The organism is Ramlibacter algicola, assembly GCF_016641735.1.
Lineage (GTDB): Bacteria > Pseudomonadota > Gammaproteobacteria > Burkholderiales > Burkholderiaceae_C > Ramlibacter > Ramlibacter algicola.
Genome location: NZ_JAEDAO010000001.1, coordinates 56,549 through 165,374, shown reverse-complemented (window position 1 = coordinate 165,374; position 108,826 = coordinate 56,549). Strand labels below are relative to the sequence as shown.

The window sequence follows — 108,826 nt, the reverse complement described above, 5'->3', positions numbered from 1 at the left end:
TGGCCGCCAGCCACATCTGGCCGCGCACGCCCAGGCCGCGGTTGATCTCGCCGGCCTTGACCAGGCGCTGCGCCAGCGCGGTCGGGATTGGCTGGCCGGTCTGGTAGTGGGTCGCGAAGGTCTGCAGCACCTTGGGATCGCGGATCCACTCCTCCAGCATCTGCGAGGGCGCCTCGACGAAGTCGCGCTCCGTCGCCACGCCCGAGGTGCCGGCCCAGCGCCCCTGCCCGGAGACGATGGCGTGCACCAGGTGGCCGAACTCGTGGAAGAAAGTGCGCACGGCGCCGTACTCGAGCAGGCCAGGGTCGGTCGCCGTCGGCTGGCGGAAGTTGCACATCAGGACGCTCTCGGGCAGCGCAACGCCGTCCTTGCCGTGCAGAAGCGTGCCGTGCGCGAAGTGCTTGTACTTGTTCGCGCGCGGGAACATGTCCAGGTAGATGCGGCCCAGCAGGCGGTTGCCGGTGTCGTACACGTCGTAGGTCTCGACTTCGGGGTGCCACACCTTGGCGTCCGCGATGCGCTCGAAGCGGATGCCGAACAGGCGCGAGCTGGTCTCGAGCACGCCCTTCTTGACCTTGTCGTACTGGAAGTACGGGCGCACCTCCTGCGAGTCGACATTGAATTGCTCGACGCGGATGCGCTCGGCCAGGTAGCCGCTCTCCCACGGCTTGACGTCGGCGGCGGCGGGATCGTCCTTGCGCTTGCGCGCCAGCATCTCGGCGTAGTCACGCTGCGCGCGCGGTTCGGCCGCCTTGGAGATCTTCTCGATGAACTCGGCCGCGTGGCGGCTGTCGCCGATCATCTTGTTGGCCATCACGTAGTCGGCCCAGTTCGCGTAGCCGAGCAACCTGGCCAACTCCTGCCGCTTGGCGAGCATCTTCGACAGCGTCGCGAGGTTCTGCGGATACGCGCGGTTGCCGTAGGCCTTGTAGAACCGCTCGCGCAGCGCGGTGCTGCGCGAATAGCTCATCACCGGGCCGTAGTCCGGGCTGTCCGTCTTGAGCACGATCTTGCCGTCGGCACGCGGCGGATGCGCGCGGATGTAGTCGGCGGGCAGGCCTTCCAGCTCGGCCGGCGTGGCTTCCACGGTCAGGACGCTTTCGCGGATGTGCTTGCCGAACTCCTGGCTGAGCGCGGTGAGTTCGTCGTTCAGCGCCTTCACGCGGGCGCGGGTGGCGTCGTCGCGGTCGACGCCGGCCAGGCGGAAGTCGCGCAGCGTGCGCTCGAGGTAGTGGCGCGTGCCGGCGTCCAGCGGCTTGGCATCGATGCGCGACAGCGCGTCGTAGATGCCGCGGTCGAGCGAGAACTCGGTGCCGACGGTGTCGGCTTCGCGGCCGCAGGCTTCGCCGGCGCTGCGGATGTCCTTGTCCGGGTGCAGTTCGGCGGCCAGGCCGCCGCGGCTGTCTGCGTCGCGCAGGAGGCGCCGGGCCTCGTCATAGGCGTCCAGCACGGGCAGGCCCGTGGCGGAGGCGGCTTTCAGGCGCGCCATGGCGGCGCGGGACGCGGCCAGGTCGGCCCGGCAGCGGGCCAGGAAGGCGTCGGGGGTGGCGACCATCGAGGCGGAAGCGCCGACGATCGAGAGCTGGGGGGCACGCCGGGTCGGCGACTGGGCGCAGGCGGCGAGAAGCGCCGCGAGGGCGACCGCGCCCAGGCGGGGCAGGAAGTAAGGCGTCATGGGGCCGGGAGGCTGTGGCAAAGCCCGGCATTGTCGAGGCAGCGCCCCCAGCCGCCCCCGCTCGCATCGCCCCTTGGCAGGAGATGCGCAGGCGGGCTATAATCCCCGGCTTGCCCGAATCGGGCATGTGCTGTCATGGCCGCAAGGCCTGCAGCGATCATCAACCTTCCCTCGACCTTCGGCCTGCCGGCGGTCAAACGCAGAAGCCAATTGCAGCGGCTGCGGCGGGGGCAACGGAGCGAACAACATGAGTCAGAGCAACTCCCTCGGGTTGCTGGGCCGCAAGGTGGGCATGATGCGCCTGTTCACCGATGACGGGGACGCAGTCCCGGTCACGGTGGTGGACGTGTCGGGCAACCGAGTCACCCAGGTCAAGACCCAGGACAACGACGGCTACGTGGCCCTGCAGGTCACGTTCGGCAAGCGCAAGACCTCGCGCGTGTCCAAGCCCGTCGCCGGCCACCTCGCCAAGGCGGGCGCCGAAGCCGGTGAAATCATCCAGGAATTCCGCGTGACGGCCGAAACCGCCGGCAAGTACGCCGCGGGCGCCACCCTGCCGGTGGCCGAGCTGTTCGCCGTGGGCCAGAAGGTCGACGTGCAGGGCACCTCGATCGGCAAGGGCTTTGCCGGCACCATCAAGCGCCACAACTTCAGCTCGCAGCGCGCGTCGCACGGCAACAGCCGTTCGCACAACGTGCCGGGCTCGATCTCGATGGCGCAGGACCCGGGCCGCGTGTTCCCGGGCAAGCGCATGTCCGGCCACCTGGGCGACGTGACCACCACCACCCAGAACCTGGACGTCATCCGTGTGGACGAGTCCCGCGGCCTGCTCCTGATCAAGGGTGCGGTCCCCGGCTCCAAGGGTGGCTTCGTCACCGTGCGCCCGGCCGTCAAGGCCAAGCCCGCCGCCGCTGCCAAGGGAGGGAAGTGATGCAGCTCGAACTCCTGAACGAGCAGGGCCAGGCCGCGTCGAAGGTCGACGCGCCCGAGACCGTGTTCGGTCGTGAATACAACGAAGACCTGGTGCACCAGATCGTCGTCGCCTTCCAGGCCAATGCCCGCCAGGGCACGCGCGCCCAGAAGGACCGCGAGATGGTCAAGCACTCGACCAAGAAGCCGTTCAAGCAGAAGGGCACGGGCCGCGCCCGCGCCGGCATGACGTCCTCGCCGCTGTGGCGTGGCGGTGGCCGCATCTTCCCGAACAGCCCGGACGAGAACTTCACCCAGAAGATCAACAAGAAGATGTACCGCGCCGGCATGGCGTCCATCTTCTCCCAGCTGGCCCGCGAAGGCCGCATCGCCGTGGTGGACTCCATCAAGGTCGATTCGCCCAAGACCAAGCAGCTGGCCGCCAAGTTCAAGGCGATGAACCTTGAATCGGTGCTGGTGATCGCCGACGAAGTCGACGAGAACCTGTACCTGGCTTCGCGCAACCTGGCCAACGTGCTCGTCGTCGAGCCGCGTTACGCCGATCCGCTGTCCCTGGTGCACTACAAGAAGGTGCTGGTCACGAAGGCCGCCATGGACAAGCTCAAGGAGATGTTCGCATGAGCCGTGTGAACCCCACCCCCGCCGAACGCAAGTTCGACGAAGGCCGCCTGATGCAGGTGCTGGTCGCCCCGATCGTCTCGGAGAAGGCCACCCACGTCGCGGACAAGAGCAATGCCGTCACCTTCAAGGTGCTGCAGGATGCCACCAAGCCCGAGATCAAGGCCGCCGTCGAACTGATGTTCAAGGTCGAAGTCAAGGGCGTCTCCGTGGTCAACACCAAGGGCAAGACCAAGCGCTTCGGGCGCTCGGTGGGCCGCCGCGACAACGTTCGCAAGGCCTACGTGACGCTCAAGGAAGGCCAGGAACTGAACCTCTCCGGGGAGGCCGCGTAATGGCAGTCGTCAAGATGAAACCGACCTCGCCCGGCCAGCGTGCCGTGGTCAAGGTCACGCGCGATCACCTGTACAAGGGTGAGGCGTATGCGCCCCTGCTGGAGCCGCAGTTCCAGAAGGCCGGCCGCAACAACAACGGCCACATCACCACCCGCCACAAGGGCGGTGGCCACAAGCACCACTACCGCGTGGTCGATTTCCGTCGCAACAAGGACGGCATCCCGGCCAAGGTGGAGCGCGTCGAGTACGACCCGAACCGCACGGCGCACATCGCGCTGGTGTGCTACGCCGACGGCGAGCGCCGCTACATCATCGCCCCGCGCGGGCTGGATGTCGGCGCGCAGCTGGTGAGCGGCTCGGAAGCACCGATCCGCGTCGGCAACACGCTGCCGATCCGCAACATCCCGGTGGGCTCGACCATCCACTGCATCGAACTGCAGCCCGGCAAGGGCGCGCAGATCGCGCGGTCGGCGGGCACCTCGGCGACGCTGCTGGCCCGCGAAGGCACCTACGCCCAGGTCCGCATGCGCTCCGGTGAGGTCCGCAAGGTCCACATCGAGTGCCGCGCCACCATCGGCGAAGTGGCCAACGAGGAACACAGCCTGCGCCAGCTCGGCAAGGCCGGCGTCAAGCGCCACATGGGCATCCGCCCGACGGTGCGCGGCGTCGCGATGAACCCGATCGACCACCCGCACGGCGGCGGCGAAGGCCGCACCGGCACGGGCAAGCCGCCGGTGGATCCGTGGGGCAACCTGACCAAGGGTTACCGCACGCGTAACAACAAGCGCACGCAGACGTTCATCGTCTCGCGTCGCAAGAAATAACCAGGGGTCGCACAGATGACGCGTTCTCTCAAGAAGGGTCCGTTTGTGGACCACCACCTGGTGGCCAAGGTCGACAAGGCCGTGTCCGCCAAGGACAAGAAGCCGATCAAGACCTGGTCGCGCCGCTCGATGATCCTGCCCGATTTCATCGGGCTGACCATCGCCGTGCACAACGGCAAGCAGCACGTGCCGGTCTACATCACCGACCAGATGGTGGGCCACAAGCTGGGCGAATTCGCCCTGACGCGCACCTTCAAGGGTCACCCCGCGGACAAGAAAGTCCAGAAGAAATAAGGAGCAGACATGGAAACCCGTGCAGTCCTCCGTGGCGTCCGCCTGTCCGTCGACAAGGGCCGGCTGGTGGCCGACCTGATCCGCGGCAAGAAGGTGGACCAGGCGCTGAACATCCTGGAATTCACCGAGAAGAAGGCCGCCGGCATCGTCAAGAAGGTGCTGGAGTCCGCGATCGCGAACGCCGAGCACAACGACGGCGCCGACATCGACGAGCTGAAGGTCAAGACCATCTACGTGGAGCAGGGCGCGACGCTCAAGCGCTTCACGGCGCGCGCCAAGGGCCGCGGCAACCGCATCAGCAAGCCCACGTGCCACGTGTACGTGACCGTCGGCAACTGAAGGCAGGAAGAATATGGGACAGAAAATCCACCCCACCGGCTTCCGCCTGGCGGTCAGCCGCAACTGGGCGAGCCGCTGGTACGCGAACAACCGTGACTTCGCCGGCATGCTGGCCGAGGACATCAAGGTCCGCGAGTACCTCAAGAGCAAGCTGAAGAACGCCGCGGTCTCGCGCGTGCTGATCGAGCGTCCTGCGAAGAACGCCCGCATCACGATCTACTCGGCGCGTCCCGGCGTCGTGATCGGCAAGAAGGGCGAGGACATCGAGAACCTGAAGAAGGAACTCGCCACCCGCCTGGGCGTGCCGGTCGCGGTGAACATCGAGGAAGTGCGCAAGCCCGAAGTCGATGCCCAGCTGATCTCCGACTCGATCACCCAGCAGCTCGAGAAGCGCATCATGTTCCGCCGCGCGATGAAGCGCGCCATGCAGAACGCCATGCGCCTCGGTGCCCAGGGCATCAAGATCATGTCGTCGGGCCGCCTGAACGGCATCGAGATCGCGCGCACCGAGTGGTACCGCGAAGGCCGCGTGCCGCTGCACACGCTGCGCGCCGACATCGACTACGGCTTCAGCGAAGCCAAGACCACCTACGGCGTCATCGGCGTCAAGGTGTGGGTCTACAAGGGCGACACGCTGGGCCGCAGCGACGCGCCGTCGCTGGACAGCACGCCGCGCCCCGAGGGCGAGGAGCGTCGCGGTCCGCGCGGTCCGCGCCGTGACGGCGACCGCCGTGGCGGCCCCGGCGGCGATCGCCGCGGCCCGCCCTCGCGCGGTCCCCGTGGTGGCGCCGGTGCCGGCACCACCAACGCCGCGCCTGCCGACGGCAGCGACAAGCCCGCAGAGGCCACTGGAGGCGCCGACGCGCCGAAACCCGCCGTTAAGCGCGTGGCCCGCAAGGTCGCCGCCGCGCCGGCCGCTCCCGCGGCCGACGGCAAAGGAGAGTAAACATGCTGCAACCCGCTCGCCGCAAATACCGCAAAGAGCAAAAAGGCCGCAACACCGGCATCGCCACCACTGGCAACAGCGTGGCGTTCGGCGACTTCGGCCTGAAGTGCACCGACCGCGGCCGCCTCACGGCGCGCCAGATCGAGGCCGCGCGTCGCGCGATCTCCCGTCACGTCAAGCGTGGCGGCCGCATCTGGATCCGCGTGTTCCCCGACAAGCCGATCTCCCAGAAGCCTGCTGAAGTGCGCATGGGCAACGGCAAGGGCAACCCGGAGTACTACGTGGCCGAGATCCAGCCGGGCAAGGTCGTGTTCGAGATCGTCGGCGTGCCCGAGGAACTCGCGCGCGAAGCGTTCAAGCTGGCTGCCGCCAAGCTGCCGCTGCGCACCACGTTCGTGACCCGCATGATCGGCGCCTGAGGAGAGACAGATGACCAAAGCCGCCGATTTGCGCCAGAAGGACGCCGCCGCCCTCGAAGAGGAAGTGAAGTCCCTGCAGCGCGCCCACTTCGGGCTGCGCATGCAGAAGGCCACGCAACAGTTGAACAACACCGGCTCGCTGCGCGTCACGCGCCGCGACATCGCACGCGCCAAGACGATCCTGGCGCAAAAGCGTGCCGCCACCGAAGGTGGCTCCGACAAACCCGCCAAGTAACCCCAGGAGCTGAACATGACGGAAGCAAAAACCTCCCTCAAGCGCACCCTGGTCGGCAAGGTCGTGAGCGACAAGCGCGCCAAGACCGTGACCGTTCTGGTGGAACGCCGCGTCAAGCACGAGCTGTACGGGAAGATCGTCGCCAAGTCGAGCAAGTACCACGCGCACGACGAGAAGGGCGAGTTCCATGTGGGCGACGTGATCGAGATCACCGAGTCCCGCCCGATCTCCAGGACCAAGAACTGGGTCGCGACCCGCCTGGTCGAGAAGGCCTCGACGGTCTAATCCCCGTCCCGGCGAACGCCTGCGAAACCGGCCCACAATGTGGGTCGGTTTTTTTTCGTCCACACGAGGAGCGCACCATGATCAAGGTTGGAGACAGCCTGCCCGACGTCACCCTGCAGGAGTATTCGGAAGTCGAAGGCAACGGCTGCAGCATCGGCCCGAACCCGGTCAAGGTCGGCGAGGCCGCCAAGGGCAAGACCGTCGCGGTGTTCGGCCTGCCGGGCGCGTTCACGCCCACCTGCTCGGCCAAGCATGTGCCGGGCTACGTGCAGAAATACGACGAGCTGAAGAAGGCCGGCGTCGACGAGATCTGGTGCGTGAGCGTCAACGACGCGTTCGTGATGGGCGCATGGGCGCGCGACCAGAAGACCGGCACCAAGGTGCGCATGCTCGCCGACGGCAGCGCCGACTTCGCCAAGGCCACCGGCTTGACGCTCGACCTCACCGGCCGCGGCATGGGCGTGCGCAGCACGCGCTACTCGATGCTGGTCAAGGACGGCAAGGTGCAGACCCTCAACCTGGAAGCGCCGGGCAAGTTCGAGGTCAGCGACGCCGACACGCTGCTGGCGCAGGCCAAGGGCTGACGCGCCGCGGGGCGCGCGCACTCAGAGAGCGACCTTGAGGTAGTGCGCCCCGGCGATGGGGTTGTGGTAGTAGGGATCGATGGGCTCGAAGCCCAGGTCCTCGTACAACGCGCGCGCCGATTCCATGTCGTCCAGCGTGTCCAGCAGCACGCACGCATACCCGGCGCGCCGCGCCGCATCCAGCGCCGCTTCCGCCAGCTGGCGCCCCAGGCCCAGGCCGCGGTACGCCGGCCGCACGTACAGCCGCTTCATCTCCGCCGCGTTCGCGTAGTCACTGGTGTCCAGCGGCCGCAGGGCGACGCAGCCGGCCACCTGCCCTTCGACGCGCGCGAGGACCAGCGCCCCGCGCGGCTCCGCGTACTCGCCGGGCAAGCCGTCGAGTTCGGCATCGATGTCCTGGAAGTCGAGGTCCACGCCGAGCCCGTCGGCGTATTCCTGGATGATCTGGCGGGCGGCCTGGATGTCCTCGTGCGTGGTGGGTGTGACGAGGTCCAAGACGGGTAACTCTGCCGTTGGCAAGGCGATCGTGGGGAGTGGGGGAAGGGCCAGTTTAGCGACTGGGCCGAGGCTCGCAACCTCAGCTTTTCACCAACCACCAGACCAGCCCGCCGCACGCGGCGAGCACGACGGAAGCGAGCGCTCGCGACGTGGCATCGTCGCGCGACGGCGCGGCCTGTCCGTGGACCTGCTTGTCGCCGAGCACCATCGGCCGCACCAGGTCGTCCTTCTTGCGCACCAGGTAGAACAGGACTGCCACCAGGTGCAGCACCACCAGCGCGAGCAGCAGCCATTGCCCGATTCGCTTGTGGTACCAGGTGGCTGCCAGTCCCTTGGCGCTGCTCACGTACCGGTTCAAGGGACCCTGGAACGCGCTGTCGTCATCGCTCACCAGCCCGGTGCCGACCTGCGCCAGCAGCACCAGCAGCATGGCGAAGACGGAGGCCGCGCCGAGCGGGTTGTGCCCGACCAGGTGGTCCGGGTGCGGGCGGCCGCGCAGGTACGCGACGACGCTGGCAGGCGCATACAGGAACGAAGCGAAGCGGGACCAGCGACCGCCGACGAAGCCCCAGACGATGCGAAACAGCAGCAGCGCGAGGACGGCGTAGCCGAGACGCGAATGCCACTCCAGCGCGTTGTCCGCGTAGCCCGTGATCGCCAGCGCGATCACGCAGGCGACCAGCGCCCAGTGGAACAAGCGCGTCGGAAGGTCCCAGACACGGATGAAAGCGGCCATCGGGTTCGTTGATCTCCTTGCCTGCGATTGTGCTGGCAATCCCCGACTCGCCCGGTCCCGGGTACATACCCTGAGGCCGCGCGAACGAGGAGACTGCTGCTACAAACGCGGGCGGCAACCGCCCGAGACCCCAAACCTGGAGACAACGAATGAGAACGCTCGCATCGCTCGCCCTCGCCCTGGCTATCGCCGCACCCGCCGCGGCGCAGAATTTCCAGAAGCCCGAGGACGCGATCAAGTACCGCCGCTCCGCGCTCACCGTGCTGGCCGCGCACTTCGGCACCCTCGGCGCGATGGCCAACGGCCGCGCGCCCTACGACGCGGCGCAGGCTGCCAAGAGCGGCGACGTGGTGGCGCTCGCGTCCACGCTGCCCTGGGCCGGCTTCATCGCCGGCACCGACAAGGGCGAGACGCGCGCGAAGCCGGAGATCTGGACCGAGCAGGCCAAATTCAAGGAGCACCAGGATCGCCTGGTCGACAACATGCAGAAGCTGTCCGCCGCCGCCAAGTCGGGCAGCCTCGACCAGCTCAAGGCCGCGTGGGGCCCCAACTCGGGCAGCTGCAAGGCCTGCCACGACAACTTCCGCAAGGACTGAACCCCGCGCCGCAGGCGCTCCTGAAGAACAAAGCCCCGCGACGCGGGGCTTTGTTTCGTGTTGGAACGAAGCGGATGCTCGGGGCTTTGTTTCCTGTTGGAGCGAAGCGGTTTATGCCGATTCGGCCAGCAGCTTCTCGATCAGCGCGTGCAACTCACCGAAGTCCGGCTCGCCGACATAGCGCTTGACGATCTCGCCCTTCTTGTTCACCAGGTAGGTCGTGGGCGTCAGCTGCACCTCGCCCCAGGCCTTGGCGACATCGCCGGTGTTGTCGATCGCCACCTTGAACGGCAGCTTGCGCGTCTCGGTGTAGTTCACGACATAGGCGGGCGGGTCGTAGCTCATCGCCACGGCCAGCGTGTCGAAGCCGCGCGCCTTGTACTTGTCGTAGGTGGCGACGATCCTGGGCATCTCCGCCACGCAGGTGGTGCAGCTGGTCGCCCAGAAGTTCACCAGCGTGACGCGGCCCTTGAGGTCCGCCGTGCTCTGCTTGCTGCCGTCGAGCAGGACGAAGGTCGAAGGCGGCGCCGTGTTGGCGCTGCAGCCGACGAGGGTGAACGCCGCCGCCGCCACCAGGGCTGCCGCCACGACGCCGATCCGGACCTTCTTCATGCCCGCATTTTAGGCGCCGTGCACCCGCCGCGCCGCAGGCGGCCGGCAAAGCCCTTGAGGCGCATCAAGCGCAGCGCAGCAGCAGGTCGGTCAGGTCCGCGGGCAGGCTCACCATCGGGTCGTGGCCGGTGGGCAGCTCGACCACTTGGGCGCCGCCGCCGGAGCGCCACGCCCCGCCCCAGAAGCCGGGGTCGGCCATGCGCGGCCGGATCGCGTCGATGGTCGGCAGCGCCGGCCTGGTGCAGCTGACGAAGGTGCGCGGCACGGCGGCGACGCGGGCCGGGTCGAAGTCCAGCGGCGCTTCGTACGTGTGGCCCGGGTGCGGGGTGAGGCGGCGCTTGACCCACGCGTAGTCGTCCGCGCCGAGGCCGTAGTTGTCCGGGTCCGGCACCGCGATCGCGTAGTCCGCCGACGCGGCCGCGGCCGCCATGCGGGCTGCACGCACGGTGCGCGCGTGCGTGCTGCTCCAGCTCTCGCCGGGGCGCGGCACGACCGCATCGACGTACACCAGGTGCCGCAGCCGCGAGCCCATGCGGTCGGCGATGGCGGTGCCCAGCATCCCCGCATACGAGTGCACCGCAAGCACCACGTCCTGCAACTCCTCGGCTTCGATCACGCCGCCGACGTCCGCGATGTGCGTCTCCAGCGTGATCGTCGAGGCGAGCAGGTGCGCGCGTTCGCCAACGCCGGTGAGCGTCACGGCATGCACGCGATGGCCGTCAGCGGCCAGCCGCTGCACCACGCGTTGCCAGCACCAGGCGCCGTGCCAGGCGCCATGCACCAGGACGAAGGCCGCCATCAGATCACCTCCTTCTGCCGCAGTTCGCCGATGCGCGCGGCGTCCCACCCGAGCACGCCGCGCAGCACGTCGTCGGTGTGCTGGCCCAGGAGCGGAGGCGGCAAGTCCTGGCGCACCGGCGTCGCGCTCAGCTTCAGCGGGCTCGACACGAGGTCGACCTCGCCGCCGAGCGGGTGCTCCCAGCGCGTCACCATGCCGCGCTCGCGCACGTGCGGGTCGGCGAACACTTCCGCGAGGCTGTTGATCGCGCCGCACGGCACCTTGGCGGCCTCGAGCGCCGGCAGCCACTGGGCCTTGGCGCGCGTCTTCATGATCTCCTCCAGCATCGGCACCAGCACGGCGCGATTGCGCACGCGGTCCTGGTTGCGCGCGAAGCGGGGGTCCTGCGCGAGTTCCGGATGGCCGGCCACCTCGCAATACTTCGCGAACTGGCCGTCGTTGCCGACCGCGATGATCACGAAGTCCTTGGCGTCGTCGGCGGCCGGTGCGACCTCGAACACCTGGTACGGCACGATGTTCTGGTGTGCGTTGCCGGCGCGGCCCGGCACCTTGCCGCTCACCAGGTAGTTGGCGCCCAGGTTGGCCAGCATCGCGACCTGGGTGTCCAGCAGCGCCATGTCGACGGCCTGGCCTTCGCCGGTGCGCTCCGCGTGACGCAGAGCCGCCAGGATGGCGGTCGACGCGTACAAGCCGGTGAACAGGTCGGCCACCGCCACGCCCACCTTCTGCGGCCCGCCGCCCAGGTCGTCGCGTTCGCCGGTCACGCTCATGAGACCGCCCATGCCCTGCACCGCGTAGTCGTAGCCGGCGCGCTCACGGTAGGGGCCGGTCTGGCCGAAGCCGGTCACGCTGCAGTAGACGATGGCGGGATTCACGGCGCGGATCGACGCGTAGTCGAGGCCGTAGCGCGCCATGTCGCCGACCTTGAAGTTCTCGACGAACACGTGGCAGTGCCGTGCGAGCTCGCGCACGAGCGCCTGGCCTTCGGGGCGGGCGATGTCGCAGGTGACCGAGCGCTTGTTGCGGTTGGTGCCCAGGTAGTAGGCGGCCTCGCGCGTGTCGCGGCCCTCGGTGTCCTGCAGGAAGGGCGGCCCCCACGTCCGCGTGTCGTCGCCGGTGCCGGGCCGCTCGATCTTGATCACGTCGGCGCCGAGGTCCGCGAGCGTCTGCGTGCACCAGGGCCCGGCGAGCACGCGGGAGAGGTCCAGGACACGAATGCCGTCGAGTGCGTTCATGCAGCCATTGTGGCGCGGACCCGTATCATCCGGCGATGCGCCGCACCCCAGCGGCGGCCGCGCTGCTTGCCCTCGCCGCGTCCGCCTGCAGCCCCACCTTCAACTGGCGCGAAGTCCGCGCCGAACCCGCTCCGCTCAAGGTCCTGCTGCCCTGCAAGCCCGACAAGGGCAGCCGCCGCGTGCCGTTGGGCGGGCACGACGTCGACCTCGCCGTCATCGGCTGCGACGCCGGCGGCGCCACCTTCGCCGTGCTGCAGGTCGATGCCGAAGATCCGTCGCGCGTGCCGGTGGTCCTGGAGCAGTGGCAGCGGGCGACCCTGCTGAACCTGCATGGCACCGCCGGCGACGCGCGGCCCTTCGCGCCGGCGGGCTCGACCCCGGTGCCCGGCGCGCAGCGCGTCTCGGTCCAAGGGCAGCGCGCGGACGGTTCGCCGGTGCGCGGCGAGATCGCCTACTTCACGCGCGGCACGCACGTGTTCCAGGCGGTGGTCTATGCACCGCAGCCCAGGCCCGAGTGGGTGCAACCCTTCTTCGACGGATTGAAGTTCGAATGAACGTGCTCTCGCGGCGTACCGCCGTCGTCGTCTTCCTCGCCTTCGCGTTCTGCTACTTCTTCTCGGCCATCCTGCGGGCAGTCACGGCGACGCTGGCGCCGACGCTCACCGCCGAATTCGCGTTGTCGGCGCAGGACCTCGGCCTGCTGGCGGGCGGCTTCTTCTTCGGCTTCGCGGCCACGCAACTGCCGCTGGGCACCTGGCTGGACCACCATGGGCCGAAGAAGGTCGTGCTGGCCTTCGTCGCCATCGCCGTCGGCGGCTGCCTGGCGTTCGCGGCCGCGGACGGGTTCTGGTCGCTGCTCGCCGCGCGCGTGCTGTGCGGCGTCGGCGTCAGTGCGTGCCTGATGGCGCCGCTGACCGGGTACCGCCGTTGGCTCGACGGGCCGGGGCAGCTGCGCGCCAACTCATGGATGCTGATGACGGGATCGCTCGGCATGGTCGCCTCGACGCTGCCCGTGCAGTGGCTGCTGCCGGTGATGGGCTGGAGGCCGATCTTCGTCGGCCTGGCGGTGCTGCTGGGCGTCGCCTCGCTGGTGCTCGCGTGGCGCGTGCCCGGCTGGGAGGTCGGCGAGCACCACGGCGAGCCGCCCAGCTACGCGCAGGTCTGGCGCCATCCGTACTTCCGCCGCATGGCGCCGATCGGCTTCTTCCACTACGGCGGGATGATCGCCGTGCAGTCGCTCTGGGCGGGGCCGTGGATGGTCCGCGTCTCGGGCTGGGAGCCGCTGCAGGCGGCGACCGGCCTGTTCGCGATCAACATCAGCATGCTGGTGACGTTCTGGACCTGGGGGATGCTCAACCCGCTGCTGGCGCGCCGCGGCCTGGGCACCGACCGGATGATCGCCTGGGGCCTGCCCCTGAGCCTGGCCACGATGGCCGGCATCGTCGTCGCCGGGCCGGCCGCCGCGGCGGCGTCGTGGGCGCTGTTCTGCGTCACCTCGACCTTCGTCTCGCTCGCGCAACCGGCGGTCGGCATGGCCTTCCCGTCCGCGCTGGCCGGCCGCGCCCTGTCGGCCTACAACCTCGTGATCTTCGCCGGCGTGTTCACGGTGCAGTGGGGCGTCGGCCTGCTGGTCGACGGCTTCCAGGCCCTGGGCGTGGCGGAAGTGGATGCGTTCCGTGGCGCTTTTGCCGTCTTCCTCGTGTGCATCGTCGCCTCCTATGCGTGGTTTCTCAGGGGGTCGCGGGATAATCCGGCAGAGCCCGCCGCCCGATGAACGCCATCCTGATCATCGCCCACGCCCCGCTGGCGCACGCGTTGCGCGAGTGCGCGCTGCACGTGTTCCCGGACTGCGCACCGATGGTGGCTGCGATCGACGTCCAGCCCAATCTCTCGCCCGAGGAAACGCTCGCCACCGCGCGCATCGCGATGGAGCAACTCTCGCGCGGCCCCCAGGTGAAGGGCGTCCTGGTGCTCACCGACATCTTCGGGGCGACGCCGGGCAATGTCGCCCAGAAGCTGGTCGACGGCGTCACCTCCCGCCTGATCACGGGCGTGAACCTGCCGATGCTCCTGCGCAGCGTCAGCTACCGCCACGAACCGCTCGATGCCCTGGTGGCGCGCGCCGTCATCGGCGGCACGCAGGGCGTGATGCAGGTGGCCGTCACCGCGCCGCAGAACCAGCCCCGCCGCAAGCATGATCAAGACGACCACGACCATCAGCAATAAGCTGGGCCTGCATGCCCGCGCCTCGGCCAAGCTCACCAAGCTGGCCGCCGCCTATCCCTGCGACGTGTGGCTCTCGCGCGGCGAACGCCGCGTGAACGCCAAGAGCATCATGGGCGTGATGATGCTCGCCGCCGGCCTCGGGGCCGAGGTGGTGGTCGAGACCGACGGAAAGAGCGAGCAGGAAGCGATGGACGCGATCCTCGCCCTGATCAACGACAGGTTCGGGGAAGGCGAATGACAGCCCCCACGCTCCCCCACTTCGTGTGGCTCGCTGGCCTTGCAGGCCGCGCCTCTTCGGGCCGTCCAAGCCTGCGCAGGCAGGTTTGGAGCCGCGGCCCTCAGCCCCTCGGGGGCCGTGTTCCGCCTTCGGGCGGCCGTGCGGCGGAACAATGACCTTCTCCATCCACGGCCTCCCCGTCGCGCGCGGCATCGCCATCGGGCGGGCCGTGCTCATGGCGGGGCGAGTGGACGTCGCGCACTACTTCATCGAGCACGGCCAGGTCGTCGCCGAGATCTCGCGCGTGCGCGATGCGCGCGACGCCGTGGTGGAGGAAGTGCAGCGCCTGCAGCAGACCATCGCCGGCATGGGCCCGAAGGAGGCGCCGCACGAGCTGTCGGCGCTGCTGGACGTGCACCTGATGCTGCTGCAGGACAAGGAGCTGGAAACCGGCGTCAAGCACTGGATCAGCGACCGCCTCTACAACGCCGAATGGGCGCTGACCACGCAGCTGGAGCAGCTCTCGCGCCAGTTCGACGAGATGGAGGACGAGTACCTGCGCGAGCGCAAGGCCGACCTCGAGCAGGTGGTCGAGCGCATCCTGCGCCACATGAAGGGCGTGTCCTCGCCAGTGCCGTCCAGGCGTCCCGCGCAGCCGCGGTCGCAGGACAAGCTGCTCGCCGACGACTCGGTCGACGTGCCGCTGGTGCTTATCGCGCACGACCTGTCGCCCGCGGACATGCTGCAGTTCAAGCAGAGCGTGTTCGCCGGCTTCGTCACCGACGTCGGCGGCCGCACCTCGCACACGGCGATCGTGGCGCGCAGCATGGACATCCCCGCCGTGGTCGGCGCCCGCAGCGCGAGCCACCTGGTGCGCCAGGACGACTGGGTGATCGTCGACGGCGACGAAGGCGTGATGATCGTCGACCCGTCGCCGATCATCCTGGCCGAATACGGCTTCAAGCAGCGGCAGGCCGAGCTGGAGCGCGGACGCCTCGCGCGCCTGCTGCACACGCCGGCCGTCACGCTCGATGGGCAGAAGATCGAGCTGCTCGCCAACATCGAGCTGCCGGAAGACGCGCCCGCGGCCGTCGCGGCCGGCGCGGTCGGCGTCGGCCTGTTTCGCAGCGAGTTCCTCTTCATGAACCGCAAGGGCGACCTGCCCGGCGAGGACGAGCAGTACGAGGCTTACCGGCGCGCGGTGGACGGCATGCAGGGGCTGCCCGTCACCATCCGCACCATCGACGTCGGCGCCGACAAGCCGCTGGACGAGACCGAGCGCGACGAGGCGCACCTGAATCCCGCGCTGGGCCTGCGCGCCATCCGCTGGAGCCTCGCCGATCCCGCGATGTTCCTCACGCAACTGCGCGCCATCCTGCGCGCGGCCGCGCACGGCAAGGTGAACCTGCTGGTGCCGATGCTGGCGCACGTCAGCGAGATCCGCCAGACGCTGTCGCTGCTCGACTTCGCGCGCGCCGAGCTGGACAACCGCGGCACCACGTACGGGCCGGTGCAACTGGGCGCGATGATCGAGATCCCCGCCGCGGCCCTGACGCTGCGCACCTTCCTCAAGTACTTCGACTTCCTGTCGATCGGCACCAACGACCTGATCCAGTACACGCTGGCGATCGACCGCGACGACGAATCGGTCGCGCACCTGTACGACCCGCTGCATCCCGCGGTGCTGCAACTGGTCGCCAACACCATCGCCGAGTGCAATGCGCAGGGCAAGGGCGTCAGCGTGTGCGGCGAGATGGCGGGCGACACGCAGATGACGCGCCTGCTGCTCGGCCTGGGGCTGCGCAGCTTCTCCATGCACCCGGCCCAGGTGCTGGCGGTCAAGCAGGAGGTGCTGCGCGCCGACACCAGCCGCCTTCGCGCGTGGGCGAGCGACGTGCTCGCAGCCGAGGAACCGGTCAAGTTACTCGGCTAGCGGGCTACCAGCCGATTTCGCGTGTGCGGTTCGGATCGAACTGCACGGCGGGCGGCGGTGCCGGGCCGGCGCCACTGGCTTCGCGCACGAGGGCACGTTCCGCCGGGCGGGCCGCCGGGGCAGGCGGCACCACGATCGCGGCCACGGGTGGCGCGGCTTCGCGCACCGAGGGCGCCACCAGGGCGCGCGGTGCTCGCCAGCTCGGGTCCGGCGTTCCGGGCGCCCAGAACTCCGACGACGTCGGCGGCGACACGATCACCGGCTCGACCACCGTCGGCGAGCCCAGCGCCGGCAGCGCGGCCACTTCCTGCAGCGGCTCCTGCGGCGTCACCGTTCCCCACCACGCCGCGATCTCGGCGGCGATCTCCGGGTCCGTCAGCCGCGGGAACTTCGCCTTGGCGTCGAGCAGCTTGGCCTTGAACGCGTCGCGGTAGAACTCGGCCACCATGGGCAGCGCACTACGTGCCCCCTGTCCCCACGCGTCCTGCATCGTGAGGCGGCTGTCGTTGAAGCCGACCCAGCTGCCCGCGATCAGTTGCGGCTGCATCAGCACGAACCAGCCGTCGGTGTTGTCCTGCGTGGTGCCGGTCTTGCCGGCCAGGTCGCCTTGCAGGCCGTAGCGCGTGCGGACGGCGGTGGCCGTGCCGCGGTCGATCACGCCACGCATCGCGTCCAGCAAGACGGCGTTCGGCGCAGTCGGCAGGACGGGTTCCGCGACGGCGGGATCGAACGCCTGCAGCAGGCGCCCCTTCTTGTCCTCGACCCGCGCGATGAACATGGGCGGCACGTAGCGGCCGCTGTTCGCGATGGTGCCGTAGGCGCTGACGATTTCGCGCAGCGTCACCGGGCTCGTGCCCAGGCCCAGCGACATCACCGGCGTGAGCCTGCTGTCGCGAACGCCCATGGCGCGCGCGACGTCGGCGACGTTGGCAGGGCCGACCTGCTGCGTGACCTGCGCCGTGATCGTGTTCTTCGACAGCGCGAGCGCGTCGCGCAGCGTCATGGGCTGGCCGGTGGGCTCGCCGATGTCGGTGGGCCGCCAGACCTCGCCCGGGCCCACCTGGTACTCGGTGACCTCGTCGAACAGCACGTCGCCGGGCCGCGAGCCTTGCAGGAACGCGGTGGCGTACACGAAGGGCTTGAACGTCGAGCCGGGCTGGCGGCGCGCCTGCGCGACGTGGTCGAACTGGTCCAGCGCGAAGTCGCGGCTGCCCACCCAGGCGCGCACGAAACCGGTGCCCGGCTCGATGGCGACGAAGCCGGCCTGGATGCGCGTCTTGTCTTCGCGCAGGGCGTGCATGAACTCCGGGTCGGCACGCAGCCGGGCCAGCGCCTCTGCTTCGCCCTCGCCCTTCGCGCGGGCCGCGCGGAACGCCTCGCTCTCGCGGATGAAGGTGTCGACCAGCGTCCGCTGCGCGGCCCAGCCGCGCTTGCCGGACCACATCGCGTCGACCTGCTTCTGCAGCCGCTCGGATTGCGCCTGCACGGCCCGGGTCGCCATCTGCTGCGCGCGCATGTCCAGCGTCGTGCGCACGACCAGCCCGTCGGAGTAGACGTCGTAACCATTGCGGTCGGCCCACTCGAGCAGCCAGCGCCGCACCTGCGCGACGAAGTGCGGCGCGGGACCCAGGTCTTCCTGCTGCTGCTCGAAGTCCAGGTGCAGCGGCGACTGGCGCAGGCTCGCCAGCTGCTCGGCATCCAGGCGCCCGGTGCGCGCGAGCTGGCCCAGCACCGTGTTGCGCCGGGCGCGGGCGCGCTCCGGGTTGAGCACGGGGTTGTAGTAGGTGGTGCCCTTGAGCATGCCGACCAGCGTGGCGCTCTGCAGCACGTCGAGCTCGCGGGCCGAGCGGCCGTAGTAGGTGCGCGCCGCGGCCTCGATGCCGTACGCGTTGTAGAGGAACGGCACCGTGTTGAGGTAGGTCTCGAGGATCTCGTCCTTCGAGTACGCCTTCTCGATCTTCACCGCCGTGATGGCTTCCTTCACCTTGCGCTCGACGGTCGGCGCGCGGCCGATGTCCTCGGGGTAGAGGTTGCGCGCCAGCTGCTGCGTGATGGTCGAGCCGCCCTGCAGGCGACCGCGCAGCGTGGCCCACGCGGCGCCGATCGTGCGGCGCACGTCGAGCCCGTGGTGGTCGTAGAAGCGCTGGTCCTCGGTGGCCAGCAGCGCTTGCACGACGGAAGGCGAGATCGAGGCCAGCGGCACCCACTCGCGGTTGGCGCGCCGCAGCACGGCGAGCGTCTGGCCATCGGCGGACAGCACGACGCTCGCGCGCTGCTCGCGCACCTTGCGCATGTCCGACACGTCGGGGGTCTGCGGCACCAGGGCGAGCACGTACGCGACCGCCAGCACCAGCGCTGCGATGGGCAGCAGCGACAGCAGCAGGACGGGGTGGGCGCGGACGCCGTGCCAGGCCGCCACCGCGACGCGTCTCGCTCGTTCGCCTGCGGTTGGGTGGTCTCCGTCGGGGGTACTGCGCATTCGGGGTCGGGGGTGCCGGCCCACTCTAGGTCGGGGGTGCGGACCCCCCTGTAGGACGGCTGCGCGTGGCCTCGGCAGTGCATAGGTCACGCGGCGCCGGATGAAATCCGGTTCGCATGCCCGCTGAGCCACACGGCTCCTGTCGGCCGCGGAAGAATGCGCCGATGCACGAGACGATCGAAGTGGCGCGCGCGTTGCGCGAAGGCACGCACCCGTTGCTGCAGTTGCAGGCGGGCGAATTGCGCGCGGCCATCACGCCGGAAGTCGGCGGCTCGCTCGCCAGCTTTTCGCGCGAGTGGAAGGACGGCGGCCGCACGCGCGAACTGCACTGGCTGCGCCCCGCGAGCGACGAGGGCCTGGCCAACCGCAACCCGCTCGCGATGGCGAGCTTCCCGCTGGTGCCCTACTGCAACCGCATCCGTGGCGGTCGTGCGCACTTCGGCGACCGCGACGTGCACGCGCCGCCCAACCATCCGGCCGAGGACTCCCCGCATCCCTTGCACGGCATCGGGTGGCAACGGGCCTGGGTCGTCGAGGTCGAGGCCGCGGCAGAAGTGATCCTGCGGCTGGAAGTGCCCGCGGGACCTGCGTGGCCGTGGGCGTTCTCGGCGCGCCAGGCTTACGTGTTGTCACCCGACCGGCTGGAGATCGCGATCGCCGTGCGCAACGAGGACACGGTGCCGATGCCGGTGGGCATCGGCCACCACCCGTACTTCCCGCATGAGCCAGGGACGCGGCTGGCCACGCAGACGCGCGCGATCTGGGAAGCGGACGACGAGGTGATGCCGACGCGCCTCGACGGGAGCAGCGCCGTCGTTCGCCAGTTGCGCGAAGGCGCCGACCTGTCGCAGCTGCACACCGACAACAACTTCACCGGCTGGTCGCGCGAGGCGCGCATCGACTGGCCCGCCAGCGACCACGGCCCCGAGCGCAGCCTGGTGATGACGGCGGAGGCGCCGCTGGACTTCTTCGTGCTGTACCGCCAGCGCGGCTACGACTACTTCTGCGCCGAACCGGTGAGCCAGTGCACCGACTGGCTGAATTTGCAGGACCGCTACGCGACTGTCGATCTCGGCGGCGCCGTGCTCGCGCCGGGCCAGGGCATCGCGGCGCGCTTCTGGCTCAAGCCGCAGTGGTGACCGGCTCGCGCTGCCGCGTGCCGAGCACCGCGCCGCCGACGATGAGCGCCGTGGCTAGCCCGATCGACGCGCTCACGCCGCGCCCGGTGACGGCCAGCAGCAGCGCGGTCGACGCCAGCGGCGTGATGTAGCTCAGCACGCCGAGCTGGCGCGGGTCGCCGCGCTTGAGCGCCGCGTCCCACAGGAAGAACGCCGCGCCGAGCGGGCCCAGGCCCATCACGGTCAGCAGCAGCCAGTCGCGTGTGCCGAGTTGCGCCGCCGGCTCGAGCGCGACGTGGCATGCCAGCGAGAGCAGGCCCGACACCAGGCCGAACAGGCCGATCGCCGCTGTCGGGAACGCCGCCACGCGGCGCGTGAGCAGCGAGTACGTCGACCACATGACGGCGGCACCCAACGCGGGCAGGTAGCCCCATGACCAGCCCGCCGCGCTGTTCGCATCGCGCGCTCCCAGGATCGCCACGGCAGCCCCCGCGAAGCCGAGCAAGGCGCCGACGACGTGCGTGCCGCGCAGGTGCATGCCCGGCAGCAGCACGGGCGCGAGCACCACGATCAGCAGCGGCCACAGGTAGTTCACCAGGTTCGCTTCGACGGCGGGCGCCGAGCGCAACGCGATGAACAGCAGGAAGTGGTAGCCGAACAAGCCGCAGACGCCCAGCGCGAGCGTCGAGGCCGGCACGCGCCAGTGGCGAACCAGCGGCCACGCGGGCACGCTGCCGATCACGAGCGCGAGCCCTGTCAGCAGGAACGGGGGGATGTGGGCGAGTTGCGTGCCCAGCGCCGCCAACCCGGCCCACAGCGCGATCGCGCCCAGGGCGAGCAGGTTGGCCTGCATCGGCCGCTCAGGCGGTGCCGACGCCGGCCGCGTGGGCTTGCTGGTCCGCGTGGTAGCTGGAACGCACCATGGCGCCGACGGCCGCGTGCGTGAAGCCCATCTCGTAGGCCTTGGCCTCGAACATCTTGAACGTCTCCGGGTGCACGTAGCGTTTGACGGGAAGGTGCGACGTCGACGGCGCGAGGTACTGGCCGATGGTGAGCATGTCGATGCCGTGCGCGCGCATGTCGCGCATGACCTCGAGGATCTCGTCGTCCTCTTCGCCCAGGCCGACCATCAGGCCGCTCTTGGTCGGGATGTGCGGAAACAGCGCCTTGAACTTCTTCAGCAGGTTCAGGCTGAACTGGTAGTCCGAGCCGGGCCGGGCCTGCTTGTACAGGCGCGGGATCGTCTCCAGGTTGTGGTTCATCACGTCCGGCGGCGCGGCCTTCAGGATCTCCAGCGCGCGGTCGTCGCGGCCGCGGAAGTCCGGCACCAGTACTTCGATGGTGGTCTGCGGCGACAGCTCGCGCGTCTTGCGGATGCACTCGACGAAGTGGCCGGCACCGCCGTCGCGCAGGTCATCGCGGTCGACGCTGGTGATCACGACGTACTTCAGCTTCAGCGCCGCGATGGTCTTGGCCAGGTTCTCGGGCTCGCTCACGTCCAGCGGGTTGGGGCGGCCGTGGCCCACGTCGCAGAACGGGCAGCGGCGCGTGCACTTGTCGCCCATGATCATGAACGTGGCCGTGCCCTTGCCGAAGCACTCGCCGATGTTGGGGCAGGACGCTTCCTCGCACACCGTGTGCAGGTTGTGCTCGCGCAGGATCTGCTTGATCTCGTAGAAGCGCGTGGTCGGCGAGCCGGCGCGCACGCGGATCCAGTCGGGCTTGCGCAGGATCTCGTGCTGTTCCACCTTGACCGGGATGCGCGAGAGCTTCGCGGCCGCCTTCTGCTTGGCGGTGGCGTCGTAGGTCGCGGTGTCCTGCGCCTCGCGGACGACGGGGCTGGTGCTCATGGTGCTGTCAGGTGAGCAACGCGTGCAGGTGGTGTCCCAGCCGCTGCGCTGCTTCGTCCCAGGTGGTGGAGACGCCGATTGTAGAAAGGTCCACCGTCGCGAGCCCGGCATAGCCGCAGGGGTGGATGCGCGAGAAGGGTTGCAGGTCCATCGCCACGTTCAGCGCCAGCCCGTGGTAGGTGCAGTGGCGGCTCACCTTCACGCCCAGCGCCGCGATCTTGCCCAAGCCCTCGAACGCATTGCTCCCTCTCCCATCGGGGGAGGGCTGGGGTGGGGGCGCATCGAGGCGCCGGTGCGAGAACGGATCGTCCAGCCGCACGTAGATGCCCGGCGCGCCGGTGACGCGATGGCCGGTGACGCCGCACTCGGCGAGCGTGCGCAGCACCGCTTCCTCGAGACGGAACACGTATTCCTTGACGAAGTAGCCGCGGCGGTGCAAGTCCAGGAGCGGGTAGGCGACCACCTGGCCAGGCCCGTGGTACGTGACCTGGCCGCCGCGGTTGGTGGCGACCACGGGGATGTCGCCCGGCGCCAGCACGTGTTCCGCCTTGCCGGCCAGGCCCTGCGTGAACACGGGCGGGTGCTCGCACAGCCAGAGCTCGTCGTCGGTGCCAGGGCTGCGCGCGTCCGTGAACGCGCGCATCGCCTCGTAGGTGGGCAGGTAGTCGACCCGCCCGAGCACCTGCGTGCGCATGCGCGCTACAGGACGACCTTCACCATCGGGTGGGAGGTCAGGGTGCGGTACAGCTCGTCGAGCTGCTCACGGCTGGTGGCCGTCACCGTGATGGTGATGCCCAGGTAGTTGCCGGCCTTGCTGTCGCGCAGCTCGACCGTCGATGCATCGAAGCCGGGATCGAAGCGCTTGGCGATGCTGGTGACGGCGTGCACGAAGCCGTCGACCTTCGCGCCCATCACCTTGATCGGGAATTGCGACGGGTATTCGATGAGCGAGTCCTTGCGCGGATCGTCGCCCGGGGTGGGGGTGGGAGTCGGGGCTTGGGTCATCAGGAGCGCTGCTTGGCTTGCTGGTAGCCGGCATACAGCTTCTCGTAGATGGGGCCAGGCCGGCCGTTTCCAACCGGCTGGCCGTCGAGCGTGACGACCGGCAGGATTTCCTTGGTGGCCGACGACAGCAGCAGTTCATCGGCGGCCAGCACCTCGTCGCGCGGGATGCGTCGCAGCTCGAACGGCACGCCAGCTTCGCGGCACAGCTGCTCGATCAGTCCGTAGCGGATGCCTTCCAGCACCAGGTTGTCGCGCGGCGAGCCGGACACCTTGCCGTCCTTGACCACCCACACGTTGGACGCCGCCGCTTCGGACAGCATGCCGTCGCGGAACATCACGGTCTCGATCGCGCCCTGGTCGGCGCTCATCTGGCGCGCGAGCACCGACCCCACGAGGCTGGTGCTCTTGACGTGCGCCTTCTTCCAGCGGAAGTCGTCGGCCGTCACGCACGCGAAGCCGCGGGCGCGCTCCTCGGGCGAGTACAGGGCCATGCGGTTGGCGAGCGCGAACACGGTGGGCTCGACGTCGACGGGGATGACGTGGTCGCGCATCGCGACGCCGCGCGTGATCTGGATGTAGACCAGCTGGTTGGTGTCGGCCACCGCGGTGCCCGCGTGCCGGGAATAGGCGCCGACCAGGCGCTCGACCAGAGCGCGCCAGTCGCCCTTGGCCATCGGGTTGGACATGCGCAGCTCCGCCAGGCTGCGGTCCAGGCGCGCCAGGTGCTCGTCGAAGCGGAACGGCTTGCCGTTGTAGACGGGCACGACTTCGTACACGCCGTCGCCGAAGATGAAGCCGCGGTCCATCACGCTCACCTTCGCTTCGCGCAGGTTGGTGAATTCGCCGTTCAGGTAGCAAGGAAGCGGCTGGAGCTTGTCGGTGGTGGCGGTCATGGCAGCGATTGTCGCGCGTTGCGCGCCGGCAGCCAGCGCGTCTGGCCGATGGCCATGACACCGAAGTCCTGCGCCGCGACACCGGCGGCGTCGCGGGCGCGCGCCAGGTCGCGCGGGGGCTGGTCCAGCGCCTCGTCGGTCAGCTCGAATGTGCCCCAGTGGATGCCGATGCTTTGCCGCGCGCCGAGGTCCTTGTGCGCCTGCACGGCTTCCGCCGGATCCATGTGCTGCTCCTTCATGAACCAGCGCGGCTCGTACGCACCGATCGCCAGCAGCGCCAGGTCCACCGGGCCGCTGCGCTCCCGCGTCTGCCTGAAGTGCCCGGCATACCCGGTGTCGCCCGAGAAATACCAGTGCAGGTCCGGCGCGCGCACGAGCCAGCCGCCCCACAGCGTCCTGTTGCGATCGCCCAGCGTGCGCGCCGACCAGTGCTGCACCGGCACCAGCTGCACCGGCACGCCGCGCACGGTGTGCACGTCCCACCAGTCCAGTTCGACCACGTTGGTGATGCCCTGCCGCGCCATCCAGGCCTTCAGCCCCAGCGGCACCACGAAGAGCGTGCGCTCGCCGCCGCGCCGCGCGAGTTCGACGACGCTCTCGCGGTCCAGGTGGTCGTAGTGGTTGTGCGAGACCAGCACCAGGTCGATCGGCGGCAGGTCGGCCAGCGCGATGCCCGGCGGCTGCGCCCGTTTCGGGCCGGCGAACTGCACCGGCGAGGCGCGCTCGCTGAAGACGGGGTCGGTGAGGATGTTGAGGCCCCCGGACTGCACCAGCGTGCTCGCGTGGCCGATCCACGTGACCGAGGGCTTGCCCGGCGACGTGTTCGCGCGCAGCGCGGCCAGGTCCGGTGCGATGCGGGGCGTCGGAGCCTCCGGCGGCGGCGGCAGCCCGTCGCGCAGTGCGGCGTATCGCCAACGCAGCAATGCGGACAGCGGCTTGTCGATCGGGCCGGTGGCGTCCGGGTTGCGGAAGCCGGCCCGGGTGTGGTGCGGCTTGCCCGAGTCCGGGGCATCTGGCGCAGGGGCGGCACAGCCGGCGAGCAGTGCCGCGGGCAGCACGAGGGTCGAGAGCGTGCGGGGCGTCATGGCGGCCGGTCCAGGTGCGGCCGATTGTTCGGCCGTGGTGCGAAACGCGCATGCGCGGCGCGCTGAAGTCGAGCTTTGGTGCGCGACGTGGCTGGAACGAGGGGGTTTCTACTTATAATGAGAGGCTTTGTGACTTTTCAGGGCCAGAGGCCGGGGCACCGTGGACAGAAGAACAACCGCCCCCCCACCTGACTGGTCCGAGGACGAGCAGCCCCCGGTCGTGAAGCTGGACGCCGAACAGGCGCGCCGGCTGCGCGAACAGCATCCGCCAGTGTCCCCCTGGTGGGTGGTGGCGGGGCAGGCGGTGGTGGGCCTGGTCGCGGCACTCGTGGCCTGGATCGCCACCGGAAGGCCAAGCGCTGGATGGTCCGCCGGTTACGGCGCGCTGTCCGTGATGATCCCCGCCGCGGTGTTCGCGCGGGGGCTCACGGGCCGATTCTCCTCGCTCAACGCCGGCACGGCGGCCTTCGGGTTCCTCGTGTGGGAGATGGTCAAGATCGCCTTGACGGTGGCCATGTTGGTGGCCGCGCCAGGGCTGGTGCGTGAGCTCAGCTGGCCCGCCTTGCTGGTGGGGCTGGTGCTCGCGATGAAGGTGTACTGGGTGGCGCTCGCGTTCGCACCGCGCAAGCGTCCCCCGACGAAGAACTGAAGAGACGAACCAGAACATGGCCGCCGCAGACAACGCCGCTCAGCACGCTCCCACCGCTGGCGAGTACATCGTCCACCACCTCACCTTCCTGCAGAACAAGAAGCCGGCCAACGTCGTCGACTTCACCGTCTTCAACTGGGACTCGCTGTTCTGGGCGATCCTGCTGGGGGTGGTGACCTGCTTCTTCCTGTGGAAGGCGGCGCGCAAGTCCACCGCCGGCGTGCCGGGCCGCTTCCAGGCCGCCGTGGAAATCCTGGTGGAGATGGTCGACTCGCAGGCCAAGGGCATCGTGCACAACGCCACCAGCCGCAAGTTCGTCTGCCCGCTGGCGCTGACGGTGTTCATCTGGATCGTCCTGATGAACACGATGGACCTGCTGCCGGTGGACTTGGTGCCCGCCATCTGGGCCCAGATCTACGGCGCCGCCGGCCACGACCCGGAGCACGCGTTCATGCGCGTGGTGCCCACCGCCGACCTGTCGATCTCGATGGGCCTGTCGGTCTCGGTGCTGCTGGTCTGCCTGTTCTACAACCTGAAGGTCAAGGGCGTGGGCGGCTGGGTGCACGAGCTGTTCACCGCGCCGTTCGGCAACCACTGGGCGCTGTACCCGTTCAACTTCGCGATGCAGATCATCGAGTTCATCGCGAAGACCGTCTCGCACGGCATGCGGCTGTTCGGCAACATGTACGCCGGCGAACTGATCTTCCTGCTGATCGCCCTCATGGGCGGCGCGTTCGGCTCGCTGGGCATCGGCGGTTCGCTGGCGCTGGCCATCGGCCACATCATCGCCGGCTCGGCCTGGGCGATCTTCCACATCCTGATCATCGTGCTGCAGGCCTTCGTCTTCATGATGCTGACGCTGGTCTACGTCGGCCAGGCCCACGACGCGCACTGACCGCTTTCCCTTTTCCCTTCACCAACCCAACCAAGTCCTTAGGAGCATTTCAATGGAACAAGTCATCAGCTTCGTCGCGCTCGCCGCCGGCCTGATCATCGGCCTGGGTGCCATCGGCGCCTGCATCGGCATCGGCGTGATGGGCAGCAAGTACCTCGAGTCCGCCGCCCGTCAGCCCGAGCTGATGAACGAGCTGCAGACCAAGATGTTCCTGCTGGCCGGCCTGATCGACGCCGCGTTCATCATCGGCACGGGTATCGCGCTGTGGTTCGCCACCGCCAACCCGTTCCTGGGCCAGCTGGCGAAGTAAGCATCCTTCCTGCAACCACTCTCCCGGGACGCCGTGTGCGCGGCCGGGAGCAAGGATGACCAAGTGAGCATCACCGGTACCCTCATCATTCAGATCATCGTGTTCCTGATCCTGGTCGGGTTCACGATGAAGTACGTGTGGCCGCCGATCGCCGCCGCGCTGGACGAGCGGGCCGCGAAGATCGCCGAAGGCCTGGCCGCGGCCGACCGCGCCAAGACCGAGCTGGCCGCCGCGAACGCGAAGGTCGACGAGGAGCTGGCCAAGTCGCGCAACCAGATCGCGCAGCTGCTGGCCGACGCCGAGCGCCGCGCGCAGGCGATCGTCGACGAGGCCAAGCACCGCGCCGGCGACGAGGCCGCCAAGATCGTCGCCGCCGCGAAGGCCGAGGCCGACCAGCAGGCGATCCATGCCCGCGAGCAGCTGCGCGACCAGGTCGCCGTGCTGGCGGTCAAGGGCGCCGAGCAGATCCTGCGCAAGGAAGTCAACGCCGGCGTGCACGCCGACCTGCTTGGCCGCCTGAAGGCCGAGCTGTAAGGGACGCACCGATGGCCGAACTCGCCACCATTGCGCGCCCGTACGCCGAGGCGCTGTTCAAGTCCACCCGGTCGGACCTGGACGGCACTTCGGAATGGCTCGATTCGCTCGCCGCCGTCGCCGGCAACGAGCAGCTGCAGCAGTACGCGGACAACCCCAAGGTCACCGACCAGCAGGTCTACGACCTTGTCGTGTCGATCCAGCGCGGCGCTCTGCCGCCCGTGGGCCAGAACTTCCTGCGCACGGTGATCGAGAACAACCGCCTCGTCGCGCTGCCCGAAGTGGCCGCGCAGTACCGCGCGATGAAGAACGCGCTGGGCGGTGCGTCCGATGCGATCGTCTACAGCGCGTTCCCGATCGCCGCCGACCAGCTGGGCGACGTGGCACAGGCGCTGGAGAAGCGCTTCGGCCGCAAGCTCAATGTCACGGTGCAGCAGGACGAGTCGCTGATCGGCGGCATCCGCGTGGTGGTCGGCGACGAGGTGCTGGACACCTCGGTGAAGGCCCGCCTCGAGCAAATGAAGTTGGCGCTGACGGCCTGAGGCCGCCCCGCTCCCACAAGGACACAAGGAACGAGTCATGCAGCTCAATCCCGCAGAAATTAGCGAACTGATCAAGAGCCGGATCGAGGGCCTCGCGGCCAGCGCCGACATCCGCAACCAGGGCACGGTGATCTCGGTCACCGACGGCATCGTCCGCATCCACGGCCTGTCCGAAGCGATGGCCGGCGAGATGCTGGAGTTCCCGCCGACCCCCAGCGGCCAGCCGACGTTCGGCCTGGCCCTGAACCTCGAGCGCGACTCCGTCGGCGCCGTGATCCTGGGCGAGTACGAGCACATCTCGGAAGGCGACACCGTCAAGTGCACGGGCCGCATCCTGGAAGTGCCCGTCGGCCCCGAACTGATTGGCCGCGTGGTCAACGCGCTGGGCCAGCCGATCGACGGCAAGGGTCCCATCAACGCCAAGCTGACCGACGTGATCGAGAAGGTCGCGCCCGGCGTGATCGCGCGCAAGTCGGTGGACCAGCCGGTGCAGACCGGCCTGAAGTCGATCGACGCGATGGTGCCGATCGGCCGTGGCCAGCGCGAGCTGATCATCGGCGACCGCCAGACCGGCAAGTCGGCGGTGGCGGTCGACGCGATCATCAACCAGAAGGGCCAGAACATGGTCTGCGTCTACGTGGCCATCGGCCAGAAGGCGTCGACCATCAAGAACATCGTGCGCGCCCTCGAGGCCAACGGCGCGATGGAGTACACGATCGTGGTGGCCGCGTCGGCCTCCGAATCGGCTGCCATGCAGTACGTCTCGGCGTACTCCGGCTGCACGATGGGCGAGTACTTCCGCGACCGCGGCCAGGACGCCCTGATCATCTATGACGACCTGTCCAAGCAGGCCGTCGCGTACCGCCAGGTCTCGCTGCTGCTGCGCCGTCCGCCGGGCCGCGAAGCCTATCCCGGCGACGTGTTCTATCTCCACAGCCGCCTGCTGGAGCGCGCCGCGCGCGTGAACGCCGACTACGTGGAAGCCTTCACCAAGGGTGAAGTCAAGGGCAAGACCGGCTCGCTGACCGCGCTGCCGATCATCGAGACGCAGGCCGGCGACGTGTCCGCGTTCGTGCCGACCAACGTGATCTCGATCACCGACGGCCAGATCTTCCTGGAAACGTCGCTGTTCAACGCCGGCATCCGTCCCGCCATCAACGCGGGTATCTCGGTGTCGCGCGTCGGTGGTGCCGCCCAGACCAAGCTGATCAAGGGCCTGTCCGGCGGTATCCGGACCGACCTGGCGCAGTACCGTGAGCTGGCCGCGTTCGCGCAGTTCGCTTCCGACCTCGATGCAGCCACGCGCAAGCAGCTGGATCGCGGCGCCCGCGTGACGGAACTGCTCAAGCAGCCGCAGTACAGCCCGCTGTCCATCTCGATGATGGCCGCCTCGCTGTTCGCGGTGAACAAGGGCTACTTCGACGACCTCGACGTCAAGAAGGTGCTGTCGTTCGAATCCGGGCTGCACGCCTGGCTGAAGGACAAGCACGCCGCCCTGGTCCAGAAGCTGGAAACCAACAAGGCCATGGACAAGGAGTCCGAGGCCGAGCTGGCCAGCGCGATCGAAGCGTTCAAGAAGACCTTCGCCTAAACACCGGCCCCATGCCGGCGCCCTGCGCGCCGGCGTGACGGTCCCTAAGGAACAGCAATGGCTGCAGGCAAAGAGATTCGCGGCAAGATCAAGTCGGTGGAGAACACCAAGAAGATCACCAAGGCCATGGAAATGGTCGCCGCCTCCAAGATGCGCAAGGCGCAGGAGCGCATGCGCTCCGCGCGCCCGTACAGCGAGAAGGTCCGCAACATCGCCTCCAACCTCGGAAAGGCCAACCCCGAGTACACGCACGCCTTCATGAAGCACAACGACATGAAGGCGGCCGGGTTCATCGTGGTGTCCACCGACAAGGGGCTGTGCGGCGGCCTGAACACCAACGTGCTGCGCGCCGTCACCGGCAAGCTGCGCGAGCTGCAGGACCAGGGCGTGCAGTCGCAGGTCGTTGCCATCGGCAACAAGGGCCTGGGCTTCATGAACCGCATCGGCGCGCGCGTCGTCTCGCACGTCACGCAGCTGGGCGACACGCCGCACCTCGAGCGCCTGATCGGCCCCGTCAAGGTGCTGCTGGACCAGTACGCCGAGGGCAAGCTGTCGGCCGTGTACCTGTGCTACACGAAGTTCATCAACACGATGAAGCAGGAACCGGTCGTCGAGCAGCTGCTGCCGCTGTCGGCCGAGAAGATGCGCGCCGAGACGCACGCGTCGGGCGACCACGGCTGGGACTACATCTACGAGCCGGACGCGCAGACCGTCATCGACGAGCTGCTGGTGCGCTACGTCGAGGCGCTGGTCTACCAGGCGGTGGCGGAGAACATGGCTTCCGAGCAGTCGGCGCGCATGGTCGCCATGAAGGCGGCGACCGACAACGCCGGCAACCTGATCGGCGAGCTCAAGCTGGTCTACAACAAGACGCGCCAGGCCGCGATCACGAAAGAGCTTTCGGAGATCGTGTCGGGCGCCGCAGCGGTTTAATTTCGGAGAGCAAGAACATGGCTCAGAACCAAGGAAAGATCGTCCAGTGCATCGGCGCCGTCGTCGACGTCGAATTCGCCCGGGACCAGATGCCCCGCGTGTACGACGCGCTGAAGATGGAAGGCTCCGCGCTGACGCTGGAAGTGCAGCAGCAGCTGGGTGACGGCGTGGTGCGAACCATCGCGCTGGGCTCCACCGACGGCCTGCGCCGCGGGCTGGTGGTCTACAACACCGGCGCGGCCATCACCGTCCCGGTGGGCAAGGCCACGCTGGGCCGCATCATGGACGTGCTGGGCAACCCGATCGACGAGCGCGGTCCGGTGGACCAGTCGCTCACCGCCTCGATCCACCGCAAGGCCCCGGCGTACGACGAGCTGTCGCCGTCGCAGGAGCTGCTGGAAACCGGCATCAAGGTGATCGACCTGATCTGCCCGTTCGCCAAGGGCGGCAAGGTGGGCCTGTTCGGTGGCGCCGGCGTCGGCAAGACCGTGAACATGATGGAGTTGATCAACAACATCGCCAAGGCGCACTCGGGCCTGTCGGTGTTCGCCGGCGTGGGTGAGCGCACCCGCGAGGGCAACGACTTCTATCACGAGATGGCCGACTCGGGCGTCGTGAACCTGGACAACCTGGGCGAGTCGAAAGTGGCCATGGTGTACGGCCAGATGAACGAGCCCCCGGGCAACCGCCTGCGCGTGGCGCTGACCGGCCTGACGATCGCCGAGTCGTTCCGCGACGAAGGCCGCGACGTGCTGTTCTTCGTGGACAACATCTACCGCTACACGCTGGCCGGCACGGAAGTGTCCGCGCTGCTGGGCCGCATGCCGTCCGCCGTGGGCTACCAGCCGACGCTGGCCGAGGAAATGGGCCGCCTGCAGGAGCGCATCACGTCGACCAAGGTCGGCTCGATCACCTCCATCCAGGCCGTCTACGTCCCCGCGGACGACCTCACCGACCCGTCGCCCGCCACGACCTTCGCCCACCTGGACGCCACCGTGGTGCTGTCGCGCGACATCGCCTCGCTGGGCATCTACCCCGCGGTGGACCCGCTGGACTCCACGTCCCGCCAGGTCGACCCGAACGTCGTGGGCCAGGACCACTACGAGACCACGCGTGCCGTGCAGTCGACGCTGCAGCGCTACAAGGAACTGCGCGACATCATCGCGATCCTGGGCATGGACGAACTCGCGCCGGAAGACAAGCTGGCCGTGGCCCGCGCCCGCAAGATCCAGCGCTTCCTGTCGCAGCCGTTCCACGTGGCCGAGGTGTTCACCGGCTCGCCGGGCAAGTACGTGCCGCTGTCCGAGACCATCCGCGGCTTCAAGATGATCGTCGCCGGCGAGTGCGACCACCTGCCGGAGCAGGCGTTCTACATGGTCGGCACCATCGACGAGGCCTTCGAGAAGGCCAAGAAGATGGCGGCCTGAAGGCCCCGGCATGGCTGATCCCACCCACACCATCCAAGTCGACGTGGTGAGTGCCGAGGAGTCGATCTTCTCGGGCGAGGCGCGCTTCGTCGCCCTGCCCGGCGAAGCCGGCGAACTGGGCATCTACCCGCGCCACACGCCGCTGATCACGCGCGTGCGGCCCGGCTCGGTGCGCATCGAGAAGGCCGACGGCGGCGAGGAGTTCGTGTTCGTCGCGGGCGGCATCCTCGAGGTGCAGCCGAACCGCGTGACCGTGCTGTCCGACACCGCCATCCGCGGCAAGGACCTCGACGAGCAGAAGGCCGAGGACGCGCGCCGCGCGGCCGAGGAAGCGCTGAAGAACGCGAAGAGCGAAGTGGACATCGCGAAGGCGCAGTCCGAGCTCGCCGTCATGGCCGCGCAGCTCGCGGCCCTGCGCAAGTACCGCCAGAAGAAGTGACCTGCGTCGCAGGTCCGTTGCGAAAGCCCCGCGCCGCCCGGCCCGGGGCTTTTTTCATTGCGCGGCCGCTGGCTCAGCCGTATCCTTCCGCAGTCGACCCGCGCCTTCGAGCCGGGCATCCCAGGAGAACCATCCCCATGCGCAAGCTGCTCTGCACCGTGCTGTTCGCGGCGGCAACGCCATTCGCCAGCGCCGACATCGTGGTCGGCCAGTCCGCACCGCTGACCGGCGGCAACGCCGAACTCGGCAACGACATCCGCAACGGCGCGCTGGCCTACTTCAAGAAGGTCAACGACAACGGCGGTGTCGCGGGCCACAAGATCAAGCTGGTCACGTTCGACGACCGCAACGACACCAAGCTGTCGGCCGAGAACACGGCCAAGCTGGTCGAGGACGAGAACGCGGTCGCGCTGTTCGGCTACGCGTCCTCCACGCTGAGCATTCCCGCCATGCCCAAGGTGAAGGAGGGCAAGGTGCCGTTCTTCGCTCCGTTCACCGGCGCCGACACCATCCGCAAGCAGAACGATTTCGTCTACACGATCCGCGCGACCTACGCCGACGAGATCGAGAAGATCATCAACTTCTGGGGCAACCTGGACAGCACCAGCGTGACGGTGCTGCACTACGACGACCCGGTGGGCAAGCAGAACTTCGAGACCGTCGCCACGGTGCTGAAGAAGTTCAACCGCACGCCGGTGTCGGTGGCGATCAGGCGCAATGCCGAAGTCACCGACGCGAACGTGAAGGCGGTGATGGACTCGAAGCCGAACGTGCTGGTCATCACCACGCTGTACGCACCGGCGGCGCAGCTGGTCAAGAAGATGAAGGCCGCGGGCGGGGCGTCGATGATCACGAGCCTGTCGTTCGCCGGCGCGTCGCAGCTGGCGAAGGCGCTCGGCCCGGACGCCACGAAGGTGTCGGTGTCGCTCACGGTGCCCAACCCGCGCTCGAACAGCGTGACCGTCGTGCGCGAGTGCGGCGAAGCGTGGACGTCGTCCGGGCAGAAGGAGACGATGTCCGTCACGGCGCTCGAGTCGTGCATCGCCGCCAAGGTGCTCGTCGAAGGCATGCGCCGCTCGGGCAAGGAAGTCACGCGTGCTTCGCTGCACAAGGCGCTGAGCAGCCTAGGCCGCTACGACGCCGGCGGCTACGTGGTCGACTTCAAGCCGAACTTCCGCCATGGCGGCAGCTACGTGTCCATCGCCCTGCTGCAGCCCAATGGCGACGTGAAGAACTGACGCGCTACCTCGCTAGCGTCGGGACAGGGCACCTTCGGGTGCCCTTTTCGCATTCGGGGGCACATGCGTCGCCGTCCGACAAACTGCCGCGCAGGCGCATCGCTAGCCTGACGGGTTCCTCGCCCTGGCACGTCCGTGCCGGGCATCCCGCCCCCCAACCACAAAAGGAGCCCCATGCACACGAAGCACCTGACTTTCGCCCTGGCACTGGCCGTCGCCGGCGCCTGCGGCCCCGCGATGGCGCAGTCCAAGGAGGATCCTTCCGGCACCAAGGCCGCCGGCAAGGCGGGCGCCACCGGCACGAAGAGCGAGCGGCAGGCGGCGCGGCGCGAACGCCGGGCCGAACTCTCGCGCGAGAACAGGGCCGGTGAATTGCGCAGCGTGCCCGAAGCCAGCGGCGCAGGGCCGGACACCGGCAGCACGCAGAAGTACTCGCGCGAGGAAAAGCGCGAGGCGCGCAAGCAGCGATTGAAGGATTCCGCGGACGCGAACCGCAAGGGCGAGATCCGCTCCGGCGATCGCTGAAGTCAGTCGGCCAGGGCGAGCGCCGCGGCGCCCAGCAGCGCGCCGAAGCCGGCCGCGCGCCGCAGCATGCGGCGCGTGGAGGTCGGGCGTTGCCGGAAGTGCAACGCCAGGCCCGCAGCCACCGCGATGCTGGCGCCGACCAAGGCGAGGAGTTCTTCGCTGTCCATGCGCCAGTCTAGGCCGAATGCCTTCAGCCGAGCACGGGTTCGTCTGGCAATTCGTTCGGCCGCACGCTGCCTGGCTCGGCCGGGAAGTGCTGCACGAGCAGCGCCGACACTTCGGCCAGCGCATCCGTGAGGCCCTCCTCGTAGCGGCCTTCGCGGAACGCCGCGCCCATGCGGCGCACGAGCGCGTCCCAGATGCGCGCATCGACGCGGCGCGCGAGCCCGCGGTCGGCCACGATCTCGATCGCATGCTCGGCCAGCAGCAGGTAGATGAGGACGCCGTTGTTGTGCTCGGTGTCCCACACGCGCAGCTTGCCGAACATCGTGATCGCTCGTTGCCGCGCCGTTGCGCCGCGCCACAGGTAGCTGGTCGGCAGGGATGACTCCACGCAGATGCGCACTTCGCCCGTGTGGCGGCGCTCGCTCGCGGCCACGCGGTCCGCGAGCCGCCGCACCAGGTCCTGCGGGATCGCGCCTTGCACGCGATCGTCGAGCCAGCGGTGGCGAACGAGGCGTCGCAGCCGTTGCAGCATCACCAGTCTCCCGAGGCGCCGCCGCCCCCGAAATCGCCGCCACCGCCGGAGCTGAAGCCACCGCCGCCGCCCGACCATCCACCACCGCCACCCAAGCCACCTCCGCCCCAGCCGCCGCCGATGTAGGGTCCGCTGGACCAGCCCCCACGGCGGCCGCCGCCGAGGCCGGAGAACAGCGCGACGAACAAGGCGATGACGCCGGCGACCCCGGCGACCAGCAGGCTGGACGTGAAGAGCCAGGCGAGCGCACCGACGCCGCCGCCGGTGAGCAGCGTGCCGAGCGGCCGGCCGAACATGCGGCGCAGCACCGCGCTGCCGATCGGCACCGCGAAGAACAGGAAGATGGCCGAGTCCCACCAGTCGACGCCGTCCGCATTCCCGCGTGCATCGCCGTCGTGCCAGGTGCGCTGCGGCGGCACGGGCAGTTGCTCGCCGCTGATGCGCGCGAACAGCTGGTCGAGCGCGGCCTGCAGGCCACCGGCGAAGTCGCCCTGGCGGAAGCGCGGCGTCATCGCGTCGTCGATGATCTGCCGCGCCGCGAGGTCCGGCACCGCGCCTTCGAGCGACTTGGCCACCTCGATGCGCACCTTGCGGTCGTCCTTGGCGACGATCACGACCACGCCGTCGCCGACCTGCTTGCGGCCGATCTTCCACTCGTTGGCCACGCGGTTGGCGTAGCTGGAGATGTCCTCGGGCTGCGTGGTGCGCACCAGCAGCACCACGACCTGCGTGCCCTTGGTGCGCTCGAAGTCCGCGAGCTTCTGCTCGAGGCCGGTGCGCTGGATGTCGTCGAGCGTGCCGGTCTGGTCGACCACCCGCGCCGTGAGCGCCGGCACGGGCTGCACGCCCTGGGCGAAGACGCTGCCTGCGAGCAGCGCCCACGCGAGCGCGAGCAGCCGCAGCAGCGTCACTTCTTCGGCTGGCTGGCGCTGCCGGCGCCGAAGTCGACGGTCGGCGGCGTGGAGATCTGGGCCTCGTTCTGCACCGTGAAGTTGGGCTTGGGCTCGTAGCCGAACACCATGGCGGTGAGGTTGCTCGGGAAGCTGCGCGCGAGCACGTTGTACTCCTGCACCGACTGGATGTAGCGGTTGCGCGCGACGGTGATGCGGTTCTCGGTGCCTTCGAGCTGCACGCGCAGGTCGCGGAAGCCCTGGTTGGCCTTCAGGTCCGGGTAGCGTTCGCTGACCACGAGCAGGCGGCTGAGCGCGCTGGACAGCTCGCCCTGTGCCTGCTGGAACTTCTGGAACGCGGCCGGGTTGTCGATCGTCTGGGGCGTCACCTGCACCGACGTCGCCTTCGCGCGTGCCTCGACGACCCGGGTGAGCGTTTCCTGCTCGAAGTTGGCTTCGCCCTTCACGGTGGCGACGAGGTTGGGCACGAGGTCGGCCCGCCGCTGGTACTGGTTCAGCACCTCGGCCCAGGCCGAACGCGTCTGCTCGTCCAGGCGCTGGAAGTCGTTGTAGCCGCAGCCCGACAGCGTCGACAGCGCGAGGGCGGCGGCGAGGAGGGCGAACCAGCGTCGGATCATCTCGAAGGCTCCTTGGGCAAGGGTGGGCGACGGTAGCATAGATGGGATGCGTGACGGGCCGATTCAAGCCCTGCACGCCGCGGCGCGCGGCCCGCGCGACGAGCGGCCCGCGCGGCCGCGGCTGCTGGTGGCGGGCGCGACGGGCGTGCTCGGCACGGAGGTGCTGCGGCGCCTCGTCGGCCTGCAGCACTACGCGACCACGCAGGTGCTGGCGCGCGAGCCGATCACCACCGGCGTGCGCGCGGTCGGGGCGACGCTGGTTCCGTCCGACGATCCCGACGCGTGGCCCGCCGGTTCGGCCGATGTCGGCGTCGTGCTGTTCGAACCGCCGCGCCTGTTCTACGAACGCGAGCGTGCCTTGTGGACACCGGCGCCGCAGCAACTGCCCGCGCTGGCGCGCTGGATGCGGCGCAGTGGCGTCACCACGCTGGCGATCGTCCTGCCCCATGCGCAAGGGCGCCTGCCCGAGTCGCTCAAGCGCGGGCTGGCCAGCCTCGACGAGCATGCGGTCGCGGCGTGTGGCTTCGACCGCCTGCTCATCGTGCGCTCGGCGCAGAAGCCCAAGTCCGACGGCGTCCCGGGCCTGCTGCCGGGCCTGGCCCGGTGGATGCTGTCGATCACGCGCTTCATGGTGCCGGACCGCGAGCAGCCGGTGCGCTCGCCGCGCATCGCGGAGTTCGTGTCGCATGCGCTGCAGCTCGCGCCGGCGGGCATCCACGTGGCGGCCTCGGAGTTCGTCTGGTCGGCCGCGCAGGGCGACGTGCGCGACGCCGTCCGGAAGTGGCTGCAGGCGGGATCGGGTTAAATCACGGCCATGCGCAAGTCCAAGCTCCAGGCGGCCAATCTCGAGGGCCACGCCGACGAGGTGGAAGCGGCCTTCTACGAAGCGCTGCAGAACGCCGACATCGACAAGCTGATGGCCTGCTGGGCCGACGAGGACGACATCGTCTGCATCCATCCGGGCGGGCCGCGCGTCGTCGGCCCGACGGCGATCCGCGCGACCTTCGAGGCGATGTTCGCCAACGGCAGCATCCGCGCCTGGCCCGAGCGCGTGCGCAAGGTCGAGTCGCTTGGCTGCTGCGTGCACAGCCTGCTGGAGAAGGTCGAGGTGCTGACGCCGCAGGGCCCGCGTGTCGCGTGGGTCATCGCGACCAACGTGTGGCACAAGACCGCGCAGGGCTGGCGCCTCGTCGCGCACCACGCGAGCCCGGGGACGGCCAGCGAGATCCAGGAGGTCTCGGACACGCCGTCGGTGCTGCACTGATGCGTGGGGCCGCGCCCGCGTACGCGGCGCCGTGGTGGCTGCCCGGTGGCAACCTGCAGACGATCTGGCCGGCGCTGTACGCGCGCCGCACCGAAGGCTTGGCACCCAGCTACCGCCGCGAGCGCTGGACGACGCCGGACGGCGACTTCATCGACCTCGACTGGAGCGAGCACGTCGTGCCGCCCGGGGCGCCGCTGCTCGTCCTCTTCCACGGCCTCGAAGGGTCCTCGCGCAGCCACTATGCGGAAGCGTTCGCGGACGTCGCGCGCGAACACGGCCTGCGCTACGTCGTGCCGCACTTCCGCGGCTGCAGCGGCGAGCTCAACCACGGCCCGCGCGCGTACCACTCGGGCGACCACGAGGAGATCGGCTGGATCCTGGCGCGCCTGCGCGAGCAGCACGCAGGCCGGTTGCTTGCCGTCGGCATCTCGCTGGGCGGCAACGCGCTGATGCGCTGGGCGGGCGAGCACGGCGAGGTGGCCGCGCGCCACGCCGACGCCGTCGCGTCCGTGTGCTCGCCGATCGACTTGCGCGCCGGCGGCCACGCGATCGGCCGCGGCTTCAACCGGCTGGTCTACACGACGATGTTCCTGCGCACGATGCGGCCCAAGGCGCTGCGCAAGCTCGCGCAGCATCCGGGCCTGTTCGACCGCGAGGCGCTGCTGGCCGCGCGCGACCTCTACGAGTTCGACAACGTGTTCACCGCGCCGCTGCACGGCTTTCGCGACACCGAGGACTACTGGGTCCGCGCCTCGGCCAAGCCGCACCTCGCCCGCATCCGCATTCCCGCGCTCGTGCTCAACGCGCGCAACGATCCATTCGTGCCGGCCTCGAGCCTGCCCCGCGAGGACGAGGTCGGCCCGCAAGTGCATTTGTGGCAACCCATCCAGGGCGGGCACGTGGGATTTCCCTCGGGTCCCTGGCCCACGCACGTGCGCTGGATGCCCGCTGCGGTGGCGTCCTGGCTGCTCGCGGCGGTCGGCTGAGTCGTCGCGCGTGCGACCCCCCGCCGGGTAAGTCCCAAGTTCGCGCGACGCGCCGCGCGGCGATAAAGCGCCATCCACGCGATGGCCGTCCAAGATCCTTCCCTGCCCCTGCTCGACGTGCGCGGCGTGACCGTCCGCTTCGGCGGCATCACCGCGCTGGACGGCGTGTCGTTCGCCATCGCGCGCGGCGCCATCACCGGCCTCATCGGTCCCAACGGCGCGGGCAAGACCACGCTGTTCAATTGCCTGTCGCGCCTGTACGTGCCCACCGAAGGCAGCATCCTGTTCGAAGGCACGCCGCTGGAGCAGTCGCCGGCGCACCGCATCGCCGCGTTGGGCATCGGGCGCACGTTCCAGAACCTGGCGCTGTTCCGCACGATGAGCGTGCGCGACAACGTGATGGTGGGCGGCCATTGCCGCACCGGCAGCGGCTTCCTGGCCAACGCGCTGCGCCTGCCCGCCGTGCGGCGCGAGGAGCACCGGCTGTCCGACCAGGCCGAGCGCCTGATGGCCCTGCTGGACCTGCAGGACGTCGCGCAGCGCCCCGTGTCCGACCTGCCGTTCGGCACCGCCAAGCGCGTCGAGTTCGCGCGGGCCCTGATGAGCGAGCCCAAGCTGCTGCTGCTCGACGAACCCGCCGGCGGCCTGAACCACGAAGAGGTCGACGGCCTGCGGCAGCTGCTGCGCCGCATCCAGTCCGAACTGCGCCTGACCATCCTGCTGGTCGAGCACCACATGAATCTCGTGATGCGCGTCTCCGACCAGGTCGTCGCCCTCGACTTCGGCCGCAAGATCGCCGACGGCACGCCCGCGGAGGTGCAGGCGCACCCGGACGTCGTGCGCGCCTATCTGGGGGCCGAAGCATGAGCACTCCCTTGCTGCAAGTGAAGGGGCTGCATGCGCAGTACGGGCCGACGCGCGTGCTGCACGGCATCGACTTCGAGGTGCGCGAAGGCGGCATCACCACCATCCTGGGCGCCAACGGCGCCGGCAAGACCACCACGCTGCGCGCGGTGTGCGCGATGGTGCGCACGCAAGGCGAGGTGTGGCTGGGCGGCGAGCGAATCGACGGCAAGGCCACCGAGGCCATCGTGCGCGCCGGCGTCGCGCACGTGCCCGATGGCCGCGGCACGTTCATGAACCTCACGGTGGACGAGAACCTGCGGCTGGGCGCGTACACGCGCAAGGACAAGGAGCAGGTGGGCGAGGACCGCGAGCGGCTGCTGCAGTGGTTCCCGCGCTTGCGAGAGCGGCTCAAGCAGCAGGCCGGCACGCTCTCGGGCGGCGAGCAGCAGATGCTGGCGGTGTCGCGCGCGCTGATGCTGCGCCCCAGGCTGCTCTTGCTGGACGAGCCGTCGTTCGGCCTGGCGCCCCGCATCGTGCAGGAGCTGTTCGAGATCTTCGGCGAGATCAACAAGTCGCAGCGCACCAGCATGCTGCTGGTGGAGCAGAACGCCGCGCTCGCGCTCAAGCTGGCCGACCACGCCTACCTGCTGGAGACCGGCCGGGTGGTCATCTCCGGCAGCGCCGAGTCCATCCGCAACGACGAGTCGATCCGCCGCTCGTACCTGGGTTACTGAAGGAGCCGCGCCCTTGGACCTGTTGCTGCACCAGGTGCTCTCCGGCCTCGCGACCGGCGGCATCTACGCGAGCGTCGCGCTCGCGCTGGTCATGATCTACCAGGCCACGCACCTGGTGAACTTCGCGCAGGGCGAGCTCGCGATGTTCGCGACCTACCTGTCGTGGACCCTGATGCAGTCCGGCCTGCCGTACTGGGTTGCGTTCGCGCTCACGGTGCTGATCGCGTTCGCCGCCGGCGTCGTGATCGAGCGCGTGGTCGTGCGGCCGGTGGAAAACGGCTCGGTGCTGTCGGTGGTGATCGTCTTCATCGGCCTGCTGGTGATCTTCAACAGCCTGGCCGGCTGGATCTACTCGTACACCATCAAGCCGTTCCCGAGCCCGTTCCCGTCCGATCTGGTCGCCGGCGGCCTGCTGTCGGGGCATGAGCTGGGCTCGATGCTGGTGACGCTGGGCGTGCTGGTGCTGGTGTTCGTGTTCTTCCGCTTCACGCCGCTGGGCCTCGCGATGCGCGCCGCGGCGCAGAACCCGGTGTCGTCGCGGCTGGTCGGCGTGCGCGTGGGCTGGATGCTCGCGCTCGGCTGGGGGCTGGCGTCGGCCATCGGCGCCGTCGCCGGGATGATGGTGGCGCCGATCGTGTTCCTGGAGCCGAACATGATGGGCGGCATCCTGCTCTATGCGTTTGCGGGAGCGCTGCTGGGCGGCATCGACAGCCCCGGCGGCGCGGTGCTCGGCGGCTTCCTGGTCGGCGTGCTGGAGAACCTGGTGGGCATGGTGCTCGGCACCGAGCTGAAGCTGTCCGTCGCGCTGGTGATCATCGTGGCGGTGCTGGTCGTGCGGCCTTCGGGACTGTTCGGCCAAGTCCACGTGGCGAGGGTCTGACGCATGGCTGCCGTCCTCGACCAACCTGCCTCCAAGCCGCGCCAGGCGCTGGGCCGCAAGCAGTGGATCGGCCTGGCCGTGCTGCTGGTGGTGGCGTGCGTGCTGCCCTTCGTGCTGGGCAACTACCGCGTGTTCCAGCTCACGCTGGCGCTCGCGTATGCGATCGCCATCCTCGGGCTGAACATGCTCACCGGCTACAACGGCCAGATCTCGCTGGGCCACGGCGCGTTCTTCGCCATCGGCGCCTACGCCGCGGCGATCCTGATGGACAAGGCCGGGTGGCCGTACTGGGCGACCATTCCCGTCGCGGGGCTCGTGTGCTTCGTCGCGGGTTTCCTGTTCGGGCTGCCGGCGTTGCGGCTCGAAGGGCTGTACCTCGCGCTCGCGACGTTCGCGCTCGGCGTCGCCATGCCGCAGATCCTCAAGTACAAGGCCTTCGAGCACTGGACCGGCGGCGCGATGGGCGTGGTGATCGTCAAGCCCGATGCGCCGGAAGGCGTCCCGTTGTCGCAGGACCAGTGGCTGTACTTCTTCACGCTGTTCTGGGTCGTCGTGCTCTTCGTGGCCGGCTGGAACCTGCTGCGCGGCCGCGTCGGCCGCGCGCTGGTCGCCATCCGTGACCAGCCGACGGCAGCCAAGGCCATGGGCATCAACACCGCGCTGTACAAGTCCACCACCTTCGGCGTGTCGGCGCTGTACACCGGCATCGCCGGCGCGCTGTCGGCCATCGCGGTGCAGTTCGCGTCGCCCGATTCGTTCGCCATCTTCCTGTCCATCACGCTGCTGGTCGGCGTGGTCGTGGGCGGGCTGGCCTCGATTTCCGGCGCGTTCTACGGCGCGCTGTTCATCCAGTTCATTCCCAACATCGCCGACCAGATCTCCAAGGCCGCGCCGTGGGCCCTCTACGGCGTGTTCCTGATCGGCCTCATGTACCTCATGCCCACCGGCGTCGCGGGCCTCGTCCGCCTGCTGCGCCACCGGTGGGACACCCGCCGCCGTTCCCACTGAAGGAGAGATCGATGACACGCAACCGCATTTCCCGCCGCTCGGTCCTGATCGGCGCCGCCGCCAGCAGCGCCCTGCCGTCGCTCGTGTTCGCGCAGTCCAAGGGCGAGATCAAGCTGGGCCAGACCATGCCGTACAGCGGCCCGGCCAGCGCCTACGGCACCATCGGCAAGGTGCAGCAGGCCTACTTCAAGATGGTCAACGACAACGGCGGGATCAACGGCCGCATGGTCAACCTGCTGTCCGTCGACGACGGCTACTCGCCGCCGAAAGCCGTCGAGCAGGTGCGCAAGCTGGTCGAGCAGGACGAGGTGCTGGCGCTGTTCCAGACGCTGGGCACGCCCAGCAACTCGGCGATCCACAAGTACGTCAACGCCAAGAAGGTGCCGCACCTGTTCGTCGCCACTGGCGCCACCAAGTGGAACGACCCGAAAGGCTTCCCCTGGACCTTCGGCTTCAACCTGAGCTACCAGACCGAGGGCGAGATCTACGCGCGCTACATCCTCAAGGAAAAGCCGAACGCGAAGATCGCGATCCTTTACCAGAACGACGACTACGGCAAGGACGTGCTGGCCGGCGTCAAGCGCGTGCTCACGGGCGACAAGGCCAAGATGATCGTCGCCGAGCAGACCTACGAGGTGACCGATCCCACGGTCGACTCGCAGATCCTGTCGCTCAAGGCGTCCGGTGCCGACACCTTCATCAACATCACGACGCCCAAGTTCGCCGCGCAGTCGATCCGCAAGGTGGCCGACGTGGGCTGGAAGCCGCTGCAGTTCATCAACAACGTCGGCGCCTCGGTCGGCTCGGTGCTCACGCCCGCGGGCCTGGACAAGTCGGTCGGCCTGATCACGGTGCAGTACTACAAGGACGCCAACGACCCGCAGTGGAAGGACGACCCGGCCATGCTGCAGTGGCGCGGCTTCATGGGCAAGTACTACCGCGACGGCAACCCGGCCGACGCCAGCAACATCTACGGCGTGCTCGCCGCCGAACTGATGGTGCAGGTGCTCAAGCAGTGCGGCAACGACATCTCGCGCGAGAACATCAAGAAACAGGCCGAGAGCATCAAGAACTTCAAGTCCGGCCTGCTGCTGCCGGGCATCGCGATGAACACCAGCCCGTCCGACCACGCGCCGGTCGACCAGGCGCAGCTGTCCAAGTTCGACGGCAAGCAGTGGCAGCTGTTCGGCAGCGTGCTGGGCGGCCAGGGCTGATGCGCGGCGACCCCGCGCGCGGCTCGCGCTAGCGCGCTGCGGCCCGCACCGGCACCGCGCTCGCGGCGGGCAGCGACGTGGTTGCCTGCACGGGCGCGCTGGCGGCCGATGACGCCGCGGCCGCCGGCGCCTGCGCGACGGGCACGTTGCCGGTTCCCGGCGGCCAACCGACCTCCGACGCCGGCCGCGGCTTGCCCACCGGCGCCTGCGCCTGGCCCTTCTGCACCAGGGCGATGTCCTCGTCGTTCGGGTACAGGCCCTGCAGCCAGTAGTCGAACACCCGGCGCGCGATCGGCGCCGAGTTGGCGCCGCCGAAGCCGGCGTTCTCCACCACCAGCGCCAGCGCGATCTGCGGGTTGTCCGCCGGCGCGTACGCCATGTACAGCGCGTGGTCGCGGTGGCGCTCGTCCAGCTGCGAGGCGTTGTACTTCGCGCCCTGCGCGATCGTGATCACCTGCGCCGTGCCGGTCTTGCCGCCGCTGGTGTAGGCCGCGCCGCGGAACGCCGACGCGCCGGTGCCCTCGATGTTCACGCCCACCAGCGCCTTGCGGATCACCGCCAGGTTCTCCGGCTTGACGCGCAGCGGGTCCGCTTCGACCGGCGCGACGGCCTCCGCCTGCTTGGTGCCGACGTCGACGATCTCGCGCACCAGGTGCGGCTTCATGCGCACGCCGTTGTTCGCGATGGTGGCCGTCGCGTTGGCGATCTGCAGCACGGTGAAGTTGTTGTAGCCCTGGCCGATGCCCAGCGAGATCGTCTCGCCCGCGTACCAGCGCTGCTGCTCGGGCTTCTTGTAGGCCTTGCGCTTCCACGCCGTGGACGGCAGCAGGCCGCGCGCCTCGCCGGCGATGTCGATGCCGGTGTATTCGCCGAAGCCGTAGTGGCTGAGCGTGTCGTGCATCAGGTCCACGCCCATGTCGTTGGCCAGCAGGTAGTAGTAGGTGTCGCAGGACTGGACGATCGACTTGTACATGTCCACCGTGCCGTGGCCTTCCGGCTTGTCGTCGCGGAACTTGTGGCCGCCGAACCAGAAGTGACCCGGGTCGCTGATCGCCTGCTCGGGGCGGCGCTTGCCGGTCTCGAGCGCCGCGAGCGCCATGAACGGCTTGAAGGTGGAGCCGGGCGGGTAGGTGCCGCGCAGCGCGCGATTGAGCAGCGGCTTGTCGATGGACTCGTTGAGCGCCTGCCAGTTGTCGGTGTCGATGCCGTCGACGAACAGGTTGGGATCGAAGGTCGGCTTGGAGACGAAGGCCAGCACCTCGCCCGTGCGCGGGTCCAACGCCACCAGCGCGCCGCGCCGGTTGCCGTACAGGTCTTCCACCAGCTTCTGCAGGCGGATGTCGATCGACAGCTTCAGCGTGTTGCCCGGCGTCGCCGAGCTGCTGGCGAGCTTGCGCACCGCGCGCCCGCCGGCCGAGGTCTCGACCTGCTCGACGCCGGTCACCCCGTGCAGCTGCCGTTCGTAGCTGTGCTCGACGCCCAGCTTGCCGATGTACTCGGTGCCGCGGTAGTTGGCCTGGTCCTCCTCGGGCCAGTCCTCCTGCTGCTGCTTCTCGGCCTGGTTGATGCGGCCGATGTAGCCGATCACGTGGCTGGCGAGCTCGCCGTACGGGTAGCTGCGGAACAGGCGCGCCTTGATGTCCACGCCGGGGAAGCGATAGCGCTGCGCGGCGAACTTCGCCACTTCCTCGTCGGTGAGCTTGGTGCGGATCGGCAACGACTCGAAGCCCTTGGTCTCCTCCAGCAGCTTCTTGAAGCGGCGGCGGTCGCGCGGCTGGATGTCGACGACCTCGGCGAGCTGGTCGATCGTGCGGTCCAGGCTTTGCGACAGCCGCGTCGGCATGATCTCGAGCGTGTAGGCCGAGTAGTTGGTGGCCAGCACGATGCCGTTGCGATCCGTGATCAGGCCGCGGTTGGGCACGATCGGGACGATGGACGTGCGGTTGTTCTCCGCCTGCTCGCTCAGGTCCTCGTGGCGGAACACCTGCAGCCACACCAGCCGCGCCGCCAGCAGCAGGAAGCACACCAGCACCACGAGGCTGGCCGCGAGCACCCGTGCGCGGAAGCGCGAGAGATCGGCTTCGACGTTGCGCAGTTCGGTCATGGGCGGGGCTCGCTAGAGCGGCCGATTTTCGTCCGGATCGGGCGCGCGGCGCTGCGGCGCCAGCAGCGCGACCGTCACGACCGGCCAAAGCGCGGCTTCGATCACGGGCGCGAGCAGCAGCGACGTGCCGGGGAAGATGCCGCCGGCAATCATGCGGATGGCCAGCTCGATGGCATGCGCGGCCAGGAACAGCGGCAGCACCTGAACCGCCTGCGACGGCACCGTGAACCACAGGAGCCGCCGGTGGATGGTGATGGCGAAGAAGGTCAGGGCGGTGTACGCCAGCGCATGCTGCCCGAGCAGCGACGCCTGGTGCACGTCCATGCAGATGCCGAACAGGAACGCGGCGCCGATGCCCACGCGCAGCGGCTGGTGCACGCTCCAGAACACCAGCGTGATCGCCAGGATGTCCGGCATCCACGCGACGCGGCCGAACGGCAGCATGTTCAGCAGCAGCGCGCACAGCAGGCTGAACCAGATGAAGAACGGGTTCGCCGGCAGCAGCAACTGCTGCCCAGGACGCATGATCATAGGACCCCCACGCTTGTCACTGCGTGTACTGCGCTGCCCCCGGAGGGGGCCTTCGAGTCTAGGGGCGGCCCGTCGACTCTCATGGCGCCGGCCCTCCCACGCCCTTCTTCACGCGCGGCTGCGGCGTGGGCGCCTCGACCGGCGGCCGCGGCGGGATCTGGGCCTGCACCGGCTTGAGCACCATCACGTGCCGCGCGCCGTCGACCAGCGCCTGCGGCTGGCACCAGATGCGCGCGAAGGCGGAATCCGCGCGGCGCTCGACCTTGGCGACCTTGGCGACCGGCAGGCCCGCGGGATAGACGCCGTCCACGCCGCTGGTGGTGAGCACGTCGCCGGGCTGCACGTCGGCGTTGTCGGCCATGAAGCGCAGTTCGAGCGCGCCCGCATGCGCGCCGCTGGGCTCGCCGTAGGCGACGCTGCGCGCACCGGTGCGCGTGTTCAGCACGGGGATGGCCTGGTCGCGGTCGGTGATCAGCGTCACCTCGCTCACCAGCGGGTGCACGCGCGTGACCTGGCCCAGCACGCCGGATTCATCGATGACCGGCGAGCCTTCCAGCACGCTCTCGGCCATGCCCTTGTCGATGACGACCTTGCGCGTGTACGGGTCCTGCGCGTCGTAGAGCACCTGGGCGGCCGTCGCTTCGGTGGCGAGCCGCCCGCGCAGGTCCAGCAGCTTGCGAAGGCGGGAGTTCTCCAGCTCCAGCTGCTCGACCTGGTTGGCGCGCAGCGACTGCTGCGCGAGCTTCACGCGCGCCGCGGCCTCGGTTTGCTGGGTGTTGCGCAGGTCGACGAGGTACTCGCCGGCGTTGCGCAGTGCCAGCACCGGTTGCAGGGCGACCCACTGCACGGGATAGAGCACCGTCGCGACGCTCGCGCGCAGCGGCTGCGTGAGCTTGAAACGCGTGTCCGCCACCATCAGGAACAGCGCCAGCGCGCTGAAGACCATCAGCTTGGACAGCGCGGAGGGGCCCTGCTTGAAGAAGGGCGGAGGGGTGCGGTCGAGGGTGCCTAACGGCACGGCGCGCTCACTCGCTGGTGAAGATCGAGCCCAGGCGCTCCATGCTCTCGAGGGCGATGCCGCAGCCGCGCACGACGCACGTCAGCGGGTCCTCGGCGACGAGCACGGGCAGCCCGGTCTCCTCGGCCAGCAGGCGGTCCAGGTCGCGCAGCAGCGCGCCGCCGCCGGTGAGCATCATCCCGCGCTCGGCGATGTCGGCGCCCAGTTCGGGCGGCGTGCTCTCCAGCGCGTTCTTCACGGCCGACACGATGTTGTTCAGGGGGTCGGTCAGCGCTTCCAGGATCTCGTTGGACGAGATGGTGAACGAGCGCGGCACGCCTTCGGAGAGGTTGCGGCCCTTGACTTCGATCTCCTTCACCTCGCTGCCGGGGAAGGCGGAGCCGATGTTCTTCTTGATCGCTTCGGCGGTGGGCTCGCCGATCAGCATGCCGTAGTTGCGGCGGATGTAGCCGATGATGGCGTCGTCGAAGCGGTCGCCGCCGACGCGGACGCTGCCCTTGTAGACCATGCCGCCCAGCGAGATGACGCCCACCTCGGTGGTGCCGCCGCCGATGTCGACGACCATCGAGCCGGACGCTTCGGACACCGGCAGGCCGGCGCCGATGGCGGCGGCCATGGGTTCTTCGATGAGGTAGACCTCGCTGGCACCGGCGCCGAGCGCCGATTCGCGGATGGCGCGGCGCTCGACCTGGGTGGAGCCGCAGGGCACGCAGATGATGATCCGGGGGCTCGGCTTGAAGATGCCCCGCGGATGGACCATCTTGATGAACTGCTTGAGCATCTGCTCGGTGATCGTGAAGTCCGCGATCACCCCGTCCTTCATCGGGCGGATGGCTTCGATGTTCCCCGGGACCTTGCCCAGCATGGCCTTGGCTTCGTGGCCGACGGCCTGGATGGTCTTCTTGCCTTGCGGACCGCCTTCGTGGCGGATGGCCACCACGGACGGTTCGTCGAGAACGATCCCCTTGTCCCGGACGAAGATCAGCGTATTGGCGGTGCCCAGGTCAATGGCCAGGTCGGTCGAGACAAACCGACGGAACGCTCCGAACATGGGGGGGATTCCTCTTCTTCTGCGAAAGCGGCCCCGGAGAGGGGCCGTCATCAAAGCGGGATAATACCTGATCCCCTGTGAATAACTCATCCGCGACCGGCCCCGCGCTGTCGCGATTACAACTGGTTTCGCCGCCTCTCCCACCATGGCCCTGACCCCCGACGACATCGGTCGCCTGCAGCACCTGGCCCGCCTGGAACTGCAGCCGGCCGAGAGCGAGCGCATGCTGACGCAGATCAACGGCTTCTTCTCGATCGTGGAAGCGATGCGGGCTGTGGATACCTCCGGCCTGGAGCCCCTCGCGCACCCCGTGGCCGCCATCGACGACGTGCAATTGCGGCTGCGCGAGGACACCGTCAGCGAGACCAACCAGCGCGAGGCCAACCAGCGCAGCGCGCCGGCCGTCGAACGCGGGCTGTTCCTGGTCCCCAAAGTGATCGAGTGACGTGATGGCGGACCTGCACGACCTCTCCCTCCCGGACCTCGCGCGCCAGCTGAAGACCAAGGACGTCTCGGCCGTCGATGTCGCGAAGCACTTCCTGGCGCGTGCCCATGCCGACACCTTGGGCGCCTACCTCGCGATCGACGACGACGTCACGCTGGCGCAGGCACGCGAAGCCGACGCCCGCATCGCGAACGGCGACGCCGCACCGCTGCTGGGCGTGCCGGTCGCGCACAAGGACATCTTCGTCACCAAGGACTTCCCCAGCACCGCCGGCTCCAAGATGCTGGCCGGCTACCGCTCGCCGTTCGACGCCACGGTGGTCGACAAGCTCGCGCAGGCCGGCATGGTCAGCCTGGGCAAGCTCAATTGCGACGAATTCGCGATGGGGTCGTCCAACGAGAACTCCGCGTTCGGCGCGGTGAAGAACCCGTGGGACACCACGCGCATCCCGGGCGGCTCCTCGGGCGGCAGCGCGGTGGCCGTCGCGGCGCGCCTGGCGCCCGCGGCCACGGGCACCGACACCGGCGGCTCGATCCGCCAGCCGGCCTCGTTCTGCGGCATCACCGGCATCAAGCCGACGTACGGGCGCGCCTCGCGCTACGGGATGATCGCGTTCGCCTCCAGCCTGGACCAGGCCGGCCCGATGGCGCGCAGCGCGGAAGACTGCGCACTGCTTCTCTCGGCGATGTGCGGCCCCGACCCCGATCGCGATTCGACGTCGCTCGATCGCCCGGCCGAGGACTTCAGCCGTTCGCTCACGACCTCGATCGAAGGCCTGCGCATCGGCGTGCCGAAGGAGTTCTTCGGCGCCGGCCTCGCGGCCGACGTGCGCGCGGCGATCGACGCCGCCCTGCAGCAGTACGTGCAGCTCGGCGCGAGGCTGGTCGAGATCTCGCTGCCGCGCACCGAACTGTCGATCCCGGTCTACTACATCATCGCGCCCGCCGAAGCATCGTCCAACCTCTCGCGCTTCGACGGCGTGAAGTTCGGCCACCGCGCCCAGCAGTACGGCGACCTCGTCGACATGTACAAGAAGACGCGCGCCGAAGGCTTCGGCGACGAGGTCAAGCGCCGCATCATGATCGGCACCTACGTGCTCTCGCACGGCTACTACGACGCCTACTACCTGCAGGCGCAGAAGATCCGCCGCATGATCGCCGACGACTTCCAGCAGGCGTTCCGGCAGTGCGACGTCATCGCCGGCCCCGCGGCGCCGACCACGGCGTGGAAGCTCGGCGCCAGGAGCGACGACCCGGTGGCCAACTACCTCGCGGACATCTTCACGCTGCCCGGCTCGCTCGCCGGCCTGCCGGGCCTGTGCCATCCCTGTGGCTTCGGCGAAGGTGGCCTGCCCGTGGGCCTGCAGCTGCTGGGCAACTACTTCGACGAAGCGCGCCTGCTCAACGCGGCGCACCGGTTCCAGCAGGCGACCGACTTCCACCTTCGCAAGCCGGAGCAGATGAGCCCCCACGCTCCGCACTTCGTGTCGTCGCTGCCCCCCGAGGGGGCTGGCCTCCCTAAGGGCGGCCTGTCGGGAGGCCGGCAATGACCGACAAGCTCGTTCGCGGCTGGGAAGTCGTCATCGGCTTCGAGACCCACACGCAACTCGCGACGCAGTCGAAGATCTTCAGCCGCGCCTCGACGGCGTTCGGCGCCGAGCCGAACACGCAGGCCAGCGCCGTGGACGTCGCGCTGCCCGGCACGCTGCCGGTGATGAACCGCGCGGCGGTCGAATGCGCCATCCAGTTCGGCCTGGCCGTGGGTGCCAACGTCGCGCCGCGCAGCGTGTTCGCGCGCAAGAACTACTTCTATCCCGACCTGCCCAAGGGCTACCAGATCTCGCAGTACGAGATCCCGGTGGTGCAGGGCGGTGGCGTCGAGTTCTATGTTGGGGACGAGAAGAAGTCCGTGCGCCTGGTGCGCGCGCACCTCGAGGAGGATGCGGGAAAGTCGCTGCACGAGGACTTCCATGGCCAGTCGGGCATCGACCTCAATCGCGCCGGCACGCCGCTGCTGGAGATCGTCACCGAGCCGGACATGCGCAGCACGGAAGAAGCCGTCGCCTACGCGAAGGAGCTGCACAAGCTCGTGACGTGGATCGGCATCTGCGACGGCAACATGCAGGAAGGCAGCTTCCGCTGCGACGCCAACGTGTCGGTGCGCCGCCCAGGCGGGCCGCTGGGCACGCGCCGCGAGATCAAGAACCTGAACAGCTTCAAGTTCATGCAGCAGGCGATCGACTTCGAGATGCGCTGGCAGATCGAGGAGCTGGAGGACGGACGCGCCATCCAGCAGGCCACCGTGCTGTTCGACCCTGACACAGGCGAGACGCGTGCGATGCGCACCAAGGAAGACGCGGCCGACTACCGCTACTTCCCTGACCCGGACCTGCCGCCGCTGGTGATCGCGTCGACGTGGGTCGACGAGGTGCGTTCGCGCATGCGGGAACTGCCGCGCGCGATGGCGCAGCGCTTCGTGGCCGACTACGCGCTGCCCGAGTACGACGCCACCACGCTCACGCAGTCGCCGGCGATGGCCGCCTACTTCGAGGCCGCCGCCAAGGCCAGCGGCCAGCCCAAGCTGGCGAGCAACTGGATCATGGGCGAGGTGTCGCGCCGGCTGAACGCGCAGGAAGTCGGCATCGAGCAGGCGCCGGTGCCGGCCGCCACGCTCGCGACGTTGATCGGACGGATCGCCGACGGCACGATCTCGAACAACGCCGCGCGGCAGGTGTTCGACGCGCTGTGGTCGGGCGAAGGCCAGGACGTCGACGCGCTGATCGAGGCCAGGGGCCTCAAGCAGATGAGCGACACCGGCGAGCTGGAGAAGATCCTCGACGGCATCCTCGCCGCCAACGCCGACAACGTCGCCCAGTTCAAGGCCGGCAAGGAGAAGGCGTTCAACGCCCTGGTCGGCCAGGCGATGAAGGCGACCAAGGGCAAGGCGAATCCGCAGCAGGTGAACGAACTGCTGCGGAAGAAACTGGCGGGCTGAAGGGCCGCAGGCCCGAGGCCCGCCATCCCGGCGAAGGCCGGGGCCTCGACACGGGGACGCGATGGATTCCGGCCGTCGCCGGAATGACAAAGGCTACGACCTCGGCGCCGCTGCCTTCGCCGGCCGCACCTGTTGCGCCCACAGGACCTTCAGGCGCTCGCGCTCCTCGTCGAAGCGGGTGGCGATGCGCTGGCGCTCGTCGCGCTGCGCTTCGAGCAGGCGGCGTGACGCCCCATCGCTCTCCTCGTTCTGGGACAGGGCGCGCTTGATGCGTTGCGCCTTGATGACGTCGGTCGCGGACGCCTGCTGCTGCGCCAGCAGGTCCTCGCGCTGGCGCTGCAGGTCCAGCAGCCGGCGTTCGCCGCTGGCGATGGCGTCATCCAGCCGCTGGAGCGACGCGGCGCGTTCGCGCTCGTGGCTGGCCTCGTCGGGGTAGCGGTTCACCAGCAGGCGGTCGCGCCGCCTGGTCTCGGCCACGCGCTGGCGATCCTCGGTGTCGCGACGGGCCTTCTCCTCCGCCGCGGCACGCTCGTCGGCCGTCATCGACGGCGGCAGCGTGCCCTGGACGGTGCCGCCGCTGCCGTACTGCTTCTGCTCGCGATCGAGGCATTCCATGATCGGGCGGTCCGACGTGATGCGGCGGCCCTTCGCGTCCACGCACACGTAGATGCTGGGCGACGACGATCTCGCGGCCTGCGCGAACGCCGGGCCGGCGGCGAAGGCGAAGCAGAAGGCGGCCAGCGCGGGCCGGATGGCGCTCATGCAGCGTTGGAGTTCAGGCGACGCCGTAACGTTCCCGGTACGCGAGCACGCGGGCGTGGTGTTCGCCCAGCGCGCCGCCGGCCTGGTGCTGCAGGTACTGGAGCAGGTCCGAGAGCTTCGCGATGGTGCACACCTGCAGGCCCAGCTGGCGCTCGACGAACTGCACGCCGCTGTAGTCCACGTCCCGCCCCTCGCTGGTCGCTTTCTCCTGGCGGTCCATGGAGATCGCCACCGCCACCGGCTGGGCGCCTGCGGCCAGGATGATGTCGCGGGCTTCGCGCTTGGCCCCGCCGTCGGTGATGACGTCGTCGACGATCACGACCCGCCCGCGGACCGGCGCGCCGACCAGCGTCCCGCCTTCGCCATGGTCCTTGGCTTCCTTGCGGTTGTAGGCGTAAGGCACGTTGCGGCCCAGGCGGGCCAGTTCGATGGCCACGGCCGCCGCCAGCGTGATGCCTTTGTAGGCAGGCCCGAACAGCATGTCGAACTCGATGCCGGACGCGAGCAGGCGGCGTGCATAGAATTGCGCGAGCCGCCCGAGTTTCACGCCGTCGTCGAACTGGCCGGTGTTGAAGAAGTACGGCGAGAGGCGTCCTGCCTTGGTTGTGAACTCGCCGAACCGCAAGGCGCCCGCTTCCAGTGCGAACTGCACGAACTCCTGCGCCAGGTCGTCCTGGCCCACCGCTGCCACCATGGGAAATTCCTTGTTCAAGCTCACGAGCCTCAACCTGAATGGCATCCGCTCGGCCGCCAGCAAGGGCGTGGAGGCGTGGCTCGCGAAGACGCAGCCCGATTGTATTTGCGTGCAGGAGGTCAAGGCCCAGGCCGACGACGTGAGCGGCCGCTTCGACGATCTCGCAGGCCTCAAGGGCTACTTCCACTTCGCGCAGAAGAAGGGCTACTCGGGCGTGGGCGTGTACAGCAAGCGCCTGCCCAGCGACGTGCGCATCGGTTTCGGCTCGACCGAGTTCGACGCCGAGGGGCGCTACCTCGAGGCGCGCTTCGACACGCCGGCGCGCAAGTTCTCGATCATCAGCGCCTACTTCCCCAGCGGCTCGTCCGGCGAGGACCGGCAGGCCGCCAAGTTCCGCTTCCTCGCCGAATTCGAGCCGCACCTGCTGCGGCTGAAGGCCGAGCGCGAGTTCATCCTGTGCGGCGACATCAACATCGCGCACAAGGAACAGGACCTGAAGAACTGGAAGTCCAACCAGAAGAACAGCGGCTTCCTGCCCGAGGAACGCGCGTGGATGACACGGTTGCTGGACCAGCACCAGGTGGTCGACGTCTACCGCCACCTGAAGCCGCACGCCACCGAGGAGAGCTACACCTGGTGGAGCAACCGCGGCCAGGCGTACGCGAAGAACGTGGGCTGGCGGCTCGATTACCACCTGGCCACGCCCGGCGTCGGTACGCTGGCGCGCGACGAGGCGATCTACAAGCAGGAGCGGTTCTCGGACCACGCACCGATCACGGTGCAGTACGACGTGAAGTTCTAGCGCAGGAGGCTGCCATGGCGACCCAGTACTTCACCGCGACGAGCCTCGACGGCTTCATCGCCACCGAGGACGACTCGCTCGACTGGTTGTTCCCGCTGGGCAATGTCGCCGACACCAGCTACCCGCAGTTCATCAAGGAGGTCGGTGCGCTCACGATGGGCGCGTCGACGTACGAGTGGATGCTGCGGCACGCGGACCGCGTGTCCGCGGAAACGGGTTCGGCGTGGCCCTACACGCAGCCGACCTGGGTGTTCACGCACCGCACGCTGCCCGCCATCGCGGGTGCCGACCTGCGCTTCGTGCAGGGCGACGTGCGCCCGGTGCACGCCGCGATGCTGCAGGCCGCGGCCGGCCGCAACCTGTGGATCGTCGGCGGCGGCGACCTCGCCGGCCAGTTCGCCGATGCGGGCCTGCTCGACGAGATCCTGGTGCAGGTCGGCTCGGTCACGCTCGGCTGCGGCAAGCCGCTGTTCCCGCGCCGCCTGACGCAACCGCCGCTGCAGTTGCAATCGGTGCGGCAGGTGGGCAGCGGCTTCGCGGAGCTGCGCTACAAGGTGCCGCGCCGCGACGCCGCGTCCTGAGGCTGCCGCGCCAGCGCGCGGGCGATCGTGCCCACGGTCTTGATCGCCCCCTCCACGCGCGGGTCGCCCGGGTGGCCGAAGTTGATCCGCACGTGGTTCGCGAACCGGTGGTCGGCCGAGAACAGGTGGCCCGGGGCGAGGCTGACGTCCTGCGACAGCGACAGCCGGTGCAGCTCCAGCGCGTCGACGCCGTCCGGCAGTTCCACCCACAGGAAGTAGCCGCCCTCGGGTTGCGTCACCCGGGTCCCTTCGGGGAAGTGCCTGGCGATCGCGCGCGCGACCAGTTGCCGCTGCGTCGCCAGCGCCTGCCGCAGCTGCCGCAGGTGGCGGTCGTAGCCGCCGTGCTGCAGGTACTCGGCCAGGCCCTCCTGCACCGGCACCGAGGTCGCCAGCGACGCCATCAGCTTGCGCCGTGCGACCGACTGCGCGTACCGCCCCGCCGCGGTCCAGCCCACGCGGTAGCCGGGCGCAAGCGTCTTGGAGAAGGAGCTGCAATGCAGCACCAGCCCCTTGCGATCCCAGGCCTTGGCCGGCCGCGGCTTCTGCGTGCCGAAGTACAGCTCGCCGTAGACGTCGTCCTCGATCAGGGGCACGTCGTGCTCCGCCAGCAGGTCGATCAGCGCGTGCTTCGCCGTGTCGGGCATCAGGCTGCCCAGCGGGTTCTGGAAGTTGGGCATCAGCCAGCAGGCCTTCACGGGATGCTGGCCGAGCACGGCGGCGAGCGAAGGAACGTCCACGCCCGTGCGCGGATGCGTCGCCACTTCGACCGCCTTCAGGCCGCGCCGCTCCAGCGCCTGCAGCGCCGCATAGAACGTCGGCGACTCCACCGCCACCAGGTCGCCGGGCCGCGTCACGGCTTCCAGGCACAGGTTCAGCGCCTCCATCGCGCCGTTGGTGACGACGATCTCCTGCGCGTCGACGTGGCAGCCCATCGCCAGGTAGCGCAGCCCGACCTGGCGCCGCAGCGCCGCGCTCCCCGGGGCGAGGTCTTCCACCGTCTTCCATGGATCGAGCTGGCGCGCCGCCTTGCCCAACGCCAGCGCGAGCTTCGGCAGCGGGAACAGCGAGGCGGCCGGGAACGCCGACCCGAGCGGCACCAGCGTGCGGTCGCGCGCGTGGCCGAGCACCTGGAAGACGAGGTCGGAGACTTCGACCTCCTGCTCGCGGGCGATCGGGTGCGACAGCGCCGGCTCCGCCTGGCTGCCTGCGCGATCGCGCACGAAGTAGCCCGAGCGCGGCCGTGCCTCGACGAAGCCGCGGGCCTCCAGGAGGTCGTACGCCTGGAACACGGTGGAAGGGCTGACGCCCCGGCTCGCGCTCGTCTCGCGCACCGAGGGCAGCCGCTCTCCCGGCCGCAGGCTGCCGCTGGCGATCCCGTGGGCGATGTCGTCGGCGAGTGCTTCGTAGCGTTTCATGGCGATGCGCGCGGTGCCACTGTTCCGTCGCGGTGGCGTGGCGGGGACCACTGTACTGTTCGCATGCCGGCCGAATGGAAAGCCCCGCTTCCAGGCCATCTGATCCGCTGTTTTTTCCTGTTTCTGCGCCGACTGCCGCATCTGGTTTGCTGGCACAGTCACGCGTGATGCGATCCGTCCTCCCACTCCGATCCTTGCTTGCCGTTGGCGCGGTGCTCCTGGGTGCGATGCATCCGTCGTGGGCGCAGGACGCGCCGGCCGCGCAGCCGAAAGTGCAGGACACGATGGCGCAACGCATGCAGGCGTGCGTCGTCTGCCACGGCAAGGAAGGGCGCGCGACCAACCAGGGCTACTTCCCGCGCATCGCGGGCAAGCCGGCGGGCTACCTGTACAACCAGCTGAAGAACTTCCAGGCCGGGCTGCGCAAGTACGACGCGATGAACCACCTGGTGCAGAACCTGTCCGACGATTACCTGCACGAGATCGCGAATTACTTCGCCGGGCTGGACGTGCCGTATCCGCCGGCGCAGGTCTCCAAGCTCACGCCGCAGGAAGAAGCCGCGGCGCGCGCGCTGGTGTTCGACGGCGCGCCGCAGCGCGGCATCCCGGCCTGCGTCGCCTGCCACGGCCAGCAGATGGCGGGCATGCTGCCGGCGATGCCGGGCCTGTTCACGCTGCCGGCGGACTACCTCAACTCGCAGCTGGGCGCGTGGCGCACCGGCCAGCGCCACGCGAAGGCGCCCGACTGCATGGCGGGCGTCGCGAAGGCGCTGGCGCCCGAGGAGATCTCGGTCGTCGCGCGCTGGCTGTCGGCGCAGACCTTGCCCGCCGGCACCAAGCCGGCGCCGCCGTCGACGCAGCCGCTGCCGACCGCGTGCGGGAGCTTCCTGCAATGAGCACCGGCATCGTGAAGCGCGCGCGCTGGCAGCGCTGGCTGCTTGGCGCGATCGTGCTGGTCGCGCTGCTGCTCGCCTTGTTCGCCGGCTGGGTCGCGTGGTCGAACGTGCGGGGCGAAGCGCCGCTGGATGGCTCCTCCGCTGCCACGACGCCGCCCGATGCGAAGCAGGTGCAGCGCGGCGCGTACCTCGCGCGAGCGGGCAATTGCATGGGCTGCCACACCACGGTCGGCGGCGCCGAGTTCGCCGGCGGCGGCGGCGTGCACACGCCGTTCGGCACCGTCTTCGCGCCCAACATCACGCCCGCTGCGAAGACCGGCATCGGCACCTGGTCGGCCGCCGAGTTCTGGCGCGCGATGCACCACGGCCGCGCGAAGGACGGGCGCCTGCTGTACCCCGCCTTCCCGTACCCGAGCTACACCAAGGTCACGCGCGAGGATTCGGACGCGCTCCATGCGTACCTGCGCACCGTCCAACCCGTCGAACAGGCGAACAAGGCGCACCAGCTGCCGTTCCCCTACGGCACGCAGGCGGCCTTGGCCGTGTGGCGCGCGCTGTTCTTCCGCGCGGGTGCGTTCGAAGCCGACCCGCAGCAGGACGTGGCGTGGAACCGCGGCAAGTACCTGGTCGATGCGCTGGCGCACTGCGCGGCCTGCCATTCCAGCCGCAACGCGCTCGGCGCCACCAGCGTGAACGCGGAATTCGCCGGCGGCCTGATGCCCGACCAGACCTGGTACGCGCCGTCGCTCGCGACGCCGAAGGAGGCGGGCGTGCAGGGCTGGCCGCGCGAGGAAGTCATCAAGCTGCTCAAGGACGGCGTGTCCGCGCACGCGACGGTGTCCGGCCCGATGGCCGAGGTCGTTTTCACGAGCACCCAGTACCTCACTGCCGACGACCTCGGCGCGATGGCGCAATACCTGGCGGCGATCCCCGTGCGCGAGGAGCCGCGGCTGCTCGCGCGGCGCGCGCCCAGCGACGTGCTGGAGCGCGGCGGCAAGGTCTATGGCCAGCAGTGCGCCACCTGCCACGGCGCGCGCGGGGAGGGCGTGCCGTCGCTCTATCCGGCGCTGGCCGGCAACCGTGCGGTGCTGCTGGAGGCGCCGAACAACCTGATCCAGCTGGTGCGCCACGGCGGCTTTTCGCCCAGCACCGCGGGCAACCCGCGGCCGTTCGGCATGCCGCCGTTCCACCAGGTGCTGGGCGACGAGGACATCGCCGCGGTGATCACCTACGTGCGACAGTCCTGGGGCAATGCGGCCCCGCCCGTGTCGGCGTTCGACGTGCAGCGGGTGCGCTAGTTCGAGGAGGAAGAGGAGTGAACGTGTTCCGCCAGGTCAAGACCGTGCTGTGGGGCTTCTTCGGCGTCGCGCCGCGCGATGCGCGCGGCCAGCACGAGAAGACCAATCCCTTCGTGCTGATCGGTGTCGCGCTGGTCGCGGTGCTGGTGTTCCTGGGCACGCTGGCATTCATCGTGCACCAGGTCGCCAAGCCGTAGGGCGCTCCTCAGCGCGCGACGCGCACCACGCTCTCGAGCTGCGGCGGGGCGGCGGCCAGCACCTTGGCCACGCGCCGCGGCCCGCCGGTGACTTCGGTGACCAGGTCCACGCGCGACCAGCGGAACGCATCCAGCAGCGCCAGCATGTCGTCGGCCACGCGCGGCTCCACGCCGCGCAGCACCGCCAGCGGCAGCGGATGCCGGTTCCACAACGCGTCGAGCAGTTCGGTGACTTCGGGCGTGCGCGCGGTGCCGCGCAGTTCGACCACCTTCAGCAGGCGGTCGAAGGCGGCGAGCCCGGCCTCGGTGGCCTGGTGCGCCGCGAGTTCCTCGTCGAGCATGCGCGCGCGTTCCAGCAGGGTGGCCTCGTGGTCCACGCGCCCGCGGCCCGCGTGGCCCGCGACCACCTGCACTTGCTCGATCCGTGCCAGCCTGGCCTGGTGGCGACGCTTGCGATCGGCTTGCGACATCGATGCCCTCCTGCGCTCCGGGAGCGTGCCTCCTTTGTAGCCGTTGGCCGCGTTCGCCGCCAGAGGGCGCGCGCGGTGTGTGGCGCGGATGCAAGTGCGATCGAGGTTCCTGCACACGCGAGTCGCGTCGCGGTAGCGGCGTGCTCGCAGGTTGTCACCGGCACAGGCCAGCGAAGCGGTCCTGCGGGCGGCACGCACTGGGGGGCGGCGGCGCCGGGTCCGCGGCCCTGCAATGGCCCAGGCGCGTCTTCACGCGCGTGGAGTACTGCCAGCCCGCATTGAGCGCGGGCAGCTCCGATCCCGGCTTCCACGTCAGCGACTTCCACTTCGGGTGGCCCTTGGCCTGCAGTTCGTCGAAGCGGTCGCAGAAGCGGTCCGCCATGACGGACACGAAGCGGTTGCGCCCCGGGTCGCTGAAGTTCGCCGTGATCAGGTACGAGTCCACCGACAGCGTCGGCTGCGCGGGATCGGCGACGTTCAGCAGCGGGTAGTTCGCCTTCTGGATGTCGGCGCGCCGGTACTCCTGCAGCAGCTTCGCCGAGGCCGGATGGTTGGGGTCGAACTTCAGCAGCTTCAGGTTGTCGGGGATGTTGGACGCCAGCAGCTTCATCGGCTGCCCCGCGACCAGGACCATCACGTCGATCTTCGGGAAGTCCTTGTAGAACTCGGGATCGCTCAGCACCATCAGCGCCGAGCGCCGCGTCTTCGTGCCTTCGTCCTCGCCCGTGACGGTGGGGTTGATGAAGGGCGCCACCGCCTGCGGGCGTTCGTTGAACAGCTTGCTGTAGATGTTCAGCGCCGTGAGGTAGGTGCCGCTCTTCTCGGCATCCATCCAGAGCCGCGCGCCCTTGATCTGGTGGATGTATTCCAGCGGGCTGTCCTTGCGGACCAGGAAGTGGATCTCCTCGCGGTACAGCGGCATGAACACGCGCAGGTTGGCCAGCAGGTGCGCGTACTGCTGCCGCGTCTCCGCCGGCACCTGCGGGTTGTCGCGCAGGTAGACGAATGCGGAGTAGACGTCGGACTGCACGATCGCCAGCCCCACGCCCTTGGTCTGGCTCAGCTCCTCCACGTTGGCCCACGAGCCCTTGGAGTCGCGCACCTCCAGGCCCGGCGACACGATGTCCTTGAGGTTGGTGCCGATCTGGTAGTAGGTGCCGGTCTTGCCGCCGGTGACGATGACCTCCGCCGGCGCGGACGCCGCCGCGGCCAGCAGCCCGGCGGCCACCAGCAGTCGTCGCACCCGCCGTGGCCAGGCGCGGTTGGTTCGCAGTGCATGCATGGTGTTCTCCCTTCGCGTGTCGTCAGTGGGGGTTGCACAGCCCGGCCGCTTCATTGGCGGCGGAGCACAGGGACCGGTTCCGTGCGGGCGGCGCGGGGGGCGGTGCCGGCACCGGCGGCGCCGGCGTCGCAACGGGCTCCACGTGCGCCGCCGCGGGTGGCGCGGCCTGCTGCGGCGCCGGCGCGGCCACCGCAGGGGCGATCGCAGGCGTCCTGGCCCTCGTCACCCGGTCGAGGACGTCCTGCAGGCCGAGCACCAGCAGCACCAGCGCGACGGCGCCGGCCAGTGTGATCGCGATGCTGCGGAGGCCGCGTGCGCGCGGTTCAGGGGCCTGCGGTTGCGCCGGCGTGGCGACGCGCAGCGCGCCTGGGTGCTGGTAGACGGTGCGCGTGGCCAGTGCCGCTGCGCCACTCTCGGTCGCGTCGAAGGGGTCGAGACGCGGCTCTTGCTTCGGTGGCAGCGTCGCGCGTCGCACCGGGGCGGAGGGCCGCCCGCAGTATGGGCAGTAGTCCACCGCACCGAACCAGGGCTCGCCGCAGCCGCGGCATCCCATGCGCTTGCGGTGGACGATGGCCGATGGTTCCGGGGCGGCCCGCGGGGCGCGGCTGGCGCGCACGGCGCCGGTCGTGCGCGGCGGGGGCATCAAGGTGTCTGGTGCCGCCATGTGTCGTCTCCTTCAGCGCCCCAGCTTCCAGCCGCGCGCGCGCGGCAGGTCGGGGTGGGCGATCCACAGGTGGCCTTCGTGCACGAAGGGCGACGCCAGCCAGGGACTCCTCACGTCGAGTGCGCCGAACGCCACCGGCGCGTGGCCGGGAGCCTCGACCTGCAGCACGGCCAGACAGGGCTCGTTCGCGGCCTGCAGCAGCGCTGGCAGCCCGCCGGGCGCGTCCATCCGCAATCCGACCACCGCCCCGTCGACCGCCGATTCGAGCAAGGGGGCGACGACTGCGGTCGCCTCGTCGCCGGTGGCCGGAGGCGCGGCGCTCCACGGGTGGCCGTCGATCCAGGCGGTGCCGCGGTAGCAGCCGCGGCCCGTGCACAGCCGCGGCCCATCGGCCGGCGTGACCTGCGGGCCGTCCTTCGCCATCTGCACGAACGCGAAGCCGCCGTCGCCGCCGGTGCGGCACAGCTGCACGAAGCTGCCCGCGGCCGTGTGGCTGGGCCAGCCCAGTGCGAACAGCGGCCTGGTGCCGGCGGGCCAGGGGATCCACGCGCACTGCGGCCGGCCGAGCGCGTCGTGGCGCAGGACCAGTTGGCCTTCGTCGCACGGCCAGTTGACATGCAGGTCGTCGAACACGGGCGCCTCGAAGCCGTCGCGCGGCGCCAGGGCCGGGGTCGGCACGAGCATCGAGCCGGCGGTCCCATGCACGGGGTGGCGCACCAGCTCGACGCCGTGTCCCTCGCGCAGGACCGGCAGCCAGATCGCATCGCCCCACGCCACCGGGCCGCCCAGCGCGGCGCCTTCGCCGGCGTGCTCGACCGAGTGGCGCAGGCCGACCGGATCCGGCGTGATCGCCGCCAGGCCGTCGGCCGACGGGGCGTAGAGCGTGCCCCGCCCACCGGCATGCACGAGTTCCATGCGCCAGCCGCGCGGGTTGCGCAGCTTCTGCCCCCAGGCGTCCCCCGCCGCGCGCCGCAGCGGCATCCACCGCTCCGACTCGGGCAGGAGCAGCAGCAGTTCACCGCGCTGCGGCTCGATCGCCATCACCAGCGGGCAGGCGAGGCCGAACTTGTCGACGACGAAGCGGTAGTGCCCCGGGGGCAGCGGGGGCAGCGTGCGATCGGGCAGGGCCTCGGCCGAGCGTTCGCCGGCGCGGGCCAGCGCCAGCGGCCGCGGCGTCTGCCGCGAGCCGCGCGCGAGCGGCTTGGCCGCGGGCAGGGCGGAGGCACCGAACGGTGGCACCCAGGGGAAGTCGACCGTCGGGATCGTCACGCGCAGCGGCGCGCCGGTGCGTTGCGAATAGCGGAACTCCGGCGGGAACCAGCCGCTGCCCGCCGGTTCGAGATGCGCACCGACCAGCCGCGCCACGTCCTGCGGCGGCAGCCGGCCATCCACGGCGGTGCCGTCGCGGGCGGCCAGCCGCCAGGTCTCCGAAGCCAGGTCGCGAAGCCACGTCCCGGAGCGCAACTCCCACGACTCGGTCTGCTCTTGCACCACTCGCCACCTCGGTCCCGGCCCCGTGCCGTTCGAGGAGCCCATTGGGAGCCGATGAACGCGAGAATGGAACGGGACGAACGTCCCGTTGTTGTCCCGGATCGCGCGGGACACCGGCCCGCGGCTGCCGCTTCAGCGGTCGAGCTTGCGCAACACGAACAGGCGCTGCGGTGCGCCCTCGCCGGCTTCGCGGGTGCCGCGGATCTCGCGCCCGCAGCTGCCGGCGACGACGTCGCCCAGCCAGGTGGCGCTGATGCGCACGCCGTCCGCCGATTCCTCCAGCGTGAGCTCGCCGTCGTCGAGGTCGGCCGCCAGCTTCGATCGCGTGCCGTCGCGGTTGATCTCGCCGGACAGCGAGCCGCGGTAGCGCGGATGCGGCTCCAGCAGCAGCATCGCGGGTGCGTCGCCCTCGACGTCCGCGCGCCACAGTCCCACGAGCTGGGCGGGCGCGACGTCCTTCCCGTCGTTGCAGGCCTGCTGCTGCGCGTGCGCGTGCGCGATGCCCGTGCACGCGACGAGCGCGATCGCGAGCAGCCGCTTCATTTGGCCGCGGCCGCGGCGGCCGCCTGCGCGTCGGCGCTCTTCTTGGCGAACTCGGCGCGCAGCGCCTTGAGCTTCTCGCGCGGGTCTTCCTTGACGGTGGCCTGGTTCAGCGCCATCTCGGCGATGAAGCGGCTGGGCTGCGCGGCGATGGTCTCGCGGCCCTTCTTGCGGCGCTTGGTCCAGCTGACGGCCAACGAGCGCTGCGCGCGCGTGATGCCCACGTACATCAGCCGGCGCTCTTCCTGCAGCCGCTGCAGCATGCCCTCGCTGGGCTTGTCCTCGTCTTCCAGCTTGAACGGCAGCAGGCCCTCGACGCAGCCGACGAGCATCACGTGCGGCCACTCCAGGCCCTTCGATGCGTGCAGCGTCGACAGCGTGACCACGTTCTGGTCCTGTTCGCGCTCGGTCAGCGTCGACAGCAGCGCGATGGTCTGCGCGACCTCCAGCAGGTTCTTCTTCTCGCTGGCGACCTGCACGCCCGCGGTGTCGTCGATGGTGCCGCCGCAGCGCTGCGCCATCCAGTCGCAAAAGTCCATCACGTTGGTCCAGCGCGAGGCGGCGAGCTTCTCGCTCTCCTCGCCGTCGTACAGGTGCTTCTCGTAGCCGATGTCCTTCAGCCATTCGGTGAGGAACGCGCGGGCATCCTCCGCGCCGCTGGTGTGGCGCGCGCGGTATTGCAGGTCGTTCACGAAGCGGCCGAACTCCTGCAGGCTGCCCACGGCGCGCGCGTTCAGCACCGAGCCGAGCGACGAGGAGAACAGCGCGCCGAACAGCGACAGCTTGTACTTGCCGGCAAACTCGCCCAGCGTGCCCAGCGTCTGGTGGCCGATGCCGCGCTTGGGCGTGGTCACCGCGCGCAGGAACGCCGGGTCGTCGTCCTCGTTGACCCACAGGCGCAGCCACGCGCACAGGTCGCGGATCTCGGCGCGGTCGAAGAAGCTCTGGCCGCCCGAGACCTTGTACGGGATCTGCGCCTTGCGCAGCGCCTGCTCGAACACGCGCGCCTGGTGGTTGGCGCGGTAGAGCACGGCGAAGTCCTTCCAGTCCTTGGCCATGCCGTTGGCGCGGATCGACTGCATGCGCGCGACGACGCGCTCGGCTTCGTGGTCCTCGTTGTCGCAGTCGACCACGCGCACCGGCTCGCCCTCGCCCAGCTCCGAGAACAGCGTCTTCGGGAACAGCTTCGGGTTGGGCTGGATGACGTTGTTGGCCGCGCGCAGGATCGCGCTGGTCGAGCGGTAGTTCTGTTCGAGCTTGACCACCTTCAGCTGTGGCCAGTCCTGCGGCAGGCGCTTGAGGTTGTCCAGCGTCGCGCCGCGCCAGCCGTAGATCGACTGGTCGTCGTCGCCCACCGCCGTGAAGCGGCCCTTGTCGCCCACCAGCAGCTTCAGCATTTCGTACTGCGTAGCGTTGGTGTCCTGGTATTCGTCCACCAGCACGTGCCCGAGCAGCTGCTGCCACTTGGCGCGCACGTCCTCGTGCTGCACGAGCAGCTTGAGCGGCATGCCGATCAGGTCGTCGAAGTCGACCGACTGGTAGGCCGTGAGCCGCTCCTCGTAGCGCTGCATCACCATCGCGGTGACGCGCTCGTTCTCGTCCTTGGCCTGCGCCAGCGCCTGCGCCGCGTTCAGGCCCATGTTCTTCCACAGGCTGATGCCCCATTGCCACTGGCGCGCGGTCGCGGCGTCGGTGGTGCCGCCGGCGTCCTTCAGGATCGAGGTGACGTCGTCGGTGTCGAGGATGGAGAACTGGGGCTTCAGGCCCAGCGGCGCGCCGTCCTGCCGCAGCAGCCGCACGCCCAGCGCGTGGAAGGTGCAGATCACCACCTCCTTCGCGTCGCGGCCGATCAGCGACTTGGCGCGCTCGCGCATTTCCGCGGCGGCCTTGTTGGTGAAGGTGATCGCCAGGATGCGGCGCGCCTCGACGCCGCTCTGGATCAGGCGGCCGATCTTGTGCGTGATGACGCGCGTCTTGCCCGAGCCGGCGCCGGCCAGCACCAGGCAGGGCCCATGCATGTAGTTGACTGCTTCCTGCTGGGCGAGGTTGAGGCCGGACATCGAGGGGAGAGGGGGACTGCTTCGGGTCGGTGCGCGAGGAAGCGACGGATCATAGCCAGCACCCGTGCCTCGCCACGGTGCAAAAGCCCGCGGCCCGTTGCACCGACAATACGCGCCGTGCTGCAGATCCTCCAGGTCACCTTCCCGTTCTTCGCGCTGGTGGCCTGCGGCTATCTCGCGGCGCGCGCGCGGATGCTGCCGCTGGACGCGATCGGCGGCCTCAACACCTTCGTGCTGTTCTTCGCGCTGCCGTGCATGCTGTACCGCTTCGGCGCGTCGACGCCGATCGCGCAGCTGCTCGATCCGTGGGCGCTGCTGGTGTACCTGCCGTGCGCGCTGGTGATGGTGGCGGGCGCCGTCGCCTTCAGCCTCAATGCGCGCATCCGCTGGAACGACGCCGCGTTCGGCGCGCTCGTCGCCGCGTTCCCCAACACCGGCTTCATGGGCGTGCCGCTGCTGGTGGCGCTGCTCGGTGCGGCGGCAGCCGGTCCCGCCATCCTCACGATCCTGATCGACCTGGTGATCACCACGTCCTTGTGCATCGCGCTGTCGCGGCTCGACACCGCCGGCCAGCATGGCGCCGCCGCGGCCGCCCGCAGGGCGCTGCGCGGCGTGGCGGCCAACCCGATGCCGTGGTCGATCGCGCTGGGCGCGCTGTCGTCGCTCACCGGCTTCAGGCCGCTGCAGCCGGTGGGCGCCACCATCGCCATGCTGGCCGACGCCGCCTCGCCGGTCGCGCTGTTCACCATCGGCGCCGTGCTGGCGCGCTCGCAGTTGCTGGGCGCCGCGCAGGAACACGGGCCGCTGCCCGCGCGCGACTTCGTGCCGATGGCCGTCGCCAAGCTGGTGGTGCATCCCTTGCTGGTGTTCGCCGCCGGCTCGCTGGCGCGCGCCGTGGGCGTGCCGCTCGATCCCTTCGCGCTCGTCGTGATGACGCTGGTCGCTGCGCTGCCGAGCGCAAGCAACGTCTCGTTGCTTGCCGAACGTTTCGCAGCAGATACCGGGCGGGTCGCGCGCATCATCCTGGTCACCACGGCTGCCGCGTTCCTGACGTTCTCGGCGGCCGTCGCGTTGTTGCGCTGACTTTCCGTCGCGCTCCCACCTGGCGTCGGCTCGGTCCTACACCCGCGCGGCGCGCCCTCTGGCATGCTCGCCGCGGACCGACGGGGGCCCCGTCTTCTTGGAAGGAATGGATTGGTCGACCCCCGTACGACGATGGCGCCCCGCGGCGCCGATGACGGCATCCTGGACGTGTTTCGACGAGCGACGGCAGGCCGCCATGCGGCCATCGAGGATCTCCTGGACCTGCGGCGCCCCTTCGGCCGCGCGCACTACACCCGTGTCCTGCAAGGCTTCGCGGCATTCCTGGCCGCCTGGGAGCCGCGCATGGCCGATGCGCTGCCCGAACGCCTGCACGCATGGTTCGGCGACGGCCGCCGCCTGCACCTGCTGCACCAGGACCTGGCCGTCCTCCACATCCAGCCCGCGCCTGCGCGCGAGGACACTCCCGCGTTGCCGACGCTGCCGCACGCGCTCGGTTCCCTGTACGTGATGGAGGGTTCCGCCCTGGGCGGCCAGTTCATCGCCGCGCACGTGCGCCGGCACCTGGGCCTCGCGCCGGAGCAGGGCGCTTCCTATTTCCATGGCTGCGGCCGCGGCACGGCCGAGCGCTGGCGCGAGGCGCGCGCGCTGTTCGCGAGTGAATTGCAGGGCGACGCGGCCGGGTCCGCCGCCGCGGTGCAGTCCGCGCAGGACACCTTCGACGCCCTGACCCGCACCTTCCAGGACGTCCTGCATGAACGCGCCGCTGCCTGACCTGTCGCAGTGCGCGCAGGAGCCCATCCGCGTCCCCGGTGCGATCCAGCCCCTGGGCTGGATGTCCGTCATCGACGGCAACGGGCAGCTGGTCGCGTGGAGCGCGAACTGGCCCGACCGGGACCGCGCGGCGCTGGCGGCGGGCCTGGCGCGCGGCGCCCTCGACCGGCTGGACTCCACCGGTGAAGGCCCGGCCGCGCTGGGGCACATCGAACTGGGCGACCAGGCGCTGGACGTGCTCGCGCACCGCAGCGGCGACCTGTACGTGCTGGAGTTCGAGCCGCACGTGCGCGAGGCCGGCATCCAGGCGCCGATCTATTCGCTCGCGCGGCATTTCCTGCCGCAGATGCAACGCGCCGAGTCGCTGCAGGACATCCTGGAGCTCGCCGCGGTCGAGATGAAGCGGCTGTCCGGCTTCGGCCGCACGCTGGTCTATCGCTTCGACGACGAGGGCCACGGCGAGGTGCTGGCGGAAGCCGCCGACCGGGGCTACGAGTCGTACGCCGACCATCGCTTCCCGGCGGCGGACGTGCCCACGCAGGCGCGCGAGCTGTACCGCGTCAACCACATCCGCCTGATCGCCGATGCGACCTACGAGCCGGTGCCGCTGCTGGGCGCGCCGGGCTGGGACCCGTCGTCACTCGACCTGACCTATTCCACCTTGCGCAGCGTGTCCCCAGTGCACCTGGAGTACATGCGCAACATGGGCACGCTGGCGTCGATGTCGGTGTCGATCGTGGTGCGCAACAAGCTGTGGGGCCTGATCTCGTGCCACAACCACGAGCCGATGCGGCTGCCCTACCAGGCGCGTGCCGCCTGCGAGCACCTGGGCCGGCTGCTGTCGCTGCAGGTGGCGGCCAAGGAGGACAACGCCGAGGTCGCCACGCGGCTGGACCTGCGCCACTTGACGCTGCAGATCGTGTCGCACCTGGCCGACAGCGACGGCACGCTGCAGCGCCTGGTCGCCGAACCCGCGCTGCTGCTGCGCATGGCGCGCGCCAGCGGCGCCGCCGTGGTGCTGAACGAGCAGTGCTGGACCTGCGGCGAGACGCCGGAGCCGTCGCAGATCGCCGCGCTGGCCAAGTGGATCGCCGGCCGCAACCAGGACGTCTGGTCGACCGACCGCCTGGTGGAGGAGTACCCGGCGGCGGCTCCGTTCGTCGCGCGCGGCGCCGGGGTGCTGGCGCTGTCGATCTCGCAGGTGCACCAGCACCTGGTGCTGTGGTTCCGGCCCGAACTGGTCGAGACGATTCGCTGGGCCGGTGATCCGCGCAAGGAAGTGGACGTCGATGTCGGCGGCCGCATCCACCCGCGCCGCAGCTTCGCCAGCTGGCAGGAGCGCGTGCGGGGCCGCTCCGCGCCGTGGACCAGCTCCGAGGTGGCCGCGACGGAGGAACTGCGCCATGCGCTGATCGGCATCGTGCTGCGCCGCGCCGAGGAACTGGCGGAGGTGGCCACCGAACTCGGGCGCGTCAACAAGGAACTCGAGGCGTTCTCGTACACCGTGTCTCACGACCTGCGCGCGCCGATGCGGCACATCGCCGGCTACGTCGACCTGGTGCAGGACATGGAGGGCAAGACCCTCTCCGAGCGCTCCAACCGCTACCTGGCGCACGTGAAGGAGGCGGCGGCGTACGCCGGCCATCTGGTCGACGCGCTGCTGGATTTCTCGCGCATGGGCCGCGCGGCGCTCAAGCGCAAGCCGGTGAACTCGCTGCTGCTGGTGCAGGAGCTGGTCGCCGAGTTCACGCGGCAGGAGCCCACGCGCAACTTCGAGTGGGACATCTCGCACGACCTGCCGATGCTGTGGGCCGATCCGTTCCTGCTGCAGGTGGCACTGCGCAACCTGCTCGCCAACGCCGTGAAGTACACCCGCACGCGCGACGTCGCCCGCATCCGCGTCACGGCCGTGACGACGGCCGACGGCGATGGGCTGAAAGTTGCAGATAATGGCGTCGGGTTTCAACAAAAGTACGTATCCAAGCTCTTCGGGGTGTTCCAGCGCCTGCACCAGGCGGAGGACTTCGAAGGCACCGGGATCGGCCTGGCCAGCGTCCGCCGCATCGTCGAGCGCCACGGTGGCGTCGTCTGGGCGCAGGGCGAACCGGACCAGGGGGCCGAGTTCGGCTTCACGCTGCCACGGGCGGACGTGGGGCCGCAGCCCCGACCAAGACAAGTGAAAGACCAGTGAGATGCTCAAGCCGATCCTGCTCGTCGAGGACGACAAACGCGACCTCGAGTTGACGCTCGTCGCGCTCGAACGCAGCCAGCTCGCCAACGAGGTCATCGTCGTGCGCGACGGCGCGCAGGCGCTCGACTACCTGCTGCGCGAGGGCGACTTCCGGGGGCGCGACGAAGGCAACCCCGCCGTGGTCCTGCTGGACCTGAAGCTGCCCAAGGTGAACGGGCTGGAGGTGCTGCAAAAGGTGCGGGCCACACCGGCGCTGCGCAGCACGCCGGTCGTGATGCTCACCTCCTCGCAGGAGGAGTCGGACGTCGTGCGCAGCTATGAGCTGGGCGTCAACGCGTACGTCGTCAAGCCGGTGGAGTTCAAGCAGTTCGTCGGCGCCATCGCCGACCTGGGCGTGTTCTGGGCCGTGCTGAACGAGCCGCCGCCGGGCTCGCTGAAGGCGAGCTCGCGCCGGTATGAATGAACACCTGCCCGAGAACGGTTCCCACGAACGCGACCTGAAGGTCCTCCTGCTGGAGGACTCGCGCTTCGACGCCGAGCTGCTGCGCGAGACGCTTCTGGGGTCCTACCCGCACGCGCAGCTGCAGGTGGTGCGCGACGAACCGGGCTTCGTCGGCGCGCTGGCCTCCGGCCGCTACGACGTGATCCTGTCCGACTACGAGATCCCGGGCTTCTCCGGCGACCAGGCGCTCATCGAGGCGCGCGCGAAGAACCCGCGGGTGCCCTTCATCTTCGTGTCCGGCGTCATCGGCGAGGACAACGCCGTCGAGATGCTCAAGCGCGGCGCGACGGACTACGTGAGCAAGGGCCGCCTGGTGCGCCTGCCGCTGGTGATCGACCGCGCGCTGCGCGAGGTGTCCCAGCGCGAGGCGCGCGAGGCCGCCCAGGTGCAGCTGCGGGAAGCCAATGCGGTGTTCGCGCGGGTGGTCGATTCGCTGCGCAACTACGCGGTGGTCCTGACCGACGTGCGCGGCACCATCAGCAGCTGGAACCAGGCCGCCAGCGAGATCTTCCTGCAGCCACGCGAGCAGATGATCGGCGCCAACTTCGAGGTGCTGTTCACGCCCGAGGACCGCGAGGCGGGCGTGCCCCGGCTGGAGATGGCGCAGGCGCTGGCGCACGGCAAGGCCGACGACAACCGCTGGATGATGCGCAGCGACGGCCTGCGCCTGTGGGCCGAGGGCGTGGTCACGCCGCTGTACAACGACGCGGGCGAGCACAGCGGCTTCTCCAAGATCGTGCGCGACGCGACGGCGGACTACCGCGACGCCGAGGCGCTGCGGACCGCGAAGGAAGAGGCCGAGCGCGCCAGCCAGGCCAAGGACCGCTTCCTCGCGGTGCTGTCGCACGAGCTGCGCACGCCGCTGTCGCCGATCGCGACCGCTGCCCACCTGCTCGAGCGCACGGCCACCGTGCCGCCCAAGTACGCCAACCTGTTGCCGATGATCCAGCGCAACGTGGCGCTGGAGGCGCGGCTGATCGAGGACCTGCTGGACCTGACGGCCATCTCGGCCGGGAAGGTGCACCTCAAGCCGAAGACCGTCGACATGCACGCGCTGGTGCACGTGGTGCTCGACATGCTGGACGCGCAGCGCCGCGACAAGGGCATCGACGTGCAGTTGGAGTTGCGCGCGCCGGTGCCGCTGGTGCAGGCCGACGAGGCGCGCATGCAGCAGGTGCTGTGGAACCTGCTGCGCAACGCGATGAAATTCAGTTCCGACGGCGGCCGCGTCGAGGTGCGTACCTGGCAGGACGACGGCCAGTTCGTGCTCGAGGTCGCGGACAACGGCATCGGCATCGAGCCCGAGGCGCTGCCTCGCATCTTCAGCGCGTTCGAGCAGGCCGACCTCGAGGTGTCGCAGCGCTTCGGCGGGCTGGGCCTGGGGCTGGCGATCGCGCGCGGCCTGGTCGCCGAGCACCGCGGCGAACTCACCGTGTCGAGCGCGGGTCGCGGGCAGGGCGCGACGTTCACGCTGCGCCTTCGCAGCCAAGCGGCCGACTCGGCGGTGCAAACCGTCGGCCACGATCGCACTGCCTCCAACGATGGCGGCTGGAAGCTGCTGCTCGTCGAGGACAACCAGGACGCCGCGGAAACCGTCGTCATGTTCCTGGAAAGCTACGGCTACCAGGTCACGCACGTCGCCACGTGTGCCGATGCGATCCGCACGGCGCAGCGCGGGACCTTCGACATCGTGCTCACCGACCTCGGCCTGCCCGATGGCAGCGGCATCGACGTCGGCCGCGCGCTCAGCAAGTCGCTGCCGGTGGTGGCGTTGTCAGGCTACGGCGCGACGCCGGACCTGCAGCGTTCCGCGATGGCGGGGTTCGCCGGCCACCTGGTCAAGCCGGCCGAGCCGCAGGCGATCCACGCGGCGCTGCAGAAGGCGCTTGCATCCCGCACGGCCGCCCGGCCGGCGGTGCCTGCCGTCAGCGCGGCAGGTTGACCATCAGCAGGTTGCGCCCGCGGCGCTCGACCTCCGGGTCGGGCAGGTCCAGCATCTCGCGGACGCTCTGCAGCGGCTCGAGGCACGCGCCCAGGGCGTTCTCCAGCGCGCACAGGCCGGCCATCTCGGTGCCGGTGCTGGCGCCGCTTTCGAGGTGGGCCTTCAGGTCGCGCACGACGCGATGCAGGAAGAGCTTGGTGGTCTCGGGCACGAGCAGGTCGCCGTTCATTTGCTCCTGCGCCTTCGGTAAATAGGTCATGGCCGGCACTCCCTTGGGTGGCCCCCAGTGTGGGAGGCAGCCGGCGCGGTGCCTGTCAGCAGGCGGCGCACGCCCCTGTGCGGGCGCCGCGCCTCACACCGACAGCCAGTGCCGGACCTGCTGCAAGACGGCGCCGTTGCGCACCAACTCCAGGTGGCCGACGCCGGCGGCGATCCAACGCTGGGCTTCACCCAGTTCGAGGTCCTGCCCCGGCGGCAGGTCGCGCCCCAGCGCGCTCGCGACCGTGACGACGCCGTCGTCGCCGCGCTCCTGCAGCGACCCCGCGATGGCGTACGCACGCGCACCGGCCGGCCACGGCCGCGGCAGCACGGCGAGCGGCACGCCCTGCTCGTGCTCCATCCAGTGGCCACCGGTGAAATCCTCCATGCCTTCGCTGCGCCGGTTCGCGGCGCGTGACAGCAGCAGGCTGGCATGCGTGCCCGAGCCCGCGGCGTCCACCAGGTCGCGCCACTGCGCGTTGCGCGCGCCCGCATGCGGCGTGCCGAGGAACACCACGTGGCGCACCAGCGCCGGCCAGGCGAGGCCGCCCCGCTGCGCCTGCTGCAGCGCGCTGCGCAGCACGAGGCCGCCGAGCCCGTGGCCGACGAGGTCCAGGCCCTGCACCTTCACCGGCCAGCCCGCCACCTGCCGTTCGAGCGACGTCGACACCTCGCGCGCCACGGCCGCCACGCGCCGGCCGGCGTTGTAGCGAAGGCTGAGCGGCGTGGCACCGATCGCGGTGGCGAGTTCGTCGCCGAAGCCCGCACCGTCCTGCGACCAGGCACGCGGGTCGAGGCCGAGGTCGTGCGCGAGCACCAGCAGGCGGCCGAGCTTGGGCGTGCCCGCCCGCCAGCTCGTGTGGATGGCCAGCGGGTTGCCGGTGCGGTGCAGGTGGTCGCCGAGCACGGCGTTGAGCGCCGCGATCGCGGCATCACGCGAACGCGCGCGTTCCTTGGGCAACGGGCCGCGGTCCGGGTCCTGGGCCCACGCCTGCACCGAGGCCAGCGCGAGGTCGGCGCCGCCGCCCAGCAGGTCGGCCGAGCCGCGCAGCCCGCGGTAGACGACGCTGGCCCAGCCTTGCGTGGGCGGGCGCGGTTGCAGGCCGCGCACCGGCGGCGACACGTCGGCCAGCCGCTCGTGCACGCGCTCGATGCGGTCGAGCGAACGGCGCACTGCGTCGAAGGCCAGCTGCACGCCGCCGCGCAGGTCGCGCACGGAGCGCGGATCGGGGCGCATCGAGCGCTGGGTGTCGGGCCGCTGCATGGTCCAGCCATGCTAGGCACGGCGCGTCCTGCACCACGTAGGAAGAGGGTGACAGCGCCATGGCCGCGCCGCGCACGGCGGGAGCGGGTGCGCGCGGCCATGAGGCTCCGCCGGGCTCCTACAGCCGAGTTGCATCGTCGCCACGACCATGCAAGGCGTGGGTGCAGTCGTGTGCCCGCCTCAATCAAGGAAAGGGAGAGATCATGAACAAGACCATCGCCATCGTCGCCGCCACGGCCGCCGCCGCCCTGGGCCTGACCGCCTGCGACGTGCGGAAGACCCAGGAAGGCAAGGTCGACGCGCCCAAGTACGAAGTGACCAAGAAGCAGGACGGCGACGTCCAGCTGCCCAAGTACGACGTCACCGGCCCCGACGTGAAGGTCGAGAGCAAGGAAACGACCGTCAAGGTCCCGACCGTGAAGACCGAAGAGAAGAAGGTCGACGTCCCGACGGTCGACGTCAAGACCGGCAAGGAAAAGGCCGCCGAGCAGGGCAAGAAGTAAGCCCGCGCGGCGCCTCACCAGGCGTCGATGCGGTGCCGCGGCACGTCCGGCGACGGGCGCGCCGCGGCGAGCCCACGTGCCAGCCAGTCGCGCGTGCGTGCCGGCTCGATCACGGCGTCGATCTCCAGCGTCTCGGCCATGCGCAGCGCCTGGCCGTTCTCGTACTGGCGCGCGAGCAGCCGCTCGTACAGCGCCTCGCGCTGCGGGCCCTCGGGCTGCGCATGCAGCTCCTTGCGGTAGCCCAGCTTCACCGCGCCCTCCAGCCCCATGCCGCCGAACTCGCCGGTGGGCCATGCGACGGTGAACGCGGGCTCGTGGAAGCCGCCGGCGGCCATCGCCATCGCGCCCAGCCCATAGCCCTTGCGCAGGACGACCGCGAACAGCGGGACCTGCAGGTGCGCGGCCGCGATGAACATGCGGCTCACGTGCCGCACCTGCGCGCGGCGCTCGATGTCGGGACCGACCATGAAGCCCGGTGTGTCGACCAGGCTGACCATCGGCAGGCCGTGCGCGTTGCACAGCTGCAGGAAGCGTGCGGCCTTGTCCGCTGCATCGGCGTCGATCGCGCCGCCCAGGTGCGCCGGGTTGTTCGCCATCCAGCCGATCGCACGCCCTTCGATCCGCGCGAAGCCGGTGTGGATGCCCTGGCCGAACCCGGTGCGCAGTTCCAGCACGGTGCCCACGTCGGCGATGCCATGGATCGCGGCGCGCGTGTCGTACGCGCGCAGCCGGTTCTCGGGCACGACGCCGGGCAAGGCATCGACGTCCGGTGTCTCCCAGTCGGGGAGCGCACCCTGGAAGATCGCAAGGCATTGCCTGGCCCAGCGCACCGCGTGCGCCTCGTCGTCGGCGAGCAGGTCGATCACGCCGTTGCGATGCAGGTCCGCCGCCGGCCCGATGTCCTCCGGCGCGAAGCGGCCCAGCCCGCCGCCTTCGACCATCGCCGGTCCGCCCATGCCGATGGTCGCGTCGCGCGTGGCGATGATGAGATCGCAGCAACCGAGCAACGCCGCGTTGCCCGCGAAGCAGCGGCCGGCCGCGATGCCGATCGTCGGCACGACGCCGTTCAGGCGCGCGAATGCCGCGAACGTCGGCACGTGCAGGCCGGCAACGATCGGCATGTCGGCGTCGCCGGGCCGGCCGCCGCCGCCTTCGGCGAACAGCACGACGGGCAGGCGATGCCGCGCCGCGACGCCGAGCAGGCGGTCGGTCTTCTGGTGGTTGCGAAAGCCCTGCGTGCCCGCGAGCACCGTGGCGTCGTAGGCGAGCACCGCCGTGCGCGCGCGCTCGGGCGCGAACAGCGCGCCGTTGACGCCGCCGATGCCGGTCACCATGCCGTCGGCGGGGGTCTGCCGCCGCAGCTCGTCGACCGGCCGGCGCGAGGTCTGCGCGGCGATGGCGAACGCACCGTACTCGTCGAAGCTGCCGGGGTCGCACAGGTCGGCGACGTTCTCGCGCGCGGTGCGCAGGCCCAGCGCGTGGCGCCTGGCGACGGCGTCGGGCCGCGCGGCATCGCGCGTGAGCGCCTCGCGCTCCTGCAGGCGCTGCAGGTCGGCGCGCGACGCGTCGGTGGGCGCGGGCGCGGCGGGGGCAGCGCCCGGCGCTTCGGCGAGCGCCGGTTCCGCCGCCCACAGCACGTCGCCTTCGGCCACCGTGTCGCCGGGCGCGTGCAGCAGCTCGCGCACGCGCACCGTCGCCGGCGCGCGGATCTCGTGCTCCATCTTCATCGCTTCGAGCACCAGCACGACGTCGCCTTCGTGCACCAGCGCGCCGGGGGCGACGAGCCATTCGACGACTTGGGCATGCAGGGGAGAACGCAGGACGGTCATGCATCCATTGTGTCTTCGGCGCAGGCGAGGCCGCACAATGCCGCCGTGCGCTTCTACTTCGACTTCGTTTCGCCCTTCGGCTACTTCGCGTCCCTGCGCATCGACGACATCGCCGCGCGCCACGGGCGCGACGTCGAGTGGCGGCCGATGCTGCTGGGCGTGTCGGTGCTGAAGGTGATGGGGCTCAAGCCGCTGCTGGAGACGCCGCTCAAGGGCGACTACCTGCGGCGGCAGATCGCGCGCCACAAGCGCAGGCACGGCCTGCAGCTGGCGCGCAGCGCGGACGATCCGATGATGGATCCGCGCGCGTGCGCGAAGGCCTACTACTGGACGCTGGCGCATGCGCCGCAGCTGGCCAAGCCGCTCGCGCAGGTGCTGTACGACCGCTACTGGCGCGAGGGCGAGGACCTCGCCGATCCCGATCGCATCGTCGCCGGCCGGTTGCCCGCCGGACTGGATCCAAGCGCCTTGCGCGCGGGCATCGACGGCGACGAAGCGCGCACGCGCCTGCGTGCCGAAGTGGAGGAGTCGATGCGCCGCGGCGTGTTCGGTTCGCCCACGGTGGAGGTGGACGGCGAGCTGTTCTGGGGCGTGGATGCGCTCGCCGAGCTCGAGGACTGGCTCGCGCGCGGCGGCTGGTAGCGCGGCTCAGGCCAGCGTGCCTTCGGCTTCGCGCGAGGAGCGGCGCGCGCCGGGCCTTCCGACCAGGCGGAAGTTGCCGCGGCTGGCCAGCTGCTCGAATTCCTGCGGCGACATGCAGAACAGCGCGCTGCGCTCCGGCTGCGAGGCGAACTCGAGCCGCACCTTCAACGTGCCGTCCTCCAGCACGTCGAGCGTCTCCCAGCAGTGGCCGTTCTTGTCGATGTACCTCATGCAGGCATGCTCCTCCGCGCGGTGCCACGTGGCATGGGAAAAGCTCCCAACTCGCCGTCGGACGGCGCGGATGGGCTCAGGTCGGCAGCGTGCGTCCCGGTGGGAACGTGAGCGCCTGCTTGATGAGGGCGGTGGTCAACCGGCCCAGGAGGTCATCGAGGCAAGCGATCGAATAGGCGACTGCGCGCCGCTCCTGCACGGGCAGCGGCCGCAGTCCCTGGATGCTCGCCAGGCCCATGACCACCATCCGGTAGGTGTCGGGCAAGCGCGCCAGCACCGCCTCGTGGCCCAGGACGTGGGCCGGGAGTTCGGAGACGAGCAGGTCGATCGCGTCGTCATAGGGGACGTGGGAACTGCCGGCGAGCACAGCGGCATGCGTGACGTGCACGCGCGCGCTCAGCGAGCAGGTCAGGTCGGCGAGGGCGGCAGGCGTCATGCGGCGGTCCGGTGCTGCAAGCTACGCGCGTTCCGATCCGCGGCCATGTAGGAGGCGGCGCGGCACGCGGGTCGGGGTTCGCGCCTTGTTCCCTTGCCGAGGTTCGGGCCTACGCCGTGGTGTCCGCGCTCCTACGCCCATGGAAGGCCTGTGGGAGGTCCTCCCATCCGCCGCGACCCAGCATCCTGCAGGTTCACGAGGCACCCCGCCTCGGACCGAAAGGAACACAACATGCTGAAGATCCTCGCTCCCATCCTCGTGTCCGCCGCCGCCCTGGCAGCTTGTGGCACCAGCGCCACCGGCTCGACGTCGGGCACCGCGTCGGGCATGGGCTCCACCGGCGGCACCGCCAGCGGCTCGATCTCGACGCCTTCGGGCAGCGCCTCGGCCTCGACCCCGAGCAGCACGTCGGGCACCTCGTCGGGCATGGGGTCCTCGGGCAGCTCCACCACCTCGCCGTCGTCCTCGTCGTCGACGGCGCCCAGCGGCTCCACCAGCGGCACGAGCAGCAGCTCGGGCACGAGCGGGTCCACCGGCTCGACGACGTCGGGCGGCACCAGCACGCGCTGATGCAGGCAGGCCGGCTGCCGCTTCACCGCGGCGGCCGGCCAGGAGCCCAGCATGCCCTCGCCCCTGCAACGCCGCGCCTGGCCGCACGTTGGTGCGTGCGTGCTGGTCGCGGCCTCGCTGCTGGGTTGCGCGGACCGCGCGACCCCGACACCGCCAGGTGAAGCGAGCGGCGCGCCCAGCGCCGAAGCGCCGATCCCGGCCAATGGCATGTCGCGCCAGGACGATTGCCGCGGCCCCGCCGAGCTCTGCAAGCAGGACTCGGCCAAGTAGCCGCGCCGCTCAGCGCGTGAACTTCAGCTCGGGGTGGAGCGACATCGCCCCGAGACGCTGCTGCACCTGCTCGCGCAGGGCGGCGCCATCGGCGGCGTGGACGACGAGCGTCGCCACGAGCTTGCCGCCTCGGTCTTCCGCCTGCACTTCGACCGTCACGCCGAGATCCGCAAGCGACTCGCGCAGCCGCGTCTCGATCGCCATCACGCGCAGCGCCGGCTTGTAGACCTTGCCGATCGCCGTCACCGGCAGCGACGGCAGCACCGTCACGCGCTTGGGCACGGCCGGGCGCTCGTACACGCGCGGCGACACCTCGGCCAGGATCGCCGCCGCGTCCGCCTGCCCACCCGGCCGCAGCGTGACGAACGCCACCGGCACTTCGCCCGCGTGCGCGTCCGGCTCGCCGACCACCGCGGCCATCGCGACCGCGGGATGCGCGAGCAGCGCTTCCTCCACCAGCCCGGGATCGATGTTGTGGCTGCCGCGGATGATCACGTCCTTGGCACGGCCGGTGACGTGCACCGTGCCGTCCGCATCGACGTGCCCGAGGTCGCCGGAGACCAGCCAGCCGCCTTCGAACATGCCTGCGTTGCGTGCGGCATCGGTGTAGCCGGGGCTGACGTGCGGCCCGCGCACGACGATCACCCCCGTCTCCCCCGGCGCGCAGCTGGCGTCCAGTTGGACCTCGCCGCCGGTCCAGGGCACCGCGCGCACCTGCGTGTACGGCAGCCGCAGCCCGGTCGAACCGGGAACGCGCCGCGCCGCGAACGGCTCGATCGTCAGCAGCCCCGCGCACTCGGTCATGCCCAGGATGTTGCGCACCGGGATGCCGGTGCGCGCCTCGAATTGCGCCGCGAGCTCGTTCGGCAGCGGCGAGCCGCCCGTGTACGCGACACGCACGCGCGAGACGTCGGCATCGAGCGGCTGGTTGGCCAGCGTCGCGAGGATCGTCGGGACGCACGCGAGCGCGCTCACGCGATGGCGCTCGCAGTGCTTCCAGTAGCTGCGCACGAACGCCGCGTTGCGCATGCCCGAGAGCGTCGGCACGACCTGCGTGCCGCCGATCGCCAGCAGCGCGAGGCCGTAGACGAACGCGCCCGCGACGTGGAACAGCGGGAAGCCGTTGATCTCCACCGTGTGCTCGTCGAAGCCGTAGAACCGGTGCGCGAACCAGCTGGTGTGCGCCTCGTTGCCCTGCGTGTGCAGCGCGAGCTTGGGCGCGCCGGTCGTGCCGCCCGTGTGGTAGCAGGCGGCGACGTGGTCGGGATGCAGCACCGGCTCGAACTGCAGTTGCGCCGGCTGCTGCTGCAACGCCGTCGCGAAGCCCTGCGCACCGTCCGCGCCACCGATCGCCAGGCAGGGCAGCGGATGCAGCGCCAGCACCTGGCGCACCGTGGACCACATGTCCACTTCGTCGTTCGGACCGAGCGCCACCAGCACCTTGGCGCCGCTGGCGCGCAGCAGGGCCGCGATGTGCTCGGGCTGCAGCAGCGGGTTGATCGGGCACGCGCGCCCGGCCAGTTGCGCGCCCCACAGCGCCGCATGCGTCAGCGGGTGGTTCGGCGCGAGCAGCGCCACCGCGTCGTCCGGCCCGACGCCCAGCGAGCGGAACAGGTTCGCCGCGCGATGGATGCCGTCCAGCAGTTGCGCATACGTGGTGCGTTCCACCGGCGCCGACGGATCGCCCGAGGGCAGGAAGACGAAGGCGTCGCGCTCGCCGAAGCGCTGCGCCGCGCGCTGGATCAAGCCATAGGGCGAGCGCGCCGGGATCGCCTGCTCGTACGGCGCGCGCTCGAGCGCTTCGATGTCGGCGAGGGAGCGGATGGAGGGCATGCGGGCATTCTGCATTCCCGCACCTCCCTGTCATTCCGGCGAAAGCCGGAATCCATGCTCGTAGGAGCACTGTGCTGCTCGCGCGAGCCAGCGATCACGTCAGACGATACCTGCCGGGGCCTCATGCTCGCCCGCGACAATCACGCACCCCCCCCCGGAGTCCGCATGAAGAGATCGACCCTGCTTGCCACCCTGCTGCTTGCCGCCGCGGCCTGCGCCCACGCGCAATCGGACGCTGCTGCGGATTGCCGCCAGGACCTCGACGCGCTCGCGCCGTACATGCTCACGAACGACGCGGGCGCGCGAGACCACGTGGCGCAGAAGGGGCAGGCGGCGTTCGATGCGGCGCTGGCCGCCGCGCGCGCACAGGCGGGGCAGATCGCGAGCGACGAGGCTTGCGTGGACGTGCTGCGCACCTACCTGCGGACCTACCGCAAGTGGCACCTGAGCTTGAGGTCGCTGCTGCCCGGGGCGGCCACCCCGGCCCGCGCCGCCCCTGCGCCCCCTTCGTTCCGGATCCTCTCCGACCGCACGGCGATGCTCGTGCTGCCCTCGTTCGGCGATCCGTCCGGCGCCGCCATCGCCGCGCTGCTGAAGGAGCACGTGACGGACATCGCCGCGCGGCCCAACCTGCTGGTGGACGTGCGCGGCAACGGCGGCGGCTCGGACTGGACGTACGCGCCCGTGCTGGCGCTGGCCGACGCCAACCTGCGGCGCGATGTCGGCGCCGAGTACCTCGCCACGCCCGCCAATGCCGCGGCGCACCGCGCAGCCTGCGCGGTGTTCGCGCCGGAGTCGCAGCAGTGCCGCGACGCGACGGGCAAGGCCGCCGACGCGAGCGAACGCGCGGCACCGGGCACCTTCATCCCGCAGCCCGGCGAGCCGCCGTTCGAGATCGTCGCGCCGAAACAGGTTGCGCCGCAGCCGAGCCGCATCGCCGTGCTCACCGACGGCCGCTGCGGCAGCAGCTGCGAGGAGTTCCTGCTCGCGATGCGCCAGAGCTTCAAGGTCAAGCTGTTCGGCCAGTCCAGCGCGGGCTCGGTGGACTACTCGAACCTGCGGCCCTGGACGCTGCCTTCCGGCAAGCGGCGCCTGATGTACGCCACGTCGCGCTCGCTGCGCCTGCCCGAGTTCCCCGTCGACCTCGCCGGCATCCCGCCCGACCAGGTGCTGCCCACGCCGGCGGACGCGGCTGCGCGCGACGCCGAAGTGCGCGAGGTGCAACGGGTGCTCGAATCGGGGCGCTGAGAGCCAGCCCGCGACAGCGGGCGCACTCCCCACGACAATCGGCCCATGACCCCCCTCGTCGAGACCACGCGCGGCGACACGCGCGAGAACCTGCATCACGGCGCGATCGCCGTCGTCGACACCCAGGGCCGCGTGCTCGCGGCGGCGGGCGATGCGCAGTTCATGACCTTCACGCGCTCGACGCTCAAGGCGCTGCAGGCGCTGCCGTTCGTCGAAGGGGACGGCCCCACGAAGCTCGGCTTCACGCAGGAGCAGCTCGCGGTGCTGTGCGCCAGCCACAGCGGGGAGCCGATGCATGTGCGCAACGTTGACGCGATCCTGCAGCGCATCGGCCTGCCCGTGAAGGCGCTGCAGTGCGGCTGCCACGTGCCGTACTACGTCGACCAGGGCGTCGGCCCGGCGCCGGCGCACTACGACGAGCGCCACCACAACTGCAGCGGCAAGCACGCGGGCTTCCTCGCGTGGTGCGTACAGCACGGGCAGCCGACGGAGAGCTACCTGGAGATGGGGCATCCGCTGCAGGCCGCGATCCGGCGCGACGTCGCGCGCGCGAGTGGCCTGCGCGAGGGCGACCTGCGCCTGGGCATCGACGGCTGCTCGGCCCCGAACGTCGCGATGCCGCTGGCGGCGCTGGCACGCGCCTATGCGCGGCTGGCGACCGGCGAGCGCGACGCGGAATTCGGCGGCAGCTTCCGCCAGTTGCGCGACGCGATGGTCGCGCACCCGGACCTGGTGTCGGGCACCAACCGCAACGACCAGATCCTGATGCGTGCCGGCTGCGGCGACTGGGTGACCAAGGTCGGCGCCGAGGGCGTGCAGGTGATCGGCAGCGCGAGCCGCGGCGAAGCGCTGGCGATCAAGATCGCCGACGGCAACAAGCACGCGCTGTTCGCCGCGACCGTCGAAGCCCTCGACCAGCTCGGCTGGCTGGACGACCAGCAGCGCGAGGCGTTGCAGCCCTTGCGCATGGCGACCATCACCAACTGGCGCGGCACGGCGGTCGGTGCGCGGCGGCCGGTGTTCCGGCTGCAGCGCCCCTGACGCGCGTCACCAGTCGACCAGGCTCAGCCCGACGCTGAACACGGTTCGGCGGCGGTTGTAGTCCAGCAGGCTGTCGCCGAAGCCGTTGAACAGCTGCGTGTGCAGGCGCAGGCGGCCGAACTGGCCGATCTCGTCGCCGGCGCCCAGGGGCAGCATCCACTCCAGGCGCACCGAGCCGCGGCGGGTCCAGTCACGCAGCGGCGTGCGCCACGTCACGCTGACCGTCTGCCCGCCCGCGGTCGTGACGCCGGCGAGCAGTTCGGCGCGGCCCACGTAGCTGCTGATGCCCGGGTTGTCGTCGTCGGCTGCGTCCTCCGGCAAGCGCCGCCAGGCGCGCGCCTGCAGCGTCCAGCCATCCGGGTGGTCCGCGCCCACCATCACGTAGGCGCGGTTCCAGCTGCGCGAACGCGGCAGGCTCTGGCCGTTGGACTGGTGGACGAGGCCGAGCCCGCCGTAGCGGACGGTCCAGTTGCCCGGCGCACGCAGCGTGACCGGGTGGATGTAGACGATCTCCGGTTCGTGGTCGGTGTTGCGGAACGGGCGCGACAGGTCCGGCGTGAACAGCTGCCACGACGACTGCTGCGTGTAGCCGAACCACAGCGAATCGCGCAGCGGCCCCTCGCCGGTGAGCAGACCTTCGGCGACCTTCGTGCGCACCGAGAGCTGGATGCGGGTCTCGGTCTTGCGGTAGGGCTCGGCCGTGGCGACCGAGTTCAGCGGGTTCTCCGACGTCGGCTGCGTGTTGATGGAGTTCGAGTGCACGACCGAGAGCTGCATCGGCCGGTAGATGCGGATGCGGAACACGCCGCACCCGCTCGCCTTCTCGAGCTCCCAGTAGCGGGCCAGCGGGGACGCCGAGGGATCGCTGCCGCAGCGCGCCGAGGGACGGGCGAGCGCGGCCTCGGCGACTTCCAGCGCCGGCAGGTCCGGCGAAGGCGCGGGCGGCGTCGTCGCGGCGGTGGCAGGCGCAGCAGCGGGCGCAGGCGGGGCGGTGATCGCCGGCGCGGCCTGCGTGCGCGCCCACGCGTCGAAGCACGCGAGGCGGGCGGTGGGTTGCTGCTCGCGCGTGCATGCTTGCCAGGCCGTGTCGTCGGCGGCCCAGGCACCGAGCGGCAGCAGGCATAGCGCGGCAAGGACGTTCGTGGATCTCACGAGCCGATGATGCCCGAGGTCGCGCGTCCTACGCGCGGTGGCTGCGCGTTCCGACCGCGCCAGCCCGGCCGTGCCGCCAAGCTCGTCGCATGGCCCGCGAAAAGCGCCCGGCACCGACTCCGCCTGAGCCAAAGCAGGAGGCCCTCGACACGACCCGGTTCGTGCGCGTGCGTGGCGCCCGCGAGCACAACCTCAAGGACGTCGACGTCGACATCCCGCGCGACGCGCTCGTCGTGTTCTCGGGCGTGTCGGGCTCGGGCAAGTCGTCGCTCGCGTTCGGCACGCTGTACGCCGAAGCGCAGCGGCGCTACCTCGAGTCGGTGTCGCCCTATGCGCGCCGGCTGATCGACCAGGCCGGCGTGCCGGAGGTCGACAGCATCGAAGGCCTGCCGCCCGCGGTCGCCCTGCAGCAGCAACGCGGCACGCCCAGCGCGCGGTCGTCGGTCGGCAGCGTGACGACGATGTCGAGCCTGGTGCGCATGCTGTTCTCGCGCGCGGGCAGCTACCCGCCGCAGCAGCCGATGCTGTACGCGGAGGACTTCTCGCCCAACACGCCGCAGGGCGCGTGCCCGCGCTGCCACGGGCTCGGTAAGGTCATGGACGTGACCGAGCGCGCGATGGTCCCGGACGATTCGCTCAGCATCCGCGAGCGCGCGATCGCCGCCTGGCCGCCCGCGTGGCACGGCCAGAACCTGCGCGACATCCTGGTCACGCTGGGCTACGACGTCGACAAGCCGTGGCGCGAGCTGCCGAAGAAGGACCGCGACTGGATCCTGTACACCGACGAGACGCCCACGGTGCCGGTGTATGCGGGCTTCACGCCCAAGGAGACGCGCGCCGCGCTGCGGTCGAAGATGGAACCCAGCTACATGGGCACCTTCACCGGCGCGCGCAACTACGTGCTGCACACGCTGGCGACGACCCAGAGCGCGCTGATGCGCAAGCGCGTGTCGCGCTTCATCACCGGCTCCACCTGCCCGGTGTGCAACGGCAAGCGGCTCAAGCCCGAAGCCTTGTCCGTCACGTTCGCGGGCCTGGACGTCGCGGAATTCGCCGGCACGCCGCTGTCGCGGCTGCGCGAGGTGCTCGAGCCCGCGGCACGCGCCGACTGGGGCGGCGCGCCATCGGGCGGCACGCTGGATCGCGCCAGCGCCAAGGCGGCGGTAGCGAAGCGGGTTGCCCAGGGCGGCTCCGCGCATGCGGCGGCGCCCGACGTCCGGCGCACGCCCAACCTGTCGGAGGAAAAGCGCCTGACCGCGCAGCGCATCGCGCGCGACCTGCTGGCGCGCATCGCCACGCTGGAGCAGCTCGGCCTCGGCTACCTGTCGCTGGACCGTGCAACCCCGACCTTGTCACCGGGCGAACTGCAACGGCTGCGCCTGGCGACGCAACTCGGCTCGCACCTGTTCGGCGTGATCTACGTGCTCGACGAGCCGTCCGCCGGCCTGCATCCGGCCGACAGCGAGGCGCTGCTGGTCGCGCTCGAGCGCTTGCGCGACGGCGGCAACACGTTGTTCGTCGTCGAGCACGACGTGGGCGCGATGCGGCGCGCGGACTGGCTGGTCGACGTCGGCCCGGGCGCGGGCGAGCGCGGCGGCGAGGTGCTGTACAGCGGGCCGCCGGAAGGCCTGGTGCATGTGCAGTCGTCGCAGACGCGTCCCTACCTGTTCGGCGAGGTGCCGGCGCCGGCGCGGCCGCAACGCACGCCGCGCGGCTGGTTGCGGCTGGCGGGCATCCACCGCAACAACCTGCACGGCCTGGACGCGGCGTTCCCGCTTGGCGTCCTCACCGTCGTCACCGGCGTGTCGGGTTCGGGCAAGTCGAGCCTCGTGTCGCAGGCGCTGCGCGACCTGGTGCTGGCGCACCTTGGTGGCGAAGCCGACGGCGACGAGGAACCCGCGAACGAAGCCGATTTGCTCGCGGCCGACCAGGCGGAGCCGGTGCGGGGCCGCATCGCGGAAGGGGCGGACCGCATCGCCCGGCTGGTGCAGGTGGACCAGAAGCCGATCGGCCGCACGCCGCGTTCGAACCTCGCGACGTACACGGGCCTGTTCGACGACGTGCGCAAGCTGTTCGCGGCGACGCCGCTGGCGAAGCGGCGCAAGTACGACGCCGGCCGCTTCTCGTTCAACCTGCCCAAGGGGCGCTGCCCCACCTGCGAGGGCGAGGGCTTCGTGTCGGTCGAGATGCTGTTCATGCCCAGCGTGTTCGCGCCGTGCCCGCAATGCCATGGCGCCCGCTACAACACGGACACGCTGGAGGTGACCTGGCAGGACCGCACCATCGCGGAGGTGCTCGGCATGACGGTGGACGAGGCGCTGGCGTTCTTCGAGGGCCAGGCGTCGATCGCGCGTTCACTCTCGGTGCTGCAGTCGCTGGGCCTGGGCTACCTGCGCCTGGGCCAGCCCGCCACCGAGCTGTCCGGCGGCGAAGCGCAGCGCATCAAGCTGGCGACCGAACTGCAGCGGCCCGGGCGCAGCGCGACGCTGTACCTGCTGGACGAACCGACGACGGGCCTGCACCCGGCCGACGTCGACAAGCTGCTGGTGCAACTGCACGCATTGGCCGACGCGGGCCACACCGTGGTGCTGGTGGAGCACGAGATGCGCGTGGCCGCGCAAGCCGACTGGGTGATCGACGTCGGCCCCGGCGCGGGCGAAGAGGGCGGCCGCATCGTGGTCGAAGGGCCGCCCGCGAAGGTGGCCCAGGCCCGTGCGAGCCGCACCGCGCCTTACCTGGCGCGTGCGCTGGACGACGCGAGCTGAGGCGTCAGGACGACGCCCGCTCGCGCTGCACGCGGCGGGCGGCCAGCCAGCCGGCGCCGAGCACGCCGGCGATGGCCAGGGCGTACGTCGCGTAGCGCGCCGCGGTGTGCACCCAGGTGTCGGGATCGAACACCGGGTCGAGCAGCGGTTCGCCGGTGATCATCTTGGCCGCTGTGAAGGCCAGCACGGCGGCGCCCAGCTGGATGATGATCGGGAAGCGGTCCACCAGCTTGAGCACGATCGAGCTGCCGAAGACGACGATCGGCACGCTGACCAGCAGGCCGATGACCACCAGGTCGATCGCGCCGTGCGCGGCGCCGGCCACGCCCAGCACGTTGTCGACGCCCATCAGCGCGTCGGCGACGACGATGGTCTTCATCGCGCCCCAGAAGGTCGATGCGACGGGGGCGCCGTGCTCGTCCTCTTCGCTGGCGGGCACCAGCAGCTTGTAGGCGATCCACAGCAGGCCGATGCCGCCGGCCAGCATCAGGCCGGGAATCTTCAGCAGCCAGACCACGCCGATGGTCATCAGCGAACGCACGGCGATGGCGCCGAACGTCCCCCAGAGGATGGCCCGGCGGCGCAGGCCGGCGGGCAGGTTGCGGGCGGCAAGCGCGATGACGATCGCGTTGTCGCCCGCGAGGACGAGGTCGATGAGGACGATGGCCAGCAGGGCGGACCACCAGGCGGTCGAGAACAGTTCCATGGACACTCCGTAGAAGACTTCCGGGGTGGCCAGGCAGCAGGGGGACGAAGGCAGGCGTCAGGCGCGGCACTTCGACCCGGCCTGCTGCGCAGGCCGCGATCGAAGGTCTTGCTCGGCTGGTGGGACCGGGCCCGGCGCACCGGAAGCGGCGAGCGCTTCGTATTGACGATGGACCGATCGGCGCCGCGCCCGGCCGCGAGGCCGGTGGGCACCGGGGAGCTACTCCCCTTCGTGGACGCAATTAAACCACGGGCGGGCGTGTTGGCGTGTCGGCCGGCGCTGTCATCGGCCAGTGGCGGGTCGCTTCGCTCGCCTTCAACTCAACGCAGAGTGCACAGAAAGGGGACAGAAGCACGGAAAAAAACATGCATCGGTTTCTTCTGCGCCTTCTGGACCCTTTCTGCGACCTCTGCGTTGAACGTGCGCGAGCGCCAGCGAGGCGCCGGCGCCGCCCCCGCTCAGTAGCGACGGTCGCGCTGCTTCAGCGCCCACACCGCCACGCCGACCAGCGCGCCCAGGATCATGGCCTTGCGCACCAAGCCGACGCGGTTGTGGCGCCACTCGCTGGCCAGGCCCATCTCCTTCCAGAGGTTGGGCACGTGGCCGTGCGCCAGGTCCTCGAGGATGCCTTCGCCGACGTCCACGCGGTCGGCCAGCAGCAGGATCATCCAGTGCCGCATGTCGTTCTCGCTGTAGCGGAACGCGGCGCGCCGGATCATTCCCGACAGGCCCCTGGGCGGCGAGGTCGTGCCGTACACGGGCGTGAGCCCGGGTCGCTCCACCGAGTGCAGCACCTCGACCCCGCGGTTCGGCTGCTCCGGCGGCCGCTCGGGGTGCCAGTGCTCCAGCCGCGGGGGCGTGCGCTCCATCGGCACCGCGGGCCGGTTCGCGGGATCGAGGTCCGCGCCCCAGCCGGGCACGCGCTCGCGCGCGGGCGCCGCCTGGCTGCGGCGGAAGTGCGGGTCCTTGTCGTCGACGACGACGGTGTCCCCATGCTGGTGTCCATCCATGGTCGCCTCCTTGTCAATGCACCACCGCGCGCGGCGGGACCAGCACGGGCTTGATGCAGTCGTCCAGCTTGCTGGAGAACAGGTGGTAGGCCTCGCCGACTTCCTCCAGCGGGATGCGGTGCGTGATGATCTCGCTGGGCTTCACGCGGCCGGCCTGGACGTGCTCGATCAGGCGCGGCAGGTGGCGCTTGACGCTGGCCTGGTTCATCCGCAGCGTCAGGCCCTTGTTCAGCGCGTTGCCGATCGGCACGTAGTTGAACGTCGGGCCGTACACGCCGACGATCGACACCGTGCCGCCCTTGCGCACCGAATTGATGGCCCAGAACAGCGCGGTCGCGGCGCCGGCCTGCATGAAGGTGTAGTAGCCGGTCAGCCGCTGCAGCGCGTTGCCCGCCGCTTCGGCGCCCACCGCGTCGATGCAGACGTCCGCGCCCAGCCAGTCGGTCATGCGCTTGATGTGCACGGCCATGTCGTTGACCTCGAGGAAGTTCACCGTCTCGCAGTGCGCGAAGCGGCGCGCGAAGTCGAGGCGGTACTCCAGGTGGTCGATCACGATCACGCGGCCCGCGCCCATGAGCCAGGCCGACTTGGCGGCGAACAGGCCCACCGGTCCGGCGCCGAACACGACGACGGTGTCGCCTTCCTCGATGTCGCCCATCTCCGCGGCCTGGTAGCCGGTGGGGAACACGTCGGTCAGCAGCACGGCGTCGTCCAGGTCCATGTTGGCCGGGATCACCGTCGGCCCGACGTCGGCCATCGGCACCCGCACGAACTCGGCCTGGCCGCCGTCGTAGCCGCCGGTCGTGTGCGAGTAGCCGTAGATGCCGCCGACGGCCGTCGCCTCGGGGTTCACGTTGTGGCAGTTGCTGTACAGCTCCTTCTGGCAGAAGAAGCAGGAGCCGCAGAAGATGTTGAACGGCACCAGCACGTGGTCGCCCTTCTTCAGGTGCTGCACCCCCGGCCCGACCTCCTCGACGATCCCGGTGAACTCGTGGCCGAACGTGGTGCCCACGCGCGTGTCGGGCACCAGGCCGTGGTAGAGGTGGAGGTCCGAGCCGCAGATGCAGGCACGCGTCACGCGCACGATCGCGTCGTTCGGGTGCTCGATCTCGGGTTCGGCCTTGTGGCTGGCCCGCACGCGGTACGGACCCCTGTAGTTCATCGCCAGCATGGTGTGGTTCGCTCCTTGGTGTGATTCGCATCCAGGGGCAAACGGCGTGCCGCACGGCCGGGCAGTCCCCGCCTTCGCGGGGATGACGAGGAGGCGCGTTGCCGCACCTGGTTCCCTCACAATACGGCGCGATGAGCCAAACCGTCAGCCTGATCGGCGCTCCCACCGACGTGGGCGCCAGCGTGCGGGGCGCCGGCATGGGCCCCGACGCCTTGCGCGTCGCCGGCCTCGCGCAGGCCCTGCATGCCCAACGCTTCGACGTCGTCGATCGCGGCAACCTCGCCGGTCCCCCGAACCCGTGGCAGGCACCCGCCGACGGCGTGCGCCACCTCGACGAAGTCGTCGCCTGGAACTGGGCGGTGTACGGCGCGGTGGAACAGGCGCTCGCGCAGGGCCAGTTCCCGTTGCTGATGGGAGGCGACCATTGCCTGGCCATCGGCTCGATCAGCGCGGTGGCGCGCCATTGCCGCGCCGCCGGCAAGCAGCTGCGCGTGATCTGGCTGGACGCGCACAGCGACGTCAACACCGCGACGAGCAGCCCGACCGGCAACCTGCACGGCATGCCCGTGTCGTGCCTGCTGGGCCACGGGCCCAAGCCGCTGGTGGGCTGGAGCGGCGAGCCGGCGGCGATCACGCCGGAGCAGGTCGACTTCATCGGCATCCGCAGCGTCGACGCCGACGAGAAGCAGGCGATCCGCGACCTGGGCCTGTCGGTCTACGACATGCGCCACATCGACGAGCACGGCATGCGCCACACGATGACCGAGGTGCTGCAGGACGTGGACGAGAACACCCACCTGCACGTGAGCTTCGACCTCGACTGCCTGGACCCGATGGAAGCGCCCGGCGTCGGCACCGGCGTGCGCGGCGGGCCGACCTACCGCGAGATGCAGCTGTGCATGGAGATGATCGCGGACACCGGCCGGCTGGCGTCGCTGGACGTCGTCGAGATCAACCCCGCGCTCGACGTGCGCAACCGCACCGCCGAACTGGCGGTGGAGTTCATCCAGAGCCTGTTCGGGGCGTCGACGCTGGCGCGCTAGACCTGCACCGTCACGCGCAGGAACGTCGCCGGGATCTCGGTGCGCGTCGCGTCACCGCGGTTCTGCGCCTGGAACAGCGCGAGCAGTTCCTGGTGCAGCTGGGCTTCCTTGCCTTGCTGCCGCGCGGCTTCGTAGGCGTTCATCGTCGGGCCGTACCAGTCGCGGAACAGCTCGAGGAACTTGTCCGCGCCGGCCTGCATGCGGAAGGTGAAGGTGTCGCGCTCGCAGCGGATCCGGTCGGCGGCGATGCCGGCCTTGCCGAAGCGTTCCACGACGTTGGCTTCCACGCCCCACAGCATCGGGCTGATGAAGCCGGCCGGCGGCGGGGGTGCGTAGGCGCTGCTGGTCTTGAGGATCTGCGCCACCAGCGTCGGGTCGCCGGGGATCCAGTTGCCCATCACGATGCGGCCGCCCTTCTTCGTCACGCGCACCATCTCGCGGGCGACGTCGTCCGGCTTGGGCGCGAACATCGCGCCGAAGATGCTCACGACCAGGTCGAAGCTGCCGTTCTCGATCGGCGACAGGTCGCAGGCGTCGCCTTCGACGAAGCGCACGTTCTGCAGGCCGGCCTCGGTGGCGCGGCGGTTGCCGGCTTCCACGAGGTTGCGGGCGATGTCCACGCCCAGCACGTCCGCGCCACGGCGCGCTTCCGGCAGCGCGGTCGTGCCGTCGCCGCAGCCGAGGTCCAGCACCTTCATGCCGCGCGTGACGCCGATCGCCTCGACCAGCCGGTCGCCGCTCTCGCGCATGGTGGCGGCGAGCTTGGTGAAATCGCCTTTTTCCCAGAGAGCCTTGTTCGGGTTCATCGTGCTTCCTTTCGCATCGGTTGGTGAACCCGCACTGTGGCGGCCGGGGCGTTCCACGGGCGTTGCACAGCGCGGCGGGAGGCCGATGAGGCGCCGCCGCCGCGCCAGCGTCAAGATGTGGTTTCGTCCAGAACGGCAGCTCAGGCGGCCGCAACCCGCGCCGTACGGGCCTTGCGCACGAACTCGGGCTGGAAGGTGCGCAGGCTGCCGTCGGCGAACGCCACGGTCACCTCGGCCGCAGTGGCCTCGCGCACCTCGCCGCGCCCGTAGCGCTTGACCTGCACGACGTCGCCGCGCGCGAACGCCGGCCTCGCTTCGTCGTCGGGCTCGTGCGCTTCTTCCTGCTCGATCGCGGCGGCCTTGCGCGCGAGCGCCTCCTCCTGGCGCGCGATGCGGATGCAGTTGTCGCAGTGCCGGCAGCGCTCGAACGGCGCGGCGCCTTCCAGGTGGTCGAGCAGCACGCGCCAGCGGCACTGGCCGGTCTGCGCGTAGAACACCATGCGCTCCAGCGTCTCGCGGTCGGCGTCGCGCTTGTCGCGGTAGGTGGCCATCAGCTTGCGCAGTGCGTCCTCGGCCAGCCCGCCTTGCAGCAGGCGCACCGTGCCGTCGGCGTCGACGCCGACGATCTTCTGCCGCCGCAGCAGGCCGAGCGCCACCTGCACCTTGCTGCGCGGCCGGTTTAGCCGCGCCTGCAACGCGCCGACGGTCCACCCGCCTTCCGCGGGCGGCGCCTGCAGCGCGTCGTACAGCGCCACCGCGTCGTCGTCGGTCGGGTAGCGGCCGACCAGGAAGAACTGCTGCACGGCCTTGTCCGCGCGCAGGTACAGCAGGGTGCACAGCGAGGCCTTGCCGTCGCGGCCCGCGCGCCCCGCTTCCTGGTAGTACGACTCCAGGCCCGCGGGCAGCTGGTAGTGCAGCACGAAGCGGATGTCGGGCTTGTCGATGCCCAGGCCGAACGCGTTGGTCGCGACCATCACGCGGCACTGGCCGTCCATGAAGCTGTCCTGCGCCGCCTTGCGCGCGGCCGCCGGCAACTTGCCGTGGTACAGCCCCACCGATTCGCCCTTGGCCTGCAATGCCTCGTGCACGGCGACCGCGGCTTTCACCGTCGCCGTGTAGACGAGGCCCGAGCCCTGTGCCTGCTGCACGAACGCGACGGCGCGTTCGAGCTTGTCGTCCTCGCGCGCGACCTGTTCCACCTTCAGCGCGAGGTTCGGCCGGTACGAACCGGTGTGCACGATGTCCTCGCGCCCGATCCGCAGTTGCTGCGCGACGTCGCGCGCCACGTCGTCCGTCGCCGTCGCCGTGAGGGCCAGCACCGTGGGCTTGCCCAGCGCGGGCAGCGCCGGGCCGACATCGAGGAACGCGGGGCGGAAGTCATGGCCCCACTGGGAGATGCAATGCGCTTCGTCGACGACCAGCAGGCTGGTCGGATGCGCGGCCAGGTCCTGCACGAAGCCGGGCTCGGCCAGCTTCTCCGGCGTGGTGAGCACGATGCGCGCCGAGCCGTCCATGGCGGCCGCGTGCGCCGCGCGCGCCTCGTCGCTGTCGATCGCGCTGTTCAACTGCACGGCGGCGATGCCCAGCTCGCGCAGCGACTCCACCTGGTCCTTCATCAGCGCGATCAGCGGCGATACGACCAGCGTGCGGCCGGGAAGCAGCAGCGCGGGCAACTGGTAGCAGAGCGATTTGCCCGCACCCGTGGGCATGATCGCCAGCGTGTTGTGGCCGGCGAGCACGCGCTCGATCACCGTGCGCTGGCCGGGGCGCAGCTGGCGGATGTGGAAGGTGTCCCGCAGGACCTGTTGCACGCGCGCGAGCGTGCCGGCCGTCGCGGCCCGCCGCGCGGGCATCAGCGGTTGGCGCCGTCGCTCTCGTCGGCGTCGGCGTCGCTGTCGGCGTCGAGGTCGGTCATCTCCTGGCCGTCCGGATCGGCCTCGGGGAAGCCTTTGCCGGAGCCGGGGCCGTCGTCGACGGCTTCGCCGAGTTCCTCGCCGTCGGCGTCCATGCGCACGACGCGATCGGGTGCGATGTCGGCGCCTTCGACAGCGTCGGGCCCGTAGACCGCGCCGCGTTCGCCGGTGCCGACACCGTCGCTGTCGGCGTGGAGTTCGGTCGTGCCCAGCGCGTCGCTGCCGCTGTCGGAGTTGTCGCTGGGACCCAGCAGGTCGCTGCTGCGGCCGCTGGGCTGGGCGGGCGCGCGGTCCCCGCCGAGGATGCTGCTGTAGGCCATGGTGGGTGCCTCCTGTGGTCGACGCCAGTGTCCGCGCGGCCCGGCCGTTGTCGCGTCGGCCCGCTCTCGCGGCTGGTGTCGGACAGCGCGCTGTCCTCGGTCCCCGGCCGGTGGCCGGCTTGCGCATAATCCCACGCACTTCCCGGGACCTTCTGCATGCAATCCGCGCGCCCCGGCGGCGTCGACCCCATTTCTTCCACCATCTCGCAGCCACCCGCGGCTGGCAGCTGGGGTGCCTGGCACCTGGCCGTGCTGGAGCGGCTGGCGCCGCCATCGCTGTTGCTCGATGGCCAGCACCACGTCGTGCACCTGTCGCCGCAGGCGGGCCGCTTCCTGCAGCCCGGCGGCGGCGAGCCGAGCCAGGACGTGCTCGTGCTGGCCCATCCCGCGCTGCGCGAGCCCTTGCGCGAAGCCCTTGCACGCGCCGGCGCCAACGGGCAACACGCCACCACCGAGCCGGTCACGATCGGCAGCGAACTGGTGCGTGCGCGCGTGCAGCCGGCGCCCGAAGTCGGTCCCGGCGCCTGCCTCATCGTGTTCGAGGCCTCGCATGTGACACCGCCCGCGCGGCCGGAGCGCCTGCGGTCCATGGTCGACGACGTGCGCGACTACGGCATCGTGGCGCTCGACGCCCAGAAGCACATCACGAGCTGGAACCGCGGCGCCGAGCTGCTGCTCGGCCATCCCGAATCCGCGGTGGCCGGCGAGTCCGTGGACCTGCTGTTCACCGACGACGACCGCGCCGCCGGCCTGCCCGCGCAGATGGCGCAGATGGCGCAGGCGAACGGGCAGGCGATGGACGAACGCCTGCTGCGGCGCGAAGACGGTTCGCAGCTGTATGCCAGCTGCCTGTGGCTGCCGCTGCGCGACGCGCAGTCGCGCACGCTGGGCTACGTGCTCGTGCTTCGTGACCTCACCACCGAGCGCCAGTCCAGCGAGGCGCTGCAGCGCAGCCAGGCCGAGCTGGTCGACGCGCTCGCGGATTCGCAGCGCGCGCGCCAGCAGCTGGAAGCGGCCGAGGCCGCGAAGGACCGCTTCCTGGCCGTCCTGTCGCACGAATTGCGCAACCCGCTCGCGTCGATCGCGAGCGCGTCCGAACTGCTGCTGATGCCCAAGCTGCCGCCGGCGGCGCTGGAGAAGGCGGCGCAGGTCGTGCAGCGCCAGGCGCGCGCGATGAAGGTGCTGCTGGACGAGCTGCTCGACGTCTCGCGGCTGACGCTCGGTCGCCTGACGCTCACGCGCAAGCCGGTGTCCATCGGCGACGTGGTGCAGTCGGCGCTCGACACCACGCGGCCGCTCGTGGCGGCGGCGGGGCACGACCTCGTGGTGCGCCTGCCCCGCCAGACCGTCGAGGTCGACGGCGACCCGGTGCGGCTCGCGCAGGTCGTCTCCAACCTCGTGAGCAACGCCGCCAAGTACACGCCCGAGGGCGGCCGCATCGCGATCGCCGCCGAGGTGTTCCACGACGAGGTCGTGGTGTCTGTGGAGGACAACGGCATCGGCATGGACCCGGCCGAGATCGAGCGCATGTTCGACGTGTTCTCGCAGGGCGCGCAGCCGGCCGGGCAGCGCTCCAACGGCGGCCTGGGCATCGGGCTCGCGCTGGCGCGCAACATCGTGGAACTGCATGGCGGCTGGATCATGGCCAGCTCGGCGGGGCCGGGCCAGGGCAGCCAGCTGCGCGTGGGCCTGCCTTTGCTGCGCGTCGTGCAGGACGAGGAGTTGCCGGTCGTCTCGGTGCCGCCCGTGGCGCAGCCGCTGCCCGCCGAGCCGGCGGAGGGCGAGTTGATCCTCGTGGCCGACGACAGTGGCGATGCGGCCTGGGGCCTCGCAAAGCTGCTGGAGCTGTCGGGGTTCCGCGCGGTGCTCGCGCGCAGCGGCGAGGAAGCGCTGCGCGTGGCCGAGCAGGAGCGGCCGTCGATCGCGTTGCTGGACATCGGCATGCCCGACCTCAGCGGCCACGAGGTGGCGCGGCGCCTGCGCACCACGCCGTGGGGCCGCGACATGGTGCTGATCGCCGCCACCGGCTGGGGCCGCGACGCGGACGTGCAGCAATCGCTGCAGGCCGGCTTCGACGCCCACCTGACCAAGCCGCTCAACGTCGGGCGCGTCCGCGGGCTGGTCGAGGAATTGTCGGCACGCCACCGCCGCAAGTCGTCGTAGGCACGCCCATTGCCGGGCATGGGGGGTCCGCAACCCCAAGCAGGAGAGCCCGAATGGCTGACCACGACGACCGCCGCGACGTGTACCGCGACCCGGTGCGGCCGGCGACCACCGACGACCCGTACCGCGAGACCACCACGACGCGTGATCCGTACCGCGACACGACGACGACCACGACGACCGCGTACCGCGAAACCGCGGCCTACGACAACCGCGAGCCCGCGCGCCACCACCACGTGGGCGTCGGCAGCAAGAACCTGCTGGACTGGCTGGCGATCATCCTGCTGATCGTGGGTGGCCTGAACTGGGGCCTGGTGGGCCTGTTCGGCTTCGACCTGGTCGCCGCGATCTTCGGATCCGGCACCACGATCGCCCGCGCGATCTACATCGCCGTCGGCGTCGCGGCGATCTGGGGCTTCGCGCTGATGCGCCTGGGGCCGGCGCACCGGCATTGAAGGCGGATTTCCGAACGCAGCGGCCGCAGAGCAAGCGCAGAGGACGCGGAAGACAATTCCTTGGGATGAAATCCTTCTGCGGTCTCTGCGCTTGCTCCGTGATCTCTGCGTTCGGCTGTCCGCTCCCGCCTTTCACCCCGCCAGCAAAGCCACGTTGCCACCGGCAGCGGCGGTGTTGATGGTGAGCGTGCGTTCGGCGCAGAAGCGCAGCAGGTAGTGCGGGCCGCCGGCCTTCGGGCCGGTGCCCGACAGGCCTTCGCCGCCGAACGGCTGCACGCCGACGACGGCGCCGATCATGTTGCGGTTGACGTAGACGTTGCCGACGCGCGCGCGCTGCGCCATCGCCTGCGCGCGGCTGTCGATGCGGGTCTGGATGCCCAGCGTGAGGCCGTAGCCGAGCGCGTTCACCTGGTCGATCACCGCCAGCGGGTCGCCCGACCAGCGCACGACGTGCAGCACGGGGCCGAACACCTCCTGGTCGACGTCGGCGATCGCCTGCACCTCGATCAACTGCGGCGGCACGATGTGCGGCGGTGCGCCCGCCGGCACGTCCGCGGCGAACAACGGCCGTGCCGTGCGGCGCAGCCGCTCGAGATGGCGGCCGAGGTTCGCAAAGGCGTCCGCATCGATCACCGGCCCGACGTCGGTCGCCAGCCGGCCCGGGTCGCCGCACACCAGTTCGCGTGCGGCGCCGGCCACCATCTCGACCACCGCATCGGCGATGCCTTCGTGGACGCACAGCAGGCGCAGCGCCGAGCAGCGCTGGCCGGCGGAGCGGAACGCGCTCTGCACCACCGCGTCCGCGACCTGCTCGGGCAGCGCGGTCGAGTCGACCACCATCGCGTTGATGCCACCGGTCTCGGCGATCAGCGGCGCGATGGGGCCGTCTTTCGTGACGAGCGTGCGGGCGATCAGCCGCGCGACCTCCGTCGACCCGGTGAACACCACGCCCGCGATGCCGGGCGCCTGCACCAGTGCTGCGCCGACCGTTTCGCCGGTGCCGTGCAGCAGCTGCAGTGCGTCATGCGGCACGCCGGCCGCATGCAGGATCGCGACCGCTTCCCGTGCGATCGCCGGCGTCTGCTCGGCGGGCTTGGCGAGCACGGTGTTGCCCGTGGCGAGCGCGGCGGCCACCTGGCCGGTGAAGATCGCGAGCGGGAAGTTCCAGGGGCTGATGCACACCCACGGGCCGCGGCCTTCCAGGCGCAGCTCGTTGCTCTCGCCGGTGGGGCCGGGCAGCAGCACCGGCTCCATCAGCTGCACCGCGTGCAGCGCGTAGTAGCGCAGGAAGTCGATTGCCTCCCGCACTTCGGCCACCGCATCGCCCCAGGTCTTGAACGCCTCCTTCACCAGCAGCGCGCACAGATGCGGCAGCCGCGCCTGCATGCTGTCGGCGGCGGTGCTCAGGATCGCGGCACGGCGCTCGACCGGCCATTGCGACCAGCTCGCGAAAGCCGCGTGGGCGCGCGCCACCGCGGCGGCGACCTCGGCAGGATCGGTCATCGGCATCGAAGGCACCGTCGTGCGTGCGAGCGCGTCGAGCAGCGGCTGGCGCATCGCGTCGACGGTCAGGTCGACGCCGTCGCTGTTGCGGCGCCCCGGGCCGTACAGCGCGGCCGGCAGCGGCAGCGCCGGCGCGGGCGATGCGTACAGCGGCGAGCGCAGCAGGTCGTCCAGGCCCACCGATTCGTCGGCGAGCTGGTGCACGAAGGAGGAATTGGCGCCGTTCTCCAGCAGGCGTCGCACCAGGTAAGCCAGCAGGTCGCGGTGGCGGCCGACGGGAGCGTAGACGCGGCAGGCGAGCTGCGCGTCCCTCAGCACCTCGCGGTAGATGCCCTGGCCCATGCCGTGCAGGCGCTGCAGTTCGAAGGCCGCCTTGCGCTCGCGGGCCATCTGGACGATCGCGGCGATGGTGCCCGCGTTGTGCGTCGCGAACTGCGGATAGATCACGTCGTGCGCATCCAGCAACGACCGCGCGCAGGCGAGGTACGACACGTCGGTGTGGTGCTTGTGCGTGAACACCGGGTAGTGCGGCAGGCCCATCTCCTGCGCGCGCTTGATTTCCGCGTCCCAGTACGCGCCCTTGACCAGGCGGCACATCAGGCGCAGGCCGTGGCGGCGCGCAATCGCTGCGACTTCCTCGATCAGGTCGACGGCCCGCGTCTGGTACGCCTGCAACGCGAGGCCGAAGCCGCGCCACTGCGGCTGTTCGCGCGCGACGTGCTGCGCCAGCGCCTCGAACACGTCAAGCGACAGCTCCAGCCGGTCCACTTCCTCGGCGTCGATCGTCAGGTGCACGTTGGCGCGCGCGGCCTGCAGGCACAGCGATGCGACACGCGGCACGAGTTCCTCCAGCACACGCTCGCGCTGCGCGTCCTCGTAGCGCGGGTGCAGCGCGCTCAGCTTGATCGAGATGCCGTCGTTGCGTTCCACCGGCACGTCCGGCGACGCGCGTTGCGCGATGGCCTCGATCGCGTGCGTGTAGTTGGCCAGATAGCGCTGCGCGTCGGCCTCGGTGCGCGCGCCTTCGCCGAGCATGTCGAACGAGAAGCGGACGTTGGCCTGCTCGCGCCGCGCGTTCGCCGCTTCGGCCAGTGCGGCGGCGATGTCCTCGCCGAGCACGAACTGCCGGCCCAGCAACTGCACCGCGCGGATGGTCGCGGCGACCACCGTGCGCGCCCCGAGGCGCGCGAACAGGCCATCGTCGCTGCGCCCATCGGGCAGCATCTTCCTGGACAACGCGAGGGCGGCGCTCGACAGGCGCGCCATGGCGCTGTCGCCTTCTGCGCCGCTGAAGTTCGCGCGCCCGAGCTGGTCGGCGGTGAGCGCGATGGCGGTGTCCGCATCCGGCACCCGCAGCAGCGCTTCGGCGAGGCGCATCAGCGCCAGGCCCTCGGCGCTCGAGATCGGGTACTCGCGCAGCAGCGACTCCATGGCCCAGAACGGCGGCGGGTCGCGGCGCACCGCCCGGACCCACGGCGCCGCTTGCCGGCTCGCGGCGTCCCAATCCAGGGCTTGGGCCAGGGCGGCCAGGCGGCGGGCGACGATGGCGTTCTCGTCACGGTAGGGGGTGGGCAGGCGCTGCGGCATGGTGGGCGAGGGTTGGAACGATCTGCATCGTCTGCGGGAATCTGCCGAATCTTTCGCTAAAGTCTGGCTCATGGGCAGAACAATCTCCAGCCATGGCTGAGGCGGCCGAGGCGCTCGACCGGGTCGACCGGAAGATCCTGCAGCTGCTGCAGGCCGACGGCCGCATCGCCAACTTGAAGCTGGCCGACGCGGTCGGCCTGTCACCGACCGCCGTGCTGGCGCGCGTGCAGCGCCTCACGCGCGAGGGCTACATCCTGGGCTACGAGGCGCGCCTGAACCCGCTGAAGCTGGGCGCCGGGATGCTGGTGTTCGTCGAGGTGCTGCTGGACCGCACGACGCCGAACGTGTTCGAGGCCTTCAAGGCCGCCGTGCAGGTGCATGACGAGATCCTGGAATGCCACATGGTCGCCGGCGGCTTCGACTACCTGCTCAAGACGCGCATGCGCGACATGCAGGCCTACCGCGAGTTCGCCGGCACGGTGTTGTGGCAACTGCCCGGCATCCGCGAGACCAAGACCTATGCGGTGATGGAAGAGGTGAAGCACACCGCGCGGCTCGCGCTGCGCTAGGACTGGTTGCGTTTCCGAACGTGCGGCTCACACCTGCCTGGCGCGCCGCAACCCATCATGCGTGCCACCAGCACAAGGGAGCAAGCTGCATGAGCGACAAGTTCCGGCCCGGCGACGCCGTCGAATGGAATTCCCACGGCGGCATCGCCAAGGGCAAGGTCAAGAAGAAGCTGACCAGCCGCACCACCATCAAGGGCCACCAGGTGGCCGCCTCGATGGACAACCCCGAATACCTCGTCGAAACCGGGCAGGGTGGACAGGCGGCCCACAAGCCGGGCGCCTTGCGCAAGCGGCCGGGGTAGGGAGGCGGACTTCCGGACTCTGCGTTCGGGAGTTCTTGAAGGCTCGGGCAGCCACCGATGTCGCGGTGGCGCACGGCGGCTAGCATCGGCGCATGACTTACCTGCTTGCGCTCGACCAAGGCACGTCCTCTTCGCGGTCCATCGTCTTCGACGCCGGCGGCGGCATCGTCGCGATGGCGCAGCGCGAACTGCCGCAGCACTACCCGCAGCCCGGCTGGGTGGAGCACGACGCGCTGCGCATCTGGGACGACCAGCTGGCCACGGCGCGCGAGGCGATCGCGAAGGCGGGCATCCAGGCGAAGGACATCGCGGCGCTGGGCATCACCAACCAGCGCGAGACGGCCGTCGTGTGGAACCGCAAGACGGGCCAGCCCATCCACCGCGCGATCGTCTGGCAGGACCGCCGCGGCGAGCCGCTGTGCGCGCAGTTGCGCGAGCAGGGCCACGCGGGGCTGGTGCAGGACCGCACGGGGCTGCTCGTGGATTCCTATTTCTCCGGCACCAAGGTCCGCTGGCTGCTCGACAACGTGCCCGGCGCGCGCGACCAGGCGCAGCGCGGCGAACTCGCGTTCGGCACCATCGACAGCTGGCTGCTGTGGCAGCTGACGGGCGGCCAGTCGCACGTCACGGACGTCACCAACGCGTCGCGCACGATGCTGTTCGACGTGCACCGCAACGAGTGGGACGACGGGCTGCTGGACCTGCTGCAGGTGCCCGCGTCGATGATGCCCAAGGTGCTGCCCTCCAGCGCCGACTACGGCCGCACGGTGGAGTCGCTGCTGGGCGCGCCGGTGCGCATCGGCGGCGTCGCCGGCGACCAGCAGAGCGCGCTGTTCGGCCAGGCGTGCTTCCGCGAAGGCATGGCCAAGAACACCTACGGCACCGGCTGTTTCCTGCTGATGCACACCGGCGGCAAGTTCCAGAAGTCGGCCAACGGCCTGGTGACCACCAGCGCCGCGCAGACCAGCACGCAGCCGCAGTTCGCGCTCGAGGGCAGTGTGTTCGTGGGCGGGGCGGTCGTGCAATGGCTGCGTGACGGGCTGAACGCCATCGAGAGCAGCGCGCAGATCGAGTCGCTCGCGGCCAGCGTGCCCGATGCCGGCGGCGTGATGCTGGTGCCCGCCTTCACGGGGCTGGGCGCGCCGTACTGGAAGCCGGACGCGCGCGGCACGATCACCGGCCTCACGCGCGGCTCGAACCTCGGACACGTGGCACGTGCGGCGCTGGAGAGCATCGCGTACCAGAGCGCGGCGCTGTTCCAGGCGATGGCGCGCGATGCGCAGGCGGCCGGCGCGGCTTCGGTCTCGGAGCTGCGCGTCGACGGCGGCGCGTGCGTCAACAACCTCCTGATGCAGTTCCAGGCCGACCTGCTGGGCATCCCGGTCGTGCGGCCGAAGGTGGTCGAGACCACCGCGCTCGGCGCGGCCTACCTGGCCGGGCTGGCCGCCGGCGTCTACCGCAGCCCCGACGACCTGCAGGCGCAGTGGCAGGTCGAGCGGCGCTTCGAGCCGGCGATGCCGCGCGACCGCGCCCAGGAGTGCATGGCGCGCTGGGACCACGCCGTGCGCCAGGCCACGCTGGCCTGAGCCGCGGCGGCTCGGCACAATCGCGGAACCCCACCGAGGAGATCGCCATGCGCCCGTCCACCGCCATCGCCGCCGCACTGCTGGCCGCCGCCACGCTGCCCGCTGCGGCCCAGACCCTCAAGCCCGGCCTGTGGGAGATGCGCCAGAAGATGCAGGGCGGCCAGATGGACAAGGCCATGGCCGAGATGCAGCAGCAGATGGCGTCGATGTCGCCCGAGCAGCGCAAGCAGATGGAAGCCATGATGGCCGCGCGCGGCGTGCAGATGGGGCCGTCCGCCGGCGGCGGCATGGCGGTGAAGGTCTGCATGACCAGGGAGATGGTCGAGCGCGACGAGGTGCCCGCCGCCCAGGGCGACTGCAAGACGACCTCGCAGAAGCGCACCGGCAACACGATGGCGGTCGCGTTCTCCTGCACCAACCCCACCTCCAGCGGCGATTCCACGATCACGTTCAACGGCCCCGAGTCGTACAGCTCGAAGACGAACGTGACGACGCAGAAGAACGGCAAGGCCGAGAAGTTCACGATGGAAGGCACGGGCCGTTGGCTCGGCGCCGACTGCGGCAGCGTCAAGCCCATCCAGCCGCGCAAGTGAGCTGAACGCTGGGGGCGACACGCCCCCGCCTGTTGCACTTGCACACGGTGGCGCAATGCCGTGTTGCAGCCCGCCCGTGGTGAACTTGGCCGGATGCGCCAGGGCATCTTCCCCACCTTCTTCCTCTCCGGCTTCGAGTGCTCGACCTTCCTGTGGAAGGACGGCCGCCGGCGCGACCTGGTCGCCGAGACGCAGCACCGCGAGCACGCCTCGCAGGACTACGGGCTGCTGAGCGACCTGGGCATCGCCGTCGCGCGCGAAGGCATCCCGTGGCCGATGGCCGACCTGGGCCGCGGCCGCTACGACTTCCACATGCTCGAGCCGGTGCTGCATGCGATCCGCCGCACGCGCATCACGCCGATCTGGGACCTGTGCCACTACGGCTATCCCGAGGACGTCGATCCCTTCACCGACGCCTTCGCCGAGCGCTTCGCCGCGTACTGCGAGACGTGCGCCCGGTTCGTGGGCAGCGAGCTGGACGGGCCGCACTTCTTCACGCCGATCAACGAGATCACCTTCTTCGCCTTCGCGGGCGGCGAATGGGGCTGGGTCGCGCCGTACTGCAAGGACCGCGCGGGGCGCGAGCGCCTGCGCGTGGCGCTGTGCAAGGCGTCGATCGCCGGCGTGAAGGCGATCCGGCGCGTGCTGCCCGACGCGCGCATGGTGCACGTGGACCCGCTGATCCAGGTGGTCGCGCCGCCGGACCGGCCGGACCAGAAGGCGGCGGCGGAGCACGAAACCTTCGTCGACGCGTTCCTCGCCTGGGACATCCTGGACGGCAAGGAGCATCCGGAGCTCGGGGGGGCGCCCGAGGTCCTCGACATCGTCGGCTGCAACAACTACTCGTTCGGCCAGATGGAGTACCGCGAGCACGGCCCGCACCAGGCGCTGCCGCCCGGCTCGCCAGGCATCCTGCCGCTGTGCGACCTGCTGCAGCGCGTGTGGGATCGCTACAAGCGCCCGATGGTGATCGCCGAGACCAGCGGCATGGGCAAGGGCCGGCCCGACTGGTTGCGCGACGTGATGAACGAGGCGATGGCGGCGGTCAACCGCGGCATCGACCTGCACGGGATCTGCCTGTTCCCCGCGGTGGACATGCCGGACTGGCACACCGGCGAATGGCTGCACAACGGCATCTGCGACCTGGTGGACGGCGATGGCCGCTTGCGGCGCGTGCCCGACCCCGCGTACGTCGACGAGCTGCGGCGCTGGCAGAAGGAGCTCAATCGCGTCACCGAACTGGACGAGGATCCGTACAGCGATCCGGTGGACCTGCAGGACGTCATCGACGCGGCGCGGCGGCTGCGCCCCAAGGCGGATGCAGACTGGGCGTAGGGGCCGCGAGCGTCAGGCGCCGCGCGGGAACGTCGCCGTGAAGGTGGTGCCTTCGGACTCGCTGGACGCGACGGCCACGTGGCCTGCATGCGCCTTCGCGATCTCGCTCACGATGTAGAGGCCCAGCCCCACGCTGCGCACGCTGCTGCCCAGCGAGGTGCCGCGGGCCAGCGGCTCGAACAGCCGCGAGTGCGCCTCCAGCGGGATCGGCGCGCCGTGGTTGTGCACCGACACGGAGAACTGCTGCGGCGCCACCACGGAGCGGACCGTGACGGGCTCGTCGGTGCTGCCGTAGGCGAGCGCATTGGCGACGAGGTTGCCCACGAGTTGCGCGATGCGGTCGGCGTCGCCGATGCACTCGCCATCGCCCTCGGCCTCGTGCACCAGCTTGCGGTGCGGGTGCGCCTGCGCGAGTTCGTCGACCACTTCGCCGACCGTTGCATGCAGCTGGATCGGTTTCGTCTCGGTGCTCAGGCCCTTGCCCAGGCGCGCCTGGGTGAAGTCCAGCAAGTCGGCGATCAACCGGTGCGCGCGCTCGGTCGCGCGCGCGATGCGCCCGAGCACGTTGCGCTGCTGCGGCCGGCTCTCGGTGCGCGTGAGCAGGTCCGCGCCCATCTGGATGGTCGCGAGCGGGTTGCGCAGGTCGTGGCTGACGATGCCCATCATCTGCTCGGCGAACAGCGCGCGGTCCTTGGCGTCGGCCTGCAGCGCGCGCGCCTCGGCGACGGACTGCTCCAGGCGCTTGCGCGAGGCGACCAGTTCCTTCTCGTACTTGTCGCGGTCGTGCGCCACGAACAGCGCCACTTCCGTGAACGTCCCCTGCGGTGTCTCGTGCCGCTGCGCATTGAGCACCACCGGGATCGTCTTGCCGTCGCGCCGCAGGAAATCGAGCTTCACTTCCGACAGGGAGCCCTGGATCTGCAGCAGCGGCGCCAGGTGTGTCTGGTGGAAGATGCGCCCGCCGATCGTCAGCAGCTCCGGCAACCGGCGGCCGAGGATCTCGTGCCGCTCGTAGCCGAGCCAGCGGCACGCGGTGGCGTTGACACGCCGGACCACGCCGGCGCTGTCGGTGCGCAGGAGGCCGCACGGCGCCATGTCCAGCGCCAACTGCACCTGGACCGTCAGCGCGTCCGGCAGCATCTCAGGAGACGTACCGTGTCAGGAAGTCGTCCATCGCGTCGACGCAGGCGCCGGGAGCACTCAGGTGCGGGCAGTGGCCGATGTTGTCGATGACGGCCAGCGTGCTGTTCGGCAGCACGCGGTGCATGTACTCGCCCACCGACACGGGCGCGATGATGTCGTCGTTGCACTGCACGATCAGCGTCGGGGCGGTGAGCTTGGGCAGGTCCGCACGGTGGTCCGACAGGAAGGTGACGCGCGCGAAGTGCTTGGCGATGTCCGGGTCGGTGCGGCAGAAGCTGTTGGTCAGTTCCTGCGCGAGCTCCGGCTGGTCGGGCGCACCCATGATCGCCGGCGCCATGTTGCTGGACCAGCCCAGGTAGTTGCTCTCGAGCGTCTCCAGCAGCGCCTCGATGTCGGCGCGGCCGAAGCCGCCGACGTAGTCGCCGTCGTTGATGTAGCAGGGCGACGGGCCGATCATGACCTGCGCCGCGAAGCGCTCGGGCTTCTTGACGTTGGCCAGCAGCCCGATCATCGAGCTGACCGAGTGGCCCACGAACACCACCGGGCCGGTGGTGAATTCCTCGATCACCTCGAGCACGTCATCGGCATGGCCGTGCAGCGTGCCGTGCCGGCCATGGTCGTACTTCGACAGGTCGGACTTGCCGCTGCCCGTCAGGTCGTACAGCACGGTGCGGTAGCGGCGTGCGTATTGCGGCGCGAGCTTGCGCCACATGGCCTGGTCGCAGCCGAAGCCGTGCGCGAAGACGATGGTGGTGCGGCCGTCGCCGTCGACGGTCACGTTGTTGCGCAAGCGCGTACTCATCAGTGATCCTTGGCGGTGGAGCGGGGATTGTTCCACAGGGAAGGGCCCCTGGGCCGCCCGCTCACGCGGGTTTACGCGTGCGGCCGCCAAAGATCGCGGTGCCGATGCGCACCATCGTGCTACCCGCGACGATGGCGGCCTCGAGATCGGCGGTCATGCCCATGGACAGCGTGTCCAGCGGCAGGCCCGCTTCGCGCAGGTCCCGCAGCAGCTGCGCGGCGCGTTCGTGCACGGCCACCTGCGCCGCAAAGTCGTCGGACGGCTCGGGGATCGTCATCAGCCCGCGCAGGCGCAACCCGGGCAGCGCGGCGATTTCGCGCGCGAGGTCCGGTGTTTCGCCCGGTGCGACGCCGGCCTTCGTCGCGCCGCCGTCGACGTTGACCTGGATGCACACCTGCAACGGCGGCAGGCCGGGCGGGCGTTGCTCGGACAGGCGCTGCGCGATCTTCAGGCGGTCGATCGTGTGGGCCCAGGCGAAGTGCTGCGCGACCAGCCGCGTCTTGTTGCTCTGGATCGGGCCGATGCAGTGCCATTCCAGCGGCAGGTCGGCCAGCAGCGCCATCTTCTCGACCGCTTCCTGGATGTAGTTCTCGCCGAACGCGAGCTGGCCGGCGGCATGCGCTTCGCGCACGGCTTCGGGGCCGAAGGTCTTGGAAACGGCCAGCAGCGTGACTTCTGACGCAGGCCGTTGCACCCGGGCACAGGCGGCGGCGATCCGGTCCCGGACGGTTTGGAGGTTGCCAGCAATGGTGGTCATAATCAGCCAGCGCTACCTGAGCAATTCTCGAGGGACCCCGTGGATATTACCCAGCTGCTGGCATTCAGCGTGAAGAACAAGGCGTCGGACCTGCACCTGTCCGCCGGCCTGCCGCCGATGATCCGCGTGCACGGGGACGTCCGCCGGATCAACATCGAGCCGCTGGACCACAAGCAGGTCCACGCCATGGTGTACGACATCATGAACGACACCCAGCGCAAGCAGTACGAGGAATTCCTCGAATGCGACTTCTCGTTCGAGATCGAGGGGCTGGCGCGCTTCCGGGTCAACGCGTTCAACCAGAACCGCGGCGCGGCCGCCGTGTTCCGGACCATTCCCTCGAAGATCCTGAGCCTCGAGCAGCTGAACGCGCCCAAGATCTTCGCCGACCTCGCGCTCAAGCCGCGCGGCATGGTGCTGGTGACCGGTCCCACGGGCTCGGGCAAGTCGACCACGCTGGCGGCGATGGTGAACTACCTGAACGAGACCGAGTACGGCCACATCCTGACGGTCGAAGACCCGATCGAATTCGTGCACGAGTCCAAGAAGTGCCTGGTCAACCAGCGTGAAGTCGGGCCGATGACGCTGTCGTTCGCCGCCGCGCTGAAGTCCGCGCTGCGCGAGGACCCGGACTGCATCCTGGTGGGCGAGATGCGCGACCTGGAAACCATCCGTCTGGCCATGACCGCGGCCGAAACCGGCCACCTGGTGTTCGGCACGCTGCACACGTCCAGCGCCGCCAAGACCATCGACCGGATCATCGACGTGTTCCCCTCCGAAGAGAAGGAGATGGTGCGCGCGATGCTGTCCGAATCGCTGCAGGCGGTGATCTCGCAGACGCTGTGCAAGACCAAGGACGGCGCCGGCCGCGTGGCGGCGCACGAGATCATGATCGGCACGTCGGCCATCCGGAACCTGATCCGCGAAGCCAAGGTGGCGCAGATGTATTCGGCCATCCAGACCGGCAACAGCTTCGGCATGCAGACGCTGGACCAGAACCTCACCGACCTGGTCAAGCGCAACATCATTTCGCCGGCCGAAGCGCGCGGCAAGGCCAAGATCCCGGAGAACTTCCCCGGCTAAGCAGCCGCGGGGACGCAAGCAGAAAGGAGTCGCTTCATGGAACGCGACCAGGCTACGAAGTTCATCAACGACCTGCTGAAGCTGATGGTCAGCCGCAACGGCTCGGACCTCTTCATCACGGGCGACTTCCCGCCGGCGATCAAGGTCGACGGCAAGGTCACCAAGGTCTCGCCGCAGCCGCTGACCGGCCAGCACACGCTGGCGCTGGCGCGGTCGATCATGAACGACAAGCAGGCGTCGGAGTTCGAGCGCACCAAGGAGTGCAACTTCGCCATCTCGCCGCCCAGCATCGGCCGCTTCCGCGTCAACGCGTTCGTGCAGCAGGGCAAGGTCGGCATGGTGCTGCGGGTGATCCCGCAGGTGCTGCCCACCATCGACAAGCTGGGCGTGCCGCAGGTGCTCAAGGACGTGGTGATGGCCAAGCGCGGCCTGGTCATCCTGGTGGGCGCGACGGGCTCGGGCAAGTCGACCACGCTGGCGGCCATGATCGACTGGCGCAACGAGAACTCGCAGGGCCACATCATCACGATCGAGGACCCGGTCGAATTCGTGCACCCGCACAAGAACTGCGTGATCACGCAGCGCGAAGTGGGCCTGGACACCGACAACTGGGAATCGGCGCTGAAGAACACGCTGCGCCAGGCGCCCGACGTGATCCTGATGGGCGAGATCCGCGACCGCGAGACGATGGAACACGCCATCGCATTCGCCGAAACCGGCCACCTGTGCATGGCCACGCTGCACGCCAACAGCGCCAACCAGGCGCTGGACCGCGTCATCAACTTCTTCCCGGAGGAGCGGCGCGCGCAGCTGCTGATGGACCTGTCGCTGAACCTGAAGGCGATGATCTCGCAGCGCCTGGTGCCCAAGCAGGACGGCAAGGGCCGCCAGGCCATGGTGGAGATCATGCTGAACAGCCCCCTGATCAGCGACCTGATCTTCAAGGGCGAGGTCTCCGAGATCAAGGAGATCATGAAGAAGAGCCGCAACCTGGGCATGCAGACCTTCGACCAGGCCCTGTTCGACGCCTTCGAGAACAACATCATCTCGTTCGAGGACGCGCTGCGCAACGCCGACTCGGTCAACGACCTGCGGCTGCAGATCAAGCTCAATTCGCAACGGGCGAAGACGCAGGATCTGGCGTCCGGGACGGAGCACCTGGCCATCGTTTGAGCCGAGTTGCCATCCCGGCGCAGGCCGGGATCCAGGAAGCCGCCGCGAGGCGGCTTTTCCTTTTTGCAGCCCGTGCAAAGCCGTTTCCGCGGGCCCGGGATTTCCACACAGCGCGCGCAGCGGCACAGTGCGGCTCTTCACTCCCAGGAGACGCCATGCCCTTCGTCCGCATCGACCTTCCCGCCGCCACGCCTGCCGACGAGGCGGCGGCGGTGTCCGGCGCCGTCCATGAGTCGCTCGTCGCCGTGTTCAACGTCCCGGCCGACGACCGCTTCCAGGTCATCGGCCGCCGCGCGCCGGGCGACCTGGTGTGCACGCCGCGCTACCTCGGCGTCGAGCATGGCGACAAGGTCGTCTTCGTGCAGGTCGCCTGCGCGCCGGGCCGCACGGTCGGGCTGAAGGAGGCGCTGTACGAGCGCATCGCGCGCGAGGTGGCGAGGACGACCTCGTTCGCCGCCGCCGACGTGGTCATCCACCTCGTCGAGACGGCGCGCGAGAACTGGTCGTTCGGCAACGGGGTGGCGCACTACGCGGTGCAGGACCGCACGCGCCCCTCCTAGAATGGCCGCTCACAGAAGGAGACGACCCCCATGGCGAGCACCAACCCGAAGACCTACGAACAGACCGCGCCCCGCAAGGTGGCTTTCCTCGGCCTCGGCGTGATGGGATTTCCCATGGCCGGCCACCTCGCACTGGCCGACCACGATGTGACGGTCTACAACCGCAGCGCCGCCAAGGCGCAGGCGTGGACCGGCGAGTTCAAGGGCAAGTCGGCCCCGACGCCCCGCGAAGCGGTGGCAGGCTGCGACATCGTGTTCTGCTGCGTGGGCAACGACGACGACCTGCGCTCGGTCGTGCTGGGCGACAACGGCGCGCTTGCCGGCATGAAGAAGGGCACCGTGTTCGTCGACCACACGACCGCGTCGGCCAACGTCGCGCGCGAGCTCTCGGCCGAAGCGAAGAAAGCCGGCGTGCAGTTCGTCGACGCGCCCGTCTCCGGCGGCCAGGCCGGCGCGCAGAACGGCCTGCTCACCGTGATGTGCGGCGGCGACCAGGCCGCGTTCGACACCGCCAGGCCGGTGGCGATGGCGTTCTCGCGCGCGTTCACGCTGCTGGGCGGCAGCGGCTCGGGCCAGCTGGCCAAGATGGTCAACCAGATCGCGATCGCGGGGCTGGTGCAGGGGCTGTCGGAAGCCATCGCCTTCGGCATGAAGGCCGGGCTCGACATGGAGCAGGTGCTCGAGGTGATCGGCAAGGGTGCCGCGCAGAGCTGGCAGATGGACAACCGCGGCAAGACCATGATCGCCGGCAAGTTCGACTTCGGCTTTGCCGTCGACTGGATGCGCAAGGACCTGGGCATCGCGCTGGAGGAAGCCAAGCGCAACGGCGCGCGCCTGCCCGTGACGGCGCTGGTGGACCAGTTCTACGCCGACGTCCAGCAGCAGGGCGGCAACCGCTGGGACACGTCGTCCCTGATCAAGCGGCTGCGCTGAGACTTGCCCGTCGTCCCGCCTTCCTTCGCGGGAATGACGGGGCTTGCCTACTTCGCCGCCGGCTGCTGCTGCGCCGGCGTGCCGACCATGCGGCGCAGGTCGTCCTCGGAGACCACCTCGAACAGCCGCACGACCTTCTGCACGCCGCTCACCGAACGCGCGACGCTGGTGGCGCGGTCGGCTTCGCGCTGGGTCACCAGGCCCATGAGGTAGGTGGTGCCGCGCTCGGTCACCACCTTGAACGCGCCGGCCATCAGTTCCTTGTCGTCGACCAGCGAGGCCTTGACCTTGCCGGTCACCAACGCGTCGGACGAGCGCGAGGTGAGCGAGGACGTGCCCATCACGCCCAGCTCGTTGACGATGGTGCGCACGTTCTCCACGCGCGCGACGATCTGCTCGACCTGCTGCTTCTCGCGGTCGCTCGGCACCTCGCCCGTCAGCAGCACCTGGCGGTTGTAGCTGGTGACGTTGACGTGGCCGCGATCGCCCAGCGCCTCGCGCAGGCGGGCGCCGGCGCGCA

General features: G+C 70.1%; 117 protein-coding genes (2 of these 117 cut by a window edge). 68 read left to right on the top strand and 49 right to left on the bottom strand.

From position 1 onward, the window contains the following. A protein-coding gene (locus tag I8E28_RS00815; RefSeq protein WP_200785963.1) for a M3 family metallopeptidase crosses the window boundary here: on the bottom strand, window positions 1–1,675 show its 5' portion. 365 nt of this gene lie to the left of the window's left edge; the window shows 1,675 of its 2,040 coding nt (coding positions 1–1,675); the start codon lies at window positions 1,673–1,675; the stop codon falls past the left edge of the window. A gap of 247 nt (window positions 1,676–1,922) precedes the next feature. Here I8E28_RS00815 and rplC point away from each other — a divergent pair, with 247 nt between their 5' ends. The 11 genes from rplC (at window position 1,923) to I8E28_RS00760 (ending at window position 7,484) form a co-directional block, all read left to right on the top strand. After that, complete coding sequence (gene rplC, locus I8E28_RS00810; protein ID WP_200785962.1) at window positions 1,923–2,606, top strand: 50S ribosomal protein L3; 684 nt, start codon at window positions 1,923–1,925, stop codon at window positions 2,604–2,606. Beyond that, complete coding sequence (gene rplD / locus I8E28_RS00805; protein ID WP_200785961.1) at window positions 2,606–3,226, top strand: 50S ribosomal protein L4; 621 nt, start codon at window positions 2,606–2,608, stop codon at window positions 3,224–3,226. Before rplC ends, rplD begins: the two co-directional genes overlap by 1 nt. After that, complete coding sequence (gene rplW / locus I8E28_RS00800; RefSeq protein ID WP_200785960.1) at window positions 3,223–3,558, top strand: 50S ribosomal protein L23; 336 nt, start codon at window positions 3,223–3,225, stop codon at window positions 3,556–3,558. Before rplD ends, rplW begins: the two co-directional genes overlap by 4 nt. Further along, window positions 3,558–4,382 (top strand): 50S ribosomal protein L2, encoded by an 825-nt coding sequence (gene rplB, locus I8E28_RS00795; protein ID WP_200785959.1) that lies wholly within the window; start codon window positions 3,558–3,560, stop codon window positions 4,380–4,382. The genes rplW and rplB overlap by 1 nt, the downstream gene beginning before the upstream one ends. Window positions 4,383–4,397: 15 nt before the next feature. Continuing rightward, the gene (rpsS, locus tag I8E28_RS00790; RefSeq protein WP_027102398.1) at window positions 4,398–4,676 is read left to right on the top strand and encodes a 30S ribosomal protein S19; all 279 of its coding nucleotides are present in this window, start codon (window positions 4,398–4,400) and stop codon (window positions 4,674–4,676) included. 9 nt (window positions 4,677–4,685) lie between these two features. Then, entirely contained in the window at window positions 4,686–5,015 is a 330-nt protein-coding gene (gene rplV / locus I8E28_RS00785) for a 50S ribosomal protein L22 (RefSeq protein WP_200785958.1), read from the top strand. A gap of 13 nt (window positions 5,016–5,028) precedes the next feature. Beyond that, window positions 5,029–5,961, top strand: a complete 933-nt coding sequence (gene rpsC / locus I8E28_RS00780) for a 30S ribosomal protein S3 (protein WP_200785957.1) — start codon at window positions 5,029–5,031, stop codon at window positions 5,959–5,961. 2 nt (window positions 5,962–5,963) lie between these two features. Beyond that, window positions 5,964–6,380 carry a 50S ribosomal protein L16 gene (gene rplP / locus I8E28_RS00775; protein ID WP_200785956.1) on the top strand — a complete coding sequence of 139 codons (417 nt, stop codon included), beginning with the start codon at window positions 5,964–5,966 and terminating at the stop codon, window positions 6,378–6,380. 10 nt (window positions 6,381–6,390) lie between these two features. Further along, window positions 6,391–6,615, top strand: a complete 225-nt coding sequence (gene rpmC, locus I8E28_RS00770; protein WP_200785955.1) for a 50S ribosomal protein L29 — start codon at window positions 6,391–6,393, stop codon at window positions 6,613–6,615. A gap of 15 nt (window positions 6,616–6,630) precedes the next feature. Further along, window positions 6,631–6,900, top strand: a complete 270-nt coding sequence (gene rpsQ, locus I8E28_RS00765; RefSeq protein ID WP_200785954.1) for a 30S ribosomal protein S17 — start codon at window positions 6,631–6,633, stop codon at window positions 6,898–6,900. Window positions 6,901–6,977: 77 nt separating this feature from the next. Beyond that, window positions 6,978–7,484, top strand: a complete 507-nt coding sequence (locus tag I8E28_RS00760; protein ID WP_200785953.1) for a peroxiredoxin — start codon at window positions 6,978–6,980, stop codon at window positions 7,482–7,484. Window positions 7,485–7,505: 21 nt separating this feature from the next. On the opposite strand, the gene I8E28_RS00755 is transcribed toward I8E28_RS00760, so the two are convergent. Further along, entirely contained in the window at window positions 7,506–7,979 is a 474-nt protein-coding gene (locus I8E28_RS00755) for a GNAT family N-acetyltransferase (protein ID WP_239027157.1), read from the bottom strand. 82 nt (window positions 7,980–8,061) lie between these two features. Continuing rightward, on the bottom strand, window positions 8,062–8,718 hold the full coding sequence (locus tag I8E28_RS00750; protein WP_200785951.1) for a cytochrome b/b6 domain-containing protein: 657 nt from the start codon (window positions 8,716–8,718) through the stop codon (window positions 8,062–8,064). Window positions 8,719–8,867: 149 nt separating this feature from the next. Here I8E28_RS00750 and I8E28_RS00745 point away from each other — a divergent pair, with 149 nt between their 5' ends. Further along, the gene (locus tag I8E28_RS00745; protein ID WP_200785950.1) at window positions 8,868–9,314 is read left to right on the top strand and encodes a c-type cytochrome; all 447 of its coding nucleotides are present in this window, start codon (window positions 8,868–8,870) and stop codon (window positions 9,312–9,314) included. Window positions 9,315–9,425: 111 nt separating this feature from the next. Here the strand turns inward: I8E28_RS00745 and I8E28_RS00740 are convergent, their stop codons facing one another. The 3 genes from I8E28_RS00740 to I8E28_RS00730 all read right to left on the bottom strand — a co-directional run bounded on the left by I8E28_RS00740 (window position 9,426) and on the right by I8E28_RS00730 (window position 11,960). Next, the gene (locus tag I8E28_RS00740; RefSeq protein ID WP_200785949.1) at window positions 9,426–9,926 is read right to left on the bottom strand and encodes a TlpA disulfide reductase family protein; all 501 of its coding nucleotides are present in this window, start codon (window positions 9,924–9,926) and stop codon (window positions 9,426–9,428) included. A gap of 64 nt (window positions 9,927–9,990) precedes the next feature. Continuing rightward, on the bottom strand, window positions 9,991–10,725 hold the full coding sequence (locus I8E28_RS00735; RefSeq protein WP_200785948.1) for an alpha/beta hydrolase family protein: 735 nt from the start codon (window positions 10,723–10,725) through the stop codon (window positions 9,991–9,993). Continuing rightward, window positions 10,725–11,960, bottom strand: coding sequence for a CaiB/BaiF CoA transferase family protein (locus I8E28_RS00730; RefSeq protein WP_200785947.1), 1,236 nt, complete (start codon window positions 11,958–11,960; stop codon window positions 10,725–10,727). Before I8E28_RS00730 ends, I8E28_RS00735 begins: the two co-directional genes overlap by 1 nt. A gap of 35 nt (window positions 11,961–11,995) precedes the next feature. Between I8E28_RS00730 and I8E28_RS00725 the strand changes: the two genes are divergently transcribed. The 5 genes from I8E28_RS00725 to ptsP all read left to right on the top strand — a co-directional run bounded on the left by I8E28_RS00725 (window position 11,996) and on the right by ptsP (window position 16,336). Beyond that, window positions 11,996–12,514 (top strand): hypothetical protein, encoded by a 519-nt coding sequence (locus I8E28_RS00725; protein WP_200785946.1) that lies wholly within the window; start codon window positions 11,996–11,998, stop codon window positions 12,512–12,514. Continuing rightward, a complete protein-coding gene (locus tag I8E28_RS00720; RefSeq protein WP_200785945.1) occupies window positions 12,511–13,734 on the top strand; it encodes an MFS transporter in 1,224 nt (407 codons plus the stop codon). The genes I8E28_RS00725 and I8E28_RS00720 overlap by 4 nt, the downstream gene beginning before the upstream one ends. Beyond that, on the top strand, window positions 13,731–14,186 hold the full coding sequence (locus I8E28_RS00715; protein ID WP_200785944.1) for a PTS sugar transporter subunit IIA: 456 nt from the start codon (window positions 13,731–13,733) through the stop codon (window positions 14,184–14,186). Before I8E28_RS00720 ends, I8E28_RS00715 begins: the two co-directional genes overlap by 4 nt. After that, window positions 14,155–14,424, top strand: a complete 270-nt coding sequence (locus tag I8E28_RS00710; RefSeq protein ID WP_200785943.1) for an HPr family phosphocarrier protein — start codon at window positions 14,155–14,157, stop codon at window positions 14,422–14,424. Before I8E28_RS00715 ends, I8E28_RS00710 begins: the two co-directional genes overlap by 32 nt. A gap of 151 nt (window positions 14,425–14,575) precedes the next feature. After that, the gene (gene ptsP, locus I8E28_RS00705; protein WP_200785942.1) at window positions 14,576–16,336 is read left to right on the top strand and encodes a phosphoenolpyruvate--protein phosphotransferase; all 1,761 of its coding nucleotides are present in this window, start codon (window positions 14,576–14,578) and stop codon (window positions 16,334–16,336) included. Window positions 16,337–16,340: 4 nt separating this feature from the next. Here ptsP and I8E28_RS00700 read toward each other — a convergent pair whose 3' ends face one another. Next, window positions 16,341–18,755 (bottom strand): penicillin-binding protein 1A, encoded by a 2,415-nt coding sequence (locus tag I8E28_RS00700; protein WP_338050698.1) that lies wholly within the window; start codon window positions 18,753–18,755, stop codon window positions 16,341–16,343. Window positions 18,756–18,979: 224 nt separating this feature from the next. On the opposite strand from I8E28_RS00700, the gene I8E28_RS00695 reads away from it, so the two are divergent. Beyond that, on the top strand, window positions 18,980–19,954 hold the full coding sequence (locus tag I8E28_RS00695; RefSeq protein WP_200785940.1) for an aldose 1-epimerase: 975 nt from the start codon (window positions 18,980–18,982) through the stop codon (window positions 19,952–19,954). On the opposite strand, the gene I8E28_RS00690 is transcribed toward I8E28_RS00695, so the two are convergent. Genes I8E28_RS00690 through I8E28_RS00665 form a run of 6 tightly spaced genes read right to left on the bottom strand, consistent with a single transcriptional unit; the run spans window position 19,938 to window position 24,766 of the window. Beyond that, the gene (locus I8E28_RS00690) at window positions 19,938–20,786 is read right to left on the bottom strand and encodes a DMT family transporter (protein WP_200785939.1); all 849 of its coding nucleotides are present in this window, start codon (window positions 20,784–20,786) and stop codon (window positions 19,938–19,940) included. The genes I8E28_RS00695 and I8E28_RS00690 overlap by 17 nt on opposite strands. Before the next feature lie 7 nt (window positions 20,787–20,793). After that, the gene (lipA, locus tag I8E28_RS00685; protein ID WP_200785938.1) at window positions 20,794–21,783 is read right to left on the bottom strand and encodes a lipoyl synthase; all 990 of its coding nucleotides are present in this window, start codon (window positions 21,781–21,783) and stop codon (window positions 20,794–20,796) included. Window positions 21,784–21,790: 7 nt separating this feature from the next. Then, entirely contained in the window at window positions 21,791–22,477 is a 687-nt protein-coding gene (gene lipB / locus I8E28_RS00680) for a lipoyl(octanoyl) transferase LipB (protein WP_200785937.1), read from the bottom strand. Between the two features lie 5 nt (window positions 22,478–22,482). Beyond that, complete coding sequence (locus I8E28_RS00675; protein WP_200785936.1) at window positions 22,483–22,788, bottom strand: YbeD family protein; 306 nt, start codon at window positions 22,786–22,788, stop codon at window positions 22,483–22,485. After that, on the bottom strand, window positions 22,788–23,681 hold the full coding sequence (locus I8E28_RS00670) for a D-amino acid aminotransferase (protein WP_239027156.1): 894 nt from the start codon (window positions 23,679–23,681) through the stop codon (window positions 22,788–22,790). Before I8E28_RS00670 ends, I8E28_RS00675 begins: the two co-directional genes overlap by 1 nt. Beyond that, window positions 23,678–24,766, bottom strand: coding sequence for an MBL fold metallo-hydrolase (locus tag I8E28_RS00665; protein WP_200785935.1), 1,089 nt, complete (start codon window positions 24,764–24,766; stop codon window positions 23,678–23,680). The genes I8E28_RS00670 and I8E28_RS00665 overlap by 4 nt, the downstream gene beginning before the upstream one ends. Before the next feature lie 220 nt (window positions 24,767–24,986). Here I8E28_RS00665 and I8E28_RS00660 point away from each other — a divergent pair, with 220 nt between their 5' ends. From I8E28_RS00660 to I8E28_RS00610, 11 genes are all read left to right on the top strand, one after another. After that, entirely contained in the window at window positions 24,987–25,415 is a 429-nt protein-coding gene (locus tag I8E28_RS00660; RefSeq protein WP_338050697.1) for an ATP synthase subunit I, read from the top strand. Between the two features lie 16 nt (window positions 25,416–25,431). Then, the gene (gene atpB / locus I8E28_RS00655; RefSeq protein ID WP_200785933.1) at window positions 25,432–26,310 is read left to right on the top strand and encodes a F0F1 ATP synthase subunit A; all 879 of its coding nucleotides are present in this window, start codon (window positions 25,432–25,434) and stop codon (window positions 26,308–26,310) included. A 52-nt stretch (window positions 26,311–26,362) separates the two neighbouring features. Continuing rightward, window positions 26,363–26,620: a F0F1 ATP synthase subunit C gene (atpE, locus tag I8E28_RS00650; RefSeq protein ID WP_135251078.1), complete on the top strand. Its 258-nt coding sequence runs from the start codon at window positions 26,363–26,365 to the stop codon at window positions 26,618–26,620. 63 nt (window positions 26,621–26,683) lie between these two features. Continuing rightward, the gene (locus I8E28_RS00645) at window positions 26,684–27,154 is read left to right on the top strand and encodes a F0F1 ATP synthase subunit B (protein ID WP_200785932.1); all 471 of its coding nucleotides are present in this window, start codon (window positions 26,684–26,686) and stop codon (window positions 27,152–27,154) included. Between the two features lie 11 nt (window positions 27,155–27,165). Then, entirely contained in the window at window positions 27,166–27,696 is a 531-nt protein-coding gene (locus I8E28_RS00640) for a F0F1 ATP synthase subunit delta (RefSeq protein WP_200785931.1), read from the top strand. Window positions 27,697–27,733: 37 nt separating this feature from the next. After that, window positions 27,734–29,287, top strand: a complete 1,554-nt coding sequence (gene atpA / locus I8E28_RS00635) for a F0F1 ATP synthase subunit alpha (protein WP_200785930.1) — start codon at window positions 27,734–27,736, stop codon at window positions 29,285–29,287. 57 nt (window positions 29,288–29,344) lie between these two features. Continuing rightward, window positions 29,345–30,220, top strand: a complete 876-nt coding sequence (gene atpG / locus I8E28_RS00630) for a F0F1 ATP synthase subunit gamma (protein WP_200785929.1) — start codon at window positions 29,345–29,347, stop codon at window positions 30,218–30,220. A 17-nt stretch (window positions 30,221–30,237) separates the two neighbouring features. Further along, window positions 30,238–31,647 (top strand): F0F1 ATP synthase subunit beta, encoded by a 1,410-nt coding sequence (atpD, locus tag I8E28_RS00625; protein WP_200785928.1) that lies wholly within the window; start codon window positions 30,238–30,240, stop codon window positions 31,645–31,647. Window positions 31,648–31,657: 10 nt separating this feature from the next. Further along, window positions 31,658–32,086 (top strand): F0F1 ATP synthase subunit epsilon, encoded by a 429-nt coding sequence (locus I8E28_RS00620; protein ID WP_200785927.1) that lies wholly within the window; start codon window positions 31,658–31,660, stop codon window positions 32,084–32,086. Window positions 32,087–32,223: 137 nt separating this feature from the next. Further along, the gene (locus I8E28_RS00615; RefSeq protein WP_200785926.1) at window positions 32,224–33,324 is read left to right on the top strand and encodes an ABC transporter substrate-binding protein; all 1,101 of its coding nucleotides are present in this window, start codon (window positions 32,224–32,226) and stop codon (window positions 33,322–33,324) included. Window positions 33,325–33,498: 174 nt separating this feature from the next. Continuing rightward, window positions 33,499–33,849, top strand: coding sequence for a hypothetical protein (locus tag I8E28_RS00610; RefSeq protein WP_200785925.1), 351 nt, complete (start codon window positions 33,499–33,501; stop codon window positions 33,847–33,849). A 2-nt stretch (window positions 33,850–33,851) separates the two neighbouring features. Here I8E28_RS00610 and I8E28_RS00605 read toward each other — a convergent pair whose 3' ends face one another. From I8E28_RS00605 to I8E28_RS00590, 4 genes are read right to left on the bottom strand one after another with little or no spacing between them, the layout of a single operon-like run. After that, window positions 33,852–34,016, bottom strand: coding sequence for a hypothetical protein (locus tag I8E28_RS00605; protein ID WP_200785924.1), 165 nt, complete (start codon window positions 34,014–34,016; stop codon window positions 33,852–33,854). Between the two features lie 23 nt (window positions 34,017–34,039). Beyond that, a complete protein-coding gene (locus tag I8E28_RS00600; protein WP_200785923.1) occupies window positions 34,040–34,546 on the bottom strand; it encodes a TPM domain-containing protein in 507 nt (168 codons plus the stop codon). Continuing rightward, window positions 34,546–35,457 carry a TPM domain-containing protein gene (locus I8E28_RS00595; protein WP_200785922.1) on the bottom strand — a complete coding sequence of 304 codons (912 nt, stop codon included), beginning with the start codon at window positions 35,455–35,457 and terminating at the stop codon, window positions 34,546–34,548. Before I8E28_RS00595 ends, I8E28_RS00600 begins: the two co-directional genes overlap by 1 nt. Continuing rightward, window positions 35,454–36,074 (bottom strand): LemA family protein, encoded by a 621-nt coding sequence (locus I8E28_RS00590; RefSeq protein ID WP_200785921.1) that lies wholly within the window; start codon window positions 36,072–36,074, stop codon window positions 35,454–35,456. The genes I8E28_RS00595 and I8E28_RS00590 overlap by 4 nt, the downstream gene beginning before the upstream one ends. Window positions 36,075–36,120: 46 nt before the next feature. Here I8E28_RS00590 and I8E28_RS00585 point away from each other — a divergent pair, with 46 nt between their 5' ends. From I8E28_RS00585 to I8E28_RS00550, 8 genes are all read left to right on the top strand, one after another. Beyond that, entirely contained in the window at window positions 36,121–36,879 is a 759-nt protein-coding gene (locus I8E28_RS00585) for a Rossmann-fold NAD(P)-binding domain-containing protein (RefSeq protein ID WP_200785920.1), read from the top strand. A gap of 9 nt (window positions 36,880–36,888) precedes the next feature. Beyond that, window positions 36,889–37,338: a YybH family protein gene (locus I8E28_RS00580; protein ID WP_200785919.1), complete on the top strand. Its 450-nt coding sequence runs from the start codon at window positions 36,889–36,891 to the stop codon at window positions 37,336–37,338. Further along, complete coding sequence (locus tag I8E28_RS00575; protein WP_200785918.1) at window positions 37,338–38,324, top strand: YheT family hydrolase; 987 nt, start codon at window positions 37,338–37,340, stop codon at window positions 38,322–38,324. The genes I8E28_RS00580 and I8E28_RS00575 overlap by 1 nt, the downstream gene beginning before the upstream one ends. Before the next feature lie 81 nt (window positions 38,325–38,405). Further along, a complete protein-coding gene (locus I8E28_RS00570; RefSeq protein WP_200785917.1) occupies window positions 38,406–39,191 on the top strand; it encodes an ABC transporter ATP-binding protein in 786 nt (261 codons plus the stop codon). Beyond that, on the top strand, window positions 39,188–39,904 hold the full coding sequence (locus I8E28_RS00565; RefSeq protein WP_200785916.1) for an ABC transporter ATP-binding protein: 717 nt from the start codon (window positions 39,188–39,190) through the stop codon (window positions 39,902–39,904). The genes I8E28_RS00570 and I8E28_RS00565 overlap by 4 nt, the downstream gene beginning before the upstream one ends. Window positions 39,905–39,917: 13 nt before the next feature. After that, entirely contained in the window at window positions 39,918–40,784 is an 867-nt protein-coding gene (locus I8E28_RS00560; protein WP_200785915.1) for a branched-chain amino acid ABC transporter permease, read from the top strand. A 3-nt stretch (window positions 40,785–40,787) separates the two neighbouring features. Beyond that, on the top strand, window positions 40,788–41,792 hold the full coding sequence (locus tag I8E28_RS00555) for a branched-chain amino acid ABC transporter permease (RefSeq protein ID WP_200785914.1): 1,005 nt from the start codon (window positions 40,788–40,790) through the stop codon (window positions 41,790–41,792). An 11-nt stretch (window positions 41,793–41,803) separates the two neighbouring features. After that, on the top strand, window positions 41,804–43,006 hold the full coding sequence (locus tag I8E28_RS00550; protein ID WP_200785913.1) for an ABC transporter substrate-binding protein: 1,203 nt from the start codon (window positions 41,804–41,806) through the stop codon (window positions 43,004–43,006). A 28-nt stretch (window positions 43,007–43,034) separates the two neighbouring features. Here I8E28_RS00550 and mrdA read toward each other — a convergent pair whose 3' ends face one another. From mrdA to I8E28_RS00530, 4 genes are all read right to left on the bottom strand, one after another. Continuing rightward, a complete protein-coding gene (gene mrdA / locus I8E28_RS00545) occupies window positions 43,035–45,110 on the bottom strand; it encodes a penicillin-binding protein 2 (RefSeq protein ID WP_200785912.1) in 2,076 nt (691 codons plus the stop codon). 12 nt (window positions 45,111–45,122) lie between these two features. Then, window positions 45,123–45,641 carry a rod shape-determining protein MreD gene (mreD, locus tag I8E28_RS00540; protein ID WP_200785911.1) on the bottom strand — a complete coding sequence of 173 codons (519 nt, stop codon included), beginning with the start codon at window positions 45,639–45,641 and terminating at the stop codon, window positions 45,123–45,125. A 79-nt stretch (window positions 45,642–45,720) separates the two neighbouring features. After that, window positions 45,721–46,659, bottom strand: coding sequence for a rod shape-determining protein MreC (gene mreC, locus I8E28_RS00535; protein ID WP_200785910.1), 939 nt, complete (start codon window positions 46,657–46,659; stop codon window positions 45,721–45,723). 7 nt (window positions 46,660–46,666) lie between these two features. Continuing rightward, window positions 46,667–47,710 (bottom strand): rod shape-determining protein, encoded by a 1,044-nt coding sequence (locus I8E28_RS00530; RefSeq protein ID WP_200785909.1) that lies wholly within the window; start codon window positions 47,708–47,710, stop codon window positions 46,667–46,669. 145 nt (window positions 47,711–47,855) lie between these two features. Between I8E28_RS00530 and gatC the strand changes: the two genes are divergently transcribed. Genes gatC through gatB form a run of 3 tightly spaced genes read left to right on the top strand, consistent with a single transcriptional unit; the run spans window position 47,856 to window position 51,149 of the window. After that, entirely contained in the window at window positions 47,856–48,155 is a 300-nt protein-coding gene (gatC, locus tag I8E28_RS00525; RefSeq protein ID WP_200785908.1) for an Asp-tRNA(Asn)/Glu-tRNA(Gln) amidotransferase subunit GatC, read from the top strand. Between the two features lie 4 nt (window positions 48,156–48,159). Further along, window positions 48,160–49,704: an Asp-tRNA(Asn)/Glu-tRNA(Gln) amidotransferase subunit GatA gene (gene gatA / locus I8E28_RS00520; protein WP_200785907.1), complete on the top strand. Its 1,545-nt coding sequence runs from the start codon at window positions 48,160–48,162 to the stop codon at window positions 49,702–49,704. Beyond that, the gene (gatB, locus tag I8E28_RS00515; protein WP_200785906.1) at window positions 49,701–51,149 is read left to right on the top strand and encodes an Asp-tRNA(Asn)/Glu-tRNA(Gln) amidotransferase subunit GatB; all 1,449 of its coding nucleotides are present in this window, start codon (window positions 49,701–49,703) and stop codon (window positions 51,147–51,149) included. The genes gatA and gatB overlap by 4 nt, the downstream gene beginning before the upstream one ends. A 93-nt stretch (window positions 51,150–51,242) precedes the next feature. Here the strand turns inward: gatB and I8E28_RS00510 are convergent, their stop codons facing one another. Further along, window positions 51,243–51,911 carry a DUF4124 domain-containing protein gene (locus tag I8E28_RS00510; RefSeq protein WP_200785905.1) on the bottom strand — a complete coding sequence of 223 codons (669 nt, stop codon included), beginning with the start codon at window positions 51,909–51,911 and terminating at the stop codon, window positions 51,243–51,245. 13 nt (window positions 51,912–51,924) lie between these two features. Then, the gene (pyrE, locus tag I8E28_RS00505) at window positions 51,925–52,605 is read right to left on the bottom strand and encodes an orotate phosphoribosyltransferase (protein WP_200785904.1); all 681 of its coding nucleotides are present in this window, start codon (window positions 52,603–52,605) and stop codon (window positions 51,925–51,927) included. A 10-nt stretch (window positions 52,606–52,615) separates the two neighbouring features. Between pyrE and I8E28_RS00500 the strand changes: the two genes are divergently transcribed. Together I8E28_RS00500 and I8E28_RS00495 are read left to right on the top strand one after the other, a co-directional pair. Next, on the top strand, window positions 52,616–53,407 hold the full coding sequence (locus tag I8E28_RS00500) for an exodeoxyribonuclease III (RefSeq protein ID WP_200785903.1): 792 nt from the start codon (window positions 52,616–52,618) through the stop codon (window positions 53,405–53,407). Between the two features lie 14 nt (window positions 53,408–53,421). Beyond that, window positions 53,422–53,988: a dihydrofolate reductase family protein gene (locus tag I8E28_RS00495; RefSeq protein WP_200785902.1), complete on the top strand. Its 567-nt coding sequence runs from the start codon at window positions 53,422–53,424 to the stop codon at window positions 53,986–53,988. Here I8E28_RS00495 and I8E28_RS00490 read toward each other — a convergent pair. Next, the gene (locus tag I8E28_RS00490) at window positions 53,955–55,403 is read right to left on the bottom strand and encodes an aminotransferase-like domain-containing protein (protein ID WP_200785901.1); all 1,449 of its coding nucleotides are present in this window, start codon (window positions 55,401–55,403) and stop codon (window positions 53,955–53,957) included. The two genes, I8E28_RS00495 and I8E28_RS00490, sit on opposite strands and share 34 nt — an antisense overlap. 167 nt (window positions 55,404–55,570) lie before the next feature. Between I8E28_RS00490 and I8E28_RS00485 the strand changes: the two genes are divergently transcribed. From I8E28_RS00485 to I8E28_RS00475, 3 genes are read left to right on the top strand one after another with little or no spacing between them, the layout of a single operon-like run. After that, complete coding sequence (locus I8E28_RS00485) at window positions 55,571–56,299, top strand: c-type cytochrome (protein WP_200785900.1); 729 nt, start codon at window positions 55,571–55,573, stop codon at window positions 56,297–56,299. Beyond that, a complete protein-coding gene (locus I8E28_RS00480; protein ID WP_200785899.1) occupies window positions 56,296–57,597 on the top strand; it encodes a c-type cytochrome in 1,302 nt (433 codons plus the stop codon). Before I8E28_RS00485 ends, I8E28_RS00480 begins: the two co-directional genes overlap by 4 nt. 17 nt (window positions 57,598–57,614) lie before the next feature. Then, the gene (locus tag I8E28_RS00475; RefSeq protein ID WP_200785898.1) at window positions 57,615–57,794 is read left to right on the top strand and encodes a DUF2970 domain-containing protein; all 180 of its coding nucleotides are present in this window, start codon (window positions 57,615–57,617) and stop codon (window positions 57,792–57,794) included. A gap of 8 nt (window positions 57,795–57,802) precedes the next feature. Here the strand turns inward: I8E28_RS00475 and I8E28_RS00470 are convergent, their stop codons facing one another. The 6 genes from I8E28_RS00470 to I8E28_RS00445 all read right to left on the bottom strand — a co-directional run bounded on the left by I8E28_RS00470 (window position 57,803) and on the right by I8E28_RS00445 (window position 64,301). Beyond that, on the bottom strand, window positions 57,803–58,264 hold the full coding sequence (locus I8E28_RS00470) for a DUF7673 family protein (RefSeq protein WP_200785897.1): 462 nt from the start codon (window positions 58,262–58,264) through the stop codon (window positions 57,803–57,805). A 154-nt stretch (window positions 58,265–58,418) separates the two neighbouring features. After that, entirely contained in the window at window positions 58,419–59,546 is a 1,128-nt protein-coding gene (locus I8E28_RS00465) for a TAXI family TRAP transporter solute-binding subunit (RefSeq protein ID WP_200785896.1), read from the bottom strand. 22 nt (window positions 59,547–59,568) lie between these two features. Continuing rightward, window positions 59,569–60,210, bottom strand: coding sequence for a hypothetical protein (locus I8E28_RS00460; RefSeq protein ID WP_200785895.1), 642 nt, complete (start codon window positions 60,208–60,210; stop codon window positions 59,569–59,571). Between the two features lie 12 nt (window positions 60,211–60,222). Then, on the bottom strand, window positions 60,223–61,701 hold the full coding sequence (locus I8E28_RS00455; protein ID WP_200785894.1) for a hypothetical protein: 1,479 nt from the start codon (window positions 61,699–61,701) through the stop codon (window positions 60,223–60,225). Window positions 61,702–61,833: 132 nt separating this feature from the next. After that, complete coding sequence (locus I8E28_RS00450; protein WP_200785893.1) at window positions 61,834–62,244, bottom strand: hypothetical protein; 411 nt, start codon at window positions 62,242–62,244, stop codon at window positions 61,834–61,836. Next, on the bottom strand, window positions 62,241–64,301 hold the full coding sequence (locus I8E28_RS00445; RefSeq protein ID WP_200785892.1) for an ATP-dependent helicase: 2,061 nt from the start codon (window positions 64,299–64,301) through the stop codon (window positions 62,241–62,243). The genes I8E28_RS00450 and I8E28_RS00445 overlap by 4 nt, the downstream gene beginning before the upstream one ends. A 117-nt stretch (window positions 64,302–64,418) precedes the next feature. Between I8E28_RS00445 and I8E28_RS00440 the strand changes: the two genes are divergently transcribed. The 5 genes from I8E28_RS00440 to I8E28_RS00420 all read left to right on the top strand — a co-directional run bounded on the left by I8E28_RS00440 (window position 64,419) and on the right by I8E28_RS00420 (window position 70,751). Continuing rightward, complete coding sequence (locus tag I8E28_RS00440) at window positions 64,419–65,384, top strand: AEC family transporter (protein WP_200785891.1); 966 nt, start codon at window positions 64,419–64,421, stop codon at window positions 65,382–65,384. 111 nt (window positions 65,385–65,495) lie between these two features. After that, complete coding sequence (locus I8E28_RS00435) at window positions 65,496–66,116, top strand: biliverdin-producing heme oxygenase (protein ID WP_200785890.1); 621 nt, start codon at window positions 65,496–65,498, stop codon at window positions 66,114–66,116. Then, window positions 66,097–68,307: an ATP-binding protein gene (locus tag I8E28_RS00430; RefSeq protein ID WP_200785889.1), complete on the top strand. Its 2,211-nt coding sequence runs from the start codon at window positions 66,097–66,099 to the stop codon at window positions 68,305–68,307. Before I8E28_RS00435 ends, I8E28_RS00430 begins: the two co-directional genes overlap by 20 nt. 1 nt (window position 68,308) lies before the next feature. Continuing rightward, a complete protein-coding gene (locus I8E28_RS00425) occupies window positions 68,309–68,770 on the top strand; it encodes a response regulator (RefSeq protein WP_200785888.1) in 462 nt (153 codons plus the stop codon). Next, on the top strand, window positions 68,763–70,751 hold the full coding sequence (locus tag I8E28_RS00420) for a hybrid sensor histidine kinase/response regulator (protein ID WP_200785887.1): 1,989 nt from the start codon (window positions 68,763–68,765) through the stop codon (window positions 70,749–70,751). Before I8E28_RS00425 ends, I8E28_RS00420 begins: the two co-directional genes overlap by 8 nt. Here the strand turns inward: I8E28_RS00420 and I8E28_RS00415 are convergent. Together I8E28_RS00415 and I8E28_RS00410 are read right to left on the bottom strand one after the other, a co-directional pair. Further along, entirely contained in the window at window positions 70,735–71,010 is a 276-nt protein-coding gene (locus I8E28_RS00415; RefSeq protein ID WP_200785886.1) for a hypothetical protein, read from the bottom strand. The two genes, I8E28_RS00420 and I8E28_RS00415, sit on opposite strands and share 17 nt — an antisense overlap. Before the next feature lie 93 nt (window positions 71,011–71,103). Further along, the gene (locus I8E28_RS00410) at window positions 71,104–72,273 is read right to left on the bottom strand and encodes an esterase/lipase family protein (RefSeq protein ID WP_200785885.1); all 1,170 of its coding nucleotides are present in this window, start codon (window positions 72,271–72,273) and stop codon (window positions 71,104–71,106) included. 203 nt (window positions 72,274–72,476) lie between these two features. Here I8E28_RS00410 and I8E28_RS00405 point away from each other — a divergent pair, with 203 nt between their 5' ends. Then, window positions 72,477–72,776: a hypothetical protein gene (locus I8E28_RS00405; RefSeq protein ID WP_200785884.1), complete on the top strand. Its 300-nt coding sequence runs from the start codon at window positions 72,477–72,479 to the stop codon at window positions 72,774–72,776. Between the two features lie 14 nt (window positions 72,777–72,790). Here the strand turns inward: I8E28_RS00405 and I8E28_RS00400 are convergent, their stop codons facing one another. After that, complete coding sequence (locus tag I8E28_RS00400; RefSeq protein WP_239027281.1) at window positions 72,791–74,596, bottom strand: carboxyl transferase domain-containing protein; 1,806 nt, start codon at window positions 74,594–74,596, stop codon at window positions 72,791–72,793. 54 nt (window positions 74,597–74,650) lie between these two features. Here I8E28_RS00400 and I8E28_RS00395 point away from each other — a divergent pair, with 54 nt between their 5' ends. Further along, a complete protein-coding gene (locus tag I8E28_RS00395; protein WP_200785882.1) occupies window positions 74,651–75,247 on the top strand; it encodes a DsbA family protein in 597 nt (198 codons plus the stop codon). Window positions 75,248–75,253: 6 nt separating this feature from the next. Here the strand turns inward: I8E28_RS00395 and I8E28_RS00390 are convergent, their stop codons facing one another. The 3 genes from I8E28_RS00390 to I8E28_RS00380 form a co-directional block, all read right to left on the bottom strand. Continuing rightward, window positions 75,254–75,478, bottom strand: a complete 225-nt coding sequence (locus I8E28_RS00390) for a hypothetical protein (RefSeq protein WP_200785881.1) — start codon at window positions 75,476–75,478, stop codon at window positions 75,254–75,256. Window positions 75,479–75,554: 76 nt separating this feature from the next. Next, entirely contained in the window at window positions 75,555–75,914 is a 360-nt protein-coding gene (locus I8E28_RS00385; RefSeq protein WP_200785880.1) for a hypothetical protein, read from the bottom strand. 131 nt (window positions 75,915–76,045) lie between these two features. Next, window positions 76,046–76,537 carry a hypothetical protein gene (locus I8E28_RS00380; protein WP_200785879.1) on the bottom strand — a complete coding sequence of 164 codons (492 nt, stop codon included), beginning with the start codon at window positions 76,535–76,537 and terminating at the stop codon, window positions 76,046–76,048. On the opposite strand from I8E28_RS00380, the gene I8E28_RS00375 reads away from it, so the two are divergent. Beyond that, window positions 76,536–76,754, top strand: coding sequence for a hypothetical protein (locus I8E28_RS00375; protein ID WP_200785878.1), 219 nt, complete (start codon window positions 76,536–76,538; stop codon window positions 76,752–76,754). The genes I8E28_RS00380 and I8E28_RS00375 overlap by 2 nt on opposite strands. Window positions 76,755–76,763: 9 nt before the next feature. On the opposite strand, the gene I8E28_RS00370 is transcribed toward I8E28_RS00375, so the two are convergent. Then, the gene (locus I8E28_RS00370; RefSeq protein WP_200785877.1) at window positions 76,764–78,587 is read right to left on the bottom strand and encodes an AMP-binding protein; all 1,824 of its coding nucleotides are present in this window, start codon (window positions 78,585–78,587) and stop codon (window positions 76,764–76,766) included. A 165-nt stretch (window positions 78,588–78,752) separates the two neighbouring features. Here I8E28_RS00370 and I8E28_RS00365 point away from each other — a divergent pair, with 165 nt between their 5' ends. Continuing rightward, window positions 78,753–79,835 (top strand): S41 family peptidase, encoded by a 1,083-nt coding sequence (locus I8E28_RS00365; protein ID WP_200785876.1) that lies wholly within the window; start codon window positions 78,753–78,755, stop codon window positions 79,833–79,835. Window positions 79,836–79,880: 45 nt separating this feature from the next. Then, window positions 79,881–80,876, top strand: coding sequence for an asparaginase (locus tag I8E28_RS00360; RefSeq protein WP_200785875.1), 996 nt, complete (start codon window positions 79,881–79,883; stop codon window positions 80,874–80,876). 6 nt (window positions 80,877–80,882) lie between these two features. On the opposite strand, the gene I8E28_RS00355 is transcribed toward I8E28_RS00360, so the two are convergent. Next, window positions 80,883–82,028 carry a phospholipase A gene (locus I8E28_RS00355; RefSeq protein ID WP_200785874.1) on the bottom strand — a complete coding sequence of 382 codons (1,146 nt, stop codon included), beginning with the start codon at window positions 82,026–82,028 and terminating at the stop codon, window positions 80,883–80,885. 89 nt (window positions 82,029–82,117) lie between these two features. Here I8E28_RS00355 and I8E28_RS00350 point away from each other — a divergent pair, with 89 nt between their 5' ends. Next, complete coding sequence (locus tag I8E28_RS00350) at window positions 82,118–84,793, top strand: excinuclease ABC subunit UvrA (protein ID WP_200785873.1); 2,676 nt, start codon at window positions 82,118–82,120, stop codon at window positions 84,791–84,793. A gap of 4 nt (window positions 84,794–84,797) precedes the next feature. On the opposite strand, the gene I8E28_RS00345 is transcribed toward I8E28_RS00350, so the two are convergent. The 3 genes from I8E28_RS00345 to I8E28_RS00335 all read right to left on the bottom strand — a co-directional run bounded on the left by I8E28_RS00345 (window position 84,798) and on the right by I8E28_RS00335 (window position 87,680). Continuing rightward, window positions 84,798–85,499 carry a TerC family protein gene (locus tag I8E28_RS00345; RefSeq protein ID WP_200785872.1) on the bottom strand — a complete coding sequence of 234 codons (702 nt, stop codon included), beginning with the start codon at window positions 85,497–85,499 and terminating at the stop codon, window positions 84,798–84,800. 458 nt (window positions 85,500–85,957) lie between these two features. Then, window positions 85,958–86,509: a hypothetical protein gene (locus I8E28_RS00340; protein WP_207793991.1), complete on the bottom strand. Its 552-nt coding sequence runs from the start codon at window positions 86,507–86,509 to the stop codon at window positions 85,958–85,960. A 13-nt stretch (window positions 86,510–86,522) separates the two neighbouring features. Then, complete coding sequence (locus I8E28_RS00335; protein ID WP_200785871.1) at window positions 86,523–87,680, bottom strand: zinc-dependent alcohol dehydrogenase; 1,158 nt, start codon at window positions 87,678–87,680, stop codon at window positions 86,523–86,525. 131 nt (window positions 87,681–87,811) lie between these two features. On the opposite strand from I8E28_RS00335, the gene rocF reads away from it, so the two are divergent. Beyond that, window positions 87,812–88,723, top strand: coding sequence for an arginase (rocF, locus tag I8E28_RS00330; protein ID WP_200785870.1), 912 nt, complete (start codon window positions 87,812–87,814; stop codon window positions 88,721–88,723). Here the strand turns inward: rocF and I8E28_RS00325 are convergent. The 3 genes from I8E28_RS00325 to I8E28_RS00315 all read right to left on the bottom strand — a co-directional run bounded on the left by I8E28_RS00325 (window position 88,720) and on the right by I8E28_RS00315 (window position 91,762). Then, window positions 88,720–89,529 carry a class I SAM-dependent methyltransferase gene (locus I8E28_RS00325; protein WP_200785869.1) on the bottom strand — a complete coding sequence of 270 codons (810 nt, stop codon included), beginning with the start codon at window positions 89,527–89,529 and terminating at the stop codon, window positions 88,720–88,722. The genes rocF and I8E28_RS00325 overlap by 4 nt on opposite strands. Window positions 89,530–89,669: 140 nt before the next feature. Further along, complete coding sequence (locus I8E28_RS00320) at window positions 89,670–91,340, bottom strand: RecQ family ATP-dependent DNA helicase (RefSeq protein ID WP_338050696.1); 1,671 nt, start codon at window positions 91,338–91,340, stop codon at window positions 89,670–89,672. Between the two features lie 41 nt (window positions 91,341–91,381). Beyond that, complete coding sequence (locus tag I8E28_RS00315; RefSeq protein WP_200785867.1) at window positions 91,382–91,762, bottom strand: hypothetical protein; 381 nt, start codon at window positions 91,760–91,762, stop codon at window positions 91,382–91,384. 156 nt (window positions 91,763–91,918) lie between these two features. Here I8E28_RS00315 and I8E28_RS00310 point away from each other — a divergent pair, with 156 nt between their 5' ends. Continuing rightward, window positions 91,919–93,925, top strand: coding sequence for a PAS domain-containing hybrid sensor histidine kinase/response regulator (locus I8E28_RS00310; protein WP_200785866.1), 2,007 nt, complete (start codon window positions 91,919–91,921; stop codon window positions 93,923–93,925). A 53-nt stretch (window positions 93,926–93,978) separates the two neighbouring features. Beyond that, the gene (locus I8E28_RS00305; RefSeq protein ID WP_200785865.1) at window positions 93,979–94,380 is read left to right on the top strand and encodes a DUF378 domain-containing protein; all 402 of its coding nucleotides are present in this window, start codon (window positions 93,979–93,981) and stop codon (window positions 94,378–94,380) included. 132 nt (window positions 94,381–94,512) lie between these two features. On the opposite strand, the gene I8E28_RS00300 is transcribed toward I8E28_RS00305, so the two are convergent. Continuing rightward, window positions 94,513–97,470 carry an L-glutamate gamma-semialdehyde dehydrogenase gene (locus tag I8E28_RS00300; RefSeq protein ID WP_200785864.1) on the bottom strand — a complete coding sequence of 986 codons (2,958 nt, stop codon included), beginning with the start codon at window positions 97,468–97,470 and terminating at the stop codon, window positions 94,513–94,515. A gap of 92 nt (window positions 97,471–97,562) precedes the next feature. On the opposite strand from I8E28_RS00300, the gene I8E28_RS20815 reads away from it, so the two are divergent. From I8E28_RS20815 to I8E28_RS00275, 5 genes are all read left to right on the top strand, one after another. Then, the gene (locus tag I8E28_RS20815) at window positions 97,563–98,039 is read left to right on the top strand and encodes an Lrp/AsnC ligand binding domain-containing protein (RefSeq protein ID WP_200785863.1); all 477 of its coding nucleotides are present in this window, start codon (window positions 97,563–97,565) and stop codon (window positions 98,037–98,039) included. Between the two features lie 89 nt (window positions 98,040–98,128). Continuing rightward, entirely contained in the window at window positions 98,129–98,341 is a 213-nt protein-coding gene (locus I8E28_RS00290) for a hypervirulence associated TUDOR domain-containing protein (protein WP_200785862.1), read from the top strand. A 92-nt stretch (window positions 98,342–98,433) separates the two neighbouring features. Continuing rightward, the gene (gene glpK, locus I8E28_RS00285) at window positions 98,434–99,927 is read left to right on the top strand and encodes a glycerol kinase GlpK (RefSeq protein WP_200785861.1); all 1,494 of its coding nucleotides are present in this window, start codon (window positions 98,434–98,436) and stop codon (window positions 99,925–99,927) included. A gap of 47 nt (window positions 99,928–99,974) precedes the next feature. Next, window positions 99,975–100,520 (top strand): DUF3617 domain-containing protein, encoded by a 546-nt coding sequence (locus I8E28_RS00280; RefSeq protein WP_200785860.1) that lies wholly within the window; start codon window positions 99,975–99,977, stop codon window positions 100,518–100,520. 93 nt (window positions 100,521–100,613) lie between these two features. Continuing rightward, window positions 100,614–101,855: a glycoside hydrolase family protein gene (locus tag I8E28_RS00275; protein WP_200785859.1), complete on the top strand. Its 1,242-nt coding sequence runs from the start codon at window positions 100,614–100,616 to the stop codon at window positions 101,853–101,855. 12 nt (window positions 101,856–101,867) lie between these two features. Here the strand turns inward: I8E28_RS00275 and I8E28_RS00270 are convergent, their stop codons facing one another. The 3 genes from I8E28_RS00270 to I8E28_RS00260 all read right to left on the bottom strand — a co-directional run bounded on the left by I8E28_RS00270 (window position 101,868) and on the right by I8E28_RS00260 (window position 104,557). After that, window positions 101,868–102,995 (bottom strand): PAS domain-containing sensor histidine kinase, encoded by a 1,128-nt coding sequence (locus I8E28_RS00270; protein ID WP_200785858.1) that lies wholly within the window; start codon window positions 102,993–102,995, stop codon window positions 101,868–101,870. A gap of 1 nt (window position 102,996) precedes the next feature. Beyond that, window positions 102,997–103,800: an alpha/beta fold hydrolase gene (locus I8E28_RS00265; protein WP_200785856.1), complete on the bottom strand. Its 804-nt coding sequence runs from the start codon at window positions 103,798–103,800 to the stop codon at window positions 102,997–102,999. A 61-nt stretch (window positions 103,801–103,861) separates the two neighbouring features. Beyond that, a complete protein-coding gene (locus I8E28_RS00260; RefSeq protein WP_200785854.1) occupies window positions 103,862–104,557 on the bottom strand; it encodes a YggS family pyridoxal phosphate-dependent enzyme in 696 nt (231 codons plus the stop codon). A 39-nt stretch (window positions 104,558–104,596) separates the two neighbouring features. Between I8E28_RS00260 and I8E28_RS00255 the strand changes: the two genes are divergently transcribed. The 4 genes from I8E28_RS00255 (at window position 104,597) to I8E28_RS00240 (ending at window position 108,306) form a co-directional block, all read left to right on the top strand. Further along, window positions 104,597–105,640, top strand: coding sequence for a PilT/PilU family type 4a pilus ATPase (locus tag I8E28_RS00255; RefSeq protein ID WP_200785853.1), 1,044 nt, complete (start codon window positions 104,597–104,599; stop codon window positions 105,638–105,640). 36 nt (window positions 105,641–105,676) lie between these two features. After that, window positions 105,677–106,813, top strand: coding sequence for a PilT/PilU family type 4a pilus ATPase (locus I8E28_RS00250; RefSeq protein ID WP_200785852.1), 1,137 nt, complete (start codon window positions 105,677–105,679; stop codon window positions 106,811–106,813). 155 nt (window positions 106,814–106,968) lie between these two features. After that, window positions 106,969–107,373 (top strand): tautomerase family protein, encoded by a 405-nt coding sequence (locus I8E28_RS00245; protein WP_200785851.1) that lies wholly within the window; start codon window positions 106,969–106,971, stop codon window positions 107,371–107,373. Between the two features lie 30 nt (window positions 107,374–107,403). Continuing rightward, a complete protein-coding gene (locus I8E28_RS00240; protein ID WP_200785850.1) occupies window positions 107,404–108,306 on the top strand; it encodes an NAD(P)-dependent oxidoreductase in 903 nt (300 codons plus the stop codon). 47 nt (window positions 108,307–108,353) lie between these two features. Here I8E28_RS00240 and I8E28_RS00235 read toward each other — a convergent pair whose 3' ends face one another. Continuing rightward, a protein-coding gene (locus I8E28_RS00235; protein ID WP_200785849.1) for a BON domain-containing protein crosses the window boundary here: on the bottom strand, window positions 108,354–108,826 show its 3' portion. The gene runs 169 nt beyond the window's last position; the window shows 473 of its 642 coding nt (coding positions 170–642); the start codon falls outside the window, past its right edge; its stop codon occupies window positions 108,354–108,356.

Coding starts and splice junctions, on each gene's coding strand:
- I8E28_RS00385 (WP_200785880.1), bottom strand. CDS start 75,914: ATGACGCCTGCCGCCCTCGCCGACCTGACCTGCTCGCTGAGCGCGCGC.
- I8E28_RS00360 (WP_200785875.1), top strand. CDS start 79,881: ATGACCCCCCTCGTCGAGACCACGCGCGGCGACACGCGCGAGAACCTG.
- I8E28_RS00420 (WP_200785887.1), top strand. CDS start 68,763: ATGAATGAACACCTGCCCGAGAACGGTTCCCACGAACGCGACCTGAAG.
- atpD (WP_200785928.1), top strand. CDS start 30,238: ATGGCTCAGAACCAAGGAAAGATCGTCCAGTGCATCGGCGCCGTCGTC.
- I8E28_RS00760 (WP_200785953.1), top strand. CDS start 6,978: ATGATCAAGGTTGGAGACAGCCTGCCCGACGTCACCCTGCAGGAGTAT.
- I8E28_RS00745 (WP_200785950.1), top strand. CDS start 8,868: ATGAGAACGCTCGCATCGCTCGCCCTCGCCCTGGCTATCGCCGCACCC.
- I8E28_RS00570 (WP_200785917.1), top strand. CDS start 38,406: ATGGCCGTCCAAGATCCTTCCCTGCCCCTGCTCGACGTGCGCGGCGTG.
- I8E28_RS00350 (WP_200785873.1), top strand. CDS start 82,118: ATGGCCCGCGAAAAGCGCCCGGCACCGACTCCGCCTGAGCCAAAGCAG.
- I8E28_RS00675 (WP_200785936.1), bottom strand. CDS start 22,788: ATGACCCAAGCCCCGACTCCCACCCCCACCCCGGGCGACGATCCGCGC.
- I8E28_RS00240 (WP_200785850.1), top strand. CDS start 107,404: ATGGCGAGCACCAACCCGAAGACCTACGAACAGACCGCGCCCCGCAAG.
- I8E28_RS00310 (WP_200785866.1), top strand. CDS start 91,919: ATGCAATCCGCGCGCCCCGGCGGCGTCGACCCCATTTCTTCCACCATC.
- I8E28_RS00740 (WP_200785949.1), bottom strand. CDS start 9,926: ATGAAGAAGGTCCGGATCGGCGTCGTGGCGGCAGCCCTGGTGGCGGCG.
- rocF (WP_200785870.1), top strand. CDS start 87,812: ATGAGCCAAACCGTCAGCCTGATCGGCGCTCCCACCGACGTGGGCGCC.
- glpK (WP_200785861.1), top strand. CDS start 98,434: ATGACTTACCTGCTTGCGCTCGACCAAGGCACGTCCTCTTCGCGGTCC.
- I8E28_RS00555 (WP_200785914.1), top strand. CDS start 40,788: ATGGCTGCCGTCCTCGACCAACCTGCCTCCAAGCCGCGCCAGGCGCTG.
- I8E28_RS00590 (WP_200785921.1), bottom strand. CDS start 36,074: ATGATCCGACGCTGGTTCGCCCTCCTCGCCGCCGCCCTCGCGCTGTCG.
- I8E28_RS00445 (WP_200785892.1), bottom strand. CDS start 64,301: ATGTCCGGCCTCAACCTCGCCCAGCAGGAAGCAGTCAACTACATGCAT.
- atpG (WP_200785929.1), top strand. CDS start 29,345: ATGGCTGCAGGCAAAGAGATTCGCGGCAAGATCAAGTCGGTGGAGAAC.
- I8E28_RS00465 (WP_200785896.1), bottom strand. CDS start 59,546: ATGCATGCACTGCGAACCAACCGCGCCTGGCCACGGCGGGTGCGACGA.
- gatB (WP_200785906.1), top strand. CDS start 49,701: ATGACCGACAAGCTCGTTCGCGGCTGGGAAGTCGTCATCGGCTTCGAG.
- I8E28_RS00750 (WP_200785951.1), bottom strand. CDS start 8,718: ATGGCCGCTTTCATCCGTGTCTGGGACCTTCCGACGCGCTTGTTCCAC.
- I8E28_RS00415 (WP_200785886.1), bottom strand. CDS start 71,010: ATGACCTATTTACCGAAGGCGCAGGAGCAAATGAACGGCGACCTGCTC.
- I8E28_RS00735 (WP_200785948.1), bottom strand. CDS start 10,725: ATGGCGGCCTTCGTCCTGGTGCATGGCGCCTGGCACGGCGCCTGGTGC.
- I8E28_RS00250 (WP_200785852.1), top strand. CDS start 105,677: ATGGAACGCGACCAGGCTACGAAGTTCATCAACGACCTGCTGAAGCTG.
- gatA (WP_200785907.1), top strand. CDS start 48,160: ATGGCGGACCTGCACGACCTCTCCCTCCCGGACCTCGCGCGCCAGCTG.
- I8E28_RS00290 (WP_200785862.1), top strand. CDS start 98,129: ATGAGCGACAAGTTCCGGCCCGGCGACGCCGTCGAATGGAATTCCCAC.
- I8E28_RS00470 (WP_200785897.1), bottom strand. CDS start 58,264: ATGTCGCAAGCCGATCGCAAGCGTCGCCACCAGGCCAGGCTGGCACGG.
- I8E28_RS00380 (WP_200785879.1), bottom strand. CDS start 76,537: ATGCTGGGCTCCTGGCCGGCCGCCGCGGTGAAGCGGCAGCCGGCCTGC.
- I8E28_RS00480 (WP_200785899.1), top strand. CDS start 56,296: ATGAGCACCGGCATCGTGAAGCGCGCGCGCTGGCAGCGCTGGCTGCTT.
- pyrE (WP_200785904.1), bottom strand. CDS start 52,605: ATGGTGGCAGCGGTGGGCCAGGACGACCTGGCGCAGGAGTTCGTGCAG.
- I8E28_RS00640 (WP_200785931.1), top strand. CDS start 27,166: ATGGCCGAACTCGCCACCATTGCGCGCCCGTACGCCGAGGCGCTGTTC.
- rplC (WP_200785962.1), top strand. CDS start 1,923: ATGAGTCAGAGCAACTCCCTCGGGTTGCTGGGCCGCAAGGTGGGCATG.
- I8E28_RS00565 (WP_200785916.1), top strand. CDS start 39,188: ATGAGCACTCCCTTGCTGCAAGTGAAGGGGCTGCATGCGCAGTACGGG.
- I8E28_RS00575 (WP_200785918.1), top strand. CDS start 37,338: ATGCGTGGGGCCGCGCCCGCGTACGCGGCGCCGTGGTGGCTGCCCGGT.
- I8E28_RS00605 (WP_200785924.1), bottom strand. CDS start 34,016: ATGGACAGCGAAGAACTCCTCGCCTTGGTCGGCGCCAGCATCGCGGTG.
- atpE (WP_135251078.1), top strand. CDS start 26,363: ATGGAACAAGTCATCAGCTTCGTCGCGCTCGCCGCCGGCCTGATCATC.
- rplV (WP_200785958.1), top strand. CDS start 4,686: ATGGAAACCCGTGCAGTCCTCCGTGGCGTCCGCCTGTCCGTCGACAAG.
- I8E28_RS00690 (WP_200785939.1), bottom strand. CDS start 20,786: ATGCAGGCCAACCTGCTCGCCCTGGGCGCGATCGCGCTGTGGGCCGGG.
- I8E28_RS00280 (WP_200785860.1), top strand. CDS start 99,975: ATGCGCCCGTCCACCGCCATCGCCGCCGCACTGCTGGCCGCCGCCACG.
- I8E28_RS00485 (WP_200785900.1), top strand. CDS start 55,571: ATGCGATCCGTCCTCCCACTCCGATCCTTGCTTGCCGTTGGCGCGGTG.
- I8E28_RS00275 (WP_200785859.1), top strand. CDS start 100,614: ATGCGCCAGGGCATCTTCCCCACCTTCTTCCTCTCCGGCTTCGAGTGC.
- I8E28_RS00390 (WP_200785881.1), bottom strand. CDS start 75,478: ATGAGGTACATCGACAAGAACGGCCACTGCTGGGAGACGCTCGACGTG.
- I8E28_RS00300 (WP_200785864.1), bottom strand. CDS start 97,470: ATGCCGCAGCGCCTGCCCACCCCCTACCGTGACGAGAACGCCATCGTC.
- atpB (WP_200785933.1), top strand. CDS start 25,432: ATGGCCGCCGCAGACAACGCCGCTCAGCACGCTCCCACCGCTGGCGAG.
- mrdA (WP_200785912.1), bottom strand. CDS start 45,110: ATGACCGAACTGCGCAACGTCGAAGCCGATCTCTCGCGCTTCCGCGCA.
- rpsC (WP_200785957.1), top strand. CDS start 5,029: ATGGGACAGAAAATCCACCCCACCGGCTTCCGCCTGGCGGTCAGCCGC.
- lipA (WP_200785938.1), bottom strand. CDS start 21,783: ATGAGCACCAGCCCCGTCGTCCGCGAGGCGCAGGACACCGCGACCTAC.
- I8E28_RS00670 (WP_239027156.1), bottom strand. CDS start 23,681: ATGACCGCCACCACCGACAAGCTCCAGCCGCTTCCTTGCTACCTGAAC.
- I8E28_RS00265 (WP_200785856.1), bottom strand. CDS start 103,800: ATGAGTACGCGCTTGCGCAACAACGTGACCGTCGACGGCGACGGCCGC.
- rpmC (WP_200785955.1), top strand. CDS start 6,391: ATGACCAAAGCCGCCGATTTGCGCCAGAAGGACGCCGCCGCCCTCGAA.
- I8E28_RS00730 (WP_200785947.1), bottom strand. CDS start 11,960: ATGAACGCACTCGACGGCATTCGTGTCCTGGACCTCTCCCGCGTGCTC.
- I8E28_RS00315 (WP_200785867.1), bottom strand. CDS start 91,762: ATGGCCTACAGCAGCATCCTCGGCGGGGACCGCGCGCCCGCCCAGCCC.
- atpA (WP_200785930.1), top strand. CDS start 27,734: ATGCAGCTCAATCCCGCAGAAATTAGCGAACTGATCAAGAGCCGGATC.
- I8E28_RS00530 (WP_200785909.1), bottom strand. CDS start 47,710: ATGTTCGGAGCGTTCCGTCGGTTTGTCTCGACCGACCTGGCCATTGAC.
- I8E28_RS00340 (WP_207793991.1), bottom strand. CDS start 86,509: ATGGATGGACACCAGCATGGGGACACCGTCGTCGTCGACGACAAGGAC.
- lipB (WP_200785937.1), bottom strand. CDS start 22,477: ATGCGCACGCAGGTGCTCGGGCGGGTCGACTACCTGCCCACCTACGAG.
- I8E28_RS00260 (WP_200785854.1), bottom strand. CDS start 104,557: ATGACCACCATTGCTGGCAACCTCCAAACCGTCCGGGACCGGATCGCC.
- rplP (WP_200785956.1), top strand. CDS start 5,964: ATGCTGCAACCCGCTCGCCGCAAATACCGCAAAGAGCAAAAAGGCCGC.
- I8E28_RS00405 (WP_200785884.1), top strand. CDS start 72,477: ATGAACAAGACCATCGCCATCGTCGCCGCCACGGCCGCCGCCGCCCTG.
- I8E28_RS00335 (WP_200785871.1), bottom strand. CDS start 87,680: ATGCTGGCGATGAACTACAGGGGTCCGTACCGCGTGCGGGCCAGCCAC.
- I8E28_RS00365 (WP_200785876.1), top strand. CDS start 78,753: ATGAAGAGATCGACCCTGCTTGCCACCCTGCTGCTTGCCGCCGCGGCC.
- I8E28_RS00410 (WP_200785885.1), bottom strand. CDS start 72,273: ATGCAGCGGCCCGACACCCAGCGCTCGATGCGCCCCGATCCGCGCTCC.
- I8E28_RS00615 (WP_200785926.1), top strand. CDS start 32,224: ATGCGCAAGCTGCTCTGCACCGTGCTGTTCGCGGCGGCAACGCCATTC.
- I8E28_RS00695 (WP_200785940.1), top strand. CDS start 18,980: ATGCACGAGACGATCGAAGTGGCGCGCGCGTTGCGCGAAGGCACGCAC.
- I8E28_RS00375 (WP_200785878.1), top strand. CDS start 76,536: ATGCCCTCGCCCCTGCAACGCCGCGCCTGGCCGCACGTTGGTGCGTGC.
- rplB (WP_200785959.1), top strand. CDS start 3,558: ATGGCAGTCGTCAAGATGAAACCGACCTCGCCCGGCCAGCGTGCCGTG.
- I8E28_RS00725 (WP_200785946.1), top strand. CDS start 11,996: ATGCGCCGCACCCCAGCGGCGGCCGCGCTGCTTGCCCTCGCCGCGTCC.
- rplW (WP_200785960.1), top strand. CDS start 3,223: ATGAGCCGTGTGAACCCCACCCCCGCCGAACGCAAGTTCGACGAAGGC.
- I8E28_RS00665 (WP_200785935.1), bottom strand. CDS start 24,766: ATGACGCCCCGCACGCTCTCGACCCTCGTGCTGCCCGCGGCACTGCTC.
- I8E28_RS00710 (WP_200785943.1), top strand. CDS start 14,155: ATGATCAAGACGACCACGACCATCAGCAATAAGCTGGGCCTGCATGCC.
- I8E28_RS20815 (WP_200785863.1), top strand. CDS start 97,563: ATGGCTGAGGCGGCCGAGGCGCTCGACCGGGTCGACCGGAAGATCCTG.
- ptsP (WP_200785942.1), top strand. CDS start 14,576: ATGACCTTCTCCATCCACGGCCTCCCCGTCGCGCGCGGCATCGCCATC.
- I8E28_RS00550 (WP_200785913.1), top strand. CDS start 41,804: ATGACACGCAACCGCATTTCCCGCCGCTCGGTCCTGATCGGCGCCGCC.
- mreD (WP_200785911.1), bottom strand. CDS start 45,641: ATGATCATGCGTCCTGGGCAGCAGTTGCTGCTGCCGGCGAACCCGTTC.
- I8E28_RS00345 (WP_200785872.1), bottom strand. CDS start 85,499: ATGGAACTGTTCTCGACCGCCTGGTGGTCCGCCCTGCTGGCCATCGTC.
- I8E28_RS00600 (WP_200785923.1), bottom strand. CDS start 34,546: ATGCTGCAACGGCTGCGACGCCTCGTTCGCCACCGCTGGCTCGACGAT.
- I8E28_RS00510 (WP_200785905.1), bottom strand. CDS start 51,911: ATGAGCGCCATCCGGCCCGCGCTGGCCGCCTTCTGCTTCGCCTTCGCC.
- I8E28_RS00245 (WP_200785851.1), top strand. CDS start 106,969: ATGCCCTTCGTCCGCATCGACCTTCCCGCCGCCACGCCTGCCGACGAG.
- I8E28_RS00490 (WP_200785901.1), bottom strand. CDS start 55,403: ATGAAACGCTACGAAGCACTCGCCGACGACATCGCCCACGGGATCGCC.
- I8E28_RS00430 (WP_200785889.1), top strand. CDS start 66,097: ATGAACGCGCCGCTGCCTGACCTGTCGCAGTGCGCGCAGGAGCCCATC.
- I8E28_RS00715 (WP_200785944.1), top strand. CDS start 13,731: ATGAACGCCATCCTGATCATCGCCCACGCCCCGCTGGCGCACGCGTTG.
- I8E28_RS00580 (WP_200785919.1), top strand. CDS start 36,889: ATGCGCAAGTCCAAGCTCCAGGCGGCCAATCTCGAGGGCCACGCCGAC.
- I8E28_RS00585 (WP_200785920.1), top strand. CDS start 36,121: ATGCGTGACGGGCCGATTCAAGCCCTGCACGCCGCGGCGCGCGGCCCG.
- I8E28_RS00720 (WP_200785945.1), top strand. CDS start 12,511: ATGAACGTGCTCTCGCGGCGTACCGCCGTCGTCGTCTTCCTCGCCTTC.
- I8E28_RS00450 (WP_200785893.1), bottom strand. CDS start 62,244: ATGAAGCGGCTGCTCGCGATCGCGCTCGTCGCGTGCACGGGCATCGCG.
- I8E28_RS00425 (WP_200785888.1), top strand. CDS start 68,309: ATGCTCAAGCCGATCCTGCTCGTCGAGGACGACAAACGCGACCTCGAG.
- gatC (WP_200785908.1), top strand. CDS start 47,856: ATGGCCCTGACCCCCGACGACATCGGTCGCCTGCAGCACCTGGCCCGC.
- rpsS (WP_027102398.1), top strand. CDS start 4,398: ATGACGCGTTCTCTCAAGAAGGGTCCGTTTGTGGACCACCACCTGGTG.
- rplD (WP_200785961.1), top strand. CDS start 2,606: ATGCAGCTCGAACTCCTGAACGAGCAGGGCCAGGCCGCGTCGAAGGTC.
- I8E28_RS00620 (WP_200785927.1), top strand. CDS start 31,658: ATGGCTGATCCCACCCACACCATCCAAGTCGACGTGGTGAGTGCCGAG.
- I8E28_RS00305 (WP_200785865.1), top strand. CDS start 93,979: ATGGCTGACCACGACGACCGCCGCGACGTGTACCGCGACCCGGTGCGG.
- I8E28_RS00495 (WP_200785902.1), top strand. CDS start 53,422: ATGGCGACCCAGTACTTCACCGCGACGAGCCTCGACGGCTTCATCGCC.
- I8E28_RS00460 (WP_200785895.1), bottom strand. CDS start 60,210: ATGGCGGCACCAGACACCTTGATGCCCCCGCCGCGCACGACCGGCGCC.
- I8E28_RS00325 (WP_200785869.1), bottom strand. CDS start 89,529: ATGAACCCGAACAAGGCTCTCTGGGAAAAAGGCGATTTCACCAAGCTC.
- I8E28_RS00270 (WP_200785858.1), bottom strand. CDS start 102,995: ATGCTGCCGGACGCGCTGACGGTCCAGGTGCAGTTGGCGCTGGACATG.
- I8E28_RS00370 (WP_200785877.1), bottom strand. CDS start 78,587: ATGCCCTCCATCCGCTCCCTCGCCGACATCGAAGCGCTCGAGCGCGCG.
- rpsQ (WP_200785954.1), top strand. CDS start 6,631: ATGACGGAAGCAAAAACCTCCCTCAAGCGCACCCTGGTCGGCAAGGTC.
- I8E28_RS00610 (WP_200785925.1), top strand. CDS start 33,499: ATGCACACGAAGCACCTGACTTTCGCCCTGGCACTGGCCGTCGCCGGC.